This window comes from Nonomuraea sp. NPDC005730, assembly GCF_040630865.1.
Taxonomy (GTDB): domain Bacteria; phylum Actinomycetota; class Actinomycetes; order Streptosporangiales; family Streptosporangiaceae; genus Nonomuraea.
Map to the genome: position 1 here is coordinate 1 of NZ_JBEXYK010000047.1, position 83,014 is coordinate 83,014.

An 83,014-nucleotide genomic window follows, 5' to 3' on the forward strand; every position below is an offset into this window, starting at 1 on the left:
GTGGCCGTCAGGGTCGTGTCAGTACACCTCGATCCTGTTGGCGTTGACGTCGTCGAGCACCCCGATGATGTCGCTGTAGCGAGCCGAGGTGCCGGAGCCGATCGGCAGCGCCATCGTCTCCTGGGCGTAGATCATCGCGGCGCGCACGGTGCCCAGGCCCAGCCGCCTGGTCGTCGCCGAGTCGATCGCCGTCCCGGCGTTGACGCGCCTGGTCGCCAGGTTGAAGTACGTGCCCAGGGCGTGCTCGCGGAGCACGGTCTTGGGCCCGTTGGTGTCGTGGAAGGCGGAGTCGATCTCGGCCGCCGACAGGGCGCCGCTCCGGTCGCTGTCGTAGCGCTGGTCGGTGGCCTGGATGCGGGCCAGGTACTCGGCCGTCCACTGTCCTGAATGGTTCGTCCAGTAGCCCTTGGACAGCGGATCCCTGGTGGGCGGAACGGCCGTGACCGTGGTCGTGACCGAGTCCGAGACCGGGTCGAAGGTGCACGCCCCGCCGGTGTTCTTGTAGGTCACGGACACCTCGCTCGCGTACGCCGTGCCCGCCGTCGCCAGCAGTGTCGGCCGCGCGGTGAAGACGATGTTCCGTTCGCCGGACTTGGCGGGCAGCGCGCCCACGTTCCAGACCAGCGTCCTGGTGCCGTCGGCGTTGAGCGTCACCGAGTCCGGCTTCGGCCCGGCACCCAGGTCGAGCGCCTTGCTGTAGTAGACGCCGGCGGGCAGCGTGCCGGTGATGACGGCGTCGGAGGCGCCGCCACCGCCGGTGTTCGCGTAGGCGATGGTGTACGAGATCGCCTCACCGGCGTTGACCGTGGCCGTCGCCGTCTCGTTCACCGTCAGCACCGGGGCGCGCACCGTGGTCGCGGCGCGGGCGGTGTTGTCGCTGGTGTACGGGTCGGGCACGCCGTTCGTGTCCTTCCCGGTCACCGTGACGGTGTTGGTGAGCACCGTGCCGTCGGTCGTGTCGCACGGCACCTGGTAGGTGAACTTCGGCGTGACGGTGTGCACGTCGTCCTTGTTCAGGTCGGGCACCGGGCGTTGCCGGGTGGTGCCGTCGGGCAGCATGTCGGTGAGCGAGACGGCGGTGGCCTTGCCCGGCCCGAGGTCGGTGACGTCGACGGTGTAGGTCACGGTGTCCCCGCCATCGGCTTCGGCCTGGTCGGCGGACTTGGTGACCTTCAGGTCGGCCTGCTGCGACAGGGCCAGGACCATCTCCTCCGTCATCTCGTCAGGCATGCTCCGCGGCACCCCGTCGTTGAAGCCGTCGGCGTTGAGCCTGGGGTTGTACTGCAGGTGGGCCCAGTCGTCGTAGCCGTGCAGCGTCTGGGTGTCATCGGTGATGTTGCATCCCTTGCCCCGGATGCCGATGGACTCGATGTAGTTGATGTCAGCGGGGATGTCGCCCTCTGTGTTGCCCTTTTCTCCGTTCCAGTCGATCGGGCCGCTGTTGGCGGGCTCGACGTGGGGTTTGCCCTTGATCCCGTACACGGTGTAGCGGTCGGGGTGCGGCGTTCCGCGCACGCCGAGGTTCTCGTTGAGGTGTCTCTCCACGAGCCGGGTGGCGTCGGTGGTGCCGAGCGCGGTGCCGGTGGCCGTGCTGCTGTAGTCCATGGGCCGGGTGAAGTTGATGTCGGGGAACTGGAGCGCGTAGTTCATCACGCTCAGGTAATTGGGTTTGCAGTTGACCTCGTCGTCGCCGCCGTGGCCCAGGCTGAGCGTGTGCCCGAGCTCGTGCATGAAGGTCGAGGCCTGGGCGACCCTCAGTCCGCCGACGTCGTTGATCGCCTTGGCGCCCCACGTGCCGAGCGTCACGACGAAGTCGTTGCCGCCCTGGGGGCCGACGGCGTACCACTCGGAGTTGCCCGAGGAGTCGGGATCTTCGAGGTAGCTCTCGGCGAAGATCATGTAGCGGTACACGTCGCGTTTGGCCTTCAGGATGTTCGCGCAGTTCCCGTCGTTGCGGTCGGCGAGGGTGCCGAAGTGTCCTGTGCAGGGGCCGGCCGGTTCGCCGTTCTTCAGCTCGTTGAAGTCCACGAGTACCGGATCGGACTTCTCGAACCGGATGTTGGACGTCTTCGGCAGTTCCTCGTCCTTCAGCACGTGGAGAGTGACGCCCAGGTATCTGGTCGCCGCCGGATGGGCCGGGTCGGGGTGGTAAGGGTCGACCGGTGCTCTGGCGAAGGCGTCCACGACGTCGCCGAGCCCGAACCAGTCGGGCTCGTTGTCCTTCATGTAGTCCGCTTCGACGAACAGGTCCTTGCGGTAGGGCAGCGCGTTGTACGGCGGGTCGCCCAGGGCCAGGTCGACGTTGTTGTCGTTGTTGACGTCGTAGCCCACGCCCGGCGTCTCCCAGGCGTTCATGATGCCGTCGCCGTCGCTGTCGGCGGCGCCGCCCGTGGTCCTGGCCAGCGTGATGCAGGCGGGTGTGGTGATGGTGAAGAAGCCGCGGGCCGAGTCAGGGCCGGTGGTCTCGCTCTCCCCCGACAGGGTCAGGGCGCCGGCGCCCTGCTCGGCGGTCAGGCCGCCGCCGGTGAAGACGCACGTGTTCAGGTCGAACTTGAGATCCAGGTAATCGCCGTTCTTGGCCCAGTGAATGACGTTGTTCTGGCTCAGGTCGTCCTGGTCCCACAGTTCCAGGTGGATGTCGACGGGATTCTGGCTGGTGTCGACCGTGGCCTTGTGGACCCAGTTGGTCCGGAAGTCGGGGCCGTGGGCACAGCAGTAATCGTCCTCGCCGTCGTACAGGTCCTCGTTCCCGATCTTGAATTTGGGGTAGTAGTCGTTGCCGCAGGACTCGCCCGCGCCCTCGTCGCACGACAGCTCGACCACCCGGTACAGGCTGACGGTGACCTCCACGGTCGCCGCCTGGGCCGGGCTCGGACCGAGATACGCCAACCAGGCCAGCACCAGTAACGATGCGGCCAACGCACGAATGCTTCTCATTCCGCGCCCCCTCCAGACTGTGCATCCAGCTCAGTATGCGAAGGCGCGAAACAGGGCGCGTGAGTAACCGGGTACTCAAGCCGCGCGTCTCTATCATCGTGAACGTGCCTGGCATCCGCGGGACTACGACGCCGATTCCGTACGACTCCTTCATCTCCTACAGCCGGGCCGCCGACGGGCTGCTCGGCCCCGCTCTGCGTGATGGGCTGCACCAGTTCGCCCGTCCCTGGTACAAACTGCGGGCGTTGCGGGTCTTCTGCGACGCCCGCAGCCTGTCGGCGTCACCGGGACTGTGGACGACGATCGAGGCCGCGCTCGATGCCTCGCGCTGTTTCGTCCTGCTGGCCTCCCCCGAGTCGGCGCGTTCGGTGTGGGTGCGGCGGGAGATCGAGCACTGGCGCTCGCTCGAACCGGGACGGCCCATCTTCCTCATGCTCACCGGCGGCGACCTCGTCTGGGACCACGCGGCCGGGCACTTCGACGAGACCCTGACCACGGCGCTGCCCGAGTCGCTGCTCACGTCGTTCACCGAGGTCCCCCTGTGGGCGGACCTGCGCTCGATCCGCAGCCAGAGCGACCTCTCGCTGAGCAACCCGGCCTTCCTCGACGCCGTCGCGACGCTCGCCGCCACCCTGCACGGCAGGGCCAAGGACGAGCTCGTCGGCGACGACGTCCGGCAGCACCGGCTGGTCCGGCGCTTCCGGCGGCTCTCGTGGACCGGGCTGTCCGTCCTCACCACGGCGGCGGTCGTCGCGGCCACCGTGGCCGTCCACGCGGCCGACGTCGCCGACGCCCAACGCGTCAGAGCCGACGCCGAGCGCGACCAGGCCCTGTCGTACCTGGCCGGTGATCGCGGCATCCAGATCGGCGAGAGTGATCCGGTCGTCTCCGGCCTGTTGTCGGCCACCGCCTGGCACTTCGCCCAGACCCCCGAGGCCCGCTACGGCATGGTGGCCGCCCTGGCCTCCCCGGTGCGCGCCACCCTGGACAGTGGCTCCTACAAGGGCGGCGCGGTGGCCTTCAGCCCGGACGGCCGGACCCTGGCCACCGGCGGCACGGACGGCACCACCCGCCTGTGGGATCCGGCGACCGGCCGGCCCGTGGGGGATCCGATCAAGGACGGCGGCCTTGCCCTGGCCTTCAGCCCGGACGGCCGGACCCTCGCCGTCGCCGGCTCCGACGGGACGATCAGGCTGTGGGACCTCTCCACCAGGACAGCGGTCCCGCTCACGGGTCATCGGTCCGTCGTGTGGGCCCTGGCCTTCAGCCCGGACGGCCGGACCCTGGCCAGCGCGGGCCAGGACGCCACCGCCCGGCTGTGGGACCCCGCCACCGGGAAACCCGTCGGACGACCTCTCAAAGGCCACACCGACGAGGTCAGCGGGGTGGCGTTCAGCCCGGACGGCAGAATCCTCGCCACCGCCGGCCGTGACAGGATCGCCCGCTTGTGGAACCCCGCCACGGGAAGACCCGTCGGAAAGCCCCTCAAGGGCCACACCGACGAGATCCGAGCCGTCGCGTTCAGCCCGGACGGCCGGACGCTGGCCACCGGCGGCTACCAAGGAGAAATCCGGCTGTGGGACCCCGCCACCGGGAAGCCCGTCGGGCGACCTCTCACAGGTCACACCGGCGCCGTCACCGGACTCGCGTTCACCAAGGACGGCCGGACCCTGGCCTCCGGCAGCTGGGACAGGACCGCCCGGCTGTGGAACCTGGCGACCCGGCGCCCGGCCGGCGACGCGTTCACCGGCCACAGCGGCTTCGTCTTCGGCGTGGCTCTCAGCCCGGACGGCGGAACCCTGGCCACCGTCAGCGGGGACGGGACCACCCGGCTCTGGCGCGCCGCCGCCCGGCGGCCGGTCACCGACCCGCTCACCGGCCACAAGGGCGAAGTCTCGCAGCTGGCGTACAGCAAGAACGGCAACATCCTGATCAGCAGCGGAGAGGACGGAACCATCCGCGTCTGGGACCGGCTGACCGGCAGGCAACTCGGCCCGCCGATCCGCGGCAGGCACCCGTTCGTATGGCCGGTGGCGATCAGCCCGGACGACAGGACGCTGGCCGTCGGTGACGACGAGGGCGGTCTCCACCTGTGGGACCTGGCCACCCGGCAGCGGATCGGCACCCCCGTCAAGGCCGCGGCCGGCACCATCTCCGTGCTGACGTTCAGTCCGGACGGCAGGACCCTGGCCATTGCCTCCGGCAAGGGACTCCTCCAGTTATGGGATCCCGCCACCCGCCGTCCGGTCACCGATCCGACCAAGGCCCACAGCTACATCCTCCACCAGATCGTCTTCAGCCGGGACGGCAGGATCATGGCCACCATGGGAGGCGGCACGGCCAGGCTCTGGGACACCGCCACCCGGCGGCCGATCGGCGCCCCGATCGCGGGCTTCGGCGTCACCTGGCTGGCCTTGAGCCCGGACACCAAGCTCCTGGCCACCGTGGGAGATCAGGGAACGGTCAGGATCTGGGACACGGCAGGCCGCCGCCCCAAGGGCGCCTTCAAGGATCGCACGGGCACCATCTCCACCGTCGAGTTCAGCCCGGACGGCAGAACGCTGGCCACCGACGCCGCCGCAGGCGTCCAGCTCTGGGACGCGGCCACGACGAAGCCGATCGGGAACCCGTTCAAGGGCGGCGAAGGCGCCATCTCGTCGCTGGCCTTCAGCCCGGACGGCCGGACCCTGGCCGCCGGCTCCTACGACAAGGGAACGATCCTGCAATGGAAGGTGGACGTCCCGGCGGATCCGTTCCCCTCGCTCTGCGCGGCGGCCGGTCGCTCACTCACCGAGCAGGAGTGGGGCCGCTACCTGCCGTCCGGCACCCCCTTCGAGAAGGTCTGCTGAAAGCACGGCCGACCCCCTACAGCCGGAGGGCGGATCACACGTAAAGTCTGATCGTCGCAGTCGGCCGAGGAATGGAACCCCCGGATGAAGGCACGTGTCGTCGCGATCATGCAGGTGCGGTGGGTGCGGCTGCTCGCGTCGGCGCTCGTCGGCGCCGTCGTGGGCCTGGCGATCTTCGAGATGACCGAGGCGGGCGGCCGGTGGATCTTCGTCGTCACCGGTGCGGCCGCCGGCATGGCCGCCGTGATCATGGTCCAGTTCTATGCCAGGACGGCCAGGCTGACCGAGGTGAAGGTCACCGTGCCGCAGCTCAGCGAGCTCACCTTCCTGGTGAACAACGAGAGCCGCCAGGTGGCCTGGCACCTGTTCGTCGAGACCGTCACCCGGGTCTCCGTTCAGTCACTCGACGACGAGGAGGGCCTGGTCAGGGAGGCCATGAACTCTCTGTACGGCCTGTTCGCCACCACCCGCGACGCCCTCAAGACCAGCCGCCCCTCAGCCCCCGTGCCAGGCGGGCAGACCGTGGAGTACTTCGCGATCTCGATGCTCAACAAGGAACTGCGCCCGTTCCTGTCCAGGTGGCACCCGCTGCTGACCGCCTGGGAACGGGCGCATCCAGGCGAACCGGAGTCGGCCTGGCCCGGCGACCAGGAATGCCGGGCCCATCTGCGCCTGCTCCAGTCCGCCATCTCCGCGTACGCGGAGGGCTTCGGCCACCTCGCCGGCATCCGTGACCCGCAAACGCTGATCGTGGGCATGATGCCCGCCGGGTCGCCGGTCCCTCCGACTGCCGGGATGACCTGAACCCCACGGGCTTCAGGTCCGCTGTCTGAGCAGTGTGTCATCACCCGGCAGATCACGGTGGCCCGGGGCCTGCGGCTGACCCCTGTCGGGCGGGGTGCATAGAGGGCAGACGCGCCGCCCGGGTCGGGTCGCCGCGTCCGCGCCCGGTGCATGCGAGCCCGGAGCCCACTCGCCACGTCTGTGACCATTTGCCCAATATGAACGCTCGCCCCCTCTTTACTGCTACATATCCGAAATGATTGCCTTTTATTTGTCTTTCGATACTCCTTGCCTTCTGCAGAAAATCGGCGCGCTTTATCGCTTCACCGGAGGGGTATCTCAAATTTGCAACCATTTAGGGGCAGCTATTGACCCCGTTCGTTCGAATCTGGCATCTACAGGGGAAACACGTGGCTCAACACCAGAGCGGGCGCGCTTCGCACCCACTCGGCATCACACGTACGCTGGCGTTTGCTCTAGCCGCTACGGCAACCAGCGCACTCACGGCTCTTTCAATTCCAGCGCCAGCATTTGCCGGCGTCCACGCGACATCGGTCGTCAGCGTTCACGGCCTCGCGGATGCCAAGGTCGTGAAAGCGAACAATCGCTCCTTCCCCATCGGGATGGAAGACGACAACGCTGTCGCGATCGACTCGGCCTTCCAGGGGGACCCGGAGGACGAGGAGAGGCCGCCGACCAAGTTCGTAGGGGTCATTCGGGAGCACAACGTACTGATCAGGGATCCGCGGACGACGCCACGATGGCACGACCTGTCCTCGCGGCTGCCCAGAAATTTCGGCCGCCTGGTCGACATCACTCTGGCTGCGCCCGACGAGGGGTCGACAGTGCACGTCACCGTGCTCAACGCACACTCCCGCATAGCGCAGAGCACGTGCACCGTCTTCCCGCCTCCGGGCACCACGGCGACGCGGCCCTGGCCTGCCAACTGCAGCCCCTTCGTCGACATCACGCCGCCCGCCTGAGTCGACCGGGTCAGATCCGCTGACGCCGCTTGCCGTGCCCCGAACCTCTGGGGCACGGCATTCGCGTTGATCGCGACCGTTCTCGGCCCGTGTCGGGCCATCGGTCACAGGCATTGCGCTGTGTCGCCGTCCAGGCAGTGGACTCGTCCCCATGGGGGATGCCACGTGCGTCGGCGGCGAACCAGCGGCCGCCGCCGAGGGCGGCGCGCCTCTGGCCGGAAACGCAGCAACACACCGGAAGAGGCAGCGGGGGTTTCGCAGGATGCGCTTCGGATCCAGCGGATGAGGCTGCCGGCCTCGGCGCACGCACCCGAAGTACTGAGCGCCGAACGGGGGCAGGACAGCCGCGCGCCCGGCGGGATGGGTAACCCCGCCGGGCGGCTGATGCCTCACTCGTGTCACGCCGAATTGCTGGCGAGGTCCTTTCCTCCAGCATCGTCGACACTTTCACGTAGCCGATGGCTGGAAGGAGTCGGGCGCGGTCCGCGATCACGCTTGCGAGTCACGGCGACATAGAGGGTGGGCACCAGCACCAGCGTCAGGAGCGTCGAGGTCACCAGGCCGCCGATCACCACGATCGCCAGCGGCTGCGAGATGAACCCGCCCGACCCGGTCACGCCCAGCGCCATCGGCGTCAGCGCGCAGATCGTGGCCACCGCCGTCATCAGGATCGGCCGCAACCTGCGCCGGCCGCCCTCGATCACCGCCTCGACCACGCCCATCCCCTGATCCCGGTACTGGTTGATCAGGTCGATCAGCACGATCGCGTTCGTCACCACGATGCCGATCAGCATCAGCATGCCGATCAGCGCCGGCACGCCCATCGCGGTGTCGGTCGCCACCAGCAGCCCCACCGCGCCGGTCGCCGCGAACGGGATCGACACCAGCAGGATCAGCGGCTGGACGAAGCTCCGGAACGTCGCCACCATGATCATGAACACGATCGCGATCGCCGCCAGCATCGCCATGCCCAGGTCGGAGAACGCGTCCGCCTGGTCGGCCGAGGCGCCGCCGATCTCGTACCGGGCGCCGGCGCCCAGCGCCACCGGCTCCAGCTTCGTCGTCAGCTCCTGCGTGACAGTGCCCAGATCCGACGCCTCCACCTTGCCCGACACCGTCGCGGAACGCTCGCCGTCGATCCTGGTCACCTGCGTCGGACCGGCCACCTGCTCCACCTTGGCCACCGACGACAACTTCACCAGCCCCGCCGCCGTCGGCAGCTTCAGGTCCTCGATCGCCTTGACGTCTTCGGGCGCCTCGCCCCCGCGCAGCACCAGGTCGCTGCTGCGGCCGTCCAGGGTGATCTGGCCCAGCGGCGCGCCGCGGAACGCCTGCGCCACCGCCTGGCCGACCTGCCCCTCCGACAGCCCCTTGGCCGCCGCCTTCTCCCGGTCCACCGCGACCTCGATGCGCGGCGCGCTGGCCTCCAGGTTCGACGACAGGTCACGCAGACCCTTCACCTGGCCCATCGCACCCTTGACCGCCTCGGTCGCCGTGCGCAGCGACTCGGCGTCGGGCGCCTGCACGATCACGCTCACCGTGTCGGAGGAGAACCCGCCCCCGCCGCCGGCCCCGCCGACCGTCACCTCGCCGACCCCGGACAGGCCCGTGATCTTCTCGCGGAGCTGCTGCTCCACGGTCGCCGGCTCGGCGCCGTCCTTGACCGTCACCGAGAACGACGCCCGGTCCGCGCCACCGCCCACGCCGCCCTGCATGGCGTTGCCGCCACCCACGTTGACCTGGTACGTCTCCACACCGGCCAGCCCCGACAGCACGCCCTCGACCTTCTTGGCGGCCTTGTCCGTCGTGGCCAGATCGGTGCCGACCGGCATCTTCTGCGTCAGCGAGATCGTGTTCTGGCCGGAGGAGTCCAGGAAGTTCGTCCGCAGACCGCCCGCCAGGCCCATCGTCCCGACGAACACCGCCACCCCGATCAGCACCGTCACCAGCTTGTACCGCGTGGCGAACCGCAACACCGGCAGGTACGCCCGCTGCAACGGGCTGCGCAGCTCCTTGGCCTCGGCCTCCTCACGCTGGGCCCGCGCCTGCTCCGGCGACAACGCCGGCGCCTTGAGGAACCAGTACGCCAGCACCGGCACCACCGTCAGCGACACCACCAGCGAGGCCAGCAACGCCACCGCCACCGTCACCGCGAACGGCCGGAACAACTCCCCGACCATGCCGCCCACGATCGCGATCGGCGCGAACACCGCCACCGTCGTCAGCGTCGAGGCCGTCACCGCCCCCGACACCTCCCGCACCGCGGTCAGGATGGCCTGCAGCTTGGCCTCGCCGTAACCCAGATGGCGCTTGATGTTCTCCAGCACCACGATCGAGTCGTCGACCACCCGGCCCACCGCGATCGTCAGCGCGCCCAGCGTCAGCATGTTGAGCGAGTAGTCGCCCGCCCACAGCGCCAGCAACGCGATCACCACCGACAGCGGGATCGACACCGCCGTCACCAGCGTCGAACGCACCGACAGCAGGAACACCAGGATGACCAGCACCGCGAACGCCAGCCCCAGCAGGCCCTCGGTGGTCAGGTTCTCGATCGACTCCTCCACGTACGGCGCCTGGTCGAACACCACCGACACCTGCGTGTCGGAGGAGTCGCCCAGCGACCGCGTCAGCTCCGGCAGCTTCTCGCGGATCTCGTGGGAGATCGTCACCGCGTTGCCGTCGGGCGTCATCGTCACCGACACGCCAAGGCTGGTCTTCCCGTCGGTACGGGTGATCGTCGAGGCATCGGCCAGGCCACGCTTGATCTCGGCCACGTCACCGAGCTTGACCGGCTTGAGCCGCGCCACCTGCTGCGGCACGGCCGCCCGGCCCGTCTGGGGCGGCTGCCCGGCCTGCGGGCGGCCCTGCGCCTGCCCCGGAGTCTGGGCCGGGGTCTGGGCCTGCTGGGCAGGCTGCGCGGGGGTCAGGTAGAGGTTCTTCAGCTTCTCCAGCGAGTCGACCCGCGCCCCCACCTGCACGGTCAGCGACCTGCCGTCGGAGGTCAGCGACCCGGCCGGGATCGGCGTGCCGTTCGCCTTGAGCACCTCGGGGATCTGCGCCGCCGACACCCCGGCCAGCGCCATCTTCTTGACGTCCGGCTCGATCGTGACGACCTCGTCACGGGTGCCGGTGACCGCGGCCTCGCGCACCCCCTCGACGCTCTGCAACTCCGGCACCATGATCCGGCGCAGCTTGTCGGCCATCGCCCGCTCGTCGCCGCCGTCGCCCACCGCCAGCACCAGCACCGGGATGTCGTCGGTGTTGCCCGCCACCACCTGCGGATCGACGCCCTGCGGGAGCGTGATCCGGGCGACGGCCTGCTGCATCTTGTTCAGCGAGGCCTCGATGTCGGTGCCGTACTCGAAGGCCACCTGGATCTGGGCCATGCCCTCCTTCGACGTGGAGGTCATCTGCTCCATGCCGGGGATCCCCTGGAAGGAGTCCTCGATCGGCTTCGTCACCTGGTCTTCGACGATCTCCGGCGAGGCACCCGGGAAGGGCGCGATGACGAACGCGCCCGGGAACGCCAACGACGGCAGGAGCTGCTGCTTCAACTGCGGGATCGTGAACGCGCCGAACGCGGTGATCACGACCGCTACCAAGATGACAAGACTGCGGTTGAGCAGACTCAACCGGGCGAAAGCGGTCATAGGCTCCCCTCCAAAGTTCGCCCCAGACTAACACTTTGCCTAATACGAATATTTAGCCTGATGCAGCTTTCCTGATAACCTTCTCAGGAAGCGAGAGGTGAGCGTGAGCGACGACCGCGAAGACCTGATCCGCCGGATCACCGAGACACAGCGCGACCTGGGAAGACTGTTCACCCGGCAACAGTCCCCCCTGTTCAGCTCCAATCTCACCATCCGGCAGCTCCGCGTCGTCATGCAGCTGTCGACGCACGGCTCCGCCTCGGGCCAGGACCTCGCCCACACCCTCGGCGTCAGCCTGGCCACCGTCACCGGCATCGTCGACCGCCTGGTCGCCCAGGGCCTGGTCAGCCGGCACGAAGACGCCAACGACCGCCGGGTGCGCCGGGTCGAGCTCACCCCCGCCGGCGCCACCCTGATCGCCGAGATCAACGACGCGGGCCTCAGACACTACAAGCGCATCATGTCCCACCTGGACACCGAGACCCTGCGCGCCCTCGACCACGCCACCCGCCGCATCCACGAAGTCGCGGACAAGCTCTACAACGAGTGACCCGCCCGGCGCGCTCCCGATCGCGGCTGCCTTTTCGGTGAAATTCGGGTGAATATCACCGACCCGGCGGCTTTACATTGTAGATTTCAGGCGGGACAACATCGCCGGCAGTTCGCCCTCGTGGGCCACCGTCAGCCGCCGCGTCGCCCGCGTCACCGCCACGTACAGGTCGTGGCCGCCCATCGGCGACTGCTCCAGGATCCCCGCCGGGTCGACCACCACCACCCCGTCGAACTCCAGGCCCTTGGCCTGCGTCACCGTCAGCACCACCACCGGCGCGTCCAGGTCGTCCGCCCCCGGGAACAGGGCCGCCACCCGCGCGTGCAGCCCGTCGGGTGTGATGACCCCCAACCGGCCGCCCTCGCCCCGCGCGCCCAGCTCGGCCAGCTCCGCCGCCACCAGCGCCGGCAGCTCCTCCACCCGCGCCCGCACCGCGCGCGGCTCGTCGCCGCCGTCCCGCACCGACTCCGGCGGCTCCTGCCACGGCGCCACCGCCGCCAGCACGTCGGCCGCCACCCGCATGATCTCCACCGGCGTGCGGTAGTTGACCAGCAGCCGCTCCTCCCGCCAGCGCCCTTCCAGGTACGGGTCGAGCACCTGCGCCCACGAGCGCGCCCCCGCCGCCGACCCCGTCTGGGCCAGGTCGCCCACCACGGTCAGCGACCGCGCCGGGACCCGCCGCACCACCATCCGCCAGGCCATCGGCGACAACTCCTGCGCCTCGTCCACGATCACGTGCCCGTACGCCCACGTGCGGTCGGCCGCCGCCCGTTCGGCCGTCGTCAGCCCCGCGCCGTCGTCGGCCTGCCGCTCGGCCAGCACCTCGGCCCGGTCGAAGACGCCCTCCTCCAGCAGGCCGGTGCTCTCCAGCACCTCGCGCGCGTACAGTTCCTGCTCGGCCCACTCCTCCCCCGCGCGCCGCGCCGCCACCCGGTCGGCCGAGTCGTCGTGGCCCAGCAGCTCGGCCGCCTCGTCCAGCAGCGGCACGTCGCCGACCGTCCACGGCGACTCGCGGGGCCGCACCAGCGGCGTCCAGTCCAGGCCCGGCGGGCACACCGACCACAACGTGTCCGGCGCGGACAGCAGATCGGCGACCAGCTCCTGCGGCGTCAGCTCCGGCCACAGCTCGGCCACCGCGCGCCGCACCGGCTCCTCCCCCCACAGCCGCTCGGCCGCCAGCGCGATGTCCGTCTCGTCCAGGTCGCCCTCCAGGTCCAGCGGCTCGGCCAGCTCCGGGTCGTCTTCCGCCAGCTCCTCCAGGTGCAGCGACTCCTCCAGCGCCCGCGCCTCCGCCCTGGCCAGCTCCTTCAGCAGCTCGGTGACGTACAGCTTGCGGGCCATGTTGTGCGGCAGGCGCACCGCCCGCGCCCGCTCGCGCAGCCGCACGCACACCGCGTGCGGCACGCGCAGCCGCAGGCCGTCGAGCTCCACCTGCAGATCCGCCGCGGGCACCCGCTGCCGGTCGGCCACCGCCGCGGCCACCACCTCGGCCATCCGCAGATCGCCCTTGACCACCGCGGCCGCCGGCGGATCGGCGGCCCCCGCCCGCACCCCCGGGAACAGCTCGCCCACCGTGGCCATCACCACCTGCGTCTCCCCCAGCGCCGGCAGCACCTGCCCGATGTAGCGCAGGAACATCGGATTGGGCCCCACCACCAGCACCCCGCGCCGCTCCAGCGTGTCGCGGTGGGTGTAGAGCAGATAGGCGGCCCGGTGCAGGGCCGCGACGGTCTTGCCGGTGCCCGGCCCGCCCTGCACCACCAGCGCCCCCTGCAGGCCCGCCCTGATCACCCGGTCCTGCTCGATCTGGATCGTGGCCACCACGTCGCCCATCCGGCCGGTACGGCCGCGCCGCAGCGCCGCCAGCAGCGCCGCCTCCCCCACCAGCGTGCGCCGGTCGCCGTCGGACATGCCGTCCAGGTCGAACACCTCGTCGTCGATGCCGACCACCGTGCGGTCCTTCAGGTGCAGATGCCTGCGCCGCACCAGGCCGCCCGGGTCGGTGGCGGTGGCCACGTAGAACGGGCGCGCGGCCGGGGCCCGCCAGTCGATCAGCACCGACTCGTGGTCCTCGTCGCGCAGCCCGATCCGGCCGACGTACATGCTGACGCCGCCGGAGTCGTCGATCCGGCCGAAGCACAGGCCGCGCTCCACCGCGTTGAGCTGGGCCAGCCGCCGCGCCTGCTCGGAGGCCGTCACCTCGCGCTCGAACCGCGCCTGCCGGGTGCCCAGCGCGCCGCCGCCGGCGTACACCTGGCGCAGCGTCGCCTGCGCCCGCTCCCTGGCCGCGTCGAGCCGGGCGTACAGCCACCGGACCGTACGCTGCTCGTTGTCAAGGGCTTCCGCGAGACCATCTTGACGATTAGCCATTCCCTGCTATACTCCTTTACGGGAGTTCTGTGGAGCCGCTTCTCATATTGCCGAGCTCACGAGCTTAGCCCTCCTTCGCCTCTCCGGCAACCGACGCCGCTCGCCCGCCTTCCCGTGGCTGGTGCTAACTTGAGCGGTCGTGTCGGACTATCTGCGTGACCTGTTCTCCCTGCACGGCCGCCGCGCGCTCGTCACCGGCGGCAGTTCCGGCATCGGCCTGGCCATGGCCGAGGCGATCGGCCGGGCCGGAGCCGAGGTCGTGCTCGCCGCCCGCAGGCCCGCCGAGCTCGACCGGGCCGCCGAGCGGCTGCGCGCCCACGGCGTCACCACCTCCGCCCTCAGCGCCGACCTGCACGACCGGGACGACCTCGCCCGCCTGTGCGCCGCCGCCGGAGAGATCGACATCCTGGTCAACGCCGCCGGCAACAACATCCGCAAGCCCATGGCCGAGCTCACCCCCGGCGACTACGAGCAGACCATCGCCGTGCATCTGACCGCCCCCTACCTGCTCGGCCAGCACTTCGGCCCCCGCATGGCCGCCCGCGGCCATGGCCGCATCATCAACATCGGCTCCCAGCAGTCCATCAGCGCCTTCGGCCACAGCGGCGTGTACGGCGCGGCCAAGGCCGCCGTCACCGGCCTCACCCGCTCGCAGGCCGAGGCGTGGTCGGCCCACGGCGTCTGCGTCAACACGATCATCCCCGGATTCGTGCTCACCCCGCTGACCGAGCCCGCCCAGGCCGTCCCCGGCCGTGTCGAGGAGCTGGCCGCCCGGCACATGACCGGCCGCAACGGCCTGCCCGGCGACTTCGCGGGCGCGGCGGTGTTCCTGGCGGGGGACGCCTCGGCGTTCGTCACCGGTCAGCTGCTCTTCGTCGACGGCGGTTTCTCCGTGCACTGACGGTGACGCTCCTCCCGATCCGACGCCTTTACGTTGTAGATCACTTCAGGCACGGCGGCGGGCGCGGTAGGCGCTGGCCTTGGCGCGGTTCTGGCACGACAGGCCGCAGAACCGGCGCGAGGCGTTACGGGTGGCGTCGAAGAAGACCAGCTCGCACGCCGCCGCCTCGCAGGTGCGCAGCCGTACCCCCTGGCCGACGCCGATCACCATGGCCAGGGCGGTGGCCGTGTCGGCCGCCCACGCGTCCACCAGGCCGGCGGCGGGGCCGTGGAAGGCCAGGACGGGCGGGTCGCCGTGCAGGTTGGGCACGGCGCCGTGCCGCAGCAGGGCCCGGTTCAGCGCGGCCGGCGCGGCGGGGCCGGCGGTGAAGGCGGGCCACAACTCGTCGGCCACCCCGGCCAGCCGGTCGGCGTCGGCGCTGGTCAGCGCCCTGCTGGGCGTCCATCCGTACTGGACGAAGGCGGCGTCGAGAGCGGCGCGCCGGTCGGCGGGCGGCTCGGCGGGACGACCACGCGCCTGGGTGACGGCCAGTTCGTTGACCAGCAGGACGGCCAGATCAACCCATCTTCCGACATAGCTGTCTATTTGGGATTGGCCGGTGATGCGCCACGCGTCTGTCGTCACCGGCGGAGCTTACCCAGACGGCGAGGCCGGCCGAGTCAGGGTCACTCGAAGCCGGGGGCGGGCTGCCACAGGCTGATCTCGGTCCCCTGGTCGTCGGTGCAGGAGCAGCCGCGGCCGGACTTGCTCTCGTAGACCTCGCCGGTCGTGCCGCCGAGCTCGCGCACCCGCTCGACGGCGGCGTCGATGTCCTCGACGTGGTAGTAGAGGTTGGGCTGCGCGGACGGGCCGGCGGCGTGCAGGCCCATCGGCACGTCGGTGTTGGTGACGTGCAGGTAGCGCTCGTGCTCGCGCCTGAACTCCCAGCCGAACAGCGGCCCGTAGAAGGCCGCCGCCCGCTCCAGGTCCTCGACCGACAGGGTGTAGTAACCCAGCTGGACACTCATGCACGTCTCCCCGCAACAATTGCCGTTATCGTTAAGCACCAACACCATAACGGAAGCAGGCAAAGATTAACAACGACGTTAACGACCTGGACGCCACGCTGGCCGCCCTCGCCGACCCCACCCGGCGCAAGGTGATCGACCTGCTGCGCGAGGGCCCGCGCCCGGCCGGCGAGCTGGCCCAGGCGGTGCGGATGAGCGCCCCCGCGCTCAGCAGGCACCTGCGCGTGTTGCGGGCCGGCGGCCTGGTGCGCGCGGAGGCGGGCGGCGACGACGCCCGGCTGCGGCTCTACACCCTGTGCCAGGAGCCGTTCGCGGCGCTGCAGGCGTGGCTGGACCAGGTGCAGGCGTTCTGGGCCGAGCAGCTCGGCTCGTTCAAGGACCACGTGGAGCGCGGGCGGTGACCGCGGTGCGGGCGGCGGTCGTCGTGCCGGTCGATCCGGCGACCGCGTTCCGGATGTTCACCGACGAGATCGACCAGTGGTACGTGCGCGGCCGCCACAGCTGGGTCGACCCCGCCCGCGCGGTGGCCATCCGCTTCCAGGACGGCTACCTGCGCGAGCTCTGGGACGACGGCGGCCACGCCGACATGGGCCGGATCGTGCGCTGGGAGCCGCCCCGCCGCCTGGTCTGGGCCGACCTGCTCAACCCGGGCGGCCGGATGGAGATCGAGGTGTCCTTCACCGCGGTCGAGGACGGCACGCAGGTGCTGCTCGAACACCGCGGCCTGGACAGCCTGCCCCCGGACGTGGCCGGCCGCATCCGCCGCGGCTACTCCTGGAACATCGTCCTGGGCTGGTTCGCCGCCCGATGGACGCGAGCGTGATCAGCGGCGGCCGTACTTCTTGTGCACGGCCTGCTTGCTGACGCCGATCGCGTCGGCGATCTGCGCCCAGGGCAGGCCCGCCACCCTGGCCCGGCGCACCTGGACGGCCTCCAGGCGCTCGATCTCGCGCCGCAGCGCGGTGGTGGCGTGCAGGGCCAGCAGCGGATCGTCGTCCTGCGCCTGCCTCATCAGGGACGCCAGGTCGTTGGTCATGCCCCTAAAGGTAGTCCACGATCTCCCGCCGGCTCAGCGGGTCATCGGGCGTCCAGGACCAGACGGACGCCGAGGCCGATGAGCACGACGCCGGAGATCTGCTCCAGGCGGCGCCTGACGGCCGGGCGGCCGAGGAAGTCCCTGGCCTTGGCGACGGTCCAGATGAGCAGGCCGTACCAGACGGTGTCCACCAGCACCCAGACGACGGCGAGGGTCACCAGCGTCAGCGGCACGTTCTGCCCGGCCGGCACGAACGGCGGCAGGAACGACATCGCGAACACCGCGGCCTTGGGGTTGGCCAGGCAGGTGCCGAGCCCCGACAGGTAGGACCTGCGCAGCCCGGCCACCGCCTCGCCCGCCACCGGCGGGGTTCCCCTGCGCGAGTTCCACAGCGCCTGCGCGCCCATCACCACCAGCACGACCGCGCCCGTGACGCGCATGACGTCGTAGGCGACCTGCGAGGCCACGAGCAGCGCCGACAGCCCGAACGTGGCGGCCAGCCCCCACAGCAGGATGCCGGTCTCGTTGCCCAGCGTGGCCGCCAGGCCGGAGCCGCGGCCGGAGCGGAGCGTCTGACGCAGGATGATGGCGGTGCTCACGCCGGGGACCATGGCCACCAGGAAGCACGCGCCCACGAAAGCCAGAAGGTACATGGTGGGCATGCTGACAGAGAAGGCGGCCTTTTTTCTCGCGATTTTTCCGGACAAGTTGATCTAGAGGTACAGCTTGCCGAGGCCGGCCACCGCCTCGGCCATCAGCGCCCGCAACTCGGCCGGCTCCAGCACCTCGACGTCGGCGCCCATGCGCAGCAGCAGCCAGCGGGCGTGGGTGAGCGACTCGACCGGCACGGTGAGCGTCCGCCAGCCCTCGGGGTCGGGCTCGCCCGCCGCGGCCAGCGCCGCGGCGACCACGTCGGACCCCATCGTGTACGCCAGCAGGTCCTCCCGGCCGGGCGCCAGCCTGATGACGGCCTCGGCGGTGTACATGCGCTCGCGGAACTCCTTGGCGTACTCCCGCCAGAACGCCGCCAGCTCGAACCCCTCCGGCCTGCGGAAACGGCCGGGGAGCTGCTCGACGGTGAGGATGCGCGAGACTCGGTAGGTGCGCGGTGTGCCCTCGGGCGGGGCGGCGACCAGGTACCAGGAGCCGCCCTTGAGCACCAGCCCGTACGGGTGGATCACCCGGTCGACCTCCCGCCGGCCCCACCGGCGGTAGGTCATGTGCAGCGGCCGCCGTTCCCACACCGCCTCGGCCACGTCGCTCAGGTGCGGCACGTCGTCGGCCGAGCGGTACCAGCCGGGCACGTCCAGCAGGAAACGTTCGCGCATGCGCGAGGCGTGCGAGCGCGGCTCGGGCGGCAGCGCGGCCAGCAGCTTCAGCTCCGCGGCCGCCGCGACCTCGGCCAGCCCCAGCTCGGCGGCCGGTCCCGGCAGCCCGGCCAGGAACAGCGAGGACGCCTCCTCGGCCGTCAGCCCGGTCAGGCGGGTGCGGTAGCCGTCCAGGAGCTGGTAGCCGCCCGCCGGTCCGCGGTCGGCGTAGACCGGGACGCCGGCCGCCGACAGGGCCTCGACGTCCCGGTAGACCGTACGGATCGACACCTCCAGCTCGGCGGCCAGCTCGGGCGCGGTCATGCGGCCTCGCGTCTGCAGCAGCAGGAGGAGGGAGAGCAGACGGCTGGCACGCATATTCGTCATTGTATTGCGCACATTTTCGGTGTTTGTATGAACAGATGGAACGTGTGACCGCCATCATGAACGCCCTGCGCGCCCAGGACAGCGTCTCGGTGACCGAGCTCGCCGAGCGGCACGGCGTGTCGGAGATGACGATCCGGCGCGACCTGGACGAGCTGGCCCAGCAGGGCGTGGTCCGCCGGGTCAGGGGCGGGGCGCTGTCCCTGCTGCTGCGCGGCGAGGAGCCGCCGTTCGGGGTGCGCGAGCGGGAGGCGGTGGAGGCCAAGCGGCGTATCGGCGTCCAGGTCGCGGCGCTGATCGCCGACGGGGAGGCGGTCGTGCTGGACGGCGGCACCACCGTGCTGGAGGTGGCCCGCGCCCTGGCCGGACGGCGGCTGACCGCGCTGCCGCTGGCGTTGCAGGCCGTCTCGGTGCTGGCCGCCGCGCCGCGGGTGCGCCTGGTCCTGCCCGGTGGCGAGGTGCGCAAGGGCGAGCTGAACGTGACCGGCCCGCTCGCCGAGAGCTCGATCGCGGCGCTGCGCTTCGACACCGCGGTGATCGGTTGTTGCGGCCTGTCGGCCGAGCACGGCCTGACCGCGCACGACCTGCCCGAGGTCGCGGTCAAACGGGCGGCCATCGCCGCCGCCCGGCGGGTGATCGTGGCCTGCGACTCGGGCAAGTTCTCCCGTACGGCCTTCGGCGCGGTCTGCCCGATCTCCCGCCTGGACGTCGTGGTGACCGACGACGGCGTGCCGCCCGAGCAGCGTGACGCGCTCGTCGCGGCCGGGGTGGACGTCAAGGGGGCCGGATGAGACGCGAACGGACGGCCGTCTACCTGCTGTTCTTCCTGGCCGGCCTGGCCATCGGCACCTGGACGGCCCGCATCCCCGCCATCAAGGAGGGTCTCGGGCTCGACGCGGGACGGCTCAGCCTGGCGCTGCTGGCCATCGCCGCGGGCGCCGTCGCGGGCATGACGACCGTCGGCCGCCTGGTGGACCGCTACGGCAGCAGCCGCGTCATGATCCCGGCGGCCCTGCTGCAGGGCGTGGTGCTGGTGCCACCCGCCTTCGCCCCGAGCCTGGGCGCGCTGGCCGCCGCGCTGCTGGTCTTCGGGATCGTCCACGGCGTCCTGGACGTGTCCATGAACGCCAACGCCGTCGAGGTGGAACGCGCCCACGGGCGGCCGGTGATGTCGTCCTTCCACGCCGTCTACAGCATCGGCGGGTTCGCCGGGGCCACGACGGGCGGGGTGTTCGCGCAGGCGGGGCTGCCGCCGTCGGTGACGTTCGGGTGCGTGGGGGCGGTGATCGCCGTGCTGGCGGTGTGGGCCGGGCGGTGGGCGCTGCGCTCGGTGCCCGCTCCCCTACCGGCCGGCGGCTCGGGGTCCGGGCGGCCCAAGGGCATCCTGTTCCTCGGCGTGTTGGCCTTCTGCTGCCTGGTGGGCGAGGGGGCGGCGGCCGACTGGAGCTCGGTCTACCTGCGCGAGAACCTGGCCTCCTCGGCCGGGTTCGCCGCCGCCGGGTACGCCGCGTTCTCGATCGCGATGACCGCGGGACGGCTGGCGGGTGACCGGCTGGCGGCCCGGTTCGGGCCGGTGGCGCTGGTGCGGTGCTGCGGGCTGCTGGCGGCGGCGGGGCTCGGGCTGGCGCTGCTCGGCGGGGGGCCGGTGGCCGGGGTGGTGGGGTTCGGCTGCTTCGGGGCGGGGCTGTCGTGCATCGTGCCGCAGGTGTTCTCGGCCGCGGGGCACCGGGACCCGGCCTTCGCCGGGCGGGCGCTGGCGCGGGTGGCGTCCGTGGGGTACCTGGGGTTCCTGTCCGGGCCGGTGATCATCGGGGCGGTGGCCCAGCTCGCCGGGTTGCCGCGGGCGCTGGCCGTACCGGCGCTGATGGCGGCCTTCGTCGCCCTGACGGCTCCCGCGCTGCGCCCTTAGGCGTCCGATCGCGGGGCGGCGTGCCGGGGGTCAGCCGAACTGCTGCCAGCCGAGCCTGATCACCATCGCCACCACCACGCACAACAGCACGACCCGGACGAACGCCGTGCCGCGCCTGATCGCCATCCTGGCGCCGAGCTGGGCGCCGGCCACGTTGCACAGGGCCATGCCGAGCCCGAGCGCCCACTGCACGTGGCCCTGCAGCCCGAACACCGCAAGCGCACCGAGGTTGGTGCCCACATTGATGATCTTCGCGGAGGCGGAGGCGGCGACGAAGTCCAGGCCGAGGATGGTGGTGAAGGCGATGATGAGGAACGTGCCGGTGCCCGGCCCCATGATGCCGTCGTAGAAGGCGATGCCCACGCCCGCCGCGGCCACCGCCGCCACCACCCGGGCGTCGGTCCGCAGGTGCGGCTGCGGCACGGCGCCCATCGAGGGGCGCAACGTGACGAACGCCGCCACGCCGAGCAGCACCACCATCACGACCGGGCGCAGCACGTCGGCCGAGATCGCCGCGGCCGCCCACGCGCCCAGCCCGGCGCTCACCACGGCCAGCGCCGCACCCGGTAACGCCACCTGACGGTCGATCTTGGTGGAACGCGCGTACGCCACGGCGGCCGAGGCCGTGCCGAACACCGAGGAGAACTTGTTGGTGGCCATGGCCTGGACGGGCGGCATGCCGGTCATCAGCAGGGCCGGCAGCTGCACCAGCCCGCCGCCGCCCACGACCGCGTCGACCCATCCGGCACCGGCCGCGGCCGCCAGCAACACCACAACCTGCTCCAGCGGCACGCCGCTCCCCCACTCCCCCAGGAAACGCCCAGAAGACTACAGCCCCCCTCCAACCACCCACCCCTCCGGTGGCGGAGTCAGGCGGCGAGGAGGCGGAGCAGCAGGTTGCGAGGACCTTGCAGGTGGTGCCCGGCCAGGCGGGTCATGAGGCGCGACATGGTGACCACGCGCTGCGCCGGCCTCCTGCGCGAGGCGTCGTGGCGGCGCAGCGCGGACGGCACGTCCCCGGCCTCCCGCAGGCAGGTGGTGAGGGTGTCGGCGTCCAGGAGAGCCTGGCAGGCGCCCTGGCCGAGCGAGGGCGTCATGGCATGCGCGGCATCCCCCACCAGGACCGCGTTCCCGCTGGCGAACGAGCGCAGGCGCGGCCACAGGTCGTGGATCTCGTGCCGGAGCACGTTCTCCTCGTCGGCCTCGGCCAGAACGCGGACGACGGAGGTGTGCCAGCCGGAGAAGCGGGCACGCAGATCGTCCAGCGATTCGCGATGCCCTTCGGGGGTGGCGACGGCGGCGTACCAGTTGGTCGAGCCGGGCTCCTGCGGCGTGAGGCCGAACACCTGGCCGGCCCCCCACGTCTCGCCATGGACGGGCGGCTCGAACGCGGCGACGCCGCGCCAGGCCACGATGCCGGTGCAGCGCGGCCTGGCGGTGGTGTCGAAGAACGCCCGACGGACCGTGCTGCGCAGCCCGTCGGCCCCCACGACCAGGTCGTACCGGGTGCGCAGGGCCGCGGGATCGGTGATCTCCGTGGCGGTCCGGACGGTCACCTCACCGGCGGCGTCGAGCAGCATCTCCATCAGCGACACCCTGGACAACATCAGCACGGGCGTGCCCCCCTTGCGCTCGATGCGTTCCAGGGGCAGGTCGGCCAGCCGGCGCCCGTCCGGCGCCAGGATCTGCGCCGAACGGTACGGCACCGTACGACGCCGCAGCTCCGCCCCCAACCCGAGCCGGTCGAGGGCGGCCTGGGCGGCCGGACGCATGCCCAGGGCCGTGCCCTCCGGACGGATCTCGGGCCAGCGTTCGAGCACCGTCACCTCCCAGCCGGCCCTCCGCAGGCCGACGGCCGTCGCAAGACCGCCGATCCCGGCACCGACGATCACCGCGGACCCCTTCATGGCAGTACCTCCCTGTTCTCGTTCACCACAACTGTGGTACCACTACTGTGGTGGTCAGGGCAACTGCGAGGATGGAGGCCATGGCGGAGAACCGGAACCGGCGCGACCAGCTGCGCGACGCCGCGATCGAGGTGCTGGCCCAGGAAGGCGGCAGGGGCCTGACCCACCGGGCGATCGACCGCGCGGCCGGCCTGCCGGAGGGCACGGCCAAGAACTACTTCGCCACCCGCGACGCCCTCCTGCGGGCCGCCGCCGAACGTTGCGTCGAGCGCTACTGGGCCGACCTCCAGGTGGCTCCGGCCGGGGAGATCCAGGGGCGCGACGGGCTGGCCGCGTTCCTGCACCGCCTGGTCGACCACGCGGTCACGGCCAACAGGTCCAGGGTCCTGGCCTACCTCGAACTGCACGCCGAGGCCGCACGCAGACCGGAGCTGCGCGCGACGCTGGCCGAGCTCACCCGCGCCGACCTGGCCCTGCACCTGCGCGCCCACGAGGCGGCCGGCCTGCCGGCGACCCGGCGCACCGCCGCGACGGTCACGATGTGCCTCAACACGGCCCTGACCTACCTGCTCACCCAACCGGCCGAGACGCTGGCCGACTACGGCCTCGACGACCTCGACGCCTTCCTGCGCGACCTCCTGCACACCGTCTACCCGCCACCGGGGCGACCGGCGGGCGCCGTCCCGGCCGGGTAGGCGAGACTGGACCGGTGACGATCGAGAACGGACCGCCCGTGTCGAGCACCTCCATCGTGGTGCTGACGCTGGCGCGGCGGGTCGAGACGGAGCTCTCCGCCGAGCTGGCGCCGCTTGAGCTGACGATCAGCCGCCTGGGGCTGCTGGGACACATCGCCGGGGTGCCCGGCGCGTCCTTCAGCGACCTGGCCCGCATGTCGGGCATCTCGGTACAGAGCGTGCACACGGCGGTCAAGGGGCTGGTCCAGGCGGGGCTGGTACGCGACCGTACGGCGCGGGCGGGGTCGGCCTCGACCATCGAGCTCACCCCCGAGGGACGACGCCTCCTGCGGGAGGCCGCCCAGGCCATCACCAAGGTCGACGAACGCCTCTTCGGCCCCGACGCCGACCCCGTTCAGCAACAGGTGGGCGAAGCAATCCGCACCGCCTTCCCCACCCCCTGACGCCCGCCGCCTCACCCACGCGCCACCTCCAACCCCAGCCCTGTCTTCTCCCCTCCGCGCACTCAGTGCCAGAGCCCTGCGATGCCCGCCGGCACCTGGTTGCGGGCGGTGGCCGCAGGGGTGACGCCGGTGAGCACGTAGGCGGACAGCCCTTGGGCCAGCGCCACCAGGGCGAGCGCCGTGTCGAGCGGGTCGAGGGTGGTGGGGATGCGGCCGGCCTGCTGGTCACGGGTGATGAGGTCGGCCGTCTGGTGGCGGAAGCCGGCTTACAGGACGCGTAGCCGGGCCGCGATGGCCTCCTCCGCGAAGGGTCACCGGGGCGTCAGACGGGAGTCGGCTGCAGCAGCGTCCGCAACCGCGACGACGCCGCGGTGTGCCTTGATCACACCTGGCTCCTTCACCTCCGCGCTGTCGGCGATCCCCTGGTCCAGCCTCGAACTGCAACCGCAGTCGAGGTCAGGGCGGCAGACTCCCGCCGTCCAGGGCCGAGGGTGCCGGGCGCCGGTCAGGACGTGCCGCCGAGCTGGAGTGTTAGCCGGGGCGGGTGGAGGCCACGTTGGAGCAGGAGTGGATCAGCCGGTTGCCGAAGGCGGCCGAGCCGGTGGTTCTGGCGCGGGAGGTGGGCGGCCGGGGCGTCCGGGGGCCGCGCCTTTGGACCGGCGCTGCCCGCCCCCGAGGACCGTGCACCTCCTTCCCTACGCCTCAACCCCACCCCGAGCGTTGCAGACCTCGACAAGAGCAGCGCCGCGGCTCCCGCCCTGGCCTCCGCGATGCGCGGTTCTCCGAGGTGCACGGCAGGGCCCCCGACCGGGAGCGACGGGGAGAGCCACGGAGGCGGTTAGCACAGGAACGGAGGGGGCCGCCAAGGGCGCCGGAGGTTCTGCAGGAACCGTTGAGGGTTGAGGCGAAGGCTGCGCCGGAGGTCTCGTATGGCAGGCCGGCTTTCAGGGTGGCTGAAGGTTTCGCTAGGCTTCAGCCACCCTGAAGGTTGGAGGCGATCCATGAATCATGTCCTGTTGTCCATCCATGTGCTGGCGGGGATCGTGTTCGTCGGCGGTTCGGCGGTCGCGTCGAGCTTGTTCCCTCGTTACGCCCCCGTCGCCGCCGCGACCCCCGCCGCAAACCCTGCCGCGACCCCCGCCACCACCGGCTCCACCAAGGCCGCCGGCGCGGAGCGCAGCGCCGCCGTAGCCGTCGCGCTGCACCGCATCACCGGTGGCTATGCCGCGTTCGGGCTGATCGTCCCGCTGGCCGGGATCGTGCTGGCCAGTGTGCAGGGACGGATGGGGCAGACCTGGATCATCGTGTCGATGGTCCTCACCGCAGTCGCGGGCGCCTTGCTGGCCACCCAGATCCACCCCCGCCAGCGCCAGGCCCTCGACGCTCCCGACGACGGCCGCCGGTTGCGAACGCTGACGATGCTCACCGGCGTCTACAACCTGCTGTGGGCGGCCGTCGTCGTGCTCATGATCGTCCGCCCGGGCGAGCAGACGGGGGCCTGAGCGTGCTTACCCTGCGCATCGCCGCCGCCGCCGAGGCCGCCACGCTGGCGGTTCTGCTGGCCAACCTGCTCACCGTGCACGCCCAGGCGGTCACGACGTACGCCGGCCCGCTGCACGGCATGTCCTACCTCGTCGTCATCGCCACGGCGGCCATGACGCCCCGAACGCAGGGGACGCCCGGGGCGCGCTGGAGCGCGTTCGTCCCCGGGGTCGGCGGCCTGCTGGCCCTGCGCCGCCTGCGGGCCGTACAAGACGAGCGGGCGGGATGATCACGGGGGCCCGGGGAGGGGCCCCAAGGAGGCCAGCGGGCCGGGCTCCGGGCCGGCCCGCCCGCAGGGGCCGGGGAGACCAGCGGGCAGGCCAGCCCACAGGGGACCGGTAGGTTCGGGCGGGTAGGTCAGCGGGCGGCGGCCAGGGAGCGCTTCCTGGAGGCGTAGATGTCGTCGATCAGCTGGTAGCTGCGCGCCTGCTCGGCGGTGAAGATGCGGTCGCGCTCGATGTCCTTCCTGATCTCCAGCACCCCGCGCCCGGTGTGCCGGGCCAGGATCTCCTCCTGCTGGTCACGCATCCGCACGATCTCCCTGGCGTGGATCTCCAGGTCGCTCGACTGCCCCCGGCCGCCCTCCGTGGCCGGCTGGTGGAGCAGGACGCGCGCGTGCGGCAGGGCCGCCCGCTTGCCCGGCGCGCCCGCCGCGAGCAGGACGGCCGCCGCCGAGGACGCCTCCCCGATGCAGACCGTGTGGATCTCCGGCCGGACGAACTGCATCGTGTCGTAGATGGCCGTCATCGCCGTGAACGACCCGCCCGGCGAGTTGATGTACATGTTGATGTCCTGGTCGGGATCGAGCGACTCCAGCGTCAGGAGCTGGGCCATGACGTCGTTGGCCACCGTGTCGTCGATCGGGGCGCCGATGAACACCACCCTGTCCTCGAACAGCTTGTTGTACGGGTTCATCTCCCGCACCCCGTAAGAGGTGCGCTCGGTGAAGGAGGGCAGCACGTAACGACCGCTCATGGTCAGTTCATCCCTTCGGCGATGTGGTCGACGAACCCGTACTCCAGCGCCTGCTGGGCGGTGAACCACCGGTCGCGGTCGGAGTCGGCCTGGATGCGCTCGAGCGGCTGGCCCGTGTGGTGGGCGATGATCTCCGCCATCCTGCGCTTGGTGTAGAGCATGTTGTCGGCCTGGATCTGGATGTCGCTGGCCGAGCCGCCGATGCCGCCCAGCGGCTGGTGCATGACGATGCGGGCGTTGGGCAGGGCGTAACGCTTGCCCGGCGCGCCGGCGGTCAGCAGCAGCTGGCCCATGGAGGCGGCGAAGCCCATCGCCACCGTCGCCACGTCGCACGGGACGAACTGCATCATGTCGTAGAGCGCCATGCCGGCCGTCACCGAGCCGCCCGGAGAATTGATGTAGAGCGTTATGTCCCGATTGGGGTCTTCGGCCGCCAGCAAAAGCAGCTCGCCGCAGAGCCGGTTGCAAATCTCGTCGTCGACCTCCTGGCCGAGGACCACGATGCGTTCCTTCAGCAGGCGCTGACTGAGCTGGTCAGGCCAGGCCGCGCGCTGGGTCTCCGTCATTGACGTCACCTTTCTGCCGAAACTAATTCTGCGAAAAACGCTAGACCCGGTGGCGGCGAATTCCGGCCCATTTTCGCTGGGGGCGCATTTCACTCAAGGCGCATTACTCCCAGCGCGAAAAAGTATCGACATACAATCCTGGATGTGAGAAGGAACCTCCCCCGCCGTTGGGCGTGCCTCATTCTGGGCGGGGCGCTGCTGATGCCGTACATGATGGCCGGGGTGCTGGTCGCCGGGTTGTGGCGCGGTGTGTCGTCCGATCTGCTGATGCCGATCCAGGTCGGGGTGTTCGTCGCGGTGCTGCCGGTGGTGGCGGTCACCGGGCTGTTCCTGCCGGTGCGCGCGCTGGAGGTGAACGCCGCCCAGGGGCTGCTCGGGGCTCGCGTGGAGACCCCGCCGCGGCAGGCCCGGCGGTCGTGGCAGGAGCGGCGGCGCACCGCCGCGTGGTTCACGCTGCATCTGGCGGTGGGCGGCGTGGTGAGCGGGTGCACGCTGGCGGTGGTGCCGTTCACGGGGTTCACGCTGGCGCTGCCGTTCATCGGGGAGCCGATGCCGGTGCTGGGACTCACGGCCGAGCCCGGGTGGCCTGCTCTGCTGTGGGCGGCGGCGGGCGTGGGGGCGCTGGTGCTGCTGGTGGCGGGCGCGGCGGGCGCGGGCGCGCTGCTGGCCGCCCTGGCTCCCCCGCTGCTCGGCCCCACCCCCGCCGAACGGCTCGCCGCCGCCGAGGAGCACGCCCGTACGCTGGCCGAACGCAACCGGCTGGCGCGCGAGCTGCACGACTCGGTCGGGCACGCGCTCAGCGTCGTCACCTTGCAGGCCGCCGCGGCCGGACGCGTCCTCGATCGCGACCCGGCCACCGCCAGGACCGCCCTGGCGGCCATCGAGCAGTCGGCCCGCGCCGCGCTGGAGGACCTCGACCACGTGCTCGGCGTCCTGCGCGAGGACGCACGCAAGGACGGGCGCGAGGACGGGCGCAAGGACGGGCGCGAGGACGGGCGCGAGGACGGGCGCGAGGACGCAGGCGGGGACGGGCATGAGGGCAGACGCGAGAGCCACCGGGAGGGCGGTGAGGAGGCGCGGCGGGCGCCGCAGGCGACGCTGGCCGACCTCGGGGCGCTGGTGGCGGGCTCCGGCGCCGAGGTGCGACAGGACGTGGGCGACCTGTCCGGCGTGCCCGCCGTGGTCTCCAGGGAGGCGTACCGCATCCTGCAGGAGGCGCTGACCAACGCGATCCGGCACGGCGACGGCACGGTCACGCTGGCCGCCGCCGTCCAGGGCGACGACCTGCGGCTGGAGGTCAGCAACCCCGGCGGGAGGCGCGGTGGGGGCCGCGGACGCGGCGGCGGCCGGGGAGTGGCGGGCATGCGCGAACGCGTACGCCTGCTCCGCGGCGACCTGCGCACCGGCCCCGACGAGGACGGCTGGACGGTCTCGGTCCGCCTCCCCCTACGCCCGAGCCCATGACCCCGCCCCCTCTGGAACCCTCTCCGGCCAGGCTTGTGACCTGCAACGCACCTTGACCGGGAATCTGCACCATTATTTGGCCGCACGTCACCCGTAGTGACAGGGCCGGGATCTGATGCATCGGAACCGGGCCGTGTGCCAAGCCCCTCGTCCGTGGGTCTCCGGAGAAGCGCTCGCGCGCTGAAAAGCCGGATGCGATCTCGCCGCCCGCAGGCGCGGACGGAAAGGAAGGTGGTGAGCGTGCGTGCCCCGGGCGGCCCGTCACGGGAGCGGACGGTCGCTGAGCCGGCAGCCGCGTGGCCGCTCGGGGCGTTCGCTGGTCCAGCCGGCCTCAGGTGCCCATGCCTGATAGTCCATGAACGTCCCCTTGGCGAGCCCCTCCGTGCTCTCGGCCGCGATCGCGACGTTTGCCGCCAAGACCGTGCCGGTGTGTGGGTCGAGGATGGTGGTGTACCGCTGCGCCACCTCGTCATCGGTACCGAACTCGGCGGTGAAGCCCTCGCTCTTGATGAAGGTGACCTCGATTCCCGGACGTCCCAGAGGGTCAATGATCGAGCCGCGCACCTTGGTCGTCGGCAGTCCGGCGAGCAGACGCAGGGTGGCCGCCCTGACCGAGGGCTTGACCGGGAGCTCCAGCAGGGCGGAGGCCACGGGCAGGAAGTCTTCGAAGCTGTCCTCGCGCTGGCTCTTCTTTCGGGTCTTCCAGTAGGTTCGCAGTTTCTCTCGGAGCTGTTCGGCGTCGTCGGGCAGCGCCGCGAGGTCGGCCAGCGTGAGTTCACCCAGCCGTCTATCACCGAGCACGCCGCCCGGCTCGGCCGCCCGCGTGTAGACGCAATGAGAGGGCTTGGATCGCAGCCGGACCTCCGCGCAGTCGCCCGCGCGGGCGCCCGGCGTGCACACGCGCTGGACCGTACCCGGAGAACCGGCCGCCCGCCATGCACGCTCGTCGGCCTTGGTGGCGGGACGGACGAACTGCTGCCACTGTTCCACATGAACAGGGTCGCCAGGGTCGCGCGGTTGCCAGAGGTCGATTCGTGACGAGTCCAGAACGTTGAACGTTTCGCCGCCCGCCCGGACCCTGATCAGCCCATTGTTGAGCAGCGGCCTGCGCCAGTAGTCGCCGCGCTCGTCCGGCAGTTTCGCGATCTGGTCCGCCAGCCTGAGCAGGGCATCGTTGCCGCTTGCGGGCGCGAGCACCGGTGCGGGAACAGTGGTCACGTTCGACACCAGCGTGACGACGGCCATGACGACGGCGATCGTTGTTGCGGCCGCTCCCAGGGTCCATCCCCAGGCGAGGCCACGCCGATTCGCTCTACCTGGCCGTACCGGCTTGCGCTGGGCGGCGGCAAGCCGGAGGCGGGCCTTCTCGACCACCTCCGCCGAGGGCGGCGGAGCGTCAGGCAGCGCTCTCGCCAGGAGGCTCAGCTCATCCATGGGAGTCCTCCAAAGGGTTGACGTCGCCGAGTGCCTTGCGGAGCTGCTTGCGGGCGCGGTTGAGCCGGGAGGCGACCGTCCCCGCTGGGATCTGCAGGGCGGCGGCGACCTCGGCGTGGCTGAGGTCGCCCAGCACGCTCAGTAGCACGACGTCGCGGTCCCCGCGATTGAGTCCGGCCAGCGCCCCCGCCAGCTTGCCGGTCAGCTGGCCCGCGGCCACGCGGGCCAGGGCTGCGTCCTCGGGACTGTGCTCCGGACTGTGCTCGGCGCGCTCAGCTGTCCGGCTGAGCGCCTTCCATCTACGGATCTCGGTACGGCGGTGCCGTGCGATGAGGTGGGTGGCGATGCCGTACAGCCACGGACGCACCCCGCCGCGCGAGGCGTCATAGCCACCCCGATAGGCCGCCACGAACACCTCGGCGGCCAGGTCGTCAGCGACGTCGTCGGACAACCGCCTGACGATGTAGCGGTGGATCTCGGAGAAGTGCGCATTGAAGATCTGCTCGAAGTCGACCCGTAGATCGGGTGGGTCGGCCAGGTCAGGTGGAACGGCCATGCAGGCGTCTCCGCTGGGTCAAGTGAACGATGGTCGCCCTTTCTTGCCCGAAGTGCCTTGATGCTTTCACGGACCGTCGCCGAGTCTCTCGCCCATGTCTGCCTGAGGCCATCCAGATCCGTTCAGTCACCGCCTGATCGCCCGCAATGCTCTTGTCATCGGAATCAACTGACCACCCTCGCCGGCCTGCGTCACCCTGGGGGACAGGGCTCTGCTCGTCTCGAATCCATGCTTTCGAGACGCGACCCAAGATCTCACCCGGCAGATCGACACCCTCAAGGCCGATCGAAAAGCGCCTGGCTCGCTATCCGCAGCTCTACAGCCGCATCGGTTTCGTCCCCCACTACCGAACCCTGGCCGCTGAAGAATTCACCATCGTCCTGACCACAGCCTTCGCCCACCTGGGCCCGGACATCCCGGACACCACTACCACTGAGGCCATCGCCGCTCAACCGCACCACCGCAGGCAACTTCCGGCTGGTCACCCGGCTGCTGGAACAAGCCGAGCGGGTGATGAAGCTCAACAATGGCGTTGACCGGATCACCGCCGAGGTCATCGACGCCGCCCGCGACGCTCTGGTCATCGGCATCAGCTGACCGCTGCTGTCCGTGACGTACGCGGCCAAACAATGTTGCAGATTCCGGCCAAAGTACGTTGCAAGTCACACTCGGCCCCGCGACGGCCCGCCTGCCGCCGCAGTCGGTCCCGTAAATCCCGGTCCCCCACCGTCAGCCCCAAGACGCCCGGAACCCTCCCCGCCCGGGTGCCGCTACGGTCGGGGGCATGACACTCAAGGTCGTGATCGCCGACGACGAGGACCTCATCCGCGCGGGGCTGCGCGTCATCATCGACGCCGAGCCCGGCCTGCGCGTGGTCGGCGAGGCCGGGGACGGCGCCGCGGTCCTGCCGGTCGTCCGCCGTGAGCGCCCCGACGTCGTGCTGATGGACGTCCGCATGCCCGCCATGGACGGCATCCAGGCCACCCGCCGGCTCGTGGCGCTCGACGACCCGCCCAAGGTCCTGGTCGTGACCACGTTCGAGAACGACGACCACGTCTACGACGCCCTGCGCGCCGGGGCGAGCGGCTTCCTGCTCAAACGCACCAGACCGGACGACCTGCTCCAGGCGATCAGGCTGGTGGCGGCCGGCGAGTCGCTGCTGTTCCCGGCCGCGATCCGCACCCTGGCCGGCCGCCGCCCGCGCGCCCACGTGCCGGGCATCGACCGGCTCACCGGCCGCGAGGGCGACGTGCTGCGGCTGATGACCAGGGGCATGTCCAACACCGAGATCGCCGCCGAGCTGGTCGTCAGCCAGGAGACCGTCAAGACGCACGTCGGCAACGTCCTGGCCAAGCTGGGCGCGCGCGACCGCACCCAGGCCGTGATCGCCGCCTACGAGTCCGGGTTCGTCTCCCCTGCATGAGAGGGGTCGAGCAGCTGCGTGGCCGGTAGCAGGGTGGCCTCGGCGGCGCTCAGCCCCTTCTCGGCCAGGGCCCGGTCCACCAGCCGCAGCCCCACCGCGTAGCCCGCCATGTCGGGAATGCCGCGGGGCTCCTGGCCGAAGCGCCGCATGGCGCTGTCGCCCAGCACGTACGCCGGGGTGTTCCCCATGCCCTCCAGGTCGAACGCGTCCATGATCAGCTCGTGGGCGCGTTCCAGCTCCTTCCCCGTCACCATCCGCGACCAGGGCCCCATGGCCTCCGGGCCGGACAACTCCCGGACGAACGCCTCGGCCAGTCCCTCGGCCACCACGTGCTCGCCCACGGTGACCTTCCGGGGGTCCCATTCGACGTTGGTGTAGCGCACGTTGTGGTGGAACTCGTGCACCGCGCAGTGCGCGATCCGGCCGATGACCTCCTCCGACGGCCAGCCCAGCAGGTACAGCCAGCCGGGCGAGCCGCCCATCCCGTAGTAGCCGCCGCCGACCTTCATCAGGTGCTCGTCGTCGGGGTCGCCGAGCACGAACATCACCTGCAACGAGGAAGCCTGCCTGGCCTCCTTCAGCGCGTGGGAGGCGCGCTCCAGCTCCCTGCGTACCTGACCGAGCACGTCGGCCTCGATCATGGCCCGGACGGCGGGCAGGTAACGGGCATCGTCGGCGTCGACGCGGAAGCCGCCGCCCTGGTGGTGGATGTCGACGATGTCGCCGGGCACCGGGATCGCCGGCCGGATCGGCGCCAGCATCTCCCGCAGCGCCTCGGGCCGGTCGGCGAGCGGCCGGGCGAGCAGGTCCGCCATGGCCGTGAGCGTGTCATGAACGATGAACTCCATGCCGCGGACGCTAAAGCCTCACGTAACGTGAGGCTCAAACGCATTAAAGCGGCGACTCGCCCAGCTCGTCGCCCGGCGACTGCCCCGGCGTGCCGGGACCGGTGCGCGTCGGCGACGGCGACTGCGACGGCGAGGGCTCCGGCACCGGCGTGGCGGGCGTGGGCGGCGGCGTGGGCACGAACACCGTCGGCGGGAGCTGCCGGGGCATCGGCTCGCTGTCGCGCCTGCCGAACAGCAGCAACAGCATGATCGTCGTGACCAGCACCAGCAGCAGCGCCAGCGCCAGCGCGGCCAGCAGCACCCGCCGGCGCGTCTCGGTCAGCGGCAGCCGCCGCGCCAGCGGCCCCGGCAGCGCGGGCGCGCGGTCGGTCAGCCAGTACGGCACGAAGTCCGGCCCGTGCGCCTGCCCGATGAACGTCCCGCCCACCATGACCGGGTCCAGGAACCGTTCGGCCCCCGGCTGCCCCGGCGCGTACGGCACCGCCACCCACGGCGCCGGCCCGTCCTGCACGTCGAGCACCTCGGGCGTCCCGTCGAGCACCGAGGCGCGCGCCCGGCCGAGCCCCAGCCACCCGCGCCCGCCGGAACGCCCCGACGCCTCCTTGATCGCGGTCAGGAACCGGTCGCGCGCCGCCGCGTCGAGGGCGGCGCCCCGCGTGAGCACGGCCAGCGACACTGCGCGTCCGTCGGGTCCCTGTCCCAGGTAGACGAACCCGGCCGGAGCCGTGTGCAGGCGGGCCTGCACGACGTAGCGCCCCAGCTGGGGCGGATCACCGTACTGCAGGGGACTTGCCACGTTTGCCATGAAAGCACAGACGTGGCGTCGTGCACGTTCGCGGCGCGTTTGGTGGAATGGCGTCATGAGCGTCGCCGAAGAGTTGCCGGACGGAAACGACGCGGCACTGCTGCGTCGAAGTCTCGACGAGGTCCGGCGTGTCATCGTGGGACAGGAGCACATGGTCGAGCGGCTGGTCGTGGCGCTGCTGGCCCGCGGTCACTGCCTGCTCGAAGGTGTGCCGGGAGTCGCCAAGACCCTCGCCGCCTCCACCCTGGCCACCGTGGTGGGCGGCACGTTCGCCCGGATCCAGTTCACCCCCGACCTCGTGCCGAGCGACATCGTCGGCACCCGCGTCTTCCACCCCTCCAACGAGAAGTTCGACGTCGAGCTGGGTCCGGTGTTCGTCAACTTCCTGCTGGCCGACGAGATCAACCGCGCCCCCGCCAAGGTGCAGTCCGCGCTGCTTGAGGTGATGGCCGAGCGCCAGGTCACGCTGGCCGGCGTCACCCATCCGCTGCCCAGGCCGTTCATCGTGCTGGCCACCCAGAACCCGATCGAGTCCGAGGGCGTCTACCCGCTGCCCGAGGTGCAGCGCGACCGCTTCCTGTTCCGCGTACGGGTGCCGCACCCCAGCGCGCACGAGGAGCTGGAGATCCTCCACCGCATGAGCGTCACGCCGCCCGTGCCCGACCGCGTGCTCGACCCGGCCAGGCTGCTGGCCCTGCAGCAGGCCGCCGAGCAGGTCTCGGTGCACCAGCTCGTGGCCGACTACGTGGTGCGCCTGGTCATGTCCACCCGCGCGCCCGCCGACTACGGGCTGGGCGACCTGGCCGAGACGATCGAGATCGGCGTCAGCCCCCGCGCCACGCTGGGCCTGGTCTCGGCCGGGCGCGCGCTGGCCCTGCTGCGCGGCCGCGACTACCTGCTCCCCGACGACGTGCGCGACGTGGCGGTCGACGTCATGTCCCACCGGCTCATGCTGACCTTCGACGCCCTGGCCGACGGCGTCGATCCCGAGCAGGTCGTCAAGCAGATCCTGCACGCCGTGCCGCCGCCCCTGGTCGTCTGGAACCAGAACCGTTGAACACCGCCGAGCAGGCGCTGCGACGGCTGGAGCTGACCGTCACGCGGCGGCTCGACGGCCTGCTGCACGGCGCCCACCAGGGGCTGCTGCCCGGCACCGGCAGCGAGACCGGCGACAGCCGCCTGTACGTGCCCGGCGAGGACGACGTGCGCCGCATGGACTGGGCCGTCACCGCCCGCACGACCGTCCCTCACGTCCGCGACCTGATCGCCGACCGCGAGCTGGAGACCTGGGCGCTGGCCGACCTGTCGGCCAGCATGGACTTCGGCACCGCCGACACCGACAAGCGCGACCTGGTCGTGGCCGCCGTCGGCGCGATCGGCTTCCTGTCCAGCCGCATGGGCGACCGGTTCGGCGCTCTGGTGCTGCACGAGGAGTACATCCACCGCATGCCCGCCCGTACCGGCCGCCCGGCCCTGTACGGGCTGCTCCACTCCCTCATGGACGCCCCGCGCGGCCGGGCCGTGCCCGACGCCCCCGACCTGGCCGAGGGCATCGACGTGCTGGCGGCCACCCGCCGCCGCAGGGGCCTGCGCCTGGTCGTCTCCGACTTCCTCGACGACCGCCCCGAGCTCGACCCCGACGCCGAACGCCCCTGGGAACGCCCGATCAGGCGGCTGGCCTCCCGCCACCAGGTGCTGGCCGTGGAGGTCATCGACCCGCGGGAGCTGGAGCTGCCGGACGTCGGCCGGGTGGCGTTCACCGATCCCGAGACCGGGAACGTACGTGAAGTGCACCTTTCTCCCAAAGTCCGGCAAGCATATGCAGAAGCCGCCGCCCTCCAGCGTGAGGGCACCCGGCTCGCCCTGCGCCGCGCCGGGATCGCCCACCTGGTGCTGCGGACCGACAGGGACTGGGTGTTCGACGTGGCGCAGTTCGTCCTGCGCCAGCGCCGCATGAGCCACCTCGCCCACCGGAGACCCGTATGACGTTTCTCGCGCCCGGCTGGTTGTGGCTGTTCGTGCTGGTGGCGCTGCTGGTGGCCGGATACGTCGTGGCGCAGTTCGCCCGCCGCCGCTACACCGTGCGCTTCACCAACCTGGCGCTGCTCAACCTCGTCGCCCCCGCCGGGCCGAGCTGGCGCCGGCACGTGCCCCCCGCGCTGTTCCTGGTCATGATGTCGCTCCTGGTGGTCGGCGCCGCCAAACCCGCCGACCAGGTACGCGTCCCCCGCGACCGCGCCACCATCATGATCGCCCTCGACGTCTCCCTGTCCATGGACGCCGGCGACGTCCAGCCCAACCGGATCAGCGCCGCCAAGGCCGCCGCCCAGGCGTTCGCCCGGGAGCTGCCCGACCGCTTCAACGTCGGCGTGGTCTCCTTCGCCCGTTCGGCCAACGTCGTCATCTCCCCCACCACCGACCACCAGGCCGTCGTCACCGCCATCGGCAACCTGACCACCCGGCCCGGCACCGCGATCGGCGAGGCCGTCTTCAACTCACTCGACTCGGTGCGCTCCTTCGACCAGCAGGCCGCCACCGACCCGCCGCCCGCCGCGATCGTGCTGCTGTCCGACGGCGACAACACCTCCGGCCGGTCGGTGAACGAGGCCATCGAGGCCGCCCAGCAGGCCCACGTCCCGGTCTCCACCATCGCGTACGGCACCCAGGAGGGCACCGTCGACATCGACGGCAGGCCCGTGAACGTCCCGGTCAACAAGCAGACCCTGCAGTCGCTCTCCGACGGCACCAGCGGCCGGGCCTACGCCGCCGAGTCCGGCAGCGAACTGCGCGACGTCTACGAGCAGATCGGCACCTCGCTGGGGTTCAAGCTGGTCAGCCAGGAGATCACCCAGTGGTTCATCGTGGCCGCGATCGTGCTCGGGCTGCTGGTGGCCGGCGCCGCGGTCTTGTTCGGCACCCGGATCCCGTAACGTTTTCCCACGTGGCCCACTACTTCTCCGAACGTCCCGAGACCGCGAGCAGGCCGGGCTCGGTCGATCTGGTCCTGCCCGACCTGCACCTGCGGCTGGAGACCGACCGGGGCGTGTTCTCACCCGACCGGGTCGACGTCGGCACGCGCGCGCTGCTGGAGTCCGTCCCGCCGCCGCCGCAGGAGGGCGACCTGCTCGACCTGGGCTGCGGTTACGGGCCCATCGCGCTGACGATGGCCTCGCGGGCGCCCGGGGCGACGGTGTGGGCCGTCGACGTGAACCGGCGCAGCCTGGAGCTGACCGAGCGGAACGCCCAGGCCGCCGGCCTTTACAAAGTAAGACCTGTACATGTTGATGAAGTGCCGGATGACGTGAAATTTCGGGCCATCTGGTCCAATCCCGCCATCCGGATTGGCAAGCCGGCTCTGCACGAGATGCTCACCAGGTGGCTCACCCGGCTGACGCCCGACGGCGTCGCCTACCTGGTCGTCCAGAAACACCTCGGCTCGGACTCCCTGCAGCGCTGGCTCGGCGAGCAGGGCTGGCAGGCCTCCCGCGAGGCCTCCCGAGCCGCCTACCGCATATTGAAGGTGGCCCGATGAGAAGGCAGCTGCGCCCCACCGACGTCAAGCGGCTCAACCGCACCTGGCGCAGGAACACCGACAACCGGCTCGCGCTGATCCTGGAATCGGTGACGGGCCCGTTCAACGTCGGCTCGATCTTCCGCAGCGCCGCGGCGTTCGGCGTCGACCAGATCTGGCTGGCGGGCAACGCCACGCCGCCCACCAACCCCAAGGCGGGCAAGACGGCGCTCGGCACCGAGCGCCTGGTCACCTGGCACGAGGCGGTCCCGGCCACCGAGGCGGTCAAGGCCGCCAAGGACGACGGCTACGCCGTGCTGGCCATCGAGCTGACCGGCGAGGCCGTGCCGCTGCACCGCGCCGACCTCGGCCGCGACGTGTGCCTGGTGGTCGGCAGCGAGGACCACGGCTGCTCCCCCGCCCTGCTGGAGGCCGCCGACGGCGTCTGCTACATCCCGCAGGTCGGGCGGGTCGGCTCGTTCAACGTGTCGGTGGCCGCGGCCATCGCGCTGGCCGAGGCGCGCCGCCAGGAGTGGGAGAATCTTTCCGAACCGTGACCGAACCGTCCACCATCGGAAGGGACACCGGGTCGTGCTCAGCCGTCGTTTCGCCTTTCTCGACCATCCGGGGCCGCTGGCCTTCGCCCACCGCGGCGGTGCGCTGGAGGGTGCCGAGAACTCCCTGGCGGCCTTCGAACGCGCGGTCGCGCTCGGCTACGACTACCTGGAGACCGACGCGCACGCCACCGCCGACGGCATGCTGCTGGCCTTCCACGACCACACCCTCGACCGGGTGACCGACCGGCGGGGCCGCATCTCCGAGCTGCCCTACCGGGAGGTCCGGCAGGCCCGCATCGCCGGCGTGCACGAGATCCCGCTGCTGGAGGACCTGCTCGGCACGTGGCCGCAGGTGCGCTTCAACATCGACGTCAAGGAGGCGGCGGCCATCGCGCCGCTGGCCGAGGTGGTCCGCCGCACCAACGCCTACGACCGCGTCTGCCTGACCTCCTTCTCCGACGAGCGCCTGGTCATGGCCAGGGCCGCCATGGGCCGCGAGGTGTGCTCGGCGCTCGGCCCGCGAGGTGTGGCCGCGCTGCGGGCCGCCGCCACCACCTCCGGCTACGGCCGCCTGCTGGCCCGCCTGTCGCGCGCCGGGATCCCGTGCGCGCAGGTGCCGGTCGGCTTCCGCGGCCTGCGCGTCACCACCCGCCGCCTGGTCCGCACGGCCCACGCCATCGGCATGCAGGTGCACGTGTGGACGATCAACGACACCGTCCGCATGGAGCACCTGCTCGACCTCGGCGTCGACGGCATCATGACCGACAACGTCACCGGCCTGCGCGAGGTCCTCGAGCGGCGGGGCCTGTGGCACCCGCGCGGCATGGCGGCCTGACCCGCCCGGCGGCGGCGACCTTCCTCTCATGAGGTGATCACTGTAAGGTCATGGGCACGACACGTGGACGTGACCCACGACCTGCGAAGATGGGCACTTCGTCAGGCATTGACCCCACCCCGTGGCCGGGCCGCGCGAGGCCCCCCGGCCGCCCGGCCGCAGAGGAGCGACACGACACCATGGCCTCCACCGCACCCCCCGCGGCCCTCGACGACTCCCCCGCGGCACGCCGCCGCGAGCAACGCGGCTGGTACTTCTACGACTGGGCCAACTCGGCCTTCTACACCACGATCATCTCGGTCTTCCTGGGCCCGTACCTGATCCCGGTCGCCAGGACCGCGGCCTGCGCGAAGGACTTCCCCGACCTCGCGGCCGAGACGTGCGCGTCCCAGTTCGACGCGCTGGTCCTGCGCCACCCCGGCCTGGGGTACGTCGACGTGCTCGGCGCCGACATCAGGCCCGCGGCCTTCTTCGGGCTGACGCTGACGGTGGCGGTGTTCCTGCAGATCGTGTTCCTGCCCATCGTGGGCGCGCTGGCCGACCACACCGGCCGCAAGCGGGAGCTGCTCGGCGGGTTCGCCTACGTCGGCGCGCTGGCCACCATGGGCCTGTACTTCGTCGAGGGCGACCGCTACCTGCTGGGCGGCGTGCTGTTCGTGGTGGCCAACCTGGCCTACGGCTCCTCCGTGGTGGTCTACGACTCCTTCCTGCCGCAGATCTCCACCCCCGAGGAGCGCGACGGGGTCTCCTCGCGCGGCTGGGCGATCGGCTACCTCGGCGGCGGGCTGCTGCTCCTGCTCAACCTGGCGCTGTTCCTGCAGCACGACAGCCTGGGGCTGAGCGAGGGCATGGCGGTGCGCATCAGCATGATGTCGGCCGGCCTGTGGTGGGCGACGTTCACGGTCATCCCGCTGCTGCGGCTGCGCAACCGTCCCGTGCCGGCGCACGAGACCACGGCGCTGCGCTCGGTGCGCGGGAGCTTCCGCCAGCTCGGCCGTACGCTGGCCGAGCTGCGGCGTTACCCGCTGACGTTGCTGTTCCTGGTGGCCTACCTGGTCTACAACGACGGCGTGCAGACGGTCATCGGCAACAGCGCGGCCTTCGCCTCCGAGGCGCTCAAGCTGGACAAGACCGTACAGATCACCGCGATCCTGATGGTGCAGTTCGTGGCGTTCTTCGGGGCGCTGCTGCTGGGCCGGCTGGCGCGCAGCTTCGGCACCAAGCGCACGGTGCTGGCCAGCCTGGTGTTGTGGACCGGGATCGTGGTGGTGGCGATGTTCGTCGGCGAGGGGCAGGCGCTGCAGTTCTACCTGATGGCCTTCGCCATCGCCATCGTGCTGGGCGGCACGCAGGCGTTGTCGCGGTCGTTGTTCTCACAGGTGATCCCGAAGGGGCGGGAGGCGGAGTACTTCAGCCTGCTGCAGATCAGCGACAAGGGGTCGGCGTTCATCGGGTCGCTGACCGTGACGATCGCGTTGCAGGTCACCAACAGCTACCGGATCGCCATCGTGTCCATGATCATATTCTTCGTGGTGGGCTTCGTGCTGCTCGCCCTGACGAACCTGCCCAAGGCCATCAGGGCGGCCGGCAACGAGGTGCCCTCGCGGATCTGACCCGCGTCAGGGGCCGTACCGGCGCGAGAGCCAGTAGGAGGTGCCCACCAGGGCGCCGGTGCCCAGGATGGCCAGCAGCATCATCGGGCCGACGTGGCCCCCGCTGGTCATGGTGCCGCTCTCGAGCCGGATCTCGGCCCGCCCGGGAGCCTCGGCCGGGCGAGTGGCGGGCTCGGGGGGCCGGGAGTCGCGGGCCTGCAGGCCGGGGATGGCCTCGACGTCGTCGTCCCGGCGCGGGGCGTGCGCCTGCCTCCTGGCCGGTTCGCGCCGCCTGGACCGGGGAGCGGCCCCGTCGTCACCGTCGTCGTCACCATCATCGGCGCCGTCGTCGTCGTGGGCGGCCAGGACGAGCGCCGGTGGCGGCCCGGCCGCCGCCTGGGCCGGAAGCAGCATCCCTCCCCCGACGAGGACGAAAGCGAGCGCGGCCACCGCCGCCGGCCACCGTGGCATGAGATCCATCTACGCCTCCTGATCGACGTCGCGGTCCCCTCAGCCTGCGCGGCCGCCGTGGGGCGGCCGTGAGCGGGCCATGAGAGTCCTCTCACGAAGGGTCGCGCGTCAAACACGGAACGTCACAGATCGGCGGCCAGAACCATGGTGCCCGGCCCCCGGGCGGCGCCGGGACCGGGCATCGGCAGCACGGTCTCGGCCGTGGCCTCGCCCCCGCAGTGGGGGCAGGTGACGACGGGCGTGAACTCCTTCCCGCAGGAGTGGACGAGCAACGCGGGCGGCCCGCCGGGCGGGGTGGACCACCGGTCGCCCCAGGCCATGAGCGTCAGCAGGGCGGGCACGACGTCACGCCCGGCCTCGGTCAGCAGGTATTCGTGGCGCACCGGACGCTCCTGGTAGGGCCGCTTCTCCACGACCCCCGTGGTGACGAGATGGTCGAGCCGGCGGGCCAGCAGGTTGCGCGAGATGCCCAGGTCCTCGGCGAGGTCGTCGAACCTGCGCAGGCCCAGGAACAGGTCGCGCAGGATCAGCGGAGTCCAGGGCTCGCCGATGACACCGACGGCCTGGGCGATGGAGCAGTGCATCTCACCGAACCTGTTCATGCACCCATGATAGTGGGTTGATAATGTGAACCCATGACAGTTCACATTCAGGACTCACCCGCCGGCGCGTACCGCCGGGCCGGTGAGGCGCACGACGCCCAGGCACTCAAGGCCACCCTCGCCGACGGCGTGGTGTTCCACTCGCCGCTGAGCTACCGGGCCAGATTCGAGGGCCTGACGCAGGTGGGAGCGCTGTTCGAAGCCGTCTTCGACGTACTGTCGGACCTGCGCTACCAGAGCGACATCGGCGACGGCCGCACCCGCATGCTCACGGCGACCGCCCGGGTGGGCCGCCAGCCGCTGAACGAGGTCGCCCAGCTCGAACTGGACGACGACGGCCTGGTCCGGGAGATCACCATGTGGATCAGGCCGCTGCCGGGACTGACCGCGCTGATGGCCGCCCTGGGCCCCCGCATCGCCAGGGACAAGGGCAAGCCGGGCCTTCCGCTGCTGGTGGGGGCGGCCTCCGCGCCGCTGGCCGCGATGACGAGGTTCGGCGACAGGACGCTGGTGCCACTCCTCGCCTGACACACGGGCGCGCGGACATCGCTCTGAAGAGAGAGCAGTGCTCTTGACACGGGACCTCCCGTCACGAGAGCATTGCTCTCACAACAGAGCAACGCCCTCAGTCAGGAGCCACCCATGACCTCCCCCCGCCTCACCTCCGCCGCCTTCGCCCTCGGCGGCGTGCTGCTGTTCGTCTACCCGGTGGTACGGCCGTCCGGCGACGACGCCGCCGCCATGGCCTCGACCGCCTGGGTCACCGGCCATCTGGCCGCGATGCTCGGGTTCGTACTGCTCGGGCTGGGCACGCTCGGGCTGCACCAGGTGCTCGGCGACCGCCTGTCGCTGCGCGCGGCCGCGGTGACCTGGGCCGGCGCCGGCCTGACGCTCCCCTACTACGGGGCCGAGGACTTCGGCCTGCACGTGATCGCGCAACGTTCCCTGCGCGACGGCGCGCCCGCACTGATGGAACTGGTCGAGCAGTTCCGCTTCGACCCGCTCGCGGTCACCATGTTCGCCGCCGGGCTGGCGCTGCTCGGCGCCGGCACGGTGATGGCGGCCGTGGCCGTGCGGCGTTCGCTCATCCTGCCCAAGGGGGCCGGGACGGCGCTCGCGCTGGGTCTGGCGCTGTTCATCCCGCAGTTCTTCGGCCCGTACCCGGTGCGGATCGCGCACGGGGCGCTCATCATGATCGGCGCGTTGTGGCTGGCGACGAGCCTGCTCAGAGCCCCGCGAGCGGCTGCCGCGGCCTGAGAATGCGGCCCCGGTAGGAGCGGGCTCGAATAACCGAGGCCCCAAGCGCGATTGGATCACCCCGCGGGTGGGAATCCCATCACGGTACCAAGCGTTAGACACCGTGGGAGACAGACCCCCCACGTATGGGGGCCCTGTAGGAGGCATTTAGACATGGGCGAGCGCGCGCTTCGTGGCACCCGGCTCGGGGCAACCAGCTACGAGAACGACCGTAACACGGATCTGGCCCCACGCCAGGAGGTGTCCTACACCTGTCCTAAGGGCCATCGCTTCGAGGTTCCGCTTGCCGCCGAGGCCGAGATCCCCGCGACCTGGGAGTGCCGCATGTGCGGCGTGACCGCGGTGCGGGTCGACGGTGAGCAGCCGGAGTCGAAGAAGACCAAGCCCCCACGGACTCATTGGGACATGCTGCTGGAGCGGCGGTCCATCGAGGACCTGGAAGAGGTACTCAACGAGAGACTCGCGGTCTTGCGCGCCCAGCGGCGCAAGAGCGCCTGACCACACGGTGAAAACCCCCGGGCGACGCCCGGGGGTTTTGCTGTGCCCAGCCCCCGCTACCAGCGGTTACGCGCCTCCTCGGCCCAGCCGGTGAGGCCGTCGAGGTCCACCCACGCGCCGTCGTCGTCCTGGACGCGGCCGGCGAAGTGGCCGAAGCACTGGTGGGTCTCGCTGGCCACCACGCCCAGCCGGGTACGGGCCACCTTCTCGTGGAACGGCCGGAACTCCACCTCGACCCGGGGGCCGGTGATCCGCCAGGGGCGCAGCCAGTCGCCGCGGTCGTAGGTCCACTCCAGCTCGTCACCGATCTTGTGCAGCCGGCCGCCGGTGAACAGGGCGTTCTCGGTGACGCCGGTGCCGTCGGTCCACTTGCCGCCGAGCTGGACGGACCTGCCGGGCCCGCTGCCTGCCGCCCAGTTCCAGGTGACCGCGTACGGCCACTTCCCCCGGCCGTGGTCGAGCACCGCGAAGGAGTCCGCGGGGTCGATCGCGAACTCGTCCGGGCCCAGGCGCAGCCGTCCGCGTGCCGGGCGGCCGACGTCCTTGACCGTGTACTGGAACCGGTTCGGCCCCCAGGGGACCACGACGCCGAGCGACTCGTGGCCCTGCGGCAGCGGCACCTCCAGGTCGATCCGCACGCCGGGGGCGGCGGCGCGGATGACGGTGGCGGCCGGGTCCTGCCGGATGTCGATCGCCAGCCCGCCGCCGCGCACGGACACCGTGCCGGCGCCGCTGCGGTCGGGGAAGACGGCGCCGCGGGCCAGCGGCACGACGACGTCCTTGGCGAACTCCGCGCCGGTGGCCCGGTCGAGCACGTAGACGCCGTGCACGCCGGCGTAGTCCAGCGAGGAGGCCACCAGGCCGATGATGTGGGAGGGGGTGACCACGCCCCAGTACTCCCAGCGCTTGCGCCGTCCCCAGCCGCGCAGGTTGGCCCGGTGCAGCGGCGTGCGGGTCCAGCCGACCGCGGCCGGGTCGAGCCGCCCGCCGGGCAGGCACAGGTCGGCGGGGGCGGTGAGCTCCCGTTCATGGGTGGTCATGGAAGGTGAGCCTCCTCGTGACGGAGCGGATGAGGTCGGCGGGCAGCTTCAGCTCGGCCCGGTCGTAGGTGAGCAGGCCGTTCAGCTCGTCCTCGACGTCGGAGAGCTGGGTGTAGACGGTGGCGCTCAGGCCCTGGCGGATGGCCGGGACGATCTGCTCCTCGTGCAGCCGGACGAACGCCGCGCCCAGCTCGTCGGCGGTGCGGTAACGCCGGTAGCCGAACTCCTTCTCGCCCCAGGTGTGGCCCTCGACGGCCAGGCTGTAGCCACCGTACTCGGTCAGGGCCAGGACGCGGCCGTCCGGGCGGGGCGGGCGGAAGCGGCGGAAGTAGACGTGCAGGCTGAGCAGGTCGCCCGCGCGCTGGTCGTGCCAGCCGCTGGCGTGGTCGATCGTGCGGGTGGGGTCGAGCCGGGCCAGCTCGCCGGCGATCCGCGCGGCGTCGAACTGGCCCCAGCCCTCGTTGAACGGCACCCAGACCGCCAGGCCGACCACGTTGCGCAGGTGCTCGACGGTCTCGCGCAGCTCGGCCTCGAACGCGGCCCGCCCGGCGGCGTCGGCCCGCCCGAAGCGGTGGTGGCGGCGGTCGTCCAGGCGCAGCGGCAGCAGCGCGGGGGTGGTGATGACCAGCGGCCGGTAGGTCTCGCCGCCGTTGACCAGGTCCTGCCAGACGAGCATGCCGAGCCGGTCGCAGTGGTGGTACCAGCGCAGCGGCTCGATCTTGATGTGCTTGCGCAGCATGGTGAAGCCGAGCTGCTTCATCATGACGATGTCGTCGACCATGGCCTCGTCCGAGGGCGGCGTGTAGAGGCCGTCGGGCCAGTAGCCCTGGTCGAGGATCCCGGCGTGGAAGTACGGCCGGCCGTTCAGCAGCAGCCGGGGCACGCCGTCGGCGTCGGGGCCGACGGAGAAGGAGCGCATGCCGACGTAGCCGCGGACGCGGTCCTCGCCGAGCGAGACGGTCACGTCGTACAGGAAGGGGTCCTCGGGGGTCCACGGGCGCGCGCCGGGCAGCGGGACGCGCACCGGCCGCCCGGCGGGGACGGTGGCGCGGCCCGCCACCTGACCGGCGGCGAGGATCTCGACCTCGGCCTCGCCGCCCGCGGCGTGCACGGTCACCTCGACGCACTCCTCGGCGAGCACGGGGGTCAGCGTGAGCCGTTCCACGTGCAGGCCGGGCACGCGCTCGGCCCAGACGGTCTGCCAGATGCCCGACTGGGCGGTGTACCAGATGCCGCCGCGGCGCAGCCGCTGCTTGCCGCGCGAGTGCCGGCCGGTGTCGCTGTCGTCCCGGACGGCCACGTCGAGGGTGTTGACGCCCTCGGTCAGCGCGTCGGTGACGTCGAAGGAGAACGGCAGGTAGCCGCCGCTGTGGCCGCCGACCTCGACGTCGTTGACCCACACCCGGCAGGTCTGGTCGACGGCGCCGAAGTGCAGGATCACCCGCCCGCCGGCCGGCCCGGCGGGCGGTTCGAACGAGCGGCGGTACCACAGGGTCTGCCCCGGCAGCAGTTGCCGGCCGACGCCGGACAGCGGCGCCTCCGGCGAGTACGGCACGAGGATGTCGCCGTCGTACGACCCGGGCCGCGAGCCGTCGTTGATCGCGTACCGCCAGCGGCCGTTGAGGTTGACGTAGCTGTCGCGGACGAGCTGGGGGCGGGGGTACTCCGGCAGCGGGATGGAGTCGCCGGTCACGAGAGCCACACCGCCGTGTCGGCGGGCAGGGCGCCGCCGTCCAGGGGGCCGCTGGCCAGCAGGACGTCGTGGTGCGGGGGCAGCGGCACCGCGTCCGGGCCGAAGTTGACCATGAGGGTGAAGCCGGGCTCGCGGCTGAGGGCCAGCACGCCGGGCGCGGCGTCGAGCCAGGTCAGGTCGCCGTCGCCGAGCGCGGGGTGCTCGCGGCGCAGGGCGATGGCGGCGCGGTGGAGGTTGAGGGTGGAACCGGGGTCGTCCCGCTGGGCGGCGACGGTGAGCTGCGCCCAGTCCGCCGGCTGGGGCAGCCAGGTGCCGCCCGGGCCGAACCCGTACGGCGCGGACGTGCCGGACCAGGGCAGCGGCACGCGGCAGCCGTCCCTGCCGATGAAGGCGCGGCCGGTGCGCTCGAACATCGGGTCCTGCCGCGCCTCGGCCGGCATGTCGAGGTATTCGGGCAGGCCGAGCTCGTCGCCCTGGTAGAGGTAGGCGGCGCCGGGCAGGGCGAGCAGCAGCAGCGTCGCGGCGCGGGCGCGCCTGAGGCCGAGCTCGCGGTCGACGGCGACCCTGCCGAGCAGCACGTCGGCGGTGGGGGCGCGGACGAGGTCCTGGTCGATGCCGAACCTGGTCGCCATCCGCGGCACGTCGTGGTTGCCCAGCACCCAGGGGATCGACCCGCCGGTCTCGCGGGCCAGCCGGTGCGACTCCTCGATCACCGCGCGGAACTCGCCGGCCGACCACGGCAGGGGCATCAGGCGGAAGTTGAACAGCTGGGCCAGGCCGTCGCCGGTGAGGTAGGGCCGGGCCTGGGCGGGGTCGGCGAACCAGATCTCGGCCACCGTCCCGCGCGGACCGGGGTAGGCGGCCAGGATCTTGCGCCAGGAACGGTACAGCTCCAGCAGCTCGGGCTGGTGCTCGTACGGCACCGCCGACCGGCCGGGCGCCAGCGGCGCGCCCTGGCTGCCGGGGACGACGTCCGGCAGGCCGACCTCCTTGAACAGCATGGCGGCCACGTCGATGCGGAACCCGGAAACCCCGCGGTCCAGCCAGAACCGCAGCACGTCCTCGAACATGGCGGTGACGCCGGGGTGCCGCCAGTTCCAGTCGGGCTGGGCGGAGTCGAACAGATGCAGGTACCACTGGCCGTCGGGGGTCTGGGTCCAGGCGGGGCCGCCGAACATGGACTGCCAGTTGTTGGGCTCGTCGCGGAAGACGAACCACTCACGCTCGGGGCTGCCGGGGCCGGCCGCCAGCGCCTGCTGGAAGCGCGGGTGCGCGGAGGAGCAGTGGTTGGGCACGATGTCGACGATGACCTTGATGTCCCGGGCGGTGGCCGCGGCCACGTAGGCGTCGAAGTCGGCCAGCGTGCCGTAGCGGGGGTCCACGTCGGTGTAGTCGGCGACGTCGTAGCCGCCGTCGGCCAGCGGCGAGGGGTAGAAGGGGCTCAGCCAGACGGCGTCCACGCCCAGGTCGGCCAGGTGGTCCAGGCGGGCCAGCGCGCCGGGCAGGTCGCCCTGGCCGTCGCCGTCGGCGTCGGCGAAGCTGCGGGGGTAGATCTGGTAGACGACGGCGTCGCGCCACCAGGCGTCGCCGTCGAAGGCTCCGGATCCGTCGGACACTGCTCTATCAGACACTGCTTTATCGGACACTGCGGATTCTCCAGATGAGGCAGGCGCCGAGCGCGGCGAAGGCCGCCGCGACGGCGTACATGAGCGGGTAACCGCCCGCGGAGGTGACCAGGGGCGCGGCGATGACCGGCCCGAACGTGCTGGAGGCGGAGTTGGCCAGGCTGACGATCCCCAGGTCCTTGCCGCGGTCGGCGTCGGCGGGCAGGAGCTGGGTGACCATGGCCTGGTCCACGGCGGCGAACATGCCGTAGCCCGCGCCGAGCAGGACGCTGGCGGCGATCGCGGCGGGCCAGCTGGTCAGGAACGTCAGCACGAGCCCGGAGGCGGCCATGGTGAGCCCGCCGACGAAGACGGCCGTCCGGCGGTTGCCGAACCGGTCCGACAACCAGCCCGCGACCAGGGTGGGCGCGACGCTGCTCAGCGTGAAGACCGCGACCAGCACCACGACGCCCTGCTCGACGGTGGAGCCGGGGAAGAGCGCCTCGTAGCCAACGCCGTCGCGCAGGTAGTACTGCAGGTAGCCGATCGCCATGGCGAGGGTGAGGGTGATCAGGAAGCGGCTCAGCCAGGCCCAGGCGAAGTCGGGGTGCTTACGCGGGCTCACCTTGAAGCTGCGCAGCATCGAGCGCAGGCCGAACGGCGGCAGACCGGCCGGCGCGCTCGCGGGCTCCTTGGTGAACAGGCTGAACGGCAGCACCAGCAGCAGCACCAGGACGGCCATCGCCACGAACCCGGCCTGCGAGCCGGTCGCCACGACGGTGACCACGACGCCGCCCAGCAACGGCCCGGCGAGCTGGCCCACGCCCGCCAGCGCCGAGGCCTTGCCCCGCTGGCTGATCGGCACCTGGTCGGGCACGGTGGCGATGGCGGTGGCCAGGGCGGCGGTGAAGGCGAGCTGGGCGACCGCCCAGCCGACGACCAGCCCGGCCAGGGAGTCCTGACGGGACAGGAAGACCAGGGACGCGGCGCAGACCAGCGCGCCGCCCGCGATCCAGGGGCGGCGCCGGCCCATCCGGGCGCGGGTGCGGTCGGACAGGGCTCCGAACAGCGGGTTGGCCACGATCGTGCAGACGGCGGCGACGGCGAACACCACCGCCAGCGACGCCTCCTTGTGTTGCGGATCGATGCGCGCCACGTGGGAGGGGAGCAGGATCTGGTTTCCGACGGTCATCGCCATGATGACCCCCATCTGGGCCAGCGCCAGCAGGGACATCCAGCCCGCGGACACCCGTCTGTCAGGCGCGAGGCGCGTTTCGGCCATGCAGGTCCTCCCTGGGGGGAACGTGAGAGGATGTCACGTTAGAACATGACAGGTCGTTATGTTAAGACTTGTTCGTGGAGAATCCCGGCATCCGGCGGCGACCGGTCCAGAGACGCAGCATCGACAGGGTCGAACGCATCCTCGACGCCTGCGCCCGCCTGCTGGACGAGGTCGGCCTGGACGCCCTCACGATCTCCGACGTCGCCAGGAGCGCCGGCGTGCCCTCCGGCACGATCTACCAGTTCTTCGACGGCAAGCCGGGCATGCTGCGCGAGCTGGCGCTGCGCAATCTGGAGGTGCTGCTGGCCCGGCTGCGGGCCAGGGTCGCCGAGGAGCCGCCGCTGACCTGGCCGCGGGCGGCGGAACTGGTGCTGGCCGAGACGGTGGAGATGCGCCGGAGCGTGCCGGGCTTCACCGTGGTCGACTTCGCCGACACCCGGCCGGGCGGCCCGTCGTTCCTGCCCGCCGGGCGGGTGCGGGAGAGCGGGGACGTGCTGGCCGAGCGGCTCTACCACTTCGCGCTGGAGGAGGCGGGGCTGCCGGCGCTGCCGGACCCGTACCGGGTGATGCGGCTGGCGATCCAGTCCACGGCGGCGGTGTTGTACCTGACGTTCTCCGCGACGCCGCAGGGCGATCCGGCCATGATCGAGCAAGGACGCAGGCTGCTGCGGGCCTACTTCGTGGACGTGGCCTCAGAAACATTCCGGTAACAAGGATTGACCGTTCAAAACCGGACGAACTAGCGTCTTCCACATTCTATAGAAAGCAGAATGCAGGAGGCGGTGCATGGACGCGACGGCACGCGCGGCGATCGTCACCGACGTCGCGGGAGCGGTGGAGGTGCGCGAGTACGGCCTGCCGCAGCCCGGTCCGGGGCAGTTCGTCCTGGAGGTCGAGCTGTGCGGCATGTGCGGCACGGACGCCCACATCTACCGGGGCCGGCTGGCCAGCGTGCGTTTCCCCGCGCTGCTCGGGCACGAGATCGTCGGCCGGCTGGCCGCGCTCGGCGACGGCGTCGAGGCCGACCACGCGGGCCGGCCGGTGGCCGTCGGCGACCGGGTCGGCGTCTTCCCGTCGCTGAGCTGCGGCCGGTGCTTCGAGTGCCAGGTGCGCCGCAGGCCGGGAAGCTGCCCGGACCGGCGGCCGTCCTACGGGTTCGCCTCCCCCGCCGACCGGCCGCCGTCCCTGACCGGCGGCTTCGCCACCCACCTGTACGCCTCGAACGCGGGAACGGTGTTCTACCGGACCGATCTGCCCGCCGAGGTCGCCGTGCTGCAGGAGCCGCTGTCGGTGGCCCTGCACGGTGTAGAACGTTCCGCGATCCGGATCGGCTCCACCGTCGTGGTCCAGGGGGTCGGCGCGATCGGCCTGATGGCCGTGGTCGCCGCCCGCGCCGCCGGGGCGGCCAAGGTGGTCGCCGTCGGCGCGCCGGGCGCCCGCCTGGAACTGGCCGCGCTGCTCGGCGCGGACACCGTCGTCGGCCTCGGCGAAGGACCCGCCGGGCGCCGCCGGGCGGTCTTCGACGCGCTGGGACGCGCGGGCGCCGACGCCGTCATCGGCACCGCGGGCTCGCCCGAGGCGTTCACCGAGGCGCTCGGCCTGGTCGCCGACGGCGGCGTGCTGGCCGAGCTGGGCAACTTCACCGACCGCGGCACCGTCCCCTTCAACCCCTACAGCGACCTGCTGAAGCGGGACCTCACGATCGCCGGCGTCTACGGCGCCGGCCCCGACATGCAGCGCCGCTACCACCAGGCGCTGACGATCCTGGAACGCGGCGGCAGCCCCTTCGAGCGCGTGGTCAGCCACCGCGTGCCGCTCGGCCGGGTCCGCGAGGCGCTCGAGGCCCTGGGCTCGGGCCACCCGCTGGACGGCCGGGACGTCGTCAAGCTCGCCGTCGACCCTTCCGCCTGAAATCCCCCATTCCCCTCCGGGAGGACACCAGTGTTGAACAACACCCGGCTCGTCACGGCCGCGGCCGTGCTCGCGCTCAGCGTCGCCGCCTGCGGCTCGCCGTCGCAGGAGGTCGCGGCCGACGGCGGCGGCCTCGGCACGGCGCAGGCCCCGGTGTCGATCCGCGTGATCGCCAACGACGCGTTCGCCAAGCAGTGGCAGGACAAGCTCGTGCCGGAGTTCGCCAAGAAGTATCCCGGCATCAAGGTCACCGTGGACGGCGTCCCCTACAACGACCAGCTCCCCAAGACGATGCTGGAGCTGACCGGCACCACCGCCACCTACGACGTGGTGCTCGCCGACGACCCCTGGCTGCCGCAGCTCGCCAAGACCGGCGCCCTGTACGACCTCAAGGGCCCCGAGCTGGCCAAGTGGAACGACCCCGGCTACGACTGGGCCGACTTCAACCCCTCGCCGCTGGCCGCCGGGGAGTGGGAGGGCAAGCAGTACGCCGTGCCCGTGCGCTCCAACCTGCTGCTGATGTTCTACAACAAGTCGCTGTACAAGAAGGCCGGCGTGGCCGAGCCGACCGCGCAGACGACCTGGGAGCAGTACTTCGAGGACGCCCCCAAGCTCGTCCAGGACACCGACGGCGACGGCAAGACCGACTCCTGGGCCGTGGGCACGTACTTCACCAAGGACCCGCTCACCCCCACCGTGTGGCAGACCGTGCTCAACTCCGACGGCGGCAAGATCCTGGACGGCACGAAGGTCGCCTTCGGCGGCCCCGCGGGCGTCAAGGCCCTGCAGACGCAGGTGGACCTGCTCAGGTACGCGCCGCCCGGGGCGAGCACGTACCAGTTCAACGAGCCGCTGGAGGCCTTCCGGCAGGGCAAGACGGCCACCATGTTCATGTGGGGCAGCGTCTACAAGGGCACCGCCGTGGACAAGGAGACCACCACCCTGACCCCCGAGCAGGTGGGCATCACCACCCTGCCCGCCGGATCGACCGCGCCGGGCGCCCACCGCGGCATCTGGACGGCGGGCATCTCCAAGAAGTCCACGCACCCGGCCGCCGCCTGGACCTGGCTGCAGTGGGTGACCTCCAAGGCGGGCGAGCAGTTCACCGGCAAGGCGTTCGGCACCTTCCCCGCCCGTGACTCCAGCCTCGACGGCACGCCGCCGGCCGAGTGGGCCGGCCCGGTCTACAAGGCGCTCAAGGACGGCTACGAGGTCGTCTCCAAGGGTGAGATGTGGCGGCCCAGGCTGCCCGAGTCCGACGCCGTGCAGCAGATCCTGGCGCTGCAGACCAGCCGGGCCATGTCCGGGCAGGCCACCGCGCAGCAGGCGATCGACCAGGCCGCCAAGGAGATCGGCGACCTGCTGAAGTCCAAGGGCTACAACCAGTGAGCCGTGCCCGACTGGGAGAGCCGGGCACGGCCTGGCTCTTCCTGGCCCCCGCCCTGCTGCTGCTGGCGGGCATGCTGCTCTACCCGATCCTCTACACGGCCTGGGTGAGCGTGTCCGACTTCGACCTGGCCTCCTTCCAGCCGTCGGGATGGGTCGGCCGGCGCCACTACGAGGCCGTGCTGCGCGATCCGGGCTTCCTGGACTCGCTCAGGGTCACCGGGGTCTACCTGGTGATCGCGCTGCCGCTGCAGATGCTGCTCGGGTTCGCCATCGCGTTCCTGCTCAACGTCGCCTGGCGGGGGCGGGGCGTGCTGCGCGCCCTGTTCCTCATCCCGATGGTGGTGGCCCCGGTGGTCGCCGGCGGCGTGTGGCGGATGTTGCTCGACCCGCTGTGGGGCGTGGTCAACTACGCCCTCGGCCTGGTCGGCGTCGGGCCCGTCGAGTGGATCGGCGACCCGACGCTGGCCATGGTCAGCCTGATCGTCATCGACACCTGGCGCTGGACGCCGTTCGTGGTGCTCATCGCCTCGGCCGGGATCATGGCGCTGCCCGGCGACGTGTACGAGGCCGCCCGGTCCGACGGCGCCGGCCGCTGGGCGATCCTGCGGCGCATCACGCTGCCGCTGCTGGTGCCGGTGATGGCCGCCGCGTTCGTGGTGCGCTGGCTGGGCGCGGTCAAGATGTTCGACATCGCGCTGGCCGCCACCAGGGGCGGGCCGGGCAACTCGACAAACGTCATCAACCTCTACATCTACGAGAAGGGGTTCCGGAGCCTGGAGTTCGGCTCGGCCTCCTCGATGGCGACGATCGTCCTGGTCCTGACGATGCTGATCACTTTTGTCCTGTTCCGCGTGACCCGGCGTCTGGAGAACCGATGGTGAGACGGTACGCGGCCGTCACCGGGGCCGTCCTGGTGACGCTGGCCTTCCTGTTCCCCGTGCTCTACATGCTCTCGATCTCGTTCAAGCTGCCCAGGGACATCTTCACGGTGCCGCCGCGGTGGCTGAGCGAGTTCACCCTCGACAACTACGTCAGCTACTTCCAGCAGGCGCGCATCCTGCCCCGCATGGTCAACACGGTCATCGTGGCGGCGGGCGCCTCGGCCATCTCCATGGTCGCCGGCTCGATGGCCGGGTACGCGCTGTCGCGGCTGCGGATGCGCGGCGCGGGCGTGGTGGGCGGGCTGATCCTGGCCTCGCGTGCGGTGCCGCCGATCGCGCTGGTGGTGCCGCTGTTCCTGGTGGCCAGGAAGCTGGGGCTGACCGACCAGTACATCACCGTGATCCTGGCGTACGTGACCTTCCTGGTGCCGTACGTGGTGTGGCTGATGCGGGCGTTCTTCCGCGGGCTGCCCAAGGAGCTGGAGGAGGCCGCGATGATCGACGGCTGCTCGCGGTTCGGGGCGTTCTTCCGGATCATCGTGCCGACGAGCCTGACCGGGCTGGTCTCGACGTTGATCTTCTGCATCATCCTGGCCTGGGAGGAACTGCTGTTCGCGCTGATCCTCACCAACGACCGGGCGGTCACCATCCCCGTCGCCATCGCCGGGATCGCGGCCGACACCGAGAAGGGCGGGATGTGGGGGCCGCTGGCCGCGGTCGGCGTGCTGACCGTGCTGCCCGTGGTGGTCTTCGCGCTGCTGGTGCAGAAGTACCTGATCAAGGGTCTCGCGGACGGCGCGACCAAGGGGTGAGGAGCCGATGAGGATCACAGACGTCCGCGCGCGGGTCATCGAGCTGCCCTATCCCCGGCCGTTCGTGCCGTCGTGGGCCCCGGAGGGCGCGCACCGGGCGATGTCGGCGGTGATCGTCGAGGTCGAGACCGACGAGGGCATCGTCGGGGTGTCCGGCGGCGACATGGGCCACGGCACCGGGCCGATGCTGCTGGAGGCGGTCCGCGGCTGGATCCGCCCGCAGCTCGTCGGCCTGGACGCCTTCGACACCACGCACGTCGCCAACCGGCTGCGGTACGTGGCCGAGTACGTCTTCCCCCGGCCGTGGGTCGTCGGCGTCGCCGTGTGGGACGCCGTCGGCAAGGCCTGCGGGCAGCCGCTGTACAAGCTCTGGGGCGGGCACTCGGGAGCTGTCCGCGCGTATGCGAGCTTCGGCGAGCTCCGCGACCCGCGGCAGCGGGCCGAGGACGCCCTGGCCGCCGTCGAACGGGGTTTCCAGGGGATCAAGCTGCGGGTGCACGCGGCCACCGTCGCCGAGGACGTGCGGCAGGTCGCCGCCGTGCGCGAGGCGGTCGGCCCCGACGTGGCGATCATGGTGGACGCCAACCAGGCGGCGGCCCGCTGGCGCTACGCCCCCGACGGCACCCGCCTGATCTGGGACTTCGAGCGCGCCCTCACCACCGCCAGGGAGCTGGCCGGGCTCGGTGTGGCGTGGCTGGAGGAGCCGCTGCCCCGGCACGACTACCGCGCCCAGTGCGAGCTGACCGCGGCCTCGCCGATCCCGATCGCGGGCTGCGAGCACAACCGGGGCATCGGCCAGCTCGTGCGCATGCTGGAGGATGGTTGCTTCGACATCTTTCAGCCCGACGCGAACGAGAGCGAGGAGATCGGCGCGCTGCGCGACTTCGGCGCCATGGCCGCCGCCCGGCAGCGCAAGGTCATCCCGCACGCCTGGGCCACCGGGCTCGGCGTGGCGGGCAACCTGCAACTTTGCGCCTCGCTGCCGAACTGCGACTGGCTGGAGTACCCCTACGATCCGCCGGTGATCGTCCCGGAGGTGTTCCACGCCATGCTGACCGAACCGCTGCTGCCCGACTCCCGGGGTCTCGTCGCCGTTCCGACGGGGCCCGGAATCGGTGTAGAGCTGGACCACGCGGCGATCGAGCCGCTCACCGTCCAGCGGGTCTGAAGGGCTCCTCAACCATGGCCGAATCGCGTTCCCCCTTCCGCACCAAGGCGGATCTTGCGGCGGAGCACATCAAACATCTGATCATGAGCGGCGCGGCGCCTCCCGGCACGAAGATCACCACCAGGGTGGTGGCCGAGGCCGTGGGCATCAGCGAGACGCCCGTGCGCGAGGCGATCAAGCAGCTCTGCTCGGAGGACTGGCTGGTCGAGCGCCCGCACGTCGGCGCCGTGGTCGCCGAGCTCACGGTGGCCAACGTGCGCGAGCTCTACAGCGTCCGGGCCGCGCTCACCGCGCTGGCGCTGGAGCTGGGCGGCGTGCCGCTGGAGGGCGCGCGGCTGGCCGAGGTCGACGCGGTGCTCGCCGAGTGCGAGACCGCCGTCGCCCGCGAGGACGTCGCCGCCTTCGCCCGCCTCAACCGGCGCTTCCACTCCCTGCTGTGCGACACCGAGCACAGCAAGCTCACCCACCGCATGCTGCAGAGCCTGTGGGCCCGCACGGAGACCGCCCAGCGCGGCTTCCGCCTGGTGCCCTGGCGGCTGCCCAAGTCGCACGCCGAGCACATCGCCATCAGGAACGCCCTGGTCGCGGGCGACATCCCGCTGGCGGGCAGGCTGCAGCACGCCCACGAGATGGCCGCCATGAAGGCCCTCATCGAAGGAATCCAGGAGACACATGGCTGACACCCGAAGGGCTCTCATCGGAGCCGTATGGCAGGAGGCCGACCAGACCTTCACCGTCCGCTCCCCCGCCACCGGCGAGCCGCTGGCGCAGGTCGCCGACTGCGGCCCCGAGCTGGCCACGCAGGCCGTCGACGCGGCCGCGGCGGCGCTGCCCGGCTGGCGGGCCATGCCCGCGCACGAGCGCGCCGGCCTCATGCGGGCCGCCGCCGGCGAGCTGACCGCGCGGGCGGACCGGATCGCCGCGATCATGACGGCCGAGCAGGGCAAGCCGCTCGCCGAGGCGACCGGCGAGGTGCTCTCGGGCGCCGACCACCTGCTGTGGGCCGCCGAGGAGACCCGCCGCCTGTACGGCGAGACCGTGCCCGGCGCGCACGAGGGCAACCGCATCTGGCTGCTGCCCGAGCCGGTCGGCGTGGTCGCGGGCATCACGCCGTGGAACTTCCCGGTCTCGATGATCACCCGCAAGCTCGGCCCGGCGCTGGCCGCCGGCTGCACGGTCGTGCTCAAGCCGGCCGAGCAGACCCCGCTGTCGGCGATCGCGGTGGCCGAGGCGTTCGTCGCCGCCGGGCTGCCGCCGGGCGTGTTCAACCTGGTCACCACGTCCCGGCCGGCCGGCTTCGGCCAGGCGGTGATGGCCGACCCGCGGGTGCGCAAGGTGTCCTTCACCGGCTCCACCGAGGTCGGCCGCGAGCTGATCAGGCAGAGCGCCCACGACGTCAAGCGGCTCAGCGTCGAGCTGGGCGGGCACGCGCCCGTGCTGGTCTTCCCCGACGCCGACCCGGTCGCCGCCGCCCGCGCGGTGGCCCGCAGCAAGTTCCTCAACGCCGGGCAGGCCTGCACCTCGCCCAACCGCATCTTCGTCCACTCCTCGCTGTCCGCCGCCTTCACCGGCGAGCTGGTGCGCCAGGCGCGGGCGGCCGAGCTGGGCCCGCTCATCGACGAGGCGGCCGTGGCCAAGGTGAGCAGGCACGTCCAGGACGCCGTCGCGAAGGGCGCGGCCGTCCTGACCGGCGGGCGGCGTCCCGAGGGGGCGGGCACGTACTACCCGGCGACCGTGCTGGGCGGGGTGAGCGAGGACATGCTGGTCTGCCGCGAGGAGACGTTCGGGCCGGTCGCGCCGGTGCTGGAGTTCGACGACTGCGACAAGGTCGTCGAACGCGCTAACGCCACCCCGTACGGGCTGACCGCCTACGTGTGGACCAACGACCTGACCAGGACCCTGCGGGTGGCCGAGGAGCTGCAGTTCGGCATGGTCACCGTGAACGGCGGCCCGCTGGCGCCGCCGCAGGCGCCGTTCGGCGGGGTCAAGAGCAGCGGCTACGGGCGCGAGGGCGGCCACCACGGGGTGGCCGACTACCTGGAGTACAAGTACCTCAGCGTGGGGCTGGGACGATGACGGAGAGCACGATGAAGACGAGCCCGCGCGCGGTCGCAGAGCGCGAGATCACCCGCCGGGTCGACCTGTGCCTGCCCGACGGCCGGCTCAACCCGGCCGCGGTCGGCTGGAGCCGCACCCCGCTCCACCGCGCCAACATCCGCGGCTGGGGCCGCACCATGCGCTGGGACTACTGGTGCGTCACCAGCCCCGGCCACGTGTTCGCCTTCAGCGCCAGCAGCCTCGACTACCTGGCCGGCGAGTCGGCGTTCTTCCTCGACCGGCGCACCGGCGAGCAGGTCTCCAGCCGGGGCCTGCTCGTCCCGGCCAGGGGCGTGTCCTTCTCCGAGCGCGGCGGCGAGGGCAGTGTGCGCATCGCCGCCGGCCCGGTCCGCATCAGCGTCGACGAGACCGCCGACGGCACCCGGCTGCGGCTGAAGTCCGCCGAGATCGCCGCCGACGTGCTGGTGCGCCGGGTGCCGGGCCGCGAGAGCCTGTCGGTCGTGGTGCCCTGGGGCCCCCGCCGCTTCCAGTACACGGTCAAGGACGTCGGCCGGCCCGCCGAGGGCACCGTGCGCGTGGGCGGGCTGACCTACGAGTTCGACCCCGCCGAGGCCCTGGCCACGCTCGACCTCGGACGCGGGCGCTGGCCCGGCGACATCCGCTGGAACTGGGGCGCCGCCGCCGGACGGCCCGGCGGCCGCGACGTCGCCCTGCAGATCGGCGGCAAGTGGACCGACGGCACCGGCAGCGTGGAGAACGGCCTCATCCTCGACGGCCGCCTGCACAAGATCAGCGAGGAGCTGGTCTGGCGGTACGACACCACCGACTGGCGCGCGCCCTGGCACATCGTGGGCGAGCGCGTGGACCTGGAGTTCGTCCCCGAGCACGTGCGCGAGGCCGACGTGCGGCGCGCGTTCTACATGCGCAGCCAGGAGGCCCAGGCGTTCGGCCACTACCGCGGCACGGTCGTCGCCGACGACGGCGAGAGCGTGACGGTCGACGGCCTGTACGGCTGGGCCGAGGAGGTCTACCGGCGCTGGTAGCGGCGTCAGGCGTCGCGGTCGTCGCGGATGACCTCGCCGTGGATGACCTCGCCGTGCACGACCTTGCCGCCCTGAGGGGCCCGGTCCACGCCGGGCGCCGGCGGGAACAGGTTCGCGTACGGCGAGGCCGCCGCCACCCGCTTGACCCGCCGGTCGAAGAACCACGACGCCAGCCGCCGCATCAGCGGGCGGGTGAAGGGCAGCACGAAGACGAAGCCGACGACGTCGGTGAAGAAGCCCGGGATCATCAGCAGCGCGCCGCCGGCCAGCACCAGGCCACCGTCGGCCAGCTCGCGGTCGGGCACCCGGCCCTCCGACAGAGCCGCCTGCAGACGCCGCCAGACCCGGCGGCCCTCGCGGCGCACCAGCCAGGCGCCCAGCAGGCTGCCCGCGACGAGCAGGCCCACGGTCGGCCACCCGCCGATCATCGATCCGACCTGGATCAGCAGCCAGACCTCCAGCACCGGGACGCCCAGCAAGGCCAGGAACAGCAGCAGCCGCATCGTTTCCTCGATTCCGCGCACACGTACATCAGGAACAACGTCCGGCGGGCCGCGCGCGTTCCTGGACGCGGATCCTCGCGCCGGTCAGCCGCGGGTGCGCCGCAGGCGGCGGGGCAGACCGGTGACGCCCCACATGCCGATGCGCCACAACGCCTCGGACATGACCTTGCCGTTCATCTTGCTCTTGCCGACCGTGCGCTCGACGAACGTGATCGGCACCTCCACCACCCGCAGCCCGTGCCTGGCCGTGCGGAGCGTGAGGTCGACCTGGAAGCAGTAGCCCTGCGACTCGACCCCGGCCAGGCCCACCTTCTCCAGCGTGGCGGCCCGGTAGGCGCGGAAGCCGGCGGTGGCGTCGCGCACCGGCAGGCCGAGCATCACCCGGGTGTAGATGTTGGCGCCCTTGGACAGCAGCTCGCGACGGTGGGGCCAGTTGACCACCTTGCCGCCGGGCACGTAGCGGGAGCCGATCGCCAGGTCGGCGCCGTCGGCGAGGGCCTGCAGCAGCTTGGGCAGCTCCTCGGGCTGGTGGGAGCCGTCGGCGTCCATCTCGACCAGCACGTCGTAGCCCTCGCCCAGGCCCCAGCGGAACCCGGCGATGTAGGCCGCGCCGAGCCCCTGCTTGCCCGGCCGGTGCAGCACGTGGACGTGCTCGTCGGCCTCGGCCAGGCCGTCGGCGACCTCGCCGGTGCCGTCGGGGCTGTTGTCGTCGGCCACCAGCACGTGGGCGTCCGGCAGGGCGGCGCGCAAACGCTCGACGATGGCGGGCAGGTTGTCGCGCTCGTTGTAGGTCGGGACGACGACGAGCACCCGGCCGACAGTCTCCATCATGAGCCGTTCCCCATTCGGTCGCCTCGCCTGCCGCGCCGTGCGGCGACTCCGACAGCCACCGCTCCCATCAACATCAATGCCCATTCAGGAAGCTCGCCCACCTTTGTGGCGATCGTTTCCTGGGTGCGTACGGGCACCTTGACCACGTTCATGTCGGGGACAAGTTCACGGGTCTGCCAGGAGACCTTACCGTCAGGCGTGACATATGCGGAGATCCCGGTCGTGGCGGCCGTGACGACGGCCCTGTTGTGCTCGACGGCGCGCAGTTTGGACATCGCGAGCTGCTGCGGCGGCAGGTTGGACAGCGCGTAGCTGGCGTTGTTGGTCTGCACCACCAGCGGGGTGCCGCCGGCGCGCACGGTGCCGCGCACGGTGTCGTCGTAGGCCACCTCGTAGCAGTTGACCGCGCCGATCGTGACCGGGCCGAGCTTCAGGTCGCCCGGCTTCGTGCCCGCGACCGACTGCCGGCCGACCAGGTTGGCCCGCTCCCACAGGGCCAGCACGATCTCCTTGAACGGCGTGTACTCCCCGAACGGCACCAGGTGCTGCTTGTCGTAGTAGGCGCCGGGACCGCTCACCGGGTCCCACACCAGGCTGCGCGTGGCGCGGTGCTCGTCGCCGATGGCCACGACGGCGCCGACCAGGGTGGGGACGCCGACGTACTTGACCGACTCGTCGATGACCTGGCGGGCGAAGGCGCTGGTGTAGGGGTCGATGTCGGTGGAGTTCTCGGGCAGGACGACGATGTCGGGCTTGGGCAGGGCCCCGGCGCGCACGGCGTCGGCCAGCCGTCTGGTCTCCCCGGCGTGGTTGCGCAGGACGACGGCCGGCTCGTCGCCGAGCGGGTGCATGCCCCGCCCCGGGACGTTGCCCTGCACGATGCCGACGTTGATCGAGCGGCCCTCGTCGCCCGGCCTCGGCAGGACGAGCGTGAGCAGCGGCACGGCCAGCGCCACGGCCACCGGGACGGCCCTGCGCACGGCTTTGTCGACGGCTTTGTCCCCGGCTTTGTCACGGGTGGCGGCGGGGCGCACCAGGACGGCGTGGGCCAGCAGGGCGCCGCACAGCGTGACGGCGAAGGAAACCAGCGGCGCGCCGCCCAGCGCGGCGTAGGGGGTGAACAGCGACTCGCCCTGGCTGAAGGCCACCCGCGCCCACGGGAAGCCGCCGACGGGCACCAGGCCGCGGGCCCACTCCATCATCACCCACAGCGCGCCGAACCACAGCGGCCACAGCCGCAGCCGGAACACCAGGGCCGCCAGGGCGGCCATGGCGGCGTAGAACACGCTCTCGGTGGCCACCAGCATGACCCAGACGTCGTCGCCGATCGTGCGCACCCAGGCCAGGGCGGGGAACAGGAACACGGCGGCACCCAGATACCCCAGCCACGCGGCGCGCCGGGGACGGGTGCGGTAGAGGGCCGCGACGATCAGCCCGATGCCGACCGGTGCGCACAACCACCAGTCGAGCGGCGGGAAGGCGGTGAAGAGCAGCAGCCCGCCGGCGACCACGGCCACGACCCGCGCGGCCAGGACCCACCGGCCCTCACCCCCGGCGTGAACACCGTCGCCTTCACCCGAGGCGGTGTCGGTGTCGGCGGCGGTGGTGGTGGCGTCCGCCTCGGGAGCCGGTTCGCGCCCGGGGACGGGCGGAACGCTCGTCTTGTCCTGAACCACGCCGGGTCTCCTCGCAAAATCGCACGCCTGCTTGCGAAAACGCTACCGCCCCGGGGCCGCGCTCAAGCCAGCGGCGCACACCGAGATCGAAAACGGCCGTTCGCAGGCGGCCGGCTGGGTGATCCCGTTCGGGACGGGATCACCCGGCGCGATCCGCGATCCTGCGCACGAGAGCGGGAAGAGGGCCCGGAAACCCTTCGGACCGGACCCGTCTCGTCGGCGGCGAGCGCGGAATTCCGTTGTCTACTGGGCTCCCGGACCCGTCCCGGGTCCAACCCCCCAACCGGTTGGGGTGCCCCGACTCGACGGACCGACGGCCCTGCACCTGGCTGTGTGGACGAAGTCACACTCCGTCACGGACGCAGGATCCGGCGATGTCAGAGACGGCCAACCGGCCAAGTCCCGTGCTGGACTGCGCAGCAAACTACCGACTCCACCTCAGATGTCAACCGTGTCCCGATCAGCGGGAACATCAAGTTTCCGCAGGTGGGACATGTTCGGCCTGCCGTCGTAAAGCGGGTCAAAGCCCATTTGCCGACGTCGGGGATCTGCCCGGCAGGCCCGACAGCGCCTGCGACAACGGCCCTTCGTGGACGACGCCCAGCCGTTGCGTGGCACGCGTCAGAGCAACATACAGGTCGCTCGGCCCGCGTGGCGACTGGGCGGCGATGAGGTCCGGCTCGGCCACGATCACCGAGTCGAACTCCAGGCCCTTGGCGTCGGCCACGCCCATCACCGCCAGGGGCGCGTCCAGGGCGGCGGCCCCGCCGGCCCGTCCGGCGCCGGGCGTGACCACCGCGGCCCCCTCCACCGCCGCGACCAGCCGCGCGCCGAGCGCGTCCAGCAGCGCGTCGGGCACCACCACGGCGACCTTGCCGCCCTCCCCGACCTCGGACCTGGCCAGTTCGGGCAGCGCGGGCAGCGGCGCCGACCAGGGCCGCGCGCCGAGCTCGCGCACCGACGTCGGCGCCTCCAGGGCCGGGTCGATGGTGGCCAGCACCCGCGCGGCCACCTCCATGAGCTCCACGGGCGTGCGGTAGTTGACCGTCAGCCGCTCCTGACGCCAGCGCCCGGCCACGTACGGGTCCAGCACCTGCGCCCACGAGCGCGCCCCCGCCGCCGAGCCGGTCTGGGCGATGTCCCCGACGATCGTCATCGACCGTGTCGGGCAGCGCCGCATGACCGCCCGCCAGGCCATCGGCGACAGCTCCTGCGCCTCGTCCACGATCACGTGCCCGTAGGCCCAGGTGCGGTCGGCGGCGGCGCGTTCGGCGGTGGTGAGGTAGGGGCCGCCGCCGCGCTGACGTTCGGCCAGCCGCTCGGCCTCCATGACGTCGGACAGGCCGGTCAGCTCCAGCACCTCGCGCGCGTAGGCCAGCTCGGCCTCGCGCTGGTGCTCCTCGGCCTGCCGGGCCGCGGCCAGCTCCTCCTCGGCCTGCATCGCCGAGGCGCGCAGCACGTGCTCGTCGATGTCGCCCAGCAGCTCGGCGGCCTCGTCCAGGAGCGGCACGTCGGCGTCGGTCCACTCGGCCGAGTCGCGGCGCAGCAGCGCCCTCTCCGCGGGGCTCAGGACGCCCCCCGCCGCCTCCAGCCGCTCGGGCGACCCGTACAGGCCAAGCAGCAGCCGCTGGGGCGTCAGGTACGGCCACAGCCGGTTGAGCGCGGCCTTGACCACCGGCTCGGTCCGCAGCTCCTCGCGCAGGTCGGCCAGCTCGTCGTCGTCGATGAGCCCCTTGCCGATCTTGCGGGCCTGCTGCCGGGCCAGCGCGTTCAGCAGCGACCTGACGAACACCGCGCGCGCCTGGTTGTGCGGGCGGCGCGAGCGCACGGCCTTGTTCTTCGCCGCGTCGAGCATGGCGCGGTCGACGGTGAGCGTCAGCCGCCCCACCGTCAGCTCGATGGGCTTGCGCGGCACCTTCTGCCGGTCGCGCACGGCGCGCTCGATCACCTGGGCCATCCGCGCGTCGCCCTTGACCGCGGCCACCTCCGGACGGTCGCGCCGGGTGGCGGTCACGCCCGGGTACAGCTCGCCCACGGTGGACAGCAGCACGTCGGTCTCGCCGAGCGAGGGCAGCACCTGCTCGATGTAGCGCAGGAAGGTGAGGTTGGGACCGAGGATGAGCACGCCGCGGCGCTCCAGGCGCTCCCTGTGGGTGTAGAGCAGGTAGGCGGCCCGGTGCAGGGCCACGACGGTCTTGCCCGTGCCGGGGCCGCCCTGCACGACCAGGACGCCGTTGAGGTCGCTGCGGATGACGCGGTCCTGCTCGGCCTGGATGGTGGCGACGATGTCGCGCATGCGGCCGGTGCGGCGCTCGTCGAGGGCGGCCAGCAGCGCGGCCTCGCCGTTGAGGGTGGCGCGGTCGTCGTCGGTGAGCGCGTCGAGGTCGAGCAGGTCGTCGTCGACGCCGACGACGCTGCGTTCCCTGGTCTGCAGGTGGCGGCGCCTGGTCACGCCCATGGGCGCGGCGGGGGTGGCGCGGTAGAACGGCTGCGCCACGGGCGCGCGCCAGTCGATGAGCAGACGGCGTTGCTCGTCGTCGGTGAGGCCGAGCTTGCCGATGTAGAGCCGGCCCTCCTCGACATGGTCGAGCCGGCCGAAAACCAGGCCGCGCTCCACCGCCCAGAGCCGGGCCAGGCGCCCGGCGTACATGTCGGCGAAGGAGTCGCGCTCGGATCTGTTCTGCATCGTGCCGACGGCACCCGTGGCCAGCACTTCCTTGAGCCGACGCTGGGTGCGCTCGCGCAGCTCGTCGAGGCGGTCGTACAGACCGGTGACGTAGGACTGCTCCTTGGCGAGCTCCGTTTGACGAGTTGCCGCCTGACCATTATTGTGGTTAATGGGACACTCCGGGCCATTCTGCTTGTTGTTGCGACAAACGATGACATTAGCACGCCTGTCGAGGCACTCCCATCTTCCCTTCCCCCTTCCGGGTCACGGCTTGGTTTCGCCCTCTTGACCAGCATGGGAGAACTCCCTATGTTTTCGAGTTAGGAAAGTTTCCTAACTTCGTCGAAGGGGTCCTCCTGATGAGCGGTCCGGTTCCGGGAACGCCCAGCCTGCTGCGCGCGATCAACGACCGCGCGGCCCTGCGGGCGCTCCTCGAGCGCGGGTCGCTGACCCGCCCGGAGCTGGGCGCCCTGACAGGCCTGTCCAAGCCCACCGCCTCCCAGCTCCTGTCGCGTCTGCAGGACGCCGGGCTGGTGGTCCTGGACGGCATCAGAGAGGGCCTGCCGGGCCGTACCGCCGAGGTCTACCGGATCAACCCGGCGGCGGCCTACGTGGGCGCGCTCGACGTCGCCCCCGACCGCATCGAGGCCCGCGTCGCCGACATCACCGGCACGGTCGTGGGCTCGTACACGCTGCCGACGCCCCGCCGGCCGGGCGGCGAGCTGGTCGACCGGCTGGGCGCGGCGCTGGCCGGCGCGAACCCGCCGGACAAGCTGCGCAGGGTCGTGATCGGCGTGCAGGCCGCGATCGACCCGGCCACCGGCCGGCTCGGCTACGCCGCCGCCAAGGACGTGCCCGGCTGGCAGATCGACGACCTCGTGCCCACCCTCAGCGCGGGTCTCGGCACGGCCGTGGACGTGGAGAACAACGTCAACCTCGTCGCCCTGGCCGAGCAGGCGCACGGCGCGGCGCGCGGGCACTCCGACTTCGTGCTGCTGTGGGCCGACGAGGGCATCGGCTCGGCCATCGTGTTCGGCGGGCGCATGCACAGGGGCGCGACCGGCGGCGCGGGCGAGGTGGGGTACATGCCGACCCCGGGCGCGCCGACGGCCCGCGAGGCCGGCCGCTACGCCAACCACGGCTACCAGGCGCTCACCGGCGGCCCGGCCGTGCTGCGGCTGCTGCGCTCCTACGGCGTGCACGGCACCGACTTCCGCCAGGCCATCGCCAAGGCGGTACGCGTGTCGGAGGGCTCGGGGCAGAAGGCCGACGACGCCAAGGCGGGGCTGCGCGACATCGCCGCCCGCCTGGCGGTGGGCCTGGCGGCCATCACCTCCGTCATCGACCCCGGCCTGATCGTGCTGACCGGCGGCGTCGTGCTGTCGGGCGGCGAGCCGCTGCGCGAGCTGGTCGAGCACGAGCTGCACGCGCTCACCATCCCCCGCCCCGTCGTGCGGCTGTCGCACGTGGAGGGCAACCCGGTGCTGGCCGGCGCGCTCGACCTGGCCCTGGACACCGTGCGCGACGAGGTCTTCAGCTCGACCGTCCCTTCCTGAGCTTCCTTCTCCATCCCGTTCCACCCTCACTTCATGATCCCCCAGCGGTAGGAGGCACCCCCCGTGCGCTTCGTCCCCCTGGCGGCCGTCGCGATCCTCGCGCTCGCCGCCTGCACCGCCGGCAGGGAGGCCGGGCCCTCGCTCGGCTCCCAGCCAAGACCCTCGGGCTCGGCCTCCGCGGCCCTCCCGGCGGCCACGATCCAGCTCTGGCACGGATTCTCCACCGACGCCGAGGTCAAGGCGTTCGAGGAGGCCATCGCCGGGTTCCACGCCAAGTTCCCGCAGATCACCGTCAAAACCACCAAGGGCGTCCAGGACGACCAGATCACGCAGGCCATCCGGGGCGGCAACGCGCCGGACGTGGCGGCCTCGTTCACGACGGACAACGTCGCCCAATGGTGCAGGTCGGGATCGTTCCAAGATCTCACCCCCGTCATCAAGCAGGACGGGATCGACCTGTCGGTGCTGCCCGAGGTGGCACGTTCCTACACCGGCTTCGGCGGTCGGCAGTGCACGCTGCCCCTGCTGGCCGACGCGTACGGCCTCTACTACAACAAGGCCCTGATGAAGGGCAACCAGCCGCCCAAGACGCTGACCGAACTCACCGAGCTGGCCAAGAAGCTGACCGTGCGGGACGCGAACGGCGACATCAAGGTGGCCGGGTTCGTCCCCAGCACGCAGTACTACGAGAACAGCCCCAGCCACCTGGCCCCCATGGTCGGCGCCAGCTGGTACAACGCCGACGGCACCTCGGCCATCGGCACCGACCCGGCGTGGAAGGCCCTGCTGCGCTGGCAGAAGGAGCTCATCGACTGGTACGGCTACGACAAGCTGGAGAAGTTCCGCAAGAGCCTGGGCGACGAGTGGAGCGCCGACCACCCGTTCTACAAGGGCAAGATCGCGATGGTCCTGGACGGCGAATGGCGCAACGCCATGATCGCCAACGACGCCAAGAAGCTCGACTACGCCACCGCTCCCCTGCCGGTCGCCGACGACAAGCCCGACCTGTACGGCAGCGGCTTCACCGCCGGCACCGTCATCGGCGTCCCCAAGGGCGCCAAGAACCCGCAGCAGGCCTGGGAGCTGGTCAAGTACCTGACCACCGACACCAGCTCGCTGGTGACGCTCTCCAACGCCCTGCGCAACGTGCCCACGACCAAGGCCGCGATGGAATCGCCCGACCTGTCCAAGGACGCGAACTTCGCCACCTTCCTCGATGTCTTCTCCCACCCCAAGACCTCGACGCTGCCGCCGAGCGTCAACAGCGTCTTCAACCAGGAGGCGCTGGCGACCTTCGTCGTCAAGTGGGAGAAGGGCGCGGTCACCGACCTCGACGCCGGGCTCAAGGGCGTGGACAAGCAGATCGACGACAAGCTGAAGCTGTCCGGGGGCTGATCGGCGATGGCCTCCTCCCCCCACGCCGCGCCGCCGAGGCGGCGGCGCGGCGAGGGCCTGCGCGCCCTGCTGTGGTTGTCGCCGTGGATCGCCGGAGTGTCGATCTTCTTCGTCTATCCGCTGCTGTCCACGGTGTACTTCTCCTTCTACCGCTACGACATGACCAGCACGCCGGAGTTCATCGGGCTGGACAACTACGCGTACCTGCTGCACGACCCGCGGGTCGCGATGTCGGCCAAGAACACGCTGTGGCTGGTGGCGATCATGGTGCCGGCCACGGTGCTGTTCTCCCTGGCCCTGGCGCAGCTCGTGGTCAGGCTCAAGGCCGGCGTCGGCGTGCTGCGGACGATCTTCTACCTGCCGTCGCTGGTCCCGCTGGCGGCCGGGACGATCACCTTCGTCTTCCTGATGAACCCGGCCACCGGGCCGTGGAACAAGTTCCTGGCCCTGTTCGGCATCCACGGGCCCGACTGGTTCGGCGACCCGGCCTGGTCCAAGCCGAGCCTGACGCTGCTGTCGCTGTGGAGCTGCGGCCAGCTCGCCGTGATCTTCATGGCGGCGCTGCTGGACGTCCCCCGGCACCTGTACGAGGCCGCCGCCATCGACGGCGCCGGCGCCTGGCGGCAGTTCCGCAGCGTGACGCTGCCGACGATCGCGCCGGTGCTGATGTTCGCCCTGGTCACCAACGTCATCTACGCCCTGCAGTACTTCACCCAGGCGATGATCGCCTCCCGGGTGGCCTCGGGCTCGACCGACTCCCCCGGCTCCACCTTCACCCCCGGCTATCCGGACGAGTCGCTGCTGACGCTGCCTCAGTGGCTCTTCCAGTCGGGCTTCCGCGACTGGACGATGGGCTACGCGTGCGTGCTGGCCCTGCTGCTGTTCGCCACGTCGATGATCTTCACGTTGATCCTGCTACGGCAGTTCCGCCGGGCCGAGGAGGCGATATGAGCGCGACCATGACCGCCCCCGCCACGCACGCGGCCCCCGCGCGGCGGCAGGGGGTCAGGGCACGGCGGCGGCGCACGCTGATGTGGATCGCCACGCACGCGACGGCGATCGTGCTGGCCCTGATGTTCCTGGCGCCGGTGGTGTTCCTGACCCTGACCGCGCTGATGACCGACGAGCAGGCGCTGACCGGCGACCTGTGGCCGCGCACGTGGAACTTCGACAACTTCGTGGTGGTGTTCGAGAAGTCGAAGCTGCTGCGCTGGGGGATCAATACGCTGCTGTACGCGGGCCTCGGCACGGTCTTCACGCTGGCCTCCTCGGTCCCGGTGGCCTACGCGCTGGCCCGGTTCCGCTTCCGGGGGCGGCGGGCGGCGTTCCTGCTGGTGATCACCGCCATGATGCTGCCGCCGCAGGTCATCGCGGTGCCGATCTACCTGGTGTGGGCCCGGCTGGGGCTGACCGACAGCCTGTGGCCGCTGATCCTGCCGATGTTGTTCGGCGACGCCTTCTCCATCTTCCTGCTCCGCCAGTTCCTCATCACGATCCCGCGCGAGTACATCGACGCGGCGAAGGTGGACGGCTGCTCGGACTTCAGGACGCTGGTACGGGTGATCCTGCCGATGGCCCGTCCGGCGGTCGCCGCCGTCGCCCTGTTCCAGTTCTTCTACTGCTGGAACGACTACTACGGCCCGCTGCTGTACGCCGGCGTCGAGCAGGAGGGCTGGACGCTCTCGCTCGGCCTGGCCACGTTCAAGGCGTTCCACAGCGTCCAGTGGAACCTCACCATGGCCGCCACCCTGCTGGTGACCGCGCCGGTGATCATCGTGTTCTTCCTCGCCCAGAAAGTCTTCATCGAGGGCGTGACCTTGACAGGAGTGAAGGGTTGAAACTCGCCGTGGTCGGGGGCGGCTCGACGTACACGCCGGAGCTGGTCGACGGGTTCGCGCGGCTGCGTGACGAGCTGCCCGTGACGGAGATCGCCCTCATCGATCCGGATCCGTCCCGTCTTGAGCTGGTGTCGGGGATGTCGCGGCGCATGCTGGCGCACGCCGGGCATCCGGCGCGCGTGCTGGCCACCTCCTCGGTGGCCGAGGGGGTCGCGGGGGCCGAGGTCGTGCTGTTCCAGCTCCGGGTGGGCGGGCAGGCGGCCAGGAACGTCGACGAGACGCTGCCGCTGGAGTGCGGCTGCGTGGGCCAGGAGACGACCGGCGCGGGCGGCCTGGCCAAGGCGCTGCGCACGGTCCCGGTCGTGCTGGAGCTGGCCGAGACCGTCCGCCGGGAGGCCCCCGACGCCTGGATCATCGACTTCACCAACCCGGTCGGCATCGTCACCAGGGCGCTGCTCGACGCCGGCCACCGGGCCATCGGGCTGTGCAACGTCGCGATCGGCTTCCAGCGCCGCTTCGCCGCGGGGCTGGGCGTCGACCCCGGCCGCATCTCGCTGGGTCACGTCGGGCTGAACCACCTGAGCTGGGAACGTTCGGTCCACCTCGACGGCCGGGACGTGCTGCCCGACATCATCGACCGGGCCGGCGAGGAGATCGCCGAATCCCTCGGGCTGCGGGTGGAGCTGATCCGGCGGCTCGGCGTCATCCCGTCGTACTACCTGCGCTACTTCTACGCCCACGACGCGGTGGTGCGCGAGCAGCGCGCCAAGCCGTCGCGGGCGGCCGAGGTGGCGGAGATGGAGACGCGGCTGCTGGAGATGTACGGCGACCCGTCGGTGGTGACCAAGCCGGAGCTGCTGGACCGGCGCGGCGGCGCGTTCTACTCCGAGTCCGCGGTGGCGCTGATCGCCTCGCTGCTCGGCGACCGGGGCGACACCCAGGTCGTCAACGTGCGCAACCAGGGCACCCTGCCCTTCCTGGACGACGACGCCGTCATCGAGGTGCCCGCGGCCATCACCGCGTCCGGCGCCGCGCCGCTGCCGGTGCCGCCCGTCGAGCCGCTGTACGCGGGGCTGATCGCGCACGTGTCGGCGTACGAGACCCTGGCCCTGGACGCCGCCCGCCGGGGCGGCGCGGACCGCGTGCGCGACGCCCTGCTGGCGCACCCGCTGATCGGCCAGGACGACGTCGCCGAGGAGCTGACCGGCCTGCTGCTGGCGGCCAACCGCGAGCACCTGCCCTGGACGGTGGGCTAGTGGCGGGCCCCCGGCTGCTCCTGGCCGTCGACGGCGGCAACAGCAAGACCGACGTCGCGGTGGTCGCGGACGACGGCGAGGTGGTCGCGACCGGCCGGGCGGGCCCCTTCGAGCCGCAGAGCGCGGGCGTGGCCGCGGCCGTGGACGTGGTGGCCGAGGCGACGGCCCGCAGCGGCCTGCCGGCCCAGGCGTTCGGCCACGTGTCGGCCTGCCTGGCCGGGGCCGACTTCCCGGTGGAGGAGGAGGCGCTGGCCGCCGAGTTCGCCGCCCGCGGGTTCGGCGACGTGGTGGTGCGCAACGACACCTTCGCGCTGCTGCGGGCCGGCACGTCGGCCCCGTGGGGGGTCGCGGTGGTGTGCGGTGCGGGCATCAACGCGGTCGGCGTCTCCCCCGGCGGGCAGGTCGCCCGCTTCCCCTCGCTGGGCCGGATCAGCGGCGACTGGGGCGGCGGCCAGGGCGTGGCCGAGGATGCACTGTGGCACGCCGTGCGCGCCGAGGACGGCCGCGGCGCGCCGACGGCCCTGGCGGAGCTGGTCACCGCCCACTTCGGCACGGCCACCGTCGAGGAACTGGTGCTCGACCTGCACTTCGGACGCGTGGACGAGGGGCGGCTGCACGAGCTGGCCCCCGGCGTGCTGGCCGTCGCCGCGGCCGGGGACGCGGTCGCCCGGTCGCTGGTCCAGCGGCAGGCCGAGGAGGTGACCGTGATGGCCGAGGTGTGCCTGCGGCGGCTCGGTCTGCTGCAGACGCCGGTCGAGGTGGTGCTCGGCGGCGGCATGCTCACGGCCCGGGACCCGCTGCTGACGCCGCTGCTGGAGTCGGCGTTCGCGGTCAGGGCGCCGCAGGCCGAGCTCGTGGTGGCGGACCTGCCGCCGGTGGCGGGGGCGGCGCTGCTGGGGCTGGAGCACCTTGGCGCCCCGGAGACCGCGCTGGCCCGCCTGCGCTCGCACTTCGCGCTCCCGGTCACGCGCTGACCCGCCCGCCGGCGTCCGTGTCGCGTTCGCCGGGTACGGGGCCGCGCCCGGTTTCTCCACCTGGCCTGGGCGCCGGTCCTGCGGGGGCGGCGCCCGGCGGGCTTTCAGGCGGAGGCGTTCTGGTCGGGCTCGGCGGGTGTGACGTCGGGGGCGACGACCGGGGCGCGGTGCTCGTAGGGCGTGCTCAGGACCACGGTGGTGCGGGTGGAGACGTTGGCCGAGGCGCGGATCTGCTGCAGCAGGTCCTCCAGCGCCACCGGCGAGGCCACGCGGACCTTGAGGATGTAGCTCTCGTCCCCGGCGACGCTGTGGCAGGCCTCGATGGCGCTCAGGTGGGCCAGCCGCACGGGGGCGTCGTCGGGCGCGGCGGGGTCGATCGGCTTGATCGACACGAACGCGGTCAGCGGCAGCCCGATCGCGTCGTGGTCGATGACGGCGGCGTAGCCGCGGACGACGCCGCGCTTCTCCAGGCGGCGTACGCGCTGGTGGACCGCGGAGACGGAGAGCCCGGTCTCCCTGGCCAGGTCGGTGAAACTCATGCGGCCGTCGTGGGCGAGCAGCGTGACGATCCGGCGGTCGATCTCCTCCATCGGTCAAAGGTAGCCGGTGATGGTCACGACATGGTCCCGACGGGAGCGACCCCTCGGTTCATCGCGTGCTCGACCAGGGTGATGAGCACCTGGCGGCCGGAGTCGCGCCGGCGGGCGTCGCACAGCACGATGGGCACGTCGGGTTCCAGCCCGATGGCCGAGCGCACCTCGCCGACGGTGAAGGGGCGGGTGCCGTCGAAGCAGTTGAGCGCGATGATGAACGGCTGCTCGCGCTTCTCGAAGTAGTCGACGGCCGGGAAGCAGTCGGCCAGCCGGCGGGTGTCGGCCAGCACCACGGCTCCCAGCGCGCCCATGGCCAGCTCGTCCCACACGAACCAGAAACGTTCCTGCCCCGGGGTGCCGAACAGGTAGAGCATGTAGTCGTCGCGGATGGTGATGCGGCCGAAGTCCATCGCGACGGTGGTGGTGAGCTTGCGCTCGACGCCCGACAGGTCGTCGACGTGCGTGCCGACGTGGGTGAGCGCCTCTTCCGTGCGCAGCGGGCGGGTCTCGGAGACGGCGCCGACCATGGTGGTCTTGCCCGCGCCGAATCCGCCGGCGATCAAGATCTTGATCGCGGTCGGCAGCCGCCAACGGTCGACGCGACCGAATTCCATCCAGCACCGCCCGTACAGGTCCCGCGCACGTCGCGGCCTTCGCGCATGGTCAGTGAAATCTGTCAAGGCGCGTGGTGAAGGCCGTTCGGCGTGCCTGGCATCGAGTCACCCTAGCAACGCCACATTTTCCACTCAAGACATAAACTTTTACAACGAACCAAATGTCACGATTTATCGTCGGTAGTCCCATAAATCGCCTGGCGGGCGACGGGCGGTCAAGAGACTTGTCAGCTTATTCGACGAGATCGTTAGGTTGCGTGATCCGGGTCCGAAATGCCGGTGAAGCCAGCGTTGAAGCCGATCCGTCGGCCCAGGTAGGCGGCCGTCCGCGGGCTGCAGCCGCGCAACGTCTCGATCCGGCCGGTCGCCTCGCGGGCCAGGCCGTCCATCGCCGTGGTGACCTCGCCGCCGGTGACCCCGAGCCCCAGGACGTTGAGATCGCCCCAGCTCAGGTCCTTGCGGAAGGAGGCGACGTCGCCGAGCAGGTGCAGGTAGCGCTGCACCTGCCGGCTGACCGCCCGTAGCTCCTCCAGGTGCCCCCTGGTCCAGCCGTCGCCGGTGTAGATCCAGTGGGACAGGTCCACGAAGCAGGAGCCGCGGCTGTCGGCGTTGTCGAGGTAGCGCTCCAGCGTGGGCACGGCCCGGGTGTCCCGCCACACCCAGGCTCTGGCCATTCCGGCCAGCGTCCGGGCGAGCTGGTCGTGCCAGAGCCGCTGCGCCGGCCCGAACCCCTCGACCGTGGCCAGCTCGTCACGCAGGTCGGCCAGGAAGCGGGTGACCGGCGACCGCGGCACCGCGCCGCCGGCGACCTCCATGCACTCGCGCGTCAGCCGGTCGACCTGTTCGCGGGTGGTGGCGGTGTGGTCCACCAGGCGGCCGACGGCCAGCACCCACAGGGCGCTGCGGTTGACCGCCTTCAACCCGCCCGCGCCCGCCCAGGGGGCGCTGAAGGCCGTGCCGAGGGTCAGGGCCTGGTAGAACTCGGCGTCGAAGGCCGCGCCGGGGAACAGGCCGTCGTACAGCTGGGCGCAACGCCGCAGGTCTCTGCCGCACTCGGCGGCCAGAGCGCAGGTGCGGCCGAGCCGGTACGCCTCGTCCAGCTCCTCGCCGGGCACCCTAGGGCCACCCGCACGGTACACAGCTCATGGCGACGCCCCCCCAACAGCCGGCCGGACGAATGCACCTGCCGAAGAATTCTTTCATGATCACATACACCCCATCAAGCCATCCCCACCTCCCCCGCCCATCCCCACACCAGAACCGGACCGCGAAGCACCCGAGCAGACGCCCCCGACCGCTGCCAACCGCCCGGTCACCCCAGGCACCACCTGAAGACCGACCAGGCCCGCCACGAGCCAGACAGCCACCCGGTACCCGGCAAAGACAGGAGCCGGCCGGTCAGCCTGAGGCCGGGCCACGCCGGGAAACCGGAGACCGGTCCATTGTTCGCGGCATGCCAGCGGCGCAAGCCACGCGGGATGTGGCGCAGAACGGGATCCAGCGACCAGGTCAAGCGAGAGTTCGGCTACCAGGTCAGCCCCAGAGGCCGAGCCAGGCGAGAGACGGACGGCACGCCGGAGGCCGAATCAGGCGGGAAGGCCGTCGACCGATCCCGAGCCAGCGGCAGGCCAACGGCGGGATCCCGCAGAAGGCAGCGCCAGGCGGGAGGCCGGGCTCAGGCGGGAGGCCGGGGTGGGGAAGGGAAGGCGGCCCAGAGGGCGGTGGCGTCGTCGTGGGGTTTGCCGCGGACCGCCCCGCGTTCGACCTCCAACCCCCGTACGGCTGAGATCACCGCCCCCGGCCCCCCGCCGACCAGCTCGGCCAGCACGGCCTCCCAGCTCCACCCGTACCACTCCACCAGCCGGGTCACCCCGTCGGTGAACAGCCCGGCCCCCAGCAGCCCGGACGCCTCCACGACCCCGCTGACCGCCTGCCCGGCGGCCTCGGGCCGGGTGGAGGCGACCCAGAACCCGCCCTCGGCGTTGCGCATGCGCCGCACCAGCTCCGGCGAGTACGGTCGCCCGCCCGGCAGCCGCTCCACCCGGTCGTCGCCGATGACCTCGGCCCCGCCGTCGGCCCGCGCGAGCACAACCGGGGAGTCCCCCAGCACGAGGTACTCCACCACTCCCCCGCCTAGGCGCATCATGGCCACGGTCGTGGACGGCGAGTCGGGGTCACCCAGGTCGCACGTGCCCGAATGGGCGCCCATGGTGACGGAGATGGCCTCGGCCAGGATGTCGGCCAGCGACGAGCGCCCACCGGCGGCCAGCCCGGCGGCCAGCGCCCCGCCGAGCCGCCCGACCAGCCAGGCGACGTCGTGGGCGCAGCCGCCGGCCCCCGCCGCCGCCGTGGCCCCGTCGAGCACGACCGCCCACGAGGGCCCGGCCACCGCCAGGTCCTCGTTGGGCCGCGCCGACCCGGGCCGGGTGGCGCACCTGACCTCGGTGAACATGCCGTTACGGCTGGACGGTCACCAGCTCGCGCGGCGTGTTGTTCAGCCGCTCGCCGCCGGTCTCGGTGCAGACGACGATGTCCTCGATGCGGGCGCCGTGGCGGCCGGGCAGGTAGATGCCGGGCTCGACGGAGAAGGCGAACCCGGCCTCCATCGGCTCGTCGTTGCCCGAGACGATGTAGGGCTCCTCGTGCGTCTCGATGCCGATGCCGTGGCCGGTGCGGTGGATGAAGTAGTCGCCGTAGCCCGCCTCGGCGATGACCTCGCGGGCCGCCGCGTCGATCGACTCGCACGACACGCCCGGCCGCACCGCGGCGCAGGCGGCGTCCTGGGCGCGGCGCAGCACCTCGTAGTAGGCGGCGAACTCGGCGGGCGGCTCGCCCACGCAGTAGGTGCGGGTGGAGTCGGAGCAGTAGCCGTTGTGGAGCTGGCCGCCGATGTCGACCACGACCGGCTCGCCGGCCTGGATCACCCGGTCGGACACGTCGTGGTGGGGGCTGGCGCCGTTGGGCCCGGAGGCGACGATGACGAAGTCGACCGTGGCGTGGCCGGCGGCCAGGATCGCCTCGGCGATGTCGCGGCCCACCTCGCGCTCGGTGCGACCGGCGCGCAGCAGCCCGGGCACCTGCCGGTGGACCGCGTCGATGGCCTCGCCGGCCTCGCGCAGGGCCGCCACCTCGGCCGGCGACTTGCGCATGCGCAGGTCGCGCAGCACCGTGCCGGCCAGCACCTGCTCGGCCTCCGGCAGCACGTCGCGGAAGCGCAGCGACGACATGGCCCACATGCGGTCGGCGAGCCCCACCTTGGCCACCCGGCCCAGCCGGGAGGCGGCGATGCTGTAGGGGTCGTCGGTCTCGTCCCAGGCCACGAACTCCAGCCCGAGCCGGGAGGCGGGCGAGGCCTGCGCGGCCGGCAGCTCAAGGCGGGGCACCATCATGTACGCCTCCCCCGAGGCGGGCACCACGAGGCAGGTCAGCCGCTCCAGCGGCTTGGCGTCGTAGCCGCTGACATAGCGCAGGTCGGGCCCGGGGGTGAGCAGCAGGGCGTCGAGGCCGGCCTTGGCGGTGGCCTCCTGCGCGGCGGCAAGACGGGACACGGGATACAGGTCTGAGGACGTCACGAGCCAAATCTACTCGGACGGCCGGCGCCCCCACTCCAGCAGGCCGCTTGTCCGCCGAGGGCTAAAATCCGCGAAAACTTCTCACAACAAGAGAGCCCATGACTACACTCCGTTCCACATTGATCACGTAGTGTGGGACCAATTGTCCAGTTCCACTGCACTTTGAGAGTGAGGCCATGGTCGACTTCGCAGGCGCGGCAGAGCTGGTCAGGCAGAAGGCCCCGCACGGGCGGGCGCGCGGGGCAGGCTCGGAGCTGCTGGCCGTCCGGCTGGCCCACGCCGAGCGGCTGGGCAACATGGGCTGGGCCGAATGGAACCTGCGCACCGGGGCCGCCATCTGGTCCGACCAGGTCTACGCGATCTTCGGAAGAGACCGCGAGGAGGGGCCGCTGTCCCTTCCCGACCTGGCCGCCATGGTCGAGCCGGCCGACCTCGACGCGCTCGACCGGCTGCTGTGGCACGTGGTGGAGGGCGTCGAGCCCGTGCACGCCGAGTTCCGCGTCAGGCGCGGCACGGGCGAGCTGCGCGACCTGCGCGTCGTGCTCGAACCGCTGATGTCGCCCGGCGGCCCGGTCGGCATGCACGGCGTCATCCAGGACATCACCGGCCGCCGCAGGGCCGAGCGCATGATGTCGGAGTCGCGCCGCCAGCTCCTGGAGGCCCGCGAGCAGGCGGCCGAGGAACGTAACGTGATGCTGGCGCTGCGCGAGGCCATCCTGCCCGCGCCCACCGGCTGCCTCGACCTGCCGGGGGCCAGGATCGCCGTCCGCTACGTGCCGGCCGAGAAGACCGCGAGCCTGGGCGGCGACTGGTTCGAGGCCGCCACCACGCCCGACGGCCACCTGCTGCTGGCCATCGGCGACGTGTCGGGCCACGGGCTGCCCGCCATCGCCCACATGGCCCACCTGCGCCACGCCCTCGTCGGCCTCACCATGACCGGCCGGCCCGCCGACCGCCTGCTGTCCTGGCTCAACGACCTCGTCCTCCACCAGCTGAAGGACACCACCGCCACGGCCGTCATCGGCCACCTCGACCCCGCCACGCTGCTGTTCACCTGGGGGCGGGCGGGCAACCTCGACCCCATCCTGGTGCGCGGGGGCCGGGCGGCCCTGCTGGGCAGGCCGGCGGGCGTGCTGCTCGGCGCGGTCTCCGGGCGACCCTACGAGCTGGCCCACACCCGGCTGTGCCCCGGCGACCTGCTGCTGATGTTCACCGACGGGCTGGTCGAGCGGCGCACCCGCGACATCGACGTCGGCCTGGAGCTGGTGCTGGCGGCCGCCTGCGGCCTGTCCGCCCACGACCTCGAAGCCGGGCTCGACCGTCTCCTGGCCGACATCGGCGGCCCCAACCCCGAGGACGACGCGTGCCTGCTGGCCGTCGCCGTCCCGGAGCCGGACGGGAGGGCGGCGGGAGTGCGACCATAGACGGGTGCTCATGCTTCTGGACACACCGTCCCTCTACTTCCGTGCCTTCTACGGCGTGCCCGAGTCGGTCAAGGCGCCCGACGGCTCCCCGGTCAACGCGGTACGCGGGCTCATCGACATGATCGCCACGCTGGTCCGTCAACACTCCCCGGCGGCGCTGGCCGCCACCATGGACGCCGACTGGCGGCCCGCCTTCAGGGTGGCGGCGATCCCGACCTACAAGGCGCACCGGGTCGCCCACGGCGACGTCGAGGAGGTGCCCGAGACGCTGGTGCCGCAGATCGCCGTGATCAACCAGGTCCTCGACGCCGTGGGCATCGCCCGTCCCGAGTCGCCCGGCTACGAGGCCGACGACGTGATCGGCACCCTCACCCACCAGGCCGAGGGCGCCGTCGAGATCGTCACCGGCGACCGCGACCTGTTCCAGCTGGTCGACGACTCCCGTCCGGTCCGCGTCCTCTACACCGCGCGCGGCATCCGCAACCTGCAGTTCGTCGACGAGGCGTTCGTCACCGCCAAGTACGGCGTCCCCGGCCGCGCCTACGCCGACTTCGCCACCCTGCGCGGCGACCCCAGCGACGGCCTGCCCGGCGTGCCCGGCGTCGGCGAGAAGACGGCGGCGGCCCTGATCACCCGGTTCGGCTCGCTCGCCGCCCTGCTGGAAGCGCTCGACTCCGGCGTCACCGACGGCTTCCCGGCCGGCAGCCGCAACCGCCTGGCCGCCGCCCGCGACTACCTCGACGCCGCGCCCGCCGTGGTCGAGGTGGCCTCCGACGCACCGCTGCCCGCCGCCGACCTGACGCTGCCCGACAAGCCGCGCGACCCGGAGGCCCTGGTGGCCCTGGCCGACCGCTACGGCCTCGACAGCCCGCTCAACCGCCTGCTGGAGGCGCTCAGGAGCTGAGGAACTCGCGCACGGCGTCCTGGGCCGCCTCGCGCAGGCGGCCGTGCACGGCGGCGTTCTCCTCGCGGTCGGTGCGCACCTCCACCACCCGCGGCCCCTCGCCGCGCATCGCCTTGGACAGCTCGCTGACGTCCCCGAGCAGCGTGTACGGCGTCCCGCTCGCGGCGGCGGCGTAGGCCAGGTCGACGCCGTGCGGCGTGCCGAAGACCCGCTCGAACGGGTCGCGCACCGCCGCCTGCGGCAGCAGCGAGAAGATGCCGCCGCCGTCGTTGTTGACGACCACCATGCACAGGTCCGGCCTAGGCTCGCGGGGGCCGAGGATCAGCCCGTTCTGGTCGTGCAGGAACGACAGGTCGCCGAGCAGCGCGTACGAGGGCCCGTTGTGCGCCAGCGCGGCCCCCATGGCCGTGGACACCAGCCCGTCGATGCCCGAGGCGCCCCGGCTGGCCATGAGCCTGATGCCGCGCCGCGGCCGCATGAACTGGTCGAGGTCCCTGATCGGCATCGAGGAGCCGCAGAACAGCAGCGCGCCGTTGGGCAGCGCGTCGGCCAGGTCGCGGGCCAGGCGCGGCTCGGAGGTGCCGGAGACGTCCAGGACCGCGTCGAGGGCCGACCGGACGGCCGCGTCGGCCTGCCGCCAGGCGTGCAGCCAGCTGTCGTCGCCGGAGGCCACCGGGATCTCCACGGCCTGCGCGACCTGGGTCGCCGACCTGGTCGGGTCGGGCCAGCGGTCGAGGTCGGGGGCGACCACGATGTGCTCGTCCGTCCGCTTCAGCCACGACAGCAGCGGCCGTGACAGGCCGGGCCGGCCCAGCGTGACGACCACGTCGGGGCGGTGGGAGTCGGCGAACTCGGGCGTGCCGAGCAGGTAGTGGTAGCTGGAGATGGAGTGGTCGCCGTAGCGGGCGCCGCCGTTGGGCTCCGACAGCACCGGCCAGCCGGCCATGCCTGCGGCGGCCACGTAGCGCCGGACGTTGGCCGCGCCGTCGCCGACGACGAGCACGCCGCGCCTGGTGGGCGGGATGTGCAGGGCGATGGGCGGGGGCGCGACGCGGGCCCGCACCCAGGGGCCGTTCGCGCCGCCGTCGAGCGGCTCGGACCAGCTCGTGTCGCCGTCGGGGATCAGCGGCTCACGGAAGGCCAGGTTGAGGTGCACGGGGCCGGGATTGCCCGCCCCGGCGGCCCGCTGGTAGGCGCGGCAGGCCAGCGAACGCCAGTAGGCGACCATGCCGGGACGGTCTTCGGGCACGCCGACCTCGGCGAACCAGCGGACGGCGGTGCCGTACAGCTTGACCTGGTCGATCGTCTGGTTGGCGCCGGTGCCGCGCAGCTCGGGCGGACGGTCGGCGGTGAGGACGAGCAGCGGCACGCCCGACTCGTCGGCCTCGATCACCGCCGGATGGAAGTTGGCCGCGGCCGTGCCGGAGGAGCAGATCAGCGCCACCGGCCGCTCGGAGCGCTTGGCCAGGCCGAGCGCGAGGAAGGAGGCCGAGCGCTCGTCGATGCGGACGTGCAGGCGCACCCGCGACTCGGCGTGCAGCGCCAGGGCGAGGGGCGCCGAACGGGAGCCGGGGGCGAGCACCACGTCGGTCAGGCCACAGCGCACCAGCTCGTCGACGAGCACGGTGGCCAGCGCGGTTGCGGGGTTCAAAGTGACGCCTCCTGCATCCGGCCGAGCCACTGGGGAGATTCAATCTCAACTTCCGACAAATGCTGAAAATTCACCGAGGGGCGTCGCACCGGGAGCCAGCCGTCCACGGGCACCAGCGAGTCGTCCACCACGTCGCCCGCCAGCAACGACATCGTGCCGAGCCCGCACGCGTACGGCAGCGACGGCAGCGCCGCCGCCAGCGCGACCCCCGCGGCCAGACCCACGGACGTCTCCACGGCGCTGGAGACCACGGCGGGCAGGCCGCACGACTCCACCACCCGCAGCGCGGCGCGCACCCCGCCCAGCGGCTGCACCTTGACCACGGCGATGTCGGCCGCCTCGGCCGCCCTCACCCGCAGCGGGTCCTCGGCGCGCCGGATCGACTCGTCGGCCGCGATCGGCACGTCGACCGCCCTGCGCACCGCCGCCAGCTCCGCCAGGGTCGCGCACGGCTGCTCGGCGTACTCCAGGCCGAACCGGTCGAGCCGCTTGAGCCGGGTGACGGCCTCGTCGACCTCCCAGGCGCCGTTGACGTCGACCCTCAGCCGCCCGGACGGCCCCAGGGCGTCACGCACCGCCTCCACCCGCGCCAGGTCGTCGGCGAACGTCTGGCCGCGCTCGGCCACCTTGACCTTCGCCGTGCCGCAGCCGGAGCCCCGTACCAGCTCGTGGGCCTGCTCGGCGTCGACCGCCGGGACGGTGGCGTTGACCGGGACGCGGTCGCGCACCGGCTCGGGCCAGCCTTCGAAGGCGGCCTCACGGGCGCACGCCAGCCAGCGGGCGCACTCGCGCGGACCGTACTCGGGGAACGGGGAGAACTCGCCCCAGCCCGCCGGACCGTGCAGCAGCACGCCTTCCCTGACGGTCTGCCCGCGAAACCGCGTCCGCATCGGAATCCGGAAGACCACGGGAGAACGCGTCACGACCCTACCCTGCACCTGTGTCCGACCTGTCGCCATTAACCTTACGAGCATGTGGAGGAACCCGTCGCATCCGGACCGTCCGCTGCATGCCATTGTGCAGCCTCCCGGCCCCGGCCTCTTCACCGCGATCCGCGACGCGCTCTCCGGCGACGGCCCGGCCGTCCTGCCGCTCCAGCCGGGCCACGAGCACCAGGCCCTGCAGGCTCTTCGTCCCACGCACGCCGGCGGCGAGCCGCGGCCCGGCGGCGAGGGCGTCCCCGGCGACGTGGCGGTCGTCATCGCCACCAGCGGCAGCACCGGCGCGCCCAAGGGCGTGCAGCTGTCGGCCTCCGCACTGCGCGCCTCGGCGTCGGCCTCGCTGAGCAGGATCGGGGCCGCCGAGGGCGACCGGTGGCTGTGCTGCCTGCCCGTCTCGCACGTCTCCGGCCTGCAGGTGCTGGTCCGCGCCCTGCTGTCGGGCAGCGACCCGATCATCCACCCCTCCTTCGACGTGCGGGCCGTGCTGTCCTCGGGCGCCCACCACGTCTCCCTGGTGCCGACGCAGCTCCACCGGCTGGTCGAGACCGGCGCCGACCTGTCGGTGTTCCGCACGATCCTGCTCGGCGGCGCGGCACCCAGGGCCGGGCTGGTCGAGCGGGCCGTGGAGCTCGGCGCGCGGGTGTTCACCACGTACGGGATGAGCGAGACGTGCGGCGGCTGCGTCTACGACGGCCGCCCCCTTTACGATGTAGATCTCAAAATCGGCGCGGACGGCCTGATCAGGATCGCCGGGCCCGTGCTCTTCTCCGGCTACCGCTTCGGCGGGCGGACCGCGTTCGACGGCGACTGGTTCGTCACCTCCGACCTCGGCGAGCTGAACGGCGGCCGGCTGCGTGTGCTCGGCCGGGCCGACGACGTCGTCAACACCGGCGGCGAGAAGGTCGTGGCCGCCGTGGTGAGCGCGGTGCTCGGCACGCACCCCGAGGTCGCCGACGTGGCCGTGGCCGGCCTGCCCGATCCGGAGTGGGGCGAGGCGGTCACGGCGTTCGTGGTGCCGGCCGACCCCGCCGCGCCGCCCACGCTGGCCGAGCTGCGCGCCTACTGCCGCGACCGGCTGCCCGCCCACGCCGCGCCCCGCGGCCTGCGCCTCCTCCCCCGCCTGCCGCTGCTGCCCAACGGCAAGACCGATCTCGTACGGCTGCGCACAGGAACCTGACGCGGTGCGGCTGCGTCATAACGGGAGAGAAGGAAGGGAGCCTTCATGAACCAGACCCGCAAGATGTGGGCGTCCGCGGCGGTCGTCGGCGTGATCGTCGTCGGCGGCGCGTCGGTCGCGGCGGCCGCCTCGGCGGGCAAGCTCGACGCGGTCGCCAGGGAGACCCGGGCCGTGGTCGAGCAGACGTCGCCGACCGGCCGGCCGGTGCCCTCGCCCGGCGACACCGAGGGCGTCGTGGTGTCCACGGAGGTCAATCCCGATCCGCGCGAGGTCATCGACTACTGGACCGACAAGCGCATGGAAGAGGCCGAGCCCATGCCCATGCCCGAGGGGACCGGAAGCTTCGAGGTAGCGGAGTAGTTCCCGCCTCCCGGGGGTGGCGGGCCCTCTGGGCGTTCCGCCCCTTTTTCATCCCTCCGGGAACAAATAGCGGTGGATGGCGTTATTGATACTGGTGCGCCGTGCGGAGATTGACCACCGCCCCACCACAACCTGCCTGATCGCTTCGACTCCGTACGGAGGAGGTGTCCTCATGCCCAGAACCGCCGTGGCGACCCCACCCGCGACTCTCGACCAGCTCATTGAACGAGGGCGAGCCCAGGGTCACCTTTCTCTGGCGGAGCTGCGCGACGCGTTCGCCGAGGCCGGCATCAGCCCCTCTGAAGGCCGCACGATCCTGCGCGAGCTCTCGGAGGCCGGTGTGAGCCTGGCTGCCGAGAACGAGCCGTCGCTGGCCAAGACCGCCGCCAGGAAGACCACCCAGAAGACCGCGAACAAGAGCGCCCCCAAGCCGAGGAAGGCTTCCGGGGCAAAGGCTACCGGCCGCACGGCCGCCGAGGCAAAAAGCCCGGTGGACGGCAAGCCGGAGCACGAGGAGGACGTGGCCCCCGACGACCTCGAACTGACGGCCGAGGACGCCGAGATCGAGACCGAGGCCATGGACCTGGACGACAACCAGTCCGTGATGGGCGACTCGGTGCACACGTACCTGAAGTCGATCGGCCGCCGTACCCTGCTCACCGCCGCCCAGGAGGTCGAGCTGGCCCGCCGGATCGAGGCCGGCCTGTACGCCGAGTACAAGCTGGAGAGCGACCCGGACGCGCCACCGTCCGTGCTCGACGACCTGCACCTGGTCATCGAGGACGGCCGGCAGGCCAAGGACCACATGCTGGAGGCCAACCTGCGCCTGGTGGTCTCGGTGGCCAAGAAGTACACCGACCGCGGCATGTCCCTGCTGGACGTCGTCCAGGAGGGCAACCTGGGGCTGATCAGGGCCGTGGAGAAGTTCGACTACACCAAGGGCTTCAAGTTCTCCACCTATGCCATGTGGTGGATCCGGCAGGCCATCCAGCGCGGCTTCGCCGACTCCGCCCGGACGATCCGGCTGCCCGTGCACGTGCTGGAGATGCTCTCCAAGCTGTCGCGGGTCGAGCGGGACATGCACCAGAGGCTGGGCCGCGAGCCCACGCCCGAGGAGCTGGCCGTCGAGCTCGACAAGACGCCGGACCAGATCGAGGAGCTGCTGCGCACCAGCCGCCAGCCGATCTCGCTCAACGCGACCATCGGCGAGGACGGCGAGACCACGATCGGCGACCTCATCGAGGACGTCGACTCGCCGGAGGCGTCGGAGATCGTCGACCGCCAGCTGCTGGGCGACCAGCTGCGCGGCGTGCTCGACAACCTCTCGCCCCGCGAGTCGAAGATCATGGCCCTGCGGTTCGGCCTGGTGGACGGCAAGCCGCACACGCTGGACGAGATCGGCAAGCACCTCGGCCTGACCCGCGAGCGCATCCGCCAGCTGGAGAAGGAGTCGCTGTCGAAGCTGCGCCACCCGAGCAACACCCGCCCCCTGCTCGACTGGGCCAGCTGACCCGCACCACCCCGGCCGTCACCGTCAGGCCCCTGACGGTGAC

79 protein-coding genes are annotated in these 83,014 nt (G+C 71.8%); 45 read left to right on the forward strand and 34 right to left on the reverse strand.

Annotation, left to right across the window (positions count from 1 at the left end):
- Positions 1–18: 18 nt before the first annotated feature.
- A complete protein-coding gene (locus ABZ444_RS36450) occupies positions 19–2,919 on the reverse strand; it encodes a hypothetical protein (protein ID WP_358007265.1) in 2,901 nt (966 codons plus the stop codon).
- Positions 2,920–3,041: 122 nt separating this feature from the next.
- Between ABZ444_RS36450 and ABZ444_RS36455 the strand changes: the two genes are divergently transcribed.
- The 3 genes from ABZ444_RS36455 (at position 3,042) to ABZ444_RS36465 (ending at position 7,552) form a co-directional block, all read left to right on the forward strand.
- On the forward strand, positions 3,042–5,786 hold the full coding sequence (locus ABZ444_RS36455) for a PQQ-binding-like beta-propeller repeat protein (RefSeq protein WP_358007267.1): 2,745 nt from the start codon (positions 3,042–3,044) through the stop codon (positions 5,784–5,786).
- Positions 5,787–5,870: 84 nt separating this feature from the next.
- Positions 5,871–6,590 (forward strand): hypothetical protein, encoded by a 720-nt coding sequence (locus tag ABZ444_RS36460; protein ID WP_358007270.1) that lies wholly within the window; start codon positions 5,871–5,873, stop codon positions 6,588–6,590.
- A gap of 389 nt (positions 6,591–6,979) precedes the next feature.
- Positions 6,980–7,552, forward strand: a complete 573-nt coding sequence (locus ABZ444_RS36465; RefSeq protein ID WP_358007273.1) for a hypothetical protein — start codon at positions 6,980–6,982, stop codon at positions 7,550–7,552.
- 398 nt (positions 7,553–7,950) lie between these two features.
- On the opposite strand, the gene ABZ444_RS36470 is transcribed toward ABZ444_RS36465, so the two are convergent.
- Entirely contained in the window at positions 7,951–11,202 is a 3,252-nt protein-coding gene (locus tag ABZ444_RS36470; protein ID WP_358007276.1) for an efflux RND transporter permease subunit, read from the reverse strand.
- 97 nt (positions 11,203–11,299) lie between these two features.
- Between ABZ444_RS36470 and ABZ444_RS36475 the strand changes: the two genes are divergently transcribed.
- A complete protein-coding gene (locus tag ABZ444_RS36475; RefSeq protein WP_358007279.1) occupies positions 11,300–11,752 on the forward strand; it encodes a MarR family transcriptional regulator in 453 nt (150 codons plus the stop codon).
- Between the two features lie 72 nt (positions 11,753–11,824).
- Here the strand turns inward: ABZ444_RS36475 and ABZ444_RS36480 are convergent, their stop codons facing one another.
- Positions 11,825–14,122, reverse strand: a complete 2,298-nt coding sequence (locus tag ABZ444_RS36480) for an ATP-binding domain-containing protein (RefSeq protein ID WP_358007282.1) — start codon at positions 14,120–14,122, stop codon at positions 11,825–11,827.
- A gap of 139 nt (positions 14,123–14,261) precedes the next feature.
- On the opposite strand from ABZ444_RS36480, the gene ABZ444_RS36485 reads away from it, so the two are divergent.
- The gene (locus ABZ444_RS36485) at positions 14,262–15,023 is read left to right on the forward strand and encodes an SDR family oxidoreductase (protein WP_358007285.1); all 762 of its coding nucleotides are present in this window, start codon (positions 14,262–14,264) and stop codon (positions 15,021–15,023) included.
- A gap of 45 nt (positions 15,024–15,068) precedes the next feature.
- Here ABZ444_RS36485 and ABZ444_RS36490 read toward each other — a convergent pair whose 3' ends face one another.
- Both ABZ444_RS36490 and ABZ444_RS36495 read right to left on the reverse strand, forming a co-directional pair.
- The gene (locus ABZ444_RS36490) at positions 15,069–15,647 is read right to left on the reverse strand and encodes a CGNR zinc finger domain-containing protein (protein WP_358007288.1); all 579 of its coding nucleotides are present in this window, start codon (positions 15,645–15,647) and stop codon (positions 15,069–15,071) included.
- 41 nt (positions 15,648–15,688) lie between these two features.
- Positions 15,689–16,030, reverse strand: a complete 342-nt coding sequence (locus ABZ444_RS36495) for a VOC family protein (RefSeq protein WP_357975799.1) — start codon at positions 16,028–16,030, stop codon at positions 15,689–15,691.
- 98 nt (positions 16,031–16,128) lie between these two features.
- Here ABZ444_RS36495 and ABZ444_RS36500 point away from each other — a divergent pair, with 98 nt between their 5' ends.
- Positions 16,129–16,431 carry a metalloregulator ArsR/SmtB family transcription factor gene (locus ABZ444_RS36500; protein WP_358007455.1) on the forward strand — a complete coding sequence of 101 codons (303 nt, stop codon included), beginning with the start codon at positions 16,129–16,131 and terminating at the stop codon, positions 16,429–16,431.
- Positions 16,428–16,853 carry an SRPBCC domain-containing protein gene (locus ABZ444_RS36505; RefSeq protein WP_358007291.1) on the forward strand — a complete coding sequence of 142 codons (426 nt, stop codon included), beginning with the start codon at positions 16,428–16,430 and terminating at the stop codon, positions 16,851–16,853. Before ABZ444_RS36500 ends, ABZ444_RS36505 begins: the two co-directional genes overlap by 4 nt.
- Here the strand turns inward: ABZ444_RS36505 and ABZ444_RS36510 are convergent, their stop codons facing one another.
- The 3 genes from ABZ444_RS36510 to ABZ444_RS36520 are packed head-to-tail and all read right to left on the reverse strand — an operon-like array spanning position 16,854 to position 18,751.
- A complete protein-coding gene (locus tag ABZ444_RS36510) occupies positions 16,854–17,066 on the reverse strand; it encodes a hypothetical protein (protein ID WP_352328267.1) in 213 nt (70 codons plus the stop codon).
- A 41-nt stretch (positions 17,067–17,107) separates the two neighbouring features.
- Positions 17,108–17,719, reverse strand: coding sequence for a LysE family translocator (locus ABZ444_RS36515; protein ID WP_358007294.1), 612 nt, complete (start codon positions 17,717–17,719; stop codon positions 17,108–17,110).
- Between the two features lie 60 nt (positions 17,720–17,779).
- Positions 17,780–18,751: a transcriptional regulator gene (locus ABZ444_RS36520; protein WP_358007297.1), complete on the reverse strand. Its 972-nt coding sequence runs from the start codon at positions 18,749–18,751 to the stop codon at positions 17,780–17,782.
- A 44-nt stretch (positions 18,752–18,795) separates the two neighbouring features.
- Between ABZ444_RS36520 and ABZ444_RS36525 the strand changes: the two genes are divergently transcribed.
- Entirely contained in the window at positions 18,796–19,548 is a 753-nt protein-coding gene (locus ABZ444_RS36525) for a DeoR/GlpR family DNA-binding transcription regulator (RefSeq protein WP_358007300.1), read from the forward strand.
- Positions 19,545–20,666 carry an MFS transporter gene (locus tag ABZ444_RS36530; RefSeq protein WP_358007303.1) on the forward strand — a complete coding sequence of 374 codons (1,122 nt, stop codon included), beginning with the start codon at positions 19,545–19,547 and terminating at the stop codon, positions 20,664–20,666. Before ABZ444_RS36525 ends, ABZ444_RS36530 begins: the two co-directional genes overlap by 4 nt.
- Before the next feature lie 30 nt (positions 20,667–20,696).
- Here ABZ444_RS36530 and ABZ444_RS36535 read toward each other — a convergent pair whose 3' ends face one another.
- Both ABZ444_RS36535 and ABZ444_RS36540 read right to left on the reverse strand, forming a co-directional pair.
- Positions 20,697–21,458 (reverse strand): TSUP family transporter, encoded by a 762-nt coding sequence (locus ABZ444_RS36535; RefSeq protein WP_357975781.1) that lies wholly within the window; start codon positions 21,456–21,458, stop codon positions 20,697–20,699.
- Positions 21,459–21,535: 77 nt separating this feature from the next.
- Complete coding sequence (locus tag ABZ444_RS36540; RefSeq protein ID WP_358007306.1) at positions 21,536–22,573, reverse strand: FAD-dependent monooxygenase; 1,038 nt, start codon at positions 22,571–22,573, stop codon at positions 21,536–21,538.
- An 80-nt stretch (positions 22,574–22,653) separates the two neighbouring features.
- On the opposite strand from ABZ444_RS36540, the gene ABZ444_RS36545 reads away from it, so the two are divergent.
- From ABZ444_RS36545 to ABZ444_RS36560, 4 genes are all read left to right on the forward strand, one after another.
- The gene (locus ABZ444_RS36545) at positions 22,654–23,268 is read left to right on the forward strand and encodes a TetR family transcriptional regulator (protein WP_358007309.1); all 615 of its coding nucleotides are present in this window, start codon (positions 22,654–22,656) and stop codon (positions 23,266–23,268) included.
- A 14-nt stretch (positions 23,269–23,282) separates the two neighbouring features.
- Entirely contained in the window at positions 23,283–23,711 is a 429-nt protein-coding gene (locus ABZ444_RS36550; RefSeq protein WP_358007311.1) for a MarR family winged helix-turn-helix transcriptional regulator, read from the forward strand.
- 1,001 nt (positions 23,712–24,712) lie between these two features.
- Complete coding sequence (locus ABZ444_RS36555; protein ID WP_358007314.1) at positions 24,713–25,213, forward strand: hypothetical protein; 501 nt, start codon at positions 24,713–24,715, stop codon at positions 25,211–25,213.
- A gap of 2 nt (positions 25,214–25,215) precedes the next feature.
- Positions 25,216–25,482 carry a hypothetical protein gene (locus ABZ444_RS36560; RefSeq protein WP_358007317.1) on the forward strand — a complete coding sequence of 89 codons (267 nt, stop codon included), beginning with the start codon at positions 25,216–25,218 and terminating at the stop codon, positions 25,480–25,482.
- 128 nt (positions 25,483–25,610) lie between these two features.
- On the opposite strand, the gene ABZ444_RS36565 is transcribed toward ABZ444_RS36560, so the two are convergent.
- Together ABZ444_RS36565 and ABZ444_RS36570 are read right to left on the reverse strand one after the other, a co-directional pair.
- Positions 25,611–26,228, reverse strand: a complete 618-nt coding sequence (locus tag ABZ444_RS36565; RefSeq protein WP_358007320.1) for an ATP-dependent Clp protease proteolytic subunit — start codon at positions 26,226–26,228, stop codon at positions 25,611–25,613.
- 2 nt (positions 26,229–26,230) lie between these two features.
- Entirely contained in the window at positions 26,231–26,794 is a 564-nt protein-coding gene (locus ABZ444_RS36570) for an ATP-dependent Clp protease proteolytic subunit (RefSeq protein WP_357975757.1), read from the reverse strand.
- A gap of 144 nt (positions 26,795–26,938) precedes the next feature.
- Between ABZ444_RS36570 and ABZ444_RS36575 the strand changes: the two genes are divergently transcribed.
- Positions 26,939–28,258, forward strand: a complete 1,320-nt coding sequence (locus ABZ444_RS36575) for a histidine kinase (RefSeq protein ID WP_358007323.1) — start codon at positions 26,939–26,941, stop codon at positions 28,256–28,258.
- A 261-nt stretch (positions 28,259–28,519) separates the two neighbouring features.
- Here the strand turns inward: ABZ444_RS36575 and ABZ444_RS36580 are convergent, their stop codons facing one another.
- The 3 genes from ABZ444_RS36580 to ABZ444_RS36590 all read right to left on the reverse strand — a co-directional run bounded on the left by ABZ444_RS36580 (position 28,520) and on the right by ABZ444_RS36590 (position 30,874).
- The gene (locus ABZ444_RS36580; protein ID WP_358007326.1) at positions 28,520–29,692 is read right to left on the reverse strand and encodes a CU044_5270 family protein; all 1,173 of its coding nucleotides are present in this window, start codon (positions 29,690–29,692) and stop codon (positions 28,520–28,522) included.
- On the reverse strand, positions 29,685–30,248 hold the full coding sequence (locus ABZ444_RS36585; RefSeq protein WP_358007329.1) for an RNA polymerase sigma factor: 564 nt from the start codon (positions 30,246–30,248) through the stop codon (positions 29,685–29,687). The genes ABZ444_RS36580 and ABZ444_RS36585 overlap by 8 nt, the downstream gene beginning before the upstream one ends.
- Before the next feature lie 275 nt (positions 30,249–30,523).
- The gene (locus tag ABZ444_RS36590; RefSeq protein WP_358007332.1) at positions 30,524–30,874 is read right to left on the reverse strand and encodes a hypothetical protein; all 351 of its coding nucleotides are present in this window, start codon (positions 30,872–30,874) and stop codon (positions 30,524–30,526) included.
- A 158-nt stretch (positions 30,875–31,032) separates the two neighbouring features.
- Here ABZ444_RS36590 and ABZ444_RS36595 point away from each other — a divergent pair, with 158 nt between their 5' ends.
- Positions 31,033–31,671: a response regulator transcription factor gene (locus ABZ444_RS36595; RefSeq protein ID WP_358007335.1), complete on the forward strand. Its 639-nt coding sequence runs from the start codon at positions 31,033–31,035 to the stop codon at positions 31,669–31,671.
- On the opposite strand, the gene ABZ444_RS36600 is transcribed toward ABZ444_RS36595, so the two are convergent.
- Together ABZ444_RS36600 and ABZ444_RS36605 are read right to left on the reverse strand one after the other, a co-directional pair.
- The gene (locus tag ABZ444_RS36600) at positions 31,641–32,519 is read right to left on the reverse strand and encodes a DUF2268 domain-containing putative Zn-dependent protease (RefSeq protein ID WP_358007338.1); all 879 of its coding nucleotides are present in this window, start codon (positions 32,517–32,519) and stop codon (positions 31,641–31,643) included. The two genes, ABZ444_RS36595 and ABZ444_RS36600, sit on opposite strands and share 31 nt — an antisense overlap.
- A 43-nt stretch (positions 32,520–32,562) precedes the next feature.
- Positions 32,563–33,324 carry a hypothetical protein gene (locus tag ABZ444_RS36605; protein ID WP_358007341.1) on the reverse strand — a complete coding sequence of 254 codons (762 nt, stop codon included), beginning with the start codon at positions 33,322–33,324 and terminating at the stop codon, positions 32,563–32,565.
- A 55-nt stretch (positions 33,325–33,379) separates the two neighbouring features.
- On the opposite strand from ABZ444_RS36605, the gene ABZ444_RS36610 reads away from it, so the two are divergent.
- The 7 genes from ABZ444_RS36610 to ABZ444_RS36640 all read left to right on the forward strand — a co-directional run bounded on the left by ABZ444_RS36610 (position 33,380) and on the right by ABZ444_RS36640 (position 39,840).
- Entirely contained in the window at positions 33,380–34,381 is a 1,002-nt protein-coding gene (locus tag ABZ444_RS36610; RefSeq protein ID WP_357975741.1) for a MoxR family ATPase, read from the forward strand.
- Complete coding sequence (locus tag ABZ444_RS36615) at positions 34,378–35,310, forward strand: DUF58 domain-containing protein (RefSeq protein WP_357975738.1); 933 nt, start codon at positions 34,378–34,380, stop codon at positions 35,308–35,310. The genes ABZ444_RS36610 and ABZ444_RS36615 overlap by 4 nt, the downstream gene beginning before the upstream one ends.
- On the forward strand, positions 35,307–36,254 hold the full coding sequence (locus tag ABZ444_RS36620) for a VWA domain-containing protein (RefSeq protein ID WP_357975735.1): 948 nt from the start codon (positions 35,307–35,309) through the stop codon (positions 36,252–36,254). Before ABZ444_RS36615 ends, ABZ444_RS36620 begins: the two co-directional genes overlap by 4 nt.
- Before the next feature lie 11 nt (positions 36,255–36,265).
- Entirely contained in the window at positions 36,266–36,856 is a 591-nt protein-coding gene (locus ABZ444_RS36625; RefSeq protein WP_358007344.1) for a methyltransferase, read from the forward strand.
- The gene (locus tag ABZ444_RS36630) at positions 36,853–37,392 is read left to right on the forward strand and encodes a TrmH family RNA methyltransferase (protein ID WP_358007350.1); all 540 of its coding nucleotides are present in this window, start codon (positions 36,853–36,855) and stop codon (positions 37,390–37,392) included. The genes ABZ444_RS36625 and ABZ444_RS36630 overlap by 4 nt, the downstream gene beginning before the upstream one ends.
- 34 nt (positions 37,393–37,426) lie before the next feature.
- On the forward strand, positions 37,427–38,227 hold the full coding sequence (locus ABZ444_RS36635) for a glycerophosphodiester phosphodiesterase (RefSeq protein ID WP_357975731.1): 801 nt from the start codon (positions 37,427–37,429) through the stop codon (positions 38,225–38,227).
- Positions 38,228–38,406: 179 nt separating this feature from the next.
- A complete protein-coding gene (locus ABZ444_RS36640; protein ID WP_358007353.1) occupies positions 38,407–39,840 on the forward strand; it encodes an MFS transporter in 1,434 nt (477 codons plus the stop codon).
- 6 nt (positions 39,841–39,846) lie between these two features.
- Here the strand turns inward: ABZ444_RS36640 and ABZ444_RS36645 are convergent, their stop codons facing one another.
- Both ABZ444_RS36645 and ABZ444_RS36650 read right to left on the reverse strand, forming a co-directional pair.
- Positions 39,847–40,299, reverse strand: coding sequence for a hypothetical protein (locus tag ABZ444_RS36645; RefSeq protein ID WP_358007356.1), 453 nt, complete (start codon positions 40,297–40,299; stop codon positions 39,847–39,849).
- Positions 40,300–40,412: 113 nt separating this feature from the next.
- Positions 40,413–40,892: a helix-turn-helix domain-containing protein gene (locus ABZ444_RS36650; RefSeq protein WP_358007359.1), complete on the reverse strand. Its 480-nt coding sequence runs from the start codon at positions 40,890–40,892 to the stop codon at positions 40,413–40,415.
- Positions 40,893–40,925: 33 nt separating this feature from the next.
- Here ABZ444_RS36650 and ABZ444_RS36655 point away from each other — a divergent pair, with 33 nt between their 5' ends.
- The 3 genes from ABZ444_RS36655 (at position 40,926) to ABZ444_RS36665 (ending at position 42,647) form a co-directional block, all read left to right on the forward strand.
- The gene (locus tag ABZ444_RS36655) at positions 40,926–41,420 is read left to right on the forward strand and encodes a nuclear transport factor 2 family protein (RefSeq protein WP_357975721.1); all 495 of its coding nucleotides are present in this window, start codon (positions 40,926–40,928) and stop codon (positions 41,418–41,420) included.
- Between the two features lie 114 nt (positions 41,421–41,534).
- Positions 41,535–42,149: a hypothetical protein gene (locus ABZ444_RS36660; RefSeq protein ID WP_358007362.1), complete on the forward strand. Its 615-nt coding sequence runs from the start codon at positions 41,535–41,537 to the stop codon at positions 42,147–42,149.
- A 153-nt stretch (positions 42,150–42,302) separates the two neighbouring features.
- Positions 42,303–42,647 (forward strand): RNA polymerase-binding protein RbpA, encoded by a 345-nt coding sequence (locus ABZ444_RS36665; RefSeq protein WP_125637410.1) that lies wholly within the window; start codon positions 42,303–42,305, stop codon positions 42,645–42,647.
- Positions 42,648–42,703: 56 nt separating this feature from the next.
- On the opposite strand, the gene ABZ444_RS36670 is transcribed toward ABZ444_RS36665, so the two are convergent.
- Genes ABZ444_RS36670 through ABZ444_RS36685 form a run of 4 tightly spaced genes read right to left on the reverse strand, consistent with a single transcriptional unit; the run spans position 42,704 to position 48,266 of the window.
- The gene (locus tag ABZ444_RS36670; protein ID WP_358007365.1) at positions 42,704–43,687 is read right to left on the reverse strand and encodes a DUF2804 domain-containing protein; all 984 of its coding nucleotides are present in this window, start codon (positions 43,685–43,687) and stop codon (positions 42,704–42,706) included.
- Positions 43,674–45,380: a sugar-binding domain-containing protein gene (locus tag ABZ444_RS36675; protein WP_358007368.1), complete on the reverse strand. Its 1,707-nt coding sequence runs from the start codon at positions 45,378–45,380 to the stop codon at positions 43,674–43,676. The genes ABZ444_RS36670 and ABZ444_RS36675 overlap by 14 nt, the downstream gene beginning before the upstream one ends.
- Positions 45,377–46,996 carry a glycoside hydrolase family 13 protein gene (locus ABZ444_RS36680; protein ID WP_358007371.1) on the reverse strand — a complete coding sequence of 540 codons (1,620 nt, stop codon included), beginning with the start codon at positions 46,994–46,996 and terminating at the stop codon, positions 45,377–45,379. Before ABZ444_RS36680 ends, ABZ444_RS36675 begins: the two co-directional genes overlap by 4 nt.
- A 19-nt stretch (positions 46,997–47,015) precedes the next feature.
- Positions 47,016–48,266 (reverse strand): MFS transporter, encoded by a 1,251-nt coding sequence (locus tag ABZ444_RS36685; RefSeq protein ID WP_358007374.1) that lies wholly within the window; start codon positions 48,264–48,266, stop codon positions 47,016–47,018.
- A gap of 74 nt (positions 48,267–48,340) precedes the next feature.
- Between ABZ444_RS36685 and ABZ444_RS36690 the strand changes: the two genes are divergently transcribed.
- The 9 genes from ABZ444_RS36690 (at position 48,341) to ABZ444_RS36730 (ending at position 57,528) form a co-directional block, all read left to right on the forward strand.
- Positions 48,341–48,976, forward strand: a complete 636-nt coding sequence (locus tag ABZ444_RS36690; RefSeq protein WP_352324949.1) for a TetR/AcrR family transcriptional regulator — start codon at positions 48,341–48,343, stop codon at positions 48,974–48,976.
- A gap of 76 nt (positions 48,977–49,052) precedes the next feature.
- Positions 49,053–50,177 (forward strand): alcohol dehydrogenase catalytic domain-containing protein, encoded by a 1,125-nt coding sequence (locus ABZ444_RS36695; RefSeq protein WP_358007377.1) that lies wholly within the window; start codon positions 49,053–49,055, stop codon positions 50,175–50,177.
- Between the two features lie 30 nt (positions 50,178–50,207).
- Positions 50,208–51,566 (forward strand): sugar ABC transporter substrate-binding protein, encoded by a 1,359-nt coding sequence (locus ABZ444_RS36700; protein WP_358007380.1) that lies wholly within the window; start codon positions 50,208–50,210, stop codon positions 51,564–51,566.
- The gene (locus tag ABZ444_RS36705; RefSeq protein WP_358007383.1) at positions 51,563–52,447 is read left to right on the forward strand and encodes a sugar ABC transporter permease; all 885 of its coding nucleotides are present in this window, start codon (positions 51,563–51,565) and stop codon (positions 52,445–52,447) included. The genes ABZ444_RS36700 and ABZ444_RS36705 overlap by 4 nt, the downstream gene beginning before the upstream one ends.
- Positions 52,441–53,259: a carbohydrate ABC transporter permease gene (locus ABZ444_RS36710; RefSeq protein ID WP_358007386.1), complete on the forward strand. Its 819-nt coding sequence runs from the start codon at positions 52,441–52,443 to the stop codon at positions 53,257–53,259. The genes ABZ444_RS36705 and ABZ444_RS36710 overlap by 7 nt, the downstream gene beginning before the upstream one ends.
- A gap of 7 nt (positions 53,260–53,266) precedes the next feature.
- Complete coding sequence (locus ABZ444_RS36715) at positions 53,267–54,427, forward strand: mandelate racemase/muconate lactonizing enzyme family protein (protein WP_358007389.1); 1,161 nt, start codon at positions 53,267–53,269, stop codon at positions 54,425–54,427.
- Positions 54,428–54,441: 14 nt separating this feature from the next.
- Positions 54,442–55,107 (forward strand): GntR family transcriptional regulator, encoded by a 666-nt coding sequence (locus ABZ444_RS36720; RefSeq protein ID WP_358007392.1) that lies wholly within the window; start codon positions 54,442–54,444, stop codon positions 55,105–55,107.
- A complete protein-coding gene (locus tag ABZ444_RS36725; protein WP_358007395.1) occupies positions 55,100–56,503 on the forward strand; it encodes an NAD-dependent succinate-semialdehyde dehydrogenase in 1,404 nt (467 codons plus the stop codon). Before ABZ444_RS36720 ends, ABZ444_RS36725 begins: the two co-directional genes overlap by 8 nt.
- An 11-nt stretch (positions 56,504–56,514) precedes the next feature.
- Positions 56,515–57,528: a DUF2804 domain-containing protein gene (locus ABZ444_RS36730; protein WP_358007398.1), complete on the forward strand. Its 1,014-nt coding sequence runs from the start codon at positions 56,515–56,517 to the stop codon at positions 57,526–57,528.
- Positions 57,529–57,533: 5 nt separating this feature from the next.
- Here ABZ444_RS36730 and ABZ444_RS36735 read toward each other — a convergent pair whose 3' ends face one another.
- The 4 genes from ABZ444_RS36735 to ABZ444_RS36750 all read right to left on the reverse strand — a co-directional run bounded on the left by ABZ444_RS36735 (position 57,534) and on the right by ABZ444_RS36750 (position 63,224).
- Positions 57,534–58,031 (reverse strand): FxsA family protein, encoded by a 498-nt coding sequence (locus ABZ444_RS36735; RefSeq protein ID WP_358007401.1) that lies wholly within the window; start codon positions 58,029–58,031, stop codon positions 57,534–57,536.
- A gap of 84 nt (positions 58,032–58,115) precedes the next feature.
- A complete protein-coding gene (locus tag ABZ444_RS36740; protein ID WP_358007404.1) occupies positions 58,116–58,862 on the reverse strand; it encodes a polyprenol monophosphomannose synthase in 747 nt (248 codons plus the stop codon).
- Complete coding sequence (gene lnt, locus ABZ444_RS36745) at positions 58,859–60,538, reverse strand: apolipoprotein N-acyltransferase (RefSeq protein ID WP_358007407.1); 1,680 nt, start codon at positions 60,536–60,538, stop codon at positions 58,859–58,861. Before lnt ends, ABZ444_RS36740 begins: the two co-directional genes overlap by 4 nt.
- Positions 60,539–61,058: 520 nt before the next feature.
- Positions 61,059–63,224 (reverse strand): ATP-binding domain-containing protein, encoded by a 2,166-nt coding sequence (locus ABZ444_RS36750; protein ID WP_358007410.1) that lies wholly within the window; start codon positions 63,222–63,224, stop codon positions 61,059–61,061.
- 341 nt (positions 63,225–63,565) lie between these two features.
- Between ABZ444_RS36750 and ABZ444_RS36755 the strand changes: the two genes are divergently transcribed.
- The 6 genes from ABZ444_RS36755 (at position 63,566) to ABZ444_RS36780 (ending at position 70,225) form a co-directional block, all read left to right on the forward strand.
- Positions 63,566–64,762 (forward strand): ROK family transcriptional regulator, encoded by a 1,197-nt coding sequence (locus tag ABZ444_RS36755; RefSeq protein ID WP_358007413.1) that lies wholly within the window; start codon positions 63,566–63,568, stop codon positions 64,760–64,762.
- Between the two features lie 63 nt (positions 64,763–64,825).
- A complete protein-coding gene (locus ABZ444_RS36760) occupies positions 64,826–66,157 on the forward strand; it encodes an ABC transporter substrate-binding protein (RefSeq protein ID WP_358007416.1) in 1,332 nt (443 codons plus the stop codon).
- A gap of 6 nt (positions 66,158–66,163) precedes the next feature.
- Complete coding sequence (locus ABZ444_RS36765) at positions 66,164–67,108, forward strand: sugar ABC transporter permease (RefSeq protein WP_357975665.1); 945 nt, start codon at positions 66,164–66,166, stop codon at positions 67,106–67,108.
- A complete protein-coding gene (locus ABZ444_RS36770) occupies positions 67,105–67,995 on the forward strand; it encodes a carbohydrate ABC transporter permease (protein WP_358007419.1) in 891 nt (296 codons plus the stop codon). The genes ABZ444_RS36765 and ABZ444_RS36770 overlap by 4 nt, the downstream gene beginning before the upstream one ends.
- On the forward strand, positions 67,992–69,251 hold the full coding sequence (locus ABZ444_RS36775) for a 6-phospho-beta-glucosidase (RefSeq protein ID WP_358007422.1): 1,260 nt from the start codon (positions 67,992–67,994) through the stop codon (positions 69,249–69,251). The genes ABZ444_RS36770 and ABZ444_RS36775 overlap by 4 nt, the downstream gene beginning before the upstream one ends.
- Complete coding sequence (locus ABZ444_RS36780) at positions 69,251–70,225, forward strand: BadF/BadG/BcrA/BcrD ATPase family protein (protein ID WP_358007425.1); 975 nt, start codon at positions 69,251–69,253, stop codon at positions 70,223–70,225. The genes ABZ444_RS36775 and ABZ444_RS36780 overlap by 1 nt, the downstream gene beginning before the upstream one ends.
- A 104-nt stretch (positions 70,226–70,329) precedes the next feature.
- Here the strand turns inward: ABZ444_RS36780 and ABZ444_RS36785 are convergent, their stop codons facing one another.
- The 5 genes from ABZ444_RS36785 to ABZ444_RS36805 all read right to left on the reverse strand — a co-directional run bounded on the left by ABZ444_RS36785 (position 70,330) and on the right by ABZ444_RS36805 (position 75,004).
- The gene (locus ABZ444_RS36785; RefSeq protein ID WP_358007428.1) at positions 70,330–70,815 is read right to left on the reverse strand and encodes an Lrp/AsnC family transcriptional regulator; all 486 of its coding nucleotides are present in this window, start codon (positions 70,813–70,815) and stop codon (positions 70,330–70,332) included.
- Positions 70,816–70,838: 23 nt separating this feature from the next.
- Positions 70,839–71,432: an ATP/GTP-binding protein gene (locus ABZ444_RS36790; protein WP_357704895.1), complete on the reverse strand. Its 594-nt coding sequence runs from the start codon at positions 71,430–71,432 to the stop codon at positions 70,839–70,841.
- Positions 71,433–71,680: 248 nt separating this feature from the next.
- A complete protein-coding gene (locus ABZ444_RS36795) occupies positions 71,681–72,547 on the reverse strand; it encodes a terpene synthase family protein (RefSeq protein WP_358007431.1) in 867 nt (288 codons plus the stop codon).
- A gap of 560 nt (positions 72,548–73,107) precedes the next feature.
- Entirely contained in the window at positions 73,108–73,884 is a 777-nt protein-coding gene (locus tag ABZ444_RS36800; protein ID WP_358007434.1) for a protein phosphatase 2C domain-containing protein, read from the reverse strand.
- 4 nt (positions 73,885–73,888) lie between these two features.
- On the reverse strand, positions 73,889–75,004 hold the full coding sequence (locus tag ABZ444_RS36805; protein ID WP_358007437.1) for a Xaa-Pro peptidase family protein: 1,116 nt from the start codon (positions 75,002–75,004) through the stop codon (positions 73,889–73,891).
- Between the two features lie 176 nt (positions 75,005–75,180).
- Between ABZ444_RS36805 and ABZ444_RS36810 the strand changes: the two genes are divergently transcribed.
- Together ABZ444_RS36810 and ABZ444_RS36815 are read left to right on the forward strand one after the other, a co-directional pair.
- Positions 75,181–76,428 (forward strand): SpoIIE family protein phosphatase, encoded by a 1,248-nt coding sequence (locus ABZ444_RS36810; RefSeq protein ID WP_358007440.1) that lies wholly within the window; start codon positions 75,181–75,183, stop codon positions 76,426–76,428.
- Positions 76,429–76,438: 10 nt separating this feature from the next.
- Positions 76,439–77,332: a 5'-3' exonuclease gene (locus ABZ444_RS36815; RefSeq protein ID WP_358007458.1), complete on the forward strand. Its 894-nt coding sequence runs from the start codon at positions 76,439–76,441 to the stop codon at positions 77,330–77,332.
- On the opposite strand, the gene menD is transcribed toward ABZ444_RS36815, so the two are convergent.
- Together menD and ABZ444_RS36825 are read right to left on the reverse strand one after the other, a co-directional pair.
- The gene (gene menD, locus ABZ444_RS36820) at positions 77,322–78,983 is read right to left on the reverse strand and encodes a 2-succinyl-5-enolpyruvyl-6-hydroxy-3-cyclohexene-1-carboxylic-acid synthase (protein ID WP_358007443.1); all 1,662 of its coding nucleotides are present in this window, start codon (positions 78,981–78,983) and stop codon (positions 77,322–77,324) included. The genes ABZ444_RS36815 and menD overlap by 11 nt on opposite strands.
- Positions 78,980–79,906 carry an o-succinylbenzoate synthase gene (locus ABZ444_RS36825; RefSeq protein ID WP_358007446.1) on the reverse strand — a complete coding sequence of 309 codons (927 nt, stop codon included), beginning with the start codon at positions 79,904–79,906 and terminating at the stop codon, positions 78,980–78,982. Before ABZ444_RS36825 ends, menD begins: the two co-directional genes overlap by 4 nt.
- A 49-nt stretch (positions 79,907–79,955) precedes the next feature.
- Here ABZ444_RS36825 and ABZ444_RS36830 point away from each other — a divergent pair, with 49 nt between their 5' ends.
- The 3 genes from ABZ444_RS36830 to ABZ444_RS36840 all read left to right on the forward strand — a co-directional run bounded on the left by ABZ444_RS36830 (position 79,956) and on the right by ABZ444_RS36840 (position 82,971).
- On the forward strand, positions 79,956–81,101 hold the full coding sequence (locus ABZ444_RS36830; protein ID WP_358007449.1) for an AMP-binding protein: 1,146 nt from the start codon (positions 79,956–79,958) through the stop codon (positions 81,099–81,101).
- Between the two features lie 45 nt (positions 81,102–81,146).
- Positions 81,147–81,461 carry a hypothetical protein gene (locus ABZ444_RS36835; protein WP_357975633.1) on the forward strand — a complete coding sequence of 105 codons (315 nt, stop codon included), beginning with the start codon at positions 81,147–81,149 and terminating at the stop codon, positions 81,459–81,461.
- 172 nt (positions 81,462–81,633) lie between these two features.
- Positions 81,634–82,971 (forward strand): RNA polymerase sigma factor, encoded by a 1,338-nt coding sequence (locus ABZ444_RS36840; protein WP_358007452.1) that lies wholly within the window; start codon positions 81,634–81,636, stop codon positions 82,969–82,971.
- Positions 82,972–83,014: the final 43 nt, after the last annotated feature.

Excerpts from the sequence above, each read along its gene's own strand:
- ABZ444_RS36565 (WP_358007320.1), bottom strand. The coding sequence starts at position 26,228 with ATGAGCGGTCGTTACGTGCTGCCCTCCTTCACCGAGCGCACCTCTTAC.
- ABZ444_RS36510 (WP_352328267.1), bottom strand. The coding sequence starts at position 17,066 with ATGACCAACGACCTGGCGTCCCTGATGAGGCAGGCGCAGGACGACGAT.
- ABZ444_RS36740 (WP_358007404.1), bottom strand. The coding sequence starts at position 58,862 with ATGATGGAGACTGTCGGCCGGGTGCTCGTCGTCGTCCCGACCTACAAC.
- ABZ444_RS36730 (WP_358007398.1), top strand. The coding sequence starts at position 56,515 with ATGAAGACGAGCCCGCGCGCGGTCGCAGAGCGCGAGATCACCCGCCGG.
- ABZ444_RS36595 (WP_358007335.1), top strand. The coding sequence starts at position 31,033 with ATGACACTCAAGGTCGTGATCGCCGACGACGAGGACCTCATCCGCGCG.
- ABZ444_RS36810 (WP_358007440.1), top strand. The coding sequence starts at position 75,181 with ATGGTCGACTTCGCAGGCGCGGCAGAGCTGGTCAGGCAGAAGGCCCCG.
- ABZ444_RS36835 (WP_357975633.1), top strand. The coding sequence starts at position 81,147 with ATGAACCAGACCCGCAAGATGTGGGCGTCCGCGGCGGTCGTCGGCGTG.
- ABZ444_RS36515 (WP_358007294.1), bottom strand. The coding sequence starts at position 17,719 with ATGTACCTTCTGGCTTTCGTGGGCGCGTGCTTCCTGGTGGCCATGGTC.
- ABZ444_RS36725 (WP_358007395.1), top strand. The coding sequence starts at position 55,100 with ATGGCTGACACCCGAAGGGCTCTCATCGGAGCCGTATGGCAGGAGGCC.
- ABZ444_RS36815 (WP_358007458.1), top strand. The coding sequence starts at position 76,439 with ATGCTTCTGGACACACCGTCCCTCTACTTCCGTGCCTTCTACGGCGTG.
- ABZ444_RS36840 (WP_358007452.1), top strand. The coding sequence starts at position 81,634 with ATGCCCAGAACCGCCGTGGCGACCCCACCCGCGACTCTCGACCAGCTC.
- ABZ444_RS36695 (WP_358007377.1), top strand. The coding sequence starts at position 49,053 with ATGGACGCGACGGCACGCGCGGCGATCGTCACCGACGTCGCGGGAGCG.
- ABZ444_RS36710 (WP_358007386.1), top strand. The coding sequence starts at position 52,441 with ATGGTGAGACGGTACGCGGCCGTCACCGGGGCCGTCCTGGTGACGCTG.
- ABZ444_RS36755 (WP_358007413.1), top strand. The coding sequence starts at position 63,566 with ATGAGCGGTCCGGTTCCGGGAACGCCCAGCCTGCTGCGCGCGATCAAC.
- ABZ444_RS36570 (WP_357975757.1), bottom strand. The coding sequence starts at position 26,794 with ATGACGGAGACCCAGCGCGCGGCCTGGCCTGACCAGCTCAGTCAGCGC.
- ABZ444_RS36750 (WP_358007410.1), bottom strand. The coding sequence starts at position 63,224 with ATGCAGAACAGATCCGAGCGCGACTCCTTCGCCGACATGTACGCCGGG.
- ABZ444_RS36660 (WP_358007362.1), top strand. The coding sequence starts at position 41,535 with ATGACCTCCCCCCGCCTCACCTCCGCCGCCTTCGCCCTCGGCGGCGTG.
- ABZ444_RS36540 (WP_358007306.1), bottom strand. The coding sequence starts at position 22,573 with ATGAAGGGGTCCGCGGTGATCGTCGGTGCCGGGATCGGCGGTCTTGCG.
- ABZ444_RS36785 (WP_358007428.1), bottom strand. The coding sequence starts at position 70,815 with ATGGAGGAGATCGACCGCCGGATCGTCACGCTGCTCGCCCACGACGGC.
- ABZ444_RS36770 (WP_358007419.1), top strand. The coding sequence starts at position 67,105 with ATGAGCGCGACCATGACCGCCCCCGCCACGCACGCGGCCCCCGCGCGG.
- ABZ444_RS36520 (WP_358007297.1), bottom strand. The coding sequence starts at position 18,751 with ATGCGTGCCAGCCGTCTGCTCTCCCTCCTCCTGCTGCTGCAGACGCGA.
- ABZ444_RS36685 (WP_358007374.1), bottom strand. The coding sequence starts at position 48,266 with ATGGCCGAAACGCGCCTCGCGCCTGACAGACGGGTGTCCGCGGGCTGG.
- ABZ444_RS36630 (WP_358007350.1), top strand. The coding sequence starts at position 36,853 with ATGAGAAGGCAGCTGCGCCCCACCGACGTCAAGCGGCTCAACCGCACC.
- ABZ444_RS36665 (WP_125637410.1), top strand. The coding sequence starts at position 42,303 with ATGGGCGAGCGCGCGCTTCGTGGCACCCGGCTCGGGGCAACCAGCTAC.
- ABZ444_RS36525 (WP_358007300.1), top strand. The coding sequence starts at position 18,796 with ATGGAACGTGTGACCGCCATCATGAACGCCCTGCGCGCCCAGGACAGC.
- ABZ444_RS36545 (WP_358007309.1), top strand. The coding sequence starts at position 22,654 with ATGGCGGAGAACCGGAACCGGCGCGACCAGCTGCGCGACGCCGCGATC.
- ABZ444_RS36585 (WP_358007329.1), bottom strand. The coding sequence starts at position 30,248 with ATGGCCGTTCCACCTGACCTGGCCGACCCACCCGATCTACGGGTCGAC.
- ABZ444_RS36580 (WP_358007326.1), bottom strand. The coding sequence starts at position 29,692 with ATGGATGAGCTGAGCCTCCTGGCGAGAGCGCTGCCTGACGCTCCGCCG.
- ABZ444_RS36650 (WP_358007359.1), bottom strand. The coding sequence starts at position 40,892 with ATGAACAGGTTCGGTGAGATGCACTGCTCCATCGCCCAGGCCGTCGGT.
- ABZ444_RS36765 (WP_357975665.1), top strand. The coding sequence starts at position 66,164 with ATGGCCTCCTCCCCCCACGCCGCGCCGCCGAGGCGGCGGCGCGGCGAG.
- ABZ444_RS36495 (WP_357975799.1), bottom strand. The coding sequence starts at position 16,030 with ATGAGTGTCCAGCTGGGTTACTACACCCTGTCGGTCGAGGACCTGGAG.
- ABZ444_RS36735 (WP_358007401.1), bottom strand. The coding sequence starts at position 58,031 with ATGCGGCTGCTGCTGTTCCTGGCCTTGCTGGGCGTCCCGGTGCTGGAG.
- ABZ444_RS36600 (WP_358007338.1), bottom strand. The coding sequence starts at position 32,519 with ATGGAGTTCATCGTTCATGACACGCTCACGGCCATGGCGGACCTGCTC.
- ABZ444_RS36720 (WP_358007392.1), top strand. The coding sequence starts at position 54,442 with ATGGCCGAATCGCGTTCCCCCTTCCGCACCAAGGCGGATCTTGCGGCG.
- ABZ444_RS36830 (WP_358007449.1), top strand. The coding sequence starts at position 79,956 with ATGTGGAGGAACCCGTCGCATCCGGACCGTCCGCTGCATGCCATTGTG.
- ABZ444_RS36640 (WP_358007353.1), top strand. The coding sequence starts at position 38,407 with ATGGCCTCCACCGCACCCCCCGCGGCCCTCGACGACTCCCCCGCGGCA.
- ABZ444_RS36655 (WP_357975721.1), top strand. The coding sequence starts at position 40,926 with ATGACAGTTCACATTCAGGACTCACCCGCCGGCGCGTACCGCCGGGCC.
- ABZ444_RS36470 (WP_358007276.1), bottom strand. The coding sequence starts at position 11,202 with ATGACCGCTTTCGCCCGGTTGAGTCTGCTCAACCGCAGTCTTGTCATC.
- ABZ444_RS36620 (WP_357975735.1), top strand. The coding sequence starts at position 35,307 with ATGACGTTTCTCGCGCCCGGCTGGTTGTGGCTGTTCGTGCTGGTGGCG.
- ABZ444_RS36555 (WP_358007314.1), top strand. The coding sequence starts at position 24,713 with ATGAATCATGTCCTGTTGTCCATCCATGTGCTGGCGGGGATCGTGTTC.
- ABZ444_RS36790 (WP_357704895.1), bottom strand. The coding sequence starts at position 71,432 with ATGGAATTCGGTCGCGTCGACCGTTGGCGGCTGCCGACCGCGATCAAG.
- ABZ444_RS36715 (WP_358007389.1), top strand. The coding sequence starts at position 53,267 with ATGAGGATCACAGACGTCCGCGCGCGGGTCATCGAGCTGCCCTATCCC.
- ABZ444_RS36610 (WP_357975741.1), top strand. The coding sequence starts at position 33,380 with ATGAGCGTCGCCGAAGAGTTGCCGGACGGAAACGACGCGGCACTGCTG.
- ABZ444_RS36530 (WP_358007303.1), top strand. The coding sequence starts at position 19,545 with ATGAGACGCGAACGGACGGCCGTCTACCTGCTGTTCTTCCTGGCCGGC.
- ABZ444_RS36480 (WP_358007282.1), bottom strand. The coding sequence starts at position 14,122 with ATGGCTAATCGTCAAGATGGTCTCGCGGAAGCCCTTGACAACGAGCAG.
- ABZ444_RS36800 (WP_358007434.1), bottom strand. The coding sequence starts at position 73,884 with ATGTTCACCGAGGTCAGGTGCGCCACCCGGCCCGGGTCGGCGCGGCCC.
- ABZ444_RS36460 (WP_358007270.1), top strand. The coding sequence starts at position 5,871 with ATGAAGGCACGTGTCGTCGCGATCATGCAGGTGCGGTGGGTGCGGCTG.
- ABZ444_RS36605 (WP_358007341.1), bottom strand. The coding sequence starts at position 33,324 with ATGGCAAACGTGGCAAGTCCCCTGCAGTACGGTGATCCGCCCCAGCTG.
- ABZ444_RS36645 (WP_358007356.1), bottom strand. The coding sequence starts at position 40,299 with ATGGATCTCATGCCACGGTGGCCGGCGGCGGTGGCCGCGCTCGCTTTC.
- ABZ444_RS36670 (WP_358007365.1), bottom strand. The coding sequence starts at position 43,687 with ATGACCACCCATGAACGGGAGCTCACCGCCCCCGCCGACCTGTGCCTG.